The organism is Sorangium sp. So ce406 (genome assembly GCF_051474675.1).
GTDB lineage: Bacteria > Myxococcota_A > Polyangia > Polyangiales > Polyangiaceae > Sorangium > Sorangium cellulosum_G.
This window is the reverse complement of sequence record NZ_CP150340.1, coordinates 11,860,225-11,975,567: the sequence shown is the minus strand read 5'-3', so window position 1 is coordinate 11,975,567 and position 115,343 is coordinate 11,860,225. Positions and strand designations below refer to the sequence as shown.

The window sequence follows — 115,343 nt, the reverse complement described above, 5'->3', positions numbered from 1 at the left end:
TGAGCCGCACGTCACCGGCGCCGTCCAGCGCCTGCAGGCCCTGGAAGCCGACCATCTCGGCTTCCTTGAGGGTCATCACCTGCGCGCCCGTCTCCTTCAGCACCTCGGCGCTGAGAAGGTCGGCGCTCCCCGTTCCCTCGGCGAGGTACACCTCGAACACGGTCATCATGGAGCCATGGTCGCCGGGCGGCGCGGCGTCCACAAGGGCCGTCGCGCGCCCGTCACGCCCGTCAACTCTTGCCCGCCGCCTCGCGCTTCGTCTCGAGCTCTTCCCACCGGCTCACCAGGCGCGCCGCCTCCTTCTTGGCGCGCTCGAGATCCGAGAGCAGCCCCGCGACCTCGGCGCCGCGGCTCGAGTAGAGCGTCGGGTCGGCGAGCTTCGCCTCGAGCTCGCGGACCTTCTGGTCGGCCTCGTCGATCTTCCCGACGATGCCGTCGAGCTCGGTCCGCTCGGCGTACGTGAGCTTCGGCGCGCCGCCTGCCCGCGCGGCCGTCTTCGCCTGTGCCTGCGCGGGCCGGGGCTCCGCGGCCTGCGCCTTCGCGGCCCGCGCCGCGGCTTCCGCCTCGACCTCGGCCGCGGCGTGGGCGCGCTGCTCGCGGTAAGCGTCGTAGTTGCCCGCGTACCGCACCACCCGGCCGCCGCCCTCGAACGCGAGGATCGAGGTCGCCACCCGGTTCAGGAACCAGCGGTCGTGGGTCACGACGAGCGCCGAGCCGTCGAGCTCGATGAGCATCTCCTCGAGCGCGGCCAGGGTCATCACGTCGAGATCGTTCGTGGGCTCGTCGAGGATGATCACGTTGACGCTCTGGGTGAGCATCTTCGCGAGCGCCACGCGCGCCCGCTCCCCGCCGGAGAGCGAGCCGACCGGCTGCCGCGCCTTGTTCGGGTCGAAGAGGAACCGCTCCAGGTAGCTGCGCACGTCCATGGATCGGCCGCCGACCTCGACGCGCGTGTGGGAGCCCGCGATGTTCTCGAAGATCGATTTCTCGAGGTCGAGCCCGCTGCGGTGCTGGTCGAAGTAGGCGACGCTCGTGTTCTTCCCGAGCACGACCTCGCCTTCCATCGTGGGCCCCTCGGCGGCCGCGCCGTCGCCCTCGGCGCCCACCTGGCCGAGGATCGCCCGCAGCATGGTGGTCTTGCCCGTCCCGTTGCGGCCGACGACGCCGACGCGCTCGCCCTTGGTGAGGGAGAAGTCGAGGCCGCGCACGAGCCACTTTCCGTCGACGGCGAGGCCGAGCTTCTTCAGCTCGAGGATGGTCTTGCCGGTGCGCACCGACTCGACCGAGAGCTGCGCGGTGCGCTCGGCCTTCGGCGGCGGGGCGGCCTTGGTCGTCTCCGCGCGCTGGATGCGCGCCTTCTGCTTGCCTGTGCGCGCCTTCGGCTGGCGCCTCAGCCACTCGAGCTCGGTGCGCAGGAAGTTCTGCCGGTTCGACTCGGTGCGCGCCTCGAGCGCGAGGCGGTCGGACTTCTGCTCGAGGTACTCCTCGTAGCCGCCGTCGTAGCTGTAGACCTTGCCCTTGTCGATCTCGAGCGTCCGCTCGACGACCCGGTCGAGGAGGTAGCGATCGTGGGTGATGAGGAGCAGCGCGCCGGGGTGCTCCTCGACGAGGTAGCGCTCGAGCCACTCGACGGTCTCGACGTCGAGGTGGTTGCTGGGCTCGTCGAGCACGGCGAGCGCCGGCCGCGACACGAGCAGGCGCGCGAGGGCGACGCGCCGGCGGTCGCCGCCGCTGAGCACGCTCATGGGCGCGTCGGGCCGGGTGACGCCGACGTGCCCGATGATGGCGTCGACCCGGTGCATCATGTCCCACCCGCCGAGCCGCTCGACGTCTGCGGCGGCCTCGGTCTGCGCGGCGAGCAGCGCCTCGGCGTCCCCGGTGCCGGCGGCGAGCGAGCGGCTCACCTCGTCGTGGCGGGCCTTGGCGGCGTGCCACGCGGAGAGCCCGGCGAGCACGACGTCGCGCGCGGTGTCGGACGGCTCGAAGACCGGGTCCTGGGAGAGCACGCCGATCTCGGCGCCGCGGCGGCGGGAGATGGTGCCGCTGTCCGGCAGCTCGACGCCGGCGAGGATGCGCGCGAGCGTGCTCTTGCCGGAGCCGTTCAGCCCGACGAGGCCGACGCGCTCGCCGGTGCGGATGCTGACGGAGACGCCGTCGAGGATGGTCTGCGGGCCGAAGGCTTTGTGGAGATCGTGAGCGGTGAGGACGGGCACAGGGCGCGGAGCTTAGCGCAGCGGATGCCACATGGGCCCGCTTTGCTGAGGAGGCGCTGTCGACGCCCCGAGCGCGGGCGGCGGCCCGGGCGGCGCACCGCTGCGCAGGCTGCTCGCCTCGATCGTCCGCGCCCCGCGCTTCCGATCATCCGGGTCGAGGAGGACGGCAGCTCCTCGGACACGGCATGTGGCGCCCACGAACGAGATCGGCACAGATCGGCATCGATGTCGCCGTGCTCACCTCCTGGCTGACGCGCCGCCAACCACGTACAAGGACGGCTATCTCCGAGGATGGCTCCTGGCCACAGCGGTTTCCATAGCAGCACCACGTGATTCCTCACTCCGGATCTGAAGCTTCTGCCCTGGGCGCCGCTTGACAGGCCGCTCCTTGCTGTGATGCCGTCTCGCGACAGGTCTGATCCGCGCGCGAGGGTACCGCGCACGACCGCACGGGCCACGCACGAACGAGCGACAACGTATCAGGAGGGGGTCTCATGACGATGACCGGGAGACATTGGGCAGCGGCCGTCGGGCTCACGCTGATGACGGCGGCATGCGGAGCGAGCGACACGGACTCGGACACGGCGCGGGAAGCCACACCCATCAAGCGAACACCGCTTCCTCAGAACGAGTTCATTCCGGTGAAGATCGAGGCGACGATCGACAAGCTCGTCGCCGAGATCAACAAGAGCTCGATCCAGCCGATGCAGATCGCGGTCTTGCTGAAGTCCCTCAGCGGCTTCTTTGCGCCGATCGCCACGGGCGCGAACCGAGCCATGGGGGAGCTCGGGGTCTCCGGGAGGGTCACAGGGAACGTGCTCGGGACCACCGATGCTTCGACAGATCAGGCGCAATTGACGGAGCTCCAGACGAAACAGATAGAACAGACGGTGGCGGAAGGCACCGAGGGGATCGCCATCACGCCCTTCGGCGAAGGCAACGGGGCCGCGCTCGACGAGGCTGTCGCGGCGGGGATCCCCGTGGTGACGCTCGACACCGACCTGGCGAAATCGACGCGCTCGATCTACGTCGGGATACTCAGCACGTCTGCCGGGGACGCGGCCGGGAAGACGCTGCTCAAGATGCTGCCCGAGGGGCCGGGCACGGTGCTCATCCACGGCTGGGCCGACCCGATCTGGGCCGACGGCGTGAATCGCACTCAGGGCGCGAAGGGCGTGTTCGAGGCAGCCGGCTACGACGTTCTGGTACATCAGTCCATCTATGATGACGAGGCCAGGGACGTCGAGGTGATGAGGGGCAAGATCGAGGACGCGGATCCGCCCGTCGTGGGCCTGATCGGGATGTTCAGCGACTCGTATCGATGCGTGCTGGCCGCGGACGCCGCGGGCGCGCCGGACCTCCCCATCGTCGCCTTCGACTTCGCGCCGCAGACCGCCGAATACATGCGCCAGCGTCGCATCGAGGCCACGCACGTCCAGCGGCAGTACTACGAGGGGTACCTCGGGCCCTACATCGTCTACGGCATCAAGAGCATCGGCGTCGACGCGACCAGGGAGATCCTCGCGCCGCAGCTCGTCGACGGCGACCAGTTCGACCTCGGCGTCGACGTGGTCCCGTGGGACAAGGTCGACGCCTACAACGACTTCCTCGACGAGATCGGCGCCGAGCAGTAGCGGCGCCGCGGCTCCAAAGCAGGCTCTTCTGTGCTGTTCCGGTGACTCGCCACGTTCGGGATCGCCCCGGCGCGAGACAAAGGATCCTCCCCGGTGGCCACAGGCCCCGACGCGACCCATCTTCGTGCTCCAAGTCACGTAGCGCTATCGCGTGCCAGCGACGTCTTCGAGGCACGTGGCTGGCAAGGAGGAAAGGAGGCACAGGATGCGAGATCGATTCGAAAGGGACGCGGGTTACGGACGAGCTGAGCGCGGTTGGGACGAGCGCTACCGGCACGACCGGAGCCATTTCACCGAGCACGGCTGGCGTCGCGACGAGCGCCGCAGCGCCGGCGAGCTCTACGATCGCGGCGTCGTCGCGCGCGACCACCGTGGCTGGGGCGGCGAGCACGCCCGCGGTCACGCACCCAGGACGCAGCGCGAAGACACCGGGAGATGGTTCGACGACGGCCGCTTCGCCAGCAGCGACAGTCGTCCTGGTGACCAGGAGCGCGGCTGGCCTCACGACGACCGTGGCGGCGACTACGTCGGCGGCCGCGATCACAGCCGCAGCTTCGGCGGCAACCCCCTTCCCGCCGTGGGCAGCGCATACAGCTTCAATCTCGGCGGCGCCTATCACCTCGGCGTGACCCGCGCCGTGAGCCCCGACTACCCCGACGAGGCCTGGCGCGGCGGCCCGTACCTCGACGAGGGCCACCTCGCGCACGCCGACCGCGAATCCGGCCGCTCGCCGATGCAGGGCGTCCGCCACGCGCTGGGCGAGATCGGCGAGCGCGTGCGCAGCGCGTTCGGCCGCGGGCCGAAGGGCTACAAGCGCTCGGACGCGCGCATCCAGGAGGACATCTGCGAGATGCTCTCGTACCGCAATGACATCGACGTGAGCGACGTCACGGTCGAGGTGCAGAACAACGAGGTCACGCTCGAGGGCACGGTGCCCCAGCGCAACCACAAGCGCATCATCGAGCAGGTCGCCGAGAGCGTGCGGGGCGTCGAGGACGTGCACAACCGGATCCGGGTCCAGCGGGCCATCGAGCCGACGACTGAGCCGACGACCCGCTCGACCGCCACGGCGGGCACGATGGGCGACGCCGCCCTGGCGGCCACGCCGCAGGGCGCGTCGCGCCCCACGGCGAGCCAGGCGGCCCGGATCTGAGCCTGGAGCTGCGCGGCGACCCCCGGACCATGCTGGGCGCGCCGGAGCACTGCACCAGGCCGCTCACGCACCTCGCGCGGGCGTCCGAGGAGCTCCGCCCGGCGGGCGTCAGCGCGAGCGTCAAGGCGCGACGATCCGCCCGGGCGCCCCCTCGGCGCCGTCCTGGGAGTGGCAGCTGTTGCAATCGCCGCTCATCTGCGGGGCGAGCATCTTGCGCTCCTTGTCGCCCTTCACCACCCGTGCGGTGATCGGGAACGTGATGGGCGTGCGATCTCGGAAGGTGTCGAAGAGGAAGTTGCCCGACGCGTTGACCGGCAGCTGGATCACCCGAGCGTCGGCGGTCGTGATCTCGACGACCACGTCCTCGGCCTCCCCATCGACGCCGAGGCAGTCGTCGGGCTCATGCCCGGTCGGGTACACGGTGCCGACGATCGGCAGGCGCGTCGCGATCCGCGGCTCCTTCATCGAGTGACAGGTCCGGCACGCCATACCTGGGTGCATGAGCGGCGATTCGTGATCGCCCATCGTCCAGTGCTCGTCGCTGCTGCACACCGGAGCGAGCGCGAACGGATCATCGCCGCCCGCGCCGCCCGCGCCGCCCGCGCCGCCGGAGCCGCCCGCGTCGCCCGAGCCGCCCGAGCCGGTCGCGTCGCCTGAGCCGCCCGTGCTGCCCGAGCCGCTCGTCGGGTCATCGACCCCCGTGCCCGTCGTGTTCGTCGTGGTGGCCGACGTGGTCGGCCCCTCGCCGCTCGAGCTCGCCTCGCCTCCGCTCGCCGAGCCCGCGCCGGTGCCCTCTCCCGCATCGCCGCAGGCCACCAGAAGGATCGCTCCAACAAGAGTAAATAACCGTGTCATCGCATGAACCTCCATCCAGCCTGCCCACGGACGAGCCATCCCCGGCATGTCGGGGTGGGGCACGATCCGAGGCATGCAATTGCATCTCACGACACTCGATGATCTTTCGCGGCGACGCAATAGATCGATCGCGCTCTCGAATGGAGGCTGCCGCCAGCGGGCGTCGTGCCATTACACGGCGACGCCACACCGCCGCGCGAAATGTGCAGCATCACCCGCGAACAAGCAGCGTTCTTCGTTGAGGAGGAGCGCCCCGCAGCGGTGGAGCAGGCGGCCCTTCAATGCGCGGACACGTTGTCGATGTAGCGCTTCGTTTTCAGGAAGCCGCGGGCCTCATCAACGCTGTTGATGTAGCGTTTCGTTTTCAGGAAGCCGCGGGCCTCATCAACGCTGTTGATGTAGCGTTTCGTTTTCAGGAAGCCGCGGGCCTCATCAATGCTGTTGATGTAGCATTTCGCTTTCATGAGCCACGCCGGGCGCGATGAGCGACGCCGCCCTGGCGGGCACGCAGCAGGGCGCTCCTCGCCCGACGACGCGCCACAGGGCGCGCAGCTCAGCGCGTGGCGCCGTGGTCGGGGGGGTCGGCTCGGTCCTGTTCTCGATCGCCCGCCCGGGGCGGCATCTTCTCGGGGTTCTTGCGCCAGAACTCTCTCTGGCACCACGCCGGGAGGAGCTGCTCCACGACGACCCCTTCTGCGGAGAGCGCCTCTTCGTGCTCGTGCCAGTCGGTATCGCACGCGTTGACGATGGTGCTCTGGCCGCCGTCCGCTCGGTGCGCGAGGTGCGCCGCCACGAGCTTCTTGTCGGAGTTGTCGAAGCGAGCGAGCCCCTCGGGCACGACGGCGTACTCACCGTCGTACTTCACGGAGACGAACGCCGTCGTCCGGAGCTTCTCCATGGCCACGACGATGCCGTAGTCCTGGGCCGTCAGCTTCTTCCTGTACTCACGCAGGATGCCGCGGGCCCTGTCCATGATCAGACGGCGCCCGTCATCGACGCGAAACTCTTTGAGCCATGCGAAGACGATCCTGCGCTCACTCGTGGGGACATGAGTGTCCTTGAACGGCGACGCAGGATCGGCGGCGCTCGCGACGATGAGCACATTGGTGTCGACGACATGATCAGCCACGTTGCTCGTCCTTCTCCATGCGGTCGAGCATCCGCTCCATCTGCCGCTCGACCTCGCCCACCGTGTCACCGAAGAACCTGTCGGGCCAGTTCGCGACCCGCCCGTACCCGTTCACCTCGAGCGGCTCCAGCACCGACTCCCCGTCATTGCATCGGGCAAAGTACATGGCGCACTCGTCCGGCGTGATGCGCTCCTCGGCCATCAGGGTCTGGATCCGCCGGAAGAGGTGCTCCGAGTGCGTCTCGACGAGGAGCTGCACCCTGCGCTCTCGAACGGCCTCGACGAGCAGATCGCCGAGCGCCGATTGCGCCAGCGGGTGCAGGTGGAGCTCGGGCTCGGACATGATCACCGTCGAGCCCTCGGGCGCGAAGTACGCCGCGGTGACCACGGGCAGCACCTGGGAGACCCCGAAGCCGACGTCGAGCAGGTTCGTCCGGTGGCCCTGGAACGTGATCATGACCTGGAAGAACGTCGTCGCCTGGCGCTCGATCTCCATCCTGTCCGCCACCCCGAGCCGCGCGAGACCCGCGGAGACCTGCTCGACGAGGCGGCCCCGCTCGGACCCGTCGGCGTGGCGGCCGACGAGGCTCGCGATCAGCGCCGGGATCGCGTGCTCACCGCTCGAGCCGAGCTGTCCGATCGAGCGCCCCGTCCAGGCGTAGTGGCGCGTGGGCACGCTCCGGTGGGGCCCGAGGTAGGCGAGCCGCTGGAGCTCCCGCGTCAGCGCGAGCGCGAGATCCTGCGCGTCCGCCCCCGCGGCGCCGAGGGCGGCGACCGCGTCGGCCGAGAAGCCGACGGAGCGCTCGGGCTCGTAGGTCCGCCGGGCTCGCCGGTCGTCGGGCAAGGGGCCGCCCGGCGCGGAGAGCGCGTAGGCGCCGTCTCGCTGGCGTGCGACGGCGTAGGCGCCCTCGCCGGTGGCGTACGAGAGCCGCTCCACGTAGGGATTCTCGTCCTCGGCGGCGCCATACTCCACCTCGTAGTCCACGGAATCGAGCGTCCGCGGCGCGGCCCCCTTTCCGATGCTCACGGGGCCGAACGTCAGGCGGAAGCCGAGCCCGGCGCGAACATCGCCCCCGGAGACGACATCGGAGAGCCTGCCGAGGTCCAGCATCTCACCGGGCTGTCCGCCCAGGTTGAGCGCCAGGAGCCGGTCGGGCGACTCGATGGTTTGCTTCAGGAGCAAGAGCGGCTGAAGCAGGCTCGTCTTGCCGGCCGAGTTGACGCCGAGGACCAGCGTGAGCGGCTTGAGATCGAACGCATGTGCGCCGCGCCAGGACTTGAAACCCCGGAGCCCGAGCTTCGTGAACATCCTCTGTTTCCCTTTCCACGGAGGTCTCGCGCCGGGGGCGATGGCGCTCCTGCTCGCTCGTGGCCGTGAGCACGACCCCACCGTCGCTCGATGCGTACGGGCTCCAGGCGTCGGATCACCACGGCGTTCCCTCTCGTCGTCTGTTGCTCGAATGTTGCTCGATACGCGCCGATGGGCAGCTCAGCGGTCCGGCGGATCGGCCCGGTAGACCGGCTTCGGACCGGACGACGCGGAGGGCACCGCGGCGCCAGGCCTTTCGCCCGCAGCGCTCGTCGCGCCGGGCGGCGCCGCCGAGGGCGCATTCGCGGGCGCCGCGCCGGCGTCGCGCGCGGGCGCCGCGCCCGCGTCGCTCGCGGACGCCCCCGCCCCGCCCGTCTCGCCGCCCGGCCCGACGAACCGGACTCGCCCGAAGCGCCGCGCCCGGTGGAAGTTCCCCTCCCCCAGGATGGGCGACCACGCCGCGCCGCCGTTGTTCTGCATGGCGTAGAAGTTCATCCGCCACACGTCCCCCGGCGACGGCGGCGCCGCCTTCGCCTTCGCGAACGAGCTCCACGGGATCTTCGCCTCGACCACGTACCCTCGGTCCTCGTCCGAGTCGTCGTCGATCGTCCCTCTCAGCTCCACCGCGCTCACGAGCCCCGCGCTCCACGCCTGGTGACCGAAAGGCCCGTTCGGGCCGCCCCTCGGAGCGTTGTAGTCGTCGAACTGCGAGTCGAAGACGAGGTTCTGGGGGCCTATCTGGATCTCGTAATAGTCCTTGTTGTCCCCGTCGCCGTCCGGGTCGATCATCACCTCGACGGTATCTCGCTCCCAGAGGTGCGGATCGCTCGCGCCCTGCGGGAACCCGCCGGTGATCGTCCCGTCGATGACGTCGAACCCGACGTAGAGGAACGCGTCGTCCCAGAGCAGCCGCGCCTCGCCCTGCGTCGGCAGCGACCGGTCCTCGCGGCCGGTGCCCACGTTGACGAACGGGCCAGTCCTCGCGGCCGCCTGCCACGCCGGCTCGTCGAGCCGGCCGTCGACGATGACCGCGGCGCCGGGCGCGAGCTTGCGCACCGACAGCTCCTTCACGGCGGCCGGCCGCCCCCGCGGATCGGCGTCCGCGCTTCGACGCGCACCCGCACCCGCGCTCGCCGAGGCCGACGACGCCCGCCCGGCCGATCCGGCGGGCGCGGCCCCCTGCTCGCCCCCGCCGCCCCTGGAGCACGACGCGGCGAGGGCCGCGCCGAGCATCGCCAGGGCCAGCGCGCGCGGGCGCGCGCCGTGCGCGCTGTCGAACGAGCGCCGCTGGCGGAAGGGCCGGCGCACCGCGGCCGCCGCTACTTCCGGCCCTTCTTGCGGGCGTCGCGCTCGCGCTTGCGCTGCGCCTTCTTGGCGTTGCGCTCGCTGGCGCTGAGCGTCTTCATCTTCGTCATGTTCGGCCCCCCCGCGCCGGCGCCCGGGAAGCCGCCCATGCCCGGCATCCCCATGCCCGGCATCCCCATCCCGGGGAAACCCATGCCCGGGAAGCCCATGCCCGGCATGCCCATCCCGGGCATCCCCGGCATCCCCGGCATCCCGCCGCCGGCCATCATCTGCTTCTGCATCTCCCGCATGTTCTTGGCCATGGCCATCTGCTTCATGCCGGGGAGCTTGCCCATCAGGCCCATGTTCTGGCCGAGGCCGCTCATCATCTGGCGCATGAAGAGGAACTTCTGCACGAGCTCGGTGACGGCCTCGGGCTTGGTGCCCGAGCCCTTCGCGATGCGCTCCACCCGCTTCGGCTCGCGGACCAGCGCGTAGGGGTCGCTCTTCTCCACGCGGGTCATCGACTGGATGATCGCCTGGATGCGGACGAGCTCCCGGTCGTCGAGGTTGACGTCCTGCGGCAGCCCGCCGGGGAACATGCCGCCGAGCGGCAGCTTGTCGACGAGGTCCTTCAGCGACCCCATCTTCTGGATCATCCGCACCTGATCGAGGAAGTCCTCGAGGGTGAAGTCGCCCTGGAGCATCCGGGCGGCGTCCTTCTCGGCCTTCTTCTGGTCGACGACCTCCTCGAAGTCCTGCATGAGGCCGACGACGTCGCCCATGCCCAGGATGCGGCTCGCCATGCCGTCCGCGCGGAACGGCTCGAACTTGTCCGTCGTCTCGCCGACGCCGCTGAAGAGGACCGGCGCGCCCGTGACCTCCTTGATGCTGAGCGCCGCGCCGCCGCGGGCGTCGCCGTCGAGCTTCGTCAGGACGACGCCGCTGATCGACAGCCGCTCGTTGAAGCCGCGCGCCGTCTTCACGGCGTCCTGGCCGATCATCGCGTCGACGACGAGGAAGACGTTGTCCGGCGACGTCGCGTCCTTGATCTGCGCGAGCTCCTGCATGAGCGGCTCGTCGATCGCGAGGCGGCCGGCGGTGTCGTAGATGATGACGTCGCGGCCGAGCCGCTTCGCCTCGCCGCGCGCCGCGGCGCAGATGGCCACCGGCGACTCGCCGGGGATGTTGAACACGGGGACCTTGAGCTGCTCGCCGAGCACCTTGAGCTGCTCGACGGCCGCGGGGCGCTGCATGTCGGCCGCGACGAGCAGCGGCTTGCGCCCCTGCTTCTCGAGGTAGCGCGAGAGCTTCGCGCAGCTCGTCGTCTTTCCGGAGCCCTGGAGGCCGACCATCATGATGCCCGTGGGGCCGCTGTCGGCCCAGGCGATCTCGTCGCCCTCGTGGGTCATCATCGCCTCGAGCTCGTCGTGGCAGATCTTGATGAAGTGATCGCTCGCCGAGACCTGGTGGACCTCGCCGGCGTGCTTCACCCGCGTCTCGAGGGTGCGGCCGACCGCGGCCTGCTTGACCCGCGCGAGGAACGCCTTGACCACCCCGATCTCGACGTCTGCCTCGAGCAGGCTCAGCCTCACCTCGCGGAGCGCGGCGTCGATGTTGCTCTCGGTGAGCTCCGTGAGCCCGGCGAGGCGGTTTCTGGCCTGACGAAAGCCCCGTGTCAGCGTGTCGAACATGGCAGGGCGGTCTTAGCACAGGGGACCGCGAGCGCGGATCCCTTGCCTCCCTGAAGCGCACGTCCCGCGGGCCGGCGCGGCCCCCCGGCGCGCGGGGGACGGCGCCGCCGGCGTGGCGCCGGCCGTCACGCCGGCGCGGCGCCGGCCGTCACATCCCGCGCCGGGCGGCGCGGCGGAGCTCCGAGAGCGCCTCGGCGCACCTCGGCATGGTCTCGGCGCTCTCCTTGATCTTGGCGTCCGCCGCGGCGAGGTCGGTGAGATCGGCCAGGGCCCCGGGGCCGGCCGACCCCGCGGGCGCCGCGAGCAGGGCGCGGACGCGCGCCTCGGCGGCGGTCGCGTCGAGCAGCAGGCGGTAGGCCCGGGCGCAGGTGTCCCTGGCGCTCACGGCGGGAGGGGTCGACGCGGGCTGCCGCTCGAGCTCGGCGAGCAGCGCCTCGCGCGCGGCGCGCGGCTCGCTCGGGGCGTCTCGGAGGACATCGATCGCGCGCAGGAGCGCGTCCGCCTCGTGCTGCTCGGCCGACCGGCCGCACCCGGAGGCGCCGTGGAGCGCGGCGAGGGCGGCGAGCGCCGCGGCGATCCGCCGGGCTGCCGTCCCCGCTGCCCCCGCGCTCCCCATCGCGCCGGGCGGCGTCGTCGCGCCGGGCGGCGTCGTCACGCCGGGCGCCCTCAGTCCGAGGCCTTCGCGGGGGGCGGGCCCATCTGGATGCGCTCGCCGAGGTAGGCGCCGATCAGCGTGAACAGCACGCCGATGAGCGCCATGATCACGTACATGAAGAGCGGCATCGTCCGCACGGTCTGGCTCTGCAGGAGATAGAAGACCGTCGGGATCGCGACGAGGAACGAGGCGACCACCGGCTCCAGGAAGGTCTTGCCGGGCGAGATCATGCCGAGGAGGACGCCGCCGATGAACCAGACCGGGATGGCGACGATCATCCCGTTCGACCCCTCGAAGTCGAGCTGCTGCACGATCATGGGGAGGCCGCCCACGAGCGCCGCGGTGAGCAAGCTCTGCAGGACCAGGGCGATGAGGCACCAGAGGATGGAGAAGCCCTCCTGCTGGTAGCGGCGGTGGCGATCGAGGTCGGCGTCGCGGAGAGGCTGCAGAGAGCCCATCCGGGCGCCGCAGGCGACGCAGCGCCCGCTCGCCGTCACCGAGGCGTTGTTCGCGCCGCACGACGGGCAGACGATGGAGCTGTCATTCTTCGAGGCCATCGCGGCTAGGCTAGGCAAGCCGCCGCGGGCGGGCAAGCGCGCGCCGACCGGAACCGCCCCGGGGCGCCGTTGTCTGGTGCAGGGTGGGCCGTCGCGCGGCCCGGCCGAGCGCGTGAGCGGAGCGCGGCGCGGCTCGTGCACCCCGGCCCGCGCTCCGGCTATATACTCGGCGAAGCGTGCCCACCGACCCGACCTCGACCCTGGAATCCTTGCCGCGCGGCCCGGGCGGCCCTGGTCTCGACCTGACGGGGCCCGATCCGGAGCTGCTCGCGCTGCCCGCGCCGCCGCGGCAGGAGCGCACGGTGACGGTGGTCCTGATGGCGGTGACCGCGATCGCCGCGCTGTGGATGGCGATCGCGCTGCTCGGCGAGGCGCGCTACGCGCTGTCGCCCGGCCGTCCCGCGGACGTGGGCGATCTCGCGCCGCTGCGCCCGACGGCGGACCTCGCGAACCGCTACGTGCGGGCCGCGGGTCTGCTCGGGACGCGCGGCGCGATCCGGTACGGGCGGGCCGCGGAGGGCGACTCCTTCCGGCTGGCGCCGGTGGCCGGCAACCCGGGGCTGTGGGTGGAGATCCGGGTGCCGGAGGGCTTCGAGGGCCCGCGCTTCGTGCCGCCGAGCACGTTCGCAGGTCGGCTCGTGCCGTTCAGGAGCGCGGGCATCCGGCACGCGCGGCTCGCCGCCGAGGTCGAGGAGCAGACGGGGACGGCCGTGACGGACGACGCCTGGCTGCTCATCGACGGCAGCTCGCCGCGCGCGTCGCGCTGGGCGGTCGCGCTGGTGGCGCTGTTCCTGGGGTTCGCGGGCTGGAACCTGTTCGGGATCGCGCGGGTGCTGCACCGCGTGCGGGACGCGAAGTCAGCGTGAGGGGCGCGCAGGAAGCGTGAAGGGCGCGCGGAGCGCGCGCTCCGGTTCTTGACGCGCTCGTCGCGGGGGAGCAGGACGCTGCCCGTCCACCGATGCCCAGGGTCACCTTTGTCAACGAGCACATGACGGTCGAGGCCGAGCCGGGCCGGCTCCTCAGCGAGATCGCGGCCGAGCTCGGGATCGCGGTCTGCCGCGAGACGTTCCGCGGCACGGGCATCGGCGACTACACGTGCTGGGTGAAGGGGGAGCCCGGCGCGACGTCGCCCCCGACGTTCGTGGAGCGGCTGCTCGGCGCGAGAGGCCAGCGGCGGATGGCGAACAGGACGCGCGTGCTCGGCGACGTGCAGGTCTGGACCCAGGCCGGCCCGGGCAACCGCCTGCGCGCGCCGCGGCCGATCGCGCCGCCGCCGAGCCCGGCGACGGATCCGGAGGCGCCGCGCAAGCCGATCGACGCGAGCGGCAGCGCGGCGTTCCCGTACGGCGATCCGCGCGCGGTCGGCAAGGGCGCGCGGGAGCCGATCGCGGCGGGCGCGCTCGAGGCGAAGGCGGCGAAGGAGAAGAAGGCGAAGGCGGCGGCCGCGGCGCCGGCGAAGGCGCCGGAGGCGGCGGCGGGCGCCGAGGCGGCGGCGGGCGCCGAGACGGCGGCGGCGCCGGCGGTGAAGGCTGCAGCGAAGGGGCCCAGGGCTGCGGCGGCGGCCGCGGAGGCGGCGGCCGAGACGATGCCAGCGGCCGAGGGGGCTGCGACGACTCCGAAAACGGCCACCCCGGCCGCGGAAACCGCCTCAGCGGCCGCGGTCCCCCCCACCTCGGCCACGGAAACCGCCTCAGCGGCCGCGGAAACCGCCACCGCGGCTCCGAAAATCGCCTCAACGGCTCAAGAAACCGCCACCGCGGCTCCGAAAATCGCCTCAACGGCTCAAGAAACCGCCTCAGCGGCCACGGAAATCGCGGCAACGCCCCCCGAGGTCGAGGCCCAGGCGCCTGGATCCGCAGCGACAGCCAAGGAGCGCGACGGAGGGGCGTCGGCGTAGCGTTCGTCACGCGCTCACTCCCTGACACGCGGACGAACTCGGAGGCGTCGAGGGGGATGCCTCCAGGACCCACGTGCCGGCTGATGGCCTTGTACCAGGGCTTGATGCGCTCGAACTCGATCCAACGTTGGAAGGGTCGAGCAGCCGCACGTCAGCTGAGGACGTCGGGTGAGAGGTCCATCAAAGTCCCTCCTTGTCGGGCACGTGAGGAGCGGCGATGTCCTTCACCGCTGCCGGAGCGACGTCCCCTCGAGCGACCCAGAAAACCGCCGCTGCCAGCCGCATCTCCTCGGCGACCTGCTGCGGGGTCTTGGGCGTACGGAACGCATCTTCCCGGATTTCGATGACGATGCGCATCGAGATGCCTCCTGTTGCTTCAGCACCCTGGAACAACGATCACGTCGATCAAGCGAGAAATAAACCGCCAAGAAGCCAATCGCGTCTCGCGCTGCCCGCCTGCGCCGATGGATCCGGCGGCACCACCACCCCGCGCCATGCCGCGGCGCGCCGCTGCCCCCTCCCCTCCCGGTTGCCCGGCTGCCCTCCGCCCCCGGCGTGCTATGCACGCGCCGATGAGCGACGTGGTGGTGATCGGCGGCGGCGTGGCCGGGTGCGCGTCGGCGCTCGCCCTCGCGCGGCGCGGGCTGTCCGTCAGCGTCCTCGAGCGCAACCCGGGCGAGGGCGCCTCGTGGGCGGCGGCGGGCATCATCGGCCCCCAGCTCGAGGCCGCGGGCGACGGCCCCCTCGCGCGGCTCTGCCTCGCGAGCCGCGACCTCTACCCGGAGCTCGCCGCCTCGCTCGCCGAGGCGACGGGCCTCGACGTGGGCTTCCGGCAGAGCGGCGCGCTGCGCGTGGCGCTCACGCCGGCCGGGCGCGACGAGATCGCGCGCGAGGTCGCATGGCAGCGCGACGCCGGCCTCGCCGTGGAGCTCTGCGACGGCGAGGCGGCGCGGGCGCGCGCGCCGGCGCTCTGCGACGAGGTCGCCGGCGGCGTGTGGTTCCCCGACGAGGCGCGGCTCGATCCGCCGTCGCTCATGCGCGCGCTGCGCATCGCGGCAGAGCGCGCCGGCGTGCAGTTCCGCACCGGGGCGACCGTCCGGCGCGTCCTCGTCGAGCGCGAGCAGGCGCGCGGGGCGCAGCTCGAGGACGGGACCCGGGTCGAGGCGCGCTGGACGGTGGTCGCCGCGGGGAGCTGGTCGTCGCTGCTCGAGGCCTCGGGCCTCGCGCCCGCAGCGGTGCGCCCGGTGCGCGGGCAGATCGTCGAGCTCACGCCGGCGTCGCCGGTGCTCTCGCAGGTGATCTTCGGGCCCGGGTGCTACCTGTCGCCGCGCGACGACGGGCGCGTGCTGGTCGGCGCGACCATGGAGTTCGCCGGTTACGTCACCGCCGTGACGGCGCGCGCCGTCCGCGATCTGCTGACCGCGGCGCTCCGGCTCGTGCCCGCGCTCGGCGACGCGCCGATCGGCCGGACCTGGGCCGGGCTCCGGCCGCACACGAAGGACGATCTGCCGATCCTCGGAGAGGGGGAGATCCCGCGCCTCGTCTTCGCGACAGGGCACTTCCGCAACGGCGTGCTCCTCGCCCCGGTGACCGCGAAGATCGTCGCGGCGCTGATCGCGGGCGAACGGCCGCCGCTGGATCTGACGCCCTTCTCGCCCGGGCGGCCCGGCCTCGCCGGCTGAGCGCCACGGCCCCCGGCCGCCGCCGCCCCGCCGCGCCCTCCGGCGGCCAGGCCGGGGCAGGCCGGCGTGCGTTCGCCGCGCGGAGCGCCTACGCTGAGCGCCGCGATGCCGCCAACCTGCGAGATCATCCCGATCCGGTTCTACTTCCATTGCGGCTGGGCCATCCAGGTCGATCCCTCCTTCGACTCCGAGCTCCTGTACGGCGGGGAGACGCTGCGGATGTTCGATCCGGGCGAGCGCCGCGAGGTCTCGCTCTCGTCGATGATCTACCGGCGGCACGACGGCGCCCCCTTCACGGCCAAGGAGGTGCTGGACACCTTCCCGCCGCACGAGATGTCCGGGCTGCGCTACGAGCACGAGGCGGGGCAGCTCGCGGGCGCCGCGCTGTGGATGCACGGCGAGAGCGACGACGAGCCGGAGCCGTGCTGGGTGCTCATGGCGATCATGGTGTGTCCCGAGGCCGGCCGCCTCGCGCGCTGCACCATCGTCTGCAAGGACGAGTCGGACCGGGACTGGGCCGTCGACACCTGGCGGAGCATCACGCGGACCCCGCCCCCCGTGCAGCTCCGCCCTGGCGCGGCCACGAGCTAGCGCCCACGCGATGCCTTCTCCCCCGGGCGCTCAGCGCGCGCGGATCACGTCCTCCGCTGCGCGGCGGAGCCCGGGCACGCCCGCTCGCACCGCATGGCCCAGCCGGAACGCCATCGTGGGCTGCCAATCGCCGAGACGCAGCGCACCCGCGAACGAGCGCTCCATGGCCGGCGCTCGCCCGAGCTGGCGCTCGCGGTCGATGACCTCCGGCACCTGGCTCAGCGGCTGCATTGCGATCCCGCGCGCGGTCGCCCAGAGCTGCATTCGTTGCCACAGGCGCCCCGCGCGGAGCGTCGCGCCGAGGTCGTAGCGATCGCGGGCGGCGATGACGCCGGTGATGGGGTCGCCCGCGAGATGGACGTCGCGCGTCACGCGGAGCCAGTCGTCGTGCATCCGCTCCGGAGACGGCCTGGGCATCAGCTTGACGGCGGTCGTGAGCAGCGGGCCGAGCCCCATCACGTCGAAGGTCAGCCCGTCCCGGTGGGCCCGCGCCGCCTCGGGCGTGAGCCGGAACCACGCGTCGCTGTCCTCGATCATCGACGCGTCGCGCGCGATGATCTCGGTGGCTCGCAGCGTGTGGGCCGCGAAGATCTCCCGCTGATCCGGGCGCTCGAGCCAGACGATCTCGATCGACGCGCGATCCTCGTTCAGGCTCGACAGCTCCCGGAGCGCCGCGGCGGGCACGCGCTGCGCTCCGTAGGGGCCGCGGTTCGTGTGCCGCTCCGCGATGGCCCGCGCGAGCGGCGACTCCGCCCCACCTGGCTCGAGCCGCACGGTGGCCACCCGGGTCGGCGGCGCCGCCCGCGTGTCGAAGAGCGGCAGTCGTCCGGCGCCGAGCTCCACGCGAGTCGTCCAGCCCATCGACCCCGCCGCGAGCGCCAGGTTCTCGATCGCGCAGCCGAGCCCGATGTGCATCTCGCGCCCGAACGGGTCCATGTCGCCGAGCGATCGAGACGGATCCGAGAACACGTCGATCCGGTCCTCGTGGAGCTCGAAGAGCCACGGCTGCGTGTTGTGCGGGCTCGCGGCGAGCACCGCTGCGCGCACGAGCTCGATCGGCCCGACGCCGCGCTCCCCGCGGAACGCGGTCCACGGCGCGAACGGCGCTCCCCGCCGGTCATCGAACACGCCCCGACCGGCCGCGTACCGGCCCATGCCGCCGGCGACGGCGAGCGCCGCGACGCCTCCGAGGAGGCGCCGCCGGGAGATCCTGGGTTCCATGTCCGTGATTCGCTTCATGATCCGCACCATCCCTCCGGAAGACATTGGGCCGAGCTCCACGAGCGACGGCCACGCGCACAGGGTGGGGCGGCGCGGATGATTAGGAAAGTGAATGTCCCGAATAGGTTGTATTAGATTCACTGATGCCCGGCGACCTCCCCGACGACCTGAGCCTCCTGCTCGCGCTCGACGTGCTGCTGCGCGAACGGCACGTGACGCGCGCGGCGAAGCGGCTGGGCGTCACGCAGTCGGCCGCGAGCCAGCGGCTCGCGCGTCTCCGCGAGTTCTTCGGCGATGCGCTGCTCGCTCCGGGGCGGCCGCTGCTCGCCCTGACCCCTCGCGCGCAGGCGCTGGCCGACCCGCTGGCGCAGGCGCTGGCGAGCTTGCGGGCGGCGATCCAGGCGGGCGCTCCGTTCGATCCCTCGACGTCCGAGCGCCGGTTCGTGCTGCTCGGCAACGACCTGCTCGAGGCGGCCGCCCTGCCGCGGCTCCTGCCGATCCTGGCGCGCGAGGCCCCGCGCGCCGCGGTGCAGGTGGACCGGGCCGACGCGGACTTCGTGAAGCGGCTCGAGGGGGGCACGGCCGATATGGCCTTCGTCCCCGAGTTCCTCGTGCCGCCGTCGTTGCGGCAGCTCCGCTTGCCTGACGAGCGCTTCGTCACCTTGATGCGCGAGGGCCACCCCGCCGCGTCGCGGCGGCTCACGCTGGAGCGCTACCTGGAGCTCGGACACGTGCTGATCGCGCCGCACGGCATGCCAGGCAGCCTGGTCGATCGCGCGCTCGAGGCGGTGGGGCGGCGCCGCCGGGTCGTCGCGCAGGTCCAGCATTTCGTGACGGTGCCTTTCCTCGTCGCGGCCTCCGACCTCGTGGTGACGTGTCCCGCGGCGGTCGCGGCGCTCGCGGCGCCCTTCGGCCTCCGCGCGGCCCGGCCCCCCGTCGAGCTCGGGCTGGACCGCGTCTCTGCCGTATGGCACGAGCGCATGCACGACGACCCCGGCCATCGCTGGCTGCGCGCTCAGATCGTCAAGGTCATCGGCGCGCCTCCCGCCTCCCGGCAGGCGTCGCGTGGCCGCCGCGTCGAGTGAAGCCGCGGCTCGGCTCAACGTGGGTCGGGTCGCGCCTTGCTCGCTGGCGCGGTCTCCGACACGGGGGCGCTCTGACAAGCTGAAATTTTACCGCGGGATCGACACCACTCCAGGGCGAGTGCATCCGTCGATTTTGGTGGACGCAAACTGGTGAGCTCCAGTACAGCGTTACCTCGTCATTCCGTTGTGGACGTGGGGAGGCTGGGGGCTCGTGGCGCGCCGCGAGGGGGATCGGAAGGACCGGTTCTCCACGGACCATCGCGCCATGACGGGCGTTTGGTGCCGTGATGAACGCGCGGGCGCGGGGCGCGCGCGGTGGACCGAGCCGGAAGAGGCGTGGTGCGGCGCTGCCCTGTGGAGGTCGCGACGCCGGATGGCTGCTCCGGGAGCAGCGAGCCAGCAGGAGGCCAATCGTGCATCGAGTCATGGTTCAGATTTTCTGCCGTCGTCCCTCGCTCACAGAGATGGACGCGCTGTTTGCCATGGGCGTCGACCTCGTGGGTTGGGCTGTGGAGCCGCGCGCCGAGGATGCCCTGGATCTATCACGGCAGATCGTGGAACGAGCGCGGCGAGCGAAGGTCGGGACGTGCCTGCTGATCCTCTCCTCGACGATCTCGGAGATCGAGGCGGTCGGGCGGGTGGTCTCCTCCGATTACCTCCTGACGCCCACCGAGTGGAAATACGATGGCTCGTTGCGAGAGCTGGCGACGCGCCTTTCGCCACAGCCCTCCCTGATGACGTCGGTCCCGGTGCGCGCCGCCGGATCGAGCGCGGTGCTGGCTTCTGACGAGATCGCGAGCCAGCTCGACGAGTTCGCTGGTTGTCTGATCCTGGACACCTGCCTGGATCCCTCGGATCCACAGCGCAGCGGGTTCACGGGGAAGGTCGCTGACTGGCAACAATGCGCGCGGATCGTCAAGGCCTCACGACGCCCCGTCATGCTCGCCGGAGGGCTGAGTCGCGAGAACGTCGTCGCCGCGATCCGCGAGGTGAGCCCCTGGGCGGTCGACGCGTGCACCTCGCTCGAACTGCCGGATCGCACGAAGGACCTCGCCAGGTGCGAGGCGTTCATCGAGGCGGTGCACGCGATGCGCTGAGCCGCCGCATGCGCGGCGCTGGCGGCGCGGGTGCCGGTGCACTCCGGTCGCGTGGGCCGGCACAGGCACAGCTTCAGCACCAGTAGAATTTGACGCTCGCCCGGATCGCCCAGTCCTCCAGGGTGGGCGTGGCGCCTCGCATCGAGGCATAGGTGAATATGCCTATGCCTCGCGCCCGAGGGCTCGGGTACGACGTCGTTGCGGTCACCTGGTTCGGGTGGCGCGAGGACGGTCTGCCCATGAAGCTCTTGATGATCGGTATCCTTGGCATCTGCGCTGCTGGGTGTGGTCAGGCAGGCGAGGATGGCAGTACAGGAACGACGAGCAGCAGCTCGGGCGACGCGACGTCGGGCGGTCCTGGTGGGACGACCGGCACCACGGGCGACGCCGGCACGGGAGGCGCGGGCAGCGGAAGCACCGGAACCGGTGGCGCAGTGGACACCGGCAGCGGCAGCGGCAGCGCAGGCGGGAGCGTGGGCACCGGCGGCGGCGGCGGCAGCCCCGGCGGCGACGAGGCGACGATCGTCCCCGACCCCTCGTGGACATGCGGCATGCCCGACGGCATTCCGCTCCCCACGCTCGGCAAGCCCGTCTTTCGGGCGACGCTCGAGCTCGGCGAGACCCACGATGTCGGGACCACCCAGTTCGGGCACCGCCGCCTCCTCGACGTGAAGGGGGGCACGCTCACGGGCGACAAGATCCAGGCCACGTTCCTCACGGGCGGCATGGATCTCGAGCTCACGCTCTCGAACGGGTCCGTCGAGCTCGAGGAGATCAACATCCTGAGAGCGAGCGACGGCACCCTCATCTACCTGCGGAGCTGCGGCGTCGCCGCCGCCGGCGATGGGGTCGTCCGGGTCGTCCCGGACTTCGAGGTCGCTCAATCGAGCTCGCTCGCCTGGCTGAACACAGGGAAGTTCGCGGGCACCCGCGTCGTCGACGCCGCGGCGGGCACGATCCAGCTCGACATCTACGACATCGCCGACGTGGCCGCCGGAGAGCCGAAGATCCAGCTCAAGGATCCCGAGGGCGTTCCCAACCAAACGTGGGAGTGCTCGACGGCGACCGGGGCGAGGGGCTCGAGCGTGTTCACCGAGTCCGTCACGCTCGGCGGTTCCATTTCCGTCGGCGCGAGCAAGCGCGGCACGCGCAACATCATCCCCATCACCGGGGGCACCGTCACCGGGGGAATGCTCCTCAGCGGCCTGTCGGGCTCGGTGCTCCCCGGAGGCGCAGACTACCAGCTCATCGGAGCGACCACGGTGCTGGACGCCAGGTACGCGCTCTCCTCGAACGATGGCGAGGTCATCGTCGTGAGGAACTGTGGACCGTTCGGCGCGCTCATTCCGGTCTTCGAGACGCGCGCGGACGGCCCCTATGCCATCCTCAACACGAAGCAGTATGTGAGCTCCGACCCGGGAGGCGCGGCGGGCGGGGTGAGCCTCACCTTCTACGAACGCCGGTAGAACAGCCTCTGTCCGGCTGCGGCGCGAGGTGGCGGTGGACCCGCGCCCGCGCCGGAGCGGCGAAGGGCCGATCGCACCCGGTGACCCGGCCCACGGGACCGAAGGGCTGCCGTCCGCCCCCCTGCGTCGCCCGCCACCGTCCCGGTGGGCCGGATCGCCTCGCCGCCAACTTCGCGCGCGGTCAGGAACTTTTCGCGGGGCTCGCCGTGTCCTGGGAGTGTCCTGGGAACCAGGTGGCCTGAGGCCCCCTGCTCCCGGTCCAGCCCATGCCCACGTTTCCCCACGCATCGTTCGTCGACCGGCTCCTCGCCGAGCTCCCGTGCCTCCTGCGCGCGGCGCGCCGCCTGACGCGCTCCGAGCAGGACGCGGAGGATCTGGCGCAGGCGACGGTCGTGCGCGCGATCGAGCGGCACGCCGACCTGCGCGACGAGGATCGCATGCGCGCGTGGCTGCTCCGCATCGAGCGATCGGTGCTGCTCAACGCGACGCGGGGGGCGCGGCAGCGCCTCGAGGTGATCGAGGGCGGGCGCGGCGCCGAGGCGGCGCCGGAGCCGCAGGGCGATCTGGAGGCGGAGCTGCTCGAGCGCGGCTTCGCGGACGAGGTCGAGCGCGCGCTCGCGCGCTTGCCCCCGGAGTGGCGCGAGGCGCTGCTCCTGCGGGAGGTCGAGGATCTTTCCTACGAGGAGATCGCCGAGCTCCAGGGGTGCCCCGTGGGCACGGTGCGATCACGGCTCTCGCGGGCGCGGCTCGCGCTCGTCGAGGGCCTCTCCGAACGGCACGAGGAGACGTCATGGCAGGGTGCAACCGCGAGTGGTTCGAGAACATTTCGGCGTGGCACGACGACGAGGTGACCCCCGAGGACGCGGCGCGGATCGAGGCGCACCTCGCCGCCTGCGGGCCCTGCCGGCGCGCCGTGGAGGTCCTCGGCGGCGTGCGGCGCGCGCTCGTCGCGAAGGCGGACGGGGAGGTCCCGAAGCGCCTGCGCGATCGGGCGGAGGCCGCCGCGCGGGACGCGCGGAATGCGCACGCGCGGCGCCGCGGCCGCTGGGCGATCACGGCCGCCCTCGCCGCGGCCGCGGCGGCCGCCGCGTTGCTCGTCGGCAGCCCGAGCCGCGGCGTGGGCGCGGCGATGGCGGACGAGCTCGTGAGCCACCACGTGCGCGGCTTCGCGCGCGAGCGCCCGTGCGACTTCGAGTCCTCGGATCCGGGCGCCGTCGCCGGGTGGCTCGAGGGGAAGCTCGGCTACGCGGTCACCGTCCCGGCGGTCTCCGGCGCCCGGCTGCTCGGGGCGCGTCTCTGCCAGATCGGCGACACGCGCACGGCGGCGCTCATGTACGAGAGCGGGGACAAGCCGCTCACGGTGTTCGTGCCGCCGCCCAGCTCCGACGCCGCGACGGCCGCGCGCGCGCTGGCCGGGCGCGGCGTGGGGTGCACCCGGGGGCCGCTCGGCAACGCGATCTGCGCGAGGAGCGTGGAGCAGCCGGTGCTCGCGGTCGCCGAGGTGGACGTGGCGGCGCTCGCGCCGGCGCTTGGACGGCCCTGATCTCGCCCATCACGAGGACCCATGACGATCGGCTCATTGATCACGCTCTTCGGCGCCGGGCTGCTGACGTTCGCGTCGCCCTGCGTGCTCCCGATGCTCCCCGTCTACCTGTCGGCCATGGGCGGCGCCGGGGCGCTCGGCGGTCCAGACCGCGCCGCGGTGAAGCGCAGCGTGCGCCTCGCCGGCATCGGCTTCGCCCTCGGCCTCGCGATCGTGCTCGTGGCGCTCGGCGCCGGCGCGTCGGCGATCGCCGCGGCCCTCGCGCCCCACCGGGGCGCGTTCACCGTCGCGTCCGGCGTGATCCTGGCGCTCTTCGGCGCGAAGCTCCTCGGCGTGCTGCGCCTGCCGTGGCTGGAGCGCGAGGCGCGCCCGCTCCTCTCCCGCCTCCCGGGCGCGGGCGGCTTCTGGGGAGGCATGCTCTTCGGGATCGCCTTCGCGGCAGGGTGGACGCCGTGCGTCGGCCCGGTGCTGGGCGCCGCGCTGACCTACGCGGCCAGCGCGGGCGCCAGCCCGCTCACCGGCGCCATCCAGCTCGGCGCGTACGCCGCGGGCCTCGCCGCGCCGCTCGTCGTCGCGGCCTTCGCCGGGCCCACGGCCGTCGAGCTCGCGCGGCGCGTGATGCCGGCCACGCCGGTCCTCCAGCGCGCGACGGGGGCGCTGCTCGTGGCGCTCGGGATCGCGTTCGCGACCGGCCGTCTGGGCGCCCTCTCGCCGGCGCCCGCGGCGGCCGTGGCAGCCAGCGCGCCCTGCGACAGCGGCCCCGCCGGCGCGTGCGCGGCCCCCGAGGGCGTCGTGGAGCACGGCGACGTCGCGCTGCCCGAGGGAAAGCCCCGGCTTGTCGAGTTCGAGAGCGCGCATTGCGCGGTGTGCGAGCGCATGGCGCCGCTCGTGAAGGAGCTCGAGGCGCGCTGCACCAGGGAGGACGACACCGTCGTGCGCATCCGGGTCGACGAGCCTCGCGGGCAGGCCCTCGCGGCCCATTACAACGTACGCTTCGTGCCGACGTTCCTCAGCGTCGACGCCGCCGGGCAGGAGGTGGAGCGCGCCGTCGGCGAGCTGCCCCGCCAGCGGCTCGCGAGCCTGCTCGGCGACGTCCGCGGCGAGGCTTGCCCCCCTGCGCTGTGAGCGACCGCGGCCAGGCGCTCTCCCTCATCACCCCCGGAACCACCCGAGCTCCGCGGAGCGCCACGTACCCGTTCGGGCAGGAGACAGTCTCCGGATGAGCCACGGAACCTCGATCGCCAACGAGAGATACAGCCGGTGGGCGCCCGAGGCATCACCTCGAATTTTTCGGAAAATTCACAGGGAGACGGAGAGACGGGGAGGAACCTCTTCAAACACTCCCTGTCTCCACCCTCCCTGTTCAATTCCCCCGCTGAAAAGGGCTGCAACGTGAGGGGATTCCCCAGGGTGGGCACTCCTGCTCATGCGCCTGGTTTTGACCGCAGCCTGCTGGTGACATGTGGTAAGTCATGTTGAGCGCCTCTCGGCGCGGAGGTCCTTGCTTATGAGAGCTCGATTTTCGTTGTTGCTATCGGTAATCCTGTCCGCCGCCGGGGGCGGCTGTGGTGACGGCGACGATCCTGGCGGATCCTCGTCGGAGGGGGGCTTCGATCCGGGCGGTTCCACCGGAGGCCAGATCGCCACGGGGAGCAGCGCCGGCACGGGCACGAGCGGGGCGACGACGGCGAGCGGGACAGGGGGCGATGGCGCGGGCGCGGGTACAGGCAACGGGAGCGGCGGAGGCGGGCTCGGAGAGGGCGGGCCCGGCGGCGGGGGCGGCGGGGGCGGCGGGGGCGGCGACCAGGGGATCTGCCCGGGAGGACCGTATGCGGCCGATCCGCTGCCGGCGGACCGCAGGGTGCAGCGGGTGCGGGGCGGGTTCGACTACGTCGAGGGGCCGGTCTGGGTCGCCGAGCTCGGCGCGCTGTTCTTCTCGGAGATTCACCTCATGCAGCAGAACCAGCCGCCGCTCAATGGCCCGCGGGCGACGATCCACCGGTTCACGCCTCCCGACGCGTTCGAGGTGTTCGTCGAGAACAGCTCGACGAACGGACTCGGTTTATCCGCGGACGGGAACCTGATCGCGTGCACCCACGACACGCGCAGCATCTCCATCTTCGACCTCGGCACGAAGGCGCGGCGCCCGGTGGCCGAGACCTATCAGGGCAAGCGGTTCAACTCGCCGAACGACGTCGCCGTGCGGGCCGACGGGAACGTCTATTTCACGGATCCGGATTTCCAGCTCACCGGCCGGCCGGAGCTGCCGACGGCCGTGTACCGCGTGTCGCCGTCCGGCGAGGTGAGCGTCGTGGACACGATGGCCCAGCCGAACGGCGTCGCGATCGCGCCCGACGGGCGCACGCTCTACGCCGGCGATTTCGGCGGTCAGATCCGGCGGTATTCGCTGGACGACAGCGGCGCGCCCGGCCCCTCCTCCGGGTTCGCCTCGAACCTCCAGGACGCTGATGGAATGGGCGTCGACTGCGCGGGCAACCTCTATGTCGGGTGGCTCCGCGGCGTCGAGGTCATCGCGCCGGGCGGCGCGAGGCTCGGCACGATCGAGGTGGGGAGCAAGGCGTCGAACATCGCGTTCGGCGGGGCCGATCGGAAGACGCTCTACATCACGGCGAGCGACTCGCTCTATTCGATAGGGGTGAACATCCCCGGGCATCCCTACTGAGGGCGTGGCCCGCCGTCTCGCCCCTCCGCGCCGAGGGAGCGTTAGTTCACGTGCACAGCGAGAGCAGGGTCAGCCATGAGGGCAGCGGGCCCGCACCACCGACGAGCCAGCCTGAACGCCTCGTGCGCGGCCGCTCGGCGAGGGTGGCAGTCTCGCCATCGCCGCTCGGCCGCGCGCCTCCGCGAGGCGAGCGCGTGAAGCGGCTCACCCGCGGAGGCGGGCCCGCGCCCCGGGAGCGCCTGAGCTTGCGGGGGCCGGCCGGCCCCTCTATGTTCTCGTCGTGAAGTACTGTCCTTATCGCGCCTGCCCGCACCGGGAGCGCGTCGGCGCGCCCGCGGAGTTCATGGATCACGTGTCGAGCTGCAGCGACTGCAAGACACCGCTGGTCGACTCCGAGCGTGAGGCGATCGAGGGCATCGCGCCCACGTCCGGCGATCCTTATCGAGGTCCGACCGAGCGCACGAAGGCCGCGTCGGGCCGGCGGGAGAGGCCCGGCAGGAACAACATCGCGATCGGAGCCGCCCTCCTGCTCGTCGGCCTCTCGCTCACCGGCCTGAATTTCATGATGCGGTCCGGCCTGGGGAGGTACGTCGTCGCCCTGGGACTGATGATCTATGGCGCGATCCGCCTCCTCCGCGGGCTCCGCGAGAGGGACGCAGGCTGAGCCCGCCCGGGGCGTCCATCTGCTCGTCGCCCTTCAGCGCCGCGAGGATCGCGTGCCACGGAGGCCCGACCGTCGCGAAGCAATGCATGTACGCGGCGGTGAAGGCGCGCGCGACGTCCCGCCTTGACGCCACCACGAGCGGGTACATAGTGCCAAAGGTAACCTACCAAAGGTAGGTTACTACCAGACAGGCATCGGGCGCGACAGCACGCTCGGCGGAGGAGTCCATTCAGATGGCCACACGAACGATGTCACCCGTTCTCTTGATCGGCGGCTCCGGCCAGGTCGGCGCGCGCGCAGCAAAGGCGCTCCGGCGCCTGCATCCGGACCTCCCGATAGCGATCGCCGGACGCGACGCGCGCAGGGCGTCCGAGGTCGCCGCGGAGGTCGGCGGCCCGACGACGGCGACGGTCGCCGACGTCGGCCGCGACGACCTCGGCCTCGATCGAGGCGCGTCGTTCAGCGCCGTCGTCGCGCTCGTCAAGGACGAGGCGTCGAGCGCGGTGAAGCGCGCGCAGGCGGACGGCGTGCCCCACGTCGCCTTCTCGGACTCGGTCGCGGAGATCGGCCCCGTGGTCGCCCATTACATCGCGCGACCCACGCGCGCTCCCATCCTCATGCTGGGCCACGCCTTCGGCGGCACGGCGACGCTGGCGGCGCTGCACCTCGCGCAGGAGCTCCAGCGCGTCGACGCGATCGCGATCGGCTGCGTTGTCGACGCGGACGACCGCGGCGGCCCCGCATTGCAGGCCGCTTTCGAGCGAGAGGCGCAGAGCGGGCAGGCTCCGCTCGTGCTCCAGGGCGGGAAATGGGCCTGGTTGCTCGGCGACGCGGCGACACGGCGCTTCGTGGACGCCGAGGGCGTGGAGCGCGTTGGCCGGGCCATGCCGCTGCCCGACGTGGTGAGCCTCGCGGCGGCGACCGACGCGCGAGAGATCCGCATCGACATCGCGACGCGCGACGCCGCGACGGGCGGCGCGGGTCACGTGACGGAGCTCGTCGTCGAGGTGTCGGGGCGGCGCCACGACGGCGCGGGCGCGCGGCTGCGCTACGACATCGTCGATACGGACGGCCTCGCGCGCCTCAGCGCGTACGGCGCCGCGATCGCGACGGAGCGCCTGCTGGGGCTCGCGGGCGGTCCCCCCGTCGCCCCAGGGCTCTACAACCCGGAGAGCGTGCTCGACCCAGCGCGCGTCATCGCGCGGGTCGAGGAGCTCGGCGCGCGCGTCCGCCGCACAGACCAGCGCCTCTGACGCGCGACGGGCGGGCCTCGTTCCCACGGGCGCTCGTCATCGACCGGCCTTTCCACCGGGATTGATGACCGGCCAAGCTAGCCGGCCGCGAGGCGCGCACGCACCTTGGCGAGCACCGCGACGTCGGCGGGCGGGAAGAGCTCGTCCCGGAGCTCGGGCGCCTCGGCCCAGCGCACGGCGGCGACGTCGAGCGCTGCCGGAGCGGGAGACCCTTCGGCGAAGGAAGCCTCGTAGAAGAGCAACAGCACCGGCTTCGCCGGGTAGCGGTGATACGTCACCTCCACGATGTCGCCGACGCGGGCCTCCACGCCGATCTCCTCGCGCAGCTCGCGGACGAGGGCGTCCCGCGGATCCTCGCCGGGCTCGACCTTGCCGCCCGGGAACTCCCACGCGCCCTCGAGGTGGGCGCCCACCTTGCGCTGCGTGAGCAGCACGCGGCCGCGCTCGATCACGACGGCGGCGGCGACGAGGACGAGGGCAGGCGACGAGTCGGACGCGGCGGACATGGGCGCCTAGGATGTCGACCGCGGCGCAGAAGACAAGGCCAGAGAGCCGCTCACGACACCTCCGCAGCGAAGAATCGCCGTCGGTCGGATGCGGCCAAATCCAGCGATAATGTCTCGCCGAGCAACGCAATGCGTGCCGCGCGGCAATGAGCGCGGCGGGGTGGGCGACCACTCCGAGACACGGGCGACCGCTCCACGGCGCGAGGCGCGAGGAGCGGCCGCGCTCGGGGGTGCCGTCCGGCGCTGCGCCGTCCTGCGGCGGCGCGTCGCGGAGCGCGCCTCGGCGGGGTGGCCGCCGCGCTCGCCGCGCCGCTCGCCTCGGCCGGCGAGCGCGGCGAGCGGCGGCGAGCGGCGGCGGCCGCGCCGGGAGCGAGCCCGCTTCCCTTTGCCGCGGAGGTATGGGATGCGCCTCGCATGAGCGTCACATACCGGGAAGCGGGGGTCGATATCGATGCAGGGGACGCGCTCGTCGAGCGCATCAAGCGGCTCGCGAAGCCGACGCGTACCCCCGAGGTGCTGGCCGACGTGGGCGGGTTCGCCGGGCTGTGCATGCTGCCGGGCGGGCTGTCCGAGCCGGTGCTGGTCAGCGGCACCGACGGGGTCGGCACCAAGCTGAAGGTCGCGTTCGCGACGGGCGTCCACGACACGGTCGGCGTCGATCTCGTCGCCATGTGCGTGAACGACGTGCTGACGGTCGGCGCGCGGCCGCTGTTCTTCCTGGATTACTTCGCGACGGGCAAGCTCGACGTCGACGTGGGCGAGGCGGTGGTGCGCGGCATCGCCGAGGGCTGCAAGCAGGCCGGCTGCGCGCTGATCGGCGGCGAGACGGCCGAGCTGCCGGGCATGTACGCGGACGGCGAGTACGACCTCGCCGGCTTCGCCGTGGGCGTGGTCGAGCGCTCGCGCATCCTCGACGGCAAGCGGATCGCGGCCGGCGACGCGGTGATCGGCGTGGCGTCGAGCGGGCTGCACTCGAACGGCTACTCGCTCGCGCGGCGGGTGCTCGAGAAGGAAATGGGGCTCCGGATGAGCGATCGCGTGGACGAGCTCGGCGGGACCGTGGGGGAGACGCTGCTCACGCCGACCCGCATCTACGCGCGCGCGATCACGGCGCTGCTCGCGGCGTGCGGCGATGCGGTCCGGGGGCTGTCGCACATCACGGGCGGCGGCCTGCCGGGGAACCTCCCGCGTGTGCTGCCGGACGGGCTGGGCGCGCAGCTCGACCTCGGCTCGTACCAGCGGCCGGCGGTGTTCCAGGTGCTCCAGCGCGGCGGGCCGGTCGAGGAGGCCGAGATGCGGCGCACGTTCAACCTCGGCGTCGGGCTGGTCGCGGTCGTGGAGAAGGGCGCCGCGGACAAGGCCATCGCGGCGCTCGCCGGCAGCGGCGAGCGGGCGTGGGTGCTCGGCGAGGTGGTGTCGGTCGGCGACGTGCCCTTCGAGGAGCGCGTCCGGTTCGGGTGAGGGCGCCCGCGAGCGCGGCGCGCGGCGCGGCGGCCCGGGGGAGCCGGGCGCCGGCGCGGCGCGGGCTCACCCGCCGTCGAGCCGCGCTCTCAGCTTCTTGATCGCCTCATCGATGGCGCGGTTCTTCGTGTAACAGGGCCTCACCGCCGTCTCGAGCACGACCAGGGTGCGCTGGTCGCCCTCGGAGACTGCGCGCTCGAGGAACGGCAGCTTCTCGCCGCAGGTCGCGTCGCGCAGCTCGAAGGAGATGCGGACGGCGGGCGTCCCGCGGGCAGCGATCTCCGGATCGCGGAGCAGCTTCGCCGCGCGGTTGGCCGGGGTCGAGCGGCCGCGGGTCTCGACGATCTCGTAGAGCACGTCGAGGCCGGCGGTCCCGAAGCGGCTCGCGAGCGCGTCGAAGACCTTGTCGGCGAGCTCGCCGCCCGTCTTCGAGATGGCGATGGCGAGGTTGCGCGCCGCGATCGCGAGCGCGCGGTCGCGCAGCGCGGTCGGATCGCGCTCGGCGAGCGCGTTGAGCGCCTCGGCGGCCTTGACCCACTTGCGCGCCCTGGCCGCGTCGGTGAGCGCCTTCCGGGCTTCCTCGTCGGGCGGGGGCTCGGCGGGCGTGTCGGTCGCGGCCGGGCCGGCGGGCGCATCGGACCCGGCCGGGGCAGCGGCCTCCGGCGCCGGGGTGGTGGGGCCGGGTGCTTCCGGGGCGGCGGTCGTGTCGGTCGGGGGGGGCTCGTTCGTCGCGAGCGCGCTCGGCGGCGGCTGCGTCACGCCGAGCTGGGGCTCTGGCTCGGGCGGGGCTCCCCCGCCGCTGGCGAGCGCAGCGATCAGGGCCGCCGCGATCAGACCGCCGCCGAGGTAGGGAGCGATCTGGCGCAGGCGAGCGCCGACGTCGGCCTGGCGCAGCCGCGCTGCGCGCGCTTCCCGGGCGGCGAGCTTCCGTCTGGCCTCCTCCTCGCGCTCCTTCGCGGCGCGCTCTGCCTCCTCGGCGGCCTTCCGCCTGGCCTCTTCCTCGCGCTCCTTCGCGACGCGCTCCGCCTCGGCGGCCTCGAGCTCACGCAGCAGCGTCGGAGCGAACGCGGGCCGCGAGCCGCTCAGCCGCTCGGACGTCGGCTCGGAGGCGGGCGCCGCGTCGTCGGCGGGCGGCTCGTCCTGCGGCGGCGACGTCGGCGCCGCAGGAGGGGGCTCCTTCCGGGAAGGCTGCGCCTCCTCGGATGACGCGGGCGGCTGCGACGACGCGGGCGCCGCGGACGACGGTGCAGACGGCTGCGAGGACGCGGGCGCCGCGGACGACGGTGCAGACGGCTGCGAGGACGCGGGCGCCGCGGACGACGGTGCAGACGGCTGCGAGGACGCAGGCCCCGCTGCAGCAGCAGCGGGCGGCTGCGATGGCGCAGGCTCCGCAGCAGCAGGCGCGGGCGGCTGCGATGAGGCAGGCCCCGCTGCGGAGGGTGAAGGCGGTCTAGCCGACGGCTCCGCAGCGGAGGGCGCGGGCGACTTCGATGAGGCAGGGGCGGCTGAAGGTACAGACGACCTGGGCGACACTGCCCCCGCCGCGGAGGGCGACGACGGTCGCGCTGACGGCTGCCCCGCTGCGGAGGGCGACGACGGTCGCGCTGACGGCTGCCCCGCCGCGGAGGGCGACGACGGTCGCGCTGACGGCTGCCCCGCTGCGGAGGGCGACGACGGTCGCGCTGACGGCTGCCCCGCTTCGGAGGGCGACGACGATCGCGCTGACGGCTGCCCCGCTGCGGAGGGCGACGACGATCGCGCTGGCGAAGACTCCGCAGCGCTGGCCGCAGGCGGCCTCGCCGACGATGGTCCCGCTCCGGAGGGCGAAGTCGGTCTCTCTGGCGGCGGTCCCGCTGCAGAAGGTGCTCGCGGCGGCTCCTCCGCGCCCGGCAGCGACGGTTTCTGCGATGAGCGCGCAGCCGCACCCTCCGGCCCCTCCGGCGACGACGCTCGCTCCTCCGGCGGCAGCGGCGTGGAGGTCGGTCCCGCCGGTTCCTTCGCCGTCGCCGCTTCCAGCGACCGCGCCAGCGCCACCTCCAGCGACAGCGCCGTCACGCCCGTCGGCCCCGGCTCCTGCAACGCCGGCTCGTGCGATCGCGCCGGCTCCTCCGGTGGCCGCGACGGCTCCGGGGGCGGCTGCGCGTCGGCGGCTTCGGAGCGAGCTCCGCGGCTGGCAGCTTCCTCCCGCGCGAAGGCGACCTGCGCCATGAACGCCGCCCCGCCCACCGCCGTCGGCCGCGAGTCGCTCGACAGCTCGGCGTCGTCGGCGCCGGCGGGCGCACGGCTGCTCGCGGCTTCCTCCCGCGCGAAGGCGACCTGCGCCATGAACGCCGCCCCGCCCACCGCCGTCGGCCGCGAGTCACGCGTCAGCTCGGCGACGAGGGTCGGCGTGTTGCGCACCGGCGTCGGCCGCGAGAAGCTCGCCGGGGCTTCCTCCGCGTCGTCCTGCGCCGGCTCCGCGGCATCCGCCCGCCCCGCGCCGCCTGCGCCGCCCTCCGCCGGCTGGACCGCCGGCTCCGGCGCGCTCGCGCCGCCACCGGCCGGCCCGCCGCCCGCCCGCTGCGCAGCGGGCTCCAGCTCGTCCGCGATCTCGTTCAGCGAGACCAGGCACGACTCCCCGAGGACGATCGCCGATCCGCTCCCCGGGCTCGCCTCCGGCTCGCGCGCCGCCGCGCCGGGCAGGGGCGGCCGGTTGCTCGGAACGCGCGCCGCATCCCCGGTCGCCGGGACCGACGCCATCTCCGAGCGCGACGCCATCTCCGAGCGCGACGCCATCTCCGCCCTCGGCTCGTGCGTCACGATCCCCGACGCGGCGCACGCCTGGTCGAGCGCCGCGATCAGCTCCGCGGCCGCCTCGAAGCGGGCGCGCGGCTGCTTCTCGAGGAGGCGCCGCACGACCGCCTCGATCGCCGGCGGGACCGCGACGCCCGGCGAGTGCTCGGCGATCGCCGGCACGGGCGCGCTGCGGTGCTGGTTGAAGAGCTCGACCGGATCCCTCGACAGGAACGGGTGCTTGCCGGCCAGCATCTCGTAGAAGATGAGGCCCAGGGCGTAGAGGTCCGAGCGCTCGTCGACGAAGTCCATCCCGAGCGCCGACTCGGGGGCGAGGTAGGCGATGGTCCCGAAGATCACCCCGGCCGTGGTGAGCCGGGCCGGGAGCGACTCCGGCGCCCGCACGGACTCCGGCGACGCGGCGGATCGGCGGAGCTGGTCGACGCTCACCTTGGCGAGGCCGAAGTCGATGAGCTTCACGAGGTCGCCCTGCGGCTCGACGACCATCACGTTGCGCGGCTTCAGGTCGCGGTGGACAATGTTCATCGCGTGGGTCGCGTCGAGCGCGGCCGCGAGCTGCCTGGCGATCAGGACGGCGCGCGGAGCGGGCATCGCCCCCCGCCGGATGATCTCGTGGAGCGTCGTCCCGCGGACGTACTCCAGGACGAGGAAGAACGAGCCGTCCTCCGCCTCACCGAAGTCGGTCGCGGTGGCGACGTTCCGGTGCTGGATGTGGGCGCCGGCGATCGCCTCGCGCTCGAAGCGCTCCACGAGCTCGGGCAGCCGCTCGGTGTCCGGGTGCAGGATCTTGATCGCGACGCGCTTGTGCATGTGCACGTGCTCGCCGCGGTAGACCGCGCCCATGCCGCCCATGGCGATGACCTCGTCGATGCGGTAGCGCTTCGAGATGACCCGCCCGAGGTAGGACGCGGCCCGCTGCTTCGCGGCCTCGTCGGAGGTCAGGGGCGGCGGTTCGTGCGGGCGTTCCGGCATCGTGGCGGCGCCACCCTACCCCGAGCGGCGCGGCGATGGTAGGTGGCCGGGCAGAGGGCACCGGCGCCCCGGGGGCGGCGTTCGCCGCTCATCCCCCTCGCTTCAGCCGCTCCCAGTAGGCGTCGACCGCGTCCGCCTGATCCGGGATCCGCGCGCATTCCGAGAGCGCTCCCAGATCGAGCTCGAGGAGCATCCCGCTCCGCTCGACGCTGCCTGGCCAGGCGGGGGTGTCGAGGGCGCGGACAGCGGAGCGACGGCGACCATGCCGCTGAGAATAGGCGGGGGCGGCGAGGCGGCAAGCAACGCTCCGCGGCCGCGGCGCTGCGCTCTCCTGCCGGTCGCCCGGTCGCACGAAGGGCAGCGCGCCGTCGCTCCGGGCGGCCCCGCTCCGGAGCCGGACGGCCCCTCCGCCCGGATCTCTCCCGCGCCCGCCCCCGCCGTAGTATCTGCCCCCCATGCCCCCCCTCGATCTCGGCGTCCTCATCTCCGGCCGCGGCTCGAACCTCCAGGCGATCCTCGACGCGATCGCGGCCGGCCGCCTCGACGCCCGCGTGCGGCTCGTCCTGTCGAACCGGCCCGGCGTCGAGGGCCTCGCGCGCGCCGAGCGCGCCGGCATCCCGACCCGCGTCCTGCCGCACAAGGACTTCGCCGACCGCGACAGCTTCGACGCCGCCGCCGTCGCCGCCCTCCGCGAGGCGGGCGCGACGTGGGTCGTCCTCGCCGGCTTCATGCGCCTGCTCACGACGACCTTCCTCGACGCCTTCCCCCACCGCGTCGTCAACATCCACCCGTCGCTCCTGCCCTCCTTCCCCGGCGTCGACGCCCAGCAGCAGGCGCTCGACCACGGCGTGCGCATCACCGGCTGCACCGTCCACCTCGTCGACGCCGGCACCGACACCGGCCCCATCCTCGCCCAGGCCGCCGTCCCCATCCTCGTGGGCGACGACCACGACACCCTCGCCGCGCGCATCCTCGTCCAGGAGCACGCCCTGCTCGTCCGCGCGCTCTCGTGGATCGCCGAGGGGCGCCTCGAGGTCTCGCCGCCCGCCGCGCCCGGCGCCCGGGCGCGCGCGACGTTCGCCGGCGTCGACACCGCGCTCGGGCTCGCCCAGGGCGGCCGCGCGCCAGAGCTTGCCGGGGAAGGGGCGTGATCCACAAGCACTACGACGTCATCGTCCTCGGCCGGTCCATCGGCGCGCTCACGGCCGCCGCGCTCCTCGCGCGGCGCGACTTCACCGTGATGGTCGTCGGGCACGGCGAGCGACCGCCCACCTACCGCCTCGATCAGCACGTCCTCCGCCGCCGCGCCTTCACCCTGCTCGCCGAGCCCTCGCCCGCGTGGCGCCGCTTCCTCGTCGAGCTCGCCCAGTCGCAGACCTGGAAGCGCCGCATCGTCCCCGCCCTGCCCATGCTGCAGGTCGTCGCCCCGCGCCGGCGCCTCGACGTGCCGCCCGACATGGTCCTCTTCGGCCGCGAGATCGACCGCGAGTTCCCCGAGCTCCGGCGCGTCGTCGACGAGCTCTACGCCGAGCTCGCCCACGTGAACGGCGCCGCCGACGACGCCTTCTCGCACGACGCCCTCTGGCCGCCGGGCACGTTCTGGGAGCGGCGCGAGACCGCCCGCTACGCCGCCATGCTCCCGTACGCGCGCGCCGAGCCCGACGCCGATCTGCTCGTCGAGTTCCCGCGCGGGCACCTGTTCCGCTCCATCGTCACGCAGTCCGTGCTCTTCGCGACGGACCTCTCGGCGCTCCCGCCGCCGTTCGCCGTGGCGCGCCTGCACGGGGCGTGGACGCGCGGGCTGATGACGCTCCCGCGCGGCGAGGAGGAGCTCGAGGAGTTCCTCGTCGAGCGCATCCTCGCGCACGGCGGCCGCTGCCTGCTCGACGAGCGCGCCGCGTCGGTCCACGTGCGCCGCGGCACCGCGGCCGGGGTCGTCCTCGACGGCGACGATCACCCGAACGGCAGCAGCTTCGTGATCACCGACATGGACGGCGAGACGCTCGCGAGCCTCTCGGGCGGCGAGGGCATCCACAAGCGCGCGCTGCGCGAGTGGCCGCGGATCACCTCGTCGGTCGGCCGGTTCGTCGTGTCGCTCATCGTGCGCCGCGAGGGCCTGCCCGAGCCGCTCGGCCCGGAGACGCTCCTGCTCCCCTTCCCGTCGTCGTCCTCCGCGCTGGCGGCCGGCCGCCCGCTGCCGTCATCGTCGTCGCCCGCGCCGCGCGCGGCGGGCGACGCCGGGGGCCGGCCGAGCTCCGCGCGATCCACGCGGCCCGCCGGGCCTGGCCGCCCCGTGGTCCACCTCCAGCGCTGCGACCTGCCGCCGCCCTCGACCGACACGCTGCTCGTGGCGGAGATCCTGCTGCCCGACCGGGGCCCGCTGTCGCTGCTCGAGGCGCGCCAGGCGGTGCTCGACGCGCTCACGGCCGAGCTCCCCTTCCTGGAGCGCCACCTCGTGCTGGTCGACTCGGTGCACGACGGGCTACCCGTGTGGGTCTACGACGGCCAGCGCCGCCGGCTCGTCGAGCGCGCGGCGCTGAAGGGCGCCGCCCCGGGCGCGGAGCCGATGGTGCGGCAGCTCGAGGTCGACCCGCCCGGTTACCTCGGGCTCGCGGGCGAGCCGATCCGCGGGCCGATCGAGCGGACGCTGCTCGTGGGGCGGAGCGTGCTTCCCGGGCTCGGGCAGGAGGGGCAGCTCCTGGCCGCCTGGGGGGCGGCGCGGCTCGTGACGCGGACCGACCGGCGGAAGGAGCGGATGCGGCGGGACATGTGGAGCAAGGTGGAGATCGGATAACGCGCGAGGGGCCCGGCCCGCGGAGAGGGTGCTCTCGGCGCGGGGTGGGGGCCCCGCCGAACTCGCCTGAGACATGAATCATCCGGCAAGCCGGATGACTCATGTCTCAGGCTCAGACATCGGCCCATCCCCCACCCCGCGCCGAGAGCACCCTCTCCGCGGGCCTACGGTTTTATAGGGGCGGTTGATCAGACAGAGGGCGATCCGGCCGCAGAGTTGCGAGAGCGAGACTCCATGTCTCAGACGGTCCGGGGGAAGACCTGGAAGAAGCCGTCGCGCTCGACAACGGAGAGGGGGACGTCGAAGAGGCGCGACAGGTTGTCGTCGGTCAGCACCGCGCGCTTCGGGCCGTCGGCGAAGATACGGCCTTTCCTGAGCAGGACGACGCGCTCGATCTCCGGCGGGATCTCCTGGACGTGGTGCGTGACCAGGATCAGCGTCTTGCCGCGCTGCACGAGGCGCCGGAGCAGGTCGACGAGCTCGAACGCGGCTTTCAGGTCGAGGCTGGTCGTCGGCTCGTCGAGCACGAGCGCCTCCGGGTCGTGCACGAGGGCGCGGCCGAGAAGGCAGCGCCGCTGCTCGCCGGCAGACATCTCCGCGATGGGCTTGCCGCCGAGGTGCGCCACGCCGAGCTCGCTGAGCACCGCCTCGGCCCGCCCGCGCTGCGCAGCGGTCGGCAGCTCGTGCTCGTGCAGGCCGGCGCTCGCGAAGAAGCCGGAGAGCACCACGTCGAGGCCCAGCACACCCCGGGGATAGGCCATCTGCAGCTCGTACGACACGAGCCCCAGCCGGCGCCGGAGCGCGAAGACCTCCCACCGCTCGCGCCCGAGGATCCGCACCGCCGAACCCTCGCGGTGGACGGGATAAATCTCGCGAGACAGCAGCCTCAGCAACGTCGACTTCCCCGCCCCGTTCGGCCCGAGGATCGCGGTGCTCTCCCCCTGCTCGATGCGCAGCGACAGCCCCTCGAAGACGCGCGTGTCGCCGCGAAACACCTCGGCGTCCTCGATCTCGATGAGAGCAGGCGTGCTCATCGCTCCACTCCACAGTTCACGTTCATGCGGCGCAGGCTACCGGAGCGCTGGGCGAGATAAAAGACATGCATTCTGGCCCACGGAAAGAAGAAGATCAAGCGCTTTCCCCTGGTGTCCCATCATCGGTGCATGTCGGCACGTATCAGACATGTACGATGTACCTCGCGTGGCTGCTGGGGCCGCAGGCACGACAGCGCGAGTCGAACATTCTCCCCGGGGTGCGCCAAATAAGGCTGCTTTCGGGAAACTTCTGCTCTCGCTGCGTGGCGCTCCACTGACGTCACTCCGCTGGTGGATGGATGGCCCGGCGGCCCGGTGGGACAACGGGCGATCGCGAGCGAGAATGACGTCGGTCGCCCGACCATCGATGCGTGTCATGCGCGAGATTCGGTGTCCTTACCCGGGTTTTCCCCCGTTTTCCCTGGAGAATCAGGGGGTTCGCGGTGGATCATCCGTGCACCGGATCGGCGATCCAGTCCTCCGGTCCACTCACCATCTCGAGCGGACAGGCACCGTCGAAAATCTGCCCATGAATCGGCGTTTCCCGATCTCGAGAGGTGATGGCCCGGGCGTTGCAGTTACCCCGGGCACCTCAACAAGTGCCCCGCGCCAAGCCGATGCTGGCGCTCGGGAGTGAAAAAATCCGACGCGGCGCTGAGCCGCGCGGCCACTTGGAGATCGACACAATGACGAAGATCAAGGGTTCGCTTTTCGGTGCCGGGGCAGTGGCGTGCACGCTCGCCGTTCTCGGCGGGTGCATCGTCGCGGGGGACGATGGCTCCGGCGTCTCCGAAGAGGACGAGATTTTCGCCGGGGAAGCAGAGGCAGCCGCAGTCGCATCGCAGATGCGCTTCGGCGTCGCGCCGCAGTGGAGCCAGACCTGGAACCCGCCGTCGTCCGGGCCGGCCAACGTCGATGTCGTCGCCGTGGGCGACTGGCTGATGTCGGGCGGCTTCACCAGCACACACCAGAGCAAGCTCTCGACGATCATCAGCAAGGGTAAGCAGCCCTACTTCTTTGGCTACATCGCCACGGACATGACGAAGAAGGGGCTCGGGGCCGATCGCGACTGCGACGGAAACCCGAACGAGCTGCTGTGCAAGCAGGGCGCGGCCTACGTGCGCGCCAACATCGGCGCGATGGTGAACAAGTACAGGGACGCGGCTGGGAAGATCTACGCGGGCCTCGGGGGCAGGTCGGTCGAGCCGCTGATCCACATCGAGCCGGACTGGTACCAGTTCTCGCAGAAGGATCAGCAGAACGCGTTCGACAAGACCGAATCCGACGGATTCATGAACCAGATCCTCGGCGCCATCAAGTCGGGCTGCCCCTCGTGCAAGGTGGTCATCGACTTCAGCCCGTGGTTCAACGCGTCGGCCACCCGGTGGGCAGCGTCGCCCGGCGATTTCTATGCCGGCTGGGATCGCAGCGTCGTCAAGTACGTCGGCCTCACGGGCAAGCAGTTCCCGTTCACCGAGGGCAAGATCGACAACTTCACCTACCGCCAGATCAGCAGCGCGCTCAACCTGCCGCTCGTCATCGTCGACGCCTACACGTTCGGCGGCGGCCCCATCGACATCGACTCCACCTGGCTCAACGAGAGCAACCTCGCCAAGGCCGTCGAGATGAACATCGCGATCGTCATGCTCTCGCAGCAGGGCAACGTCGCCGGCTACGACAGCTTCATCGCCCGGGTGAAGGGCAGCGGCAGCTCCAGCAGCAGCACGACGACCAGCAGCTCCAGCAGCACGACCAGCAGCTCCAGCAGCACGACCAGCAGCTCCAGCAGCGGCGGCGGCGGCGCTGGCGGCTCCGGCGGCGCCGGCGGCTCCGGTGGCAGCGGTGGGTCTGGCGGCTCCGGCGGCGGCACCAGCACGGGCGGCGCGCGCGGCGAGCCCGGCAACGTCACTGTCGCCGTCTCCCCCAACGCGACGTGGACGGGCGGCTACTGCAACAACGTCAAGGTGACGACGACGGGCTCCAATGTGACGTGGAAGGCCTACGTGCCCGCGAAGGGGGCCACGATCACCAGCATCTGGAACGCCAAGGCCACCACGGCCGGCACCGACTTCGTGTTCGTCGGAGATGGCTGGAGCACCACGGTCAGCTCTGGCCAGACCATCGACTTCGGGTACTGCGTGAACGGCTCGCGCTGACCGCCTATCGACGAGCGACGCGCCGACCGACGAGGCGAGCAGCGCCTGTCGGCGGCGCGGCGCGCCCTCCTGCATGACGAGCTGAGCTCCTCGGAACGACGGAAGCTCCTCTGGATCCCCGTCCCGGCGTCCCCCTCCCGTTGTTCTCGTCCGCCTCCCGCGACGTTTGATATCGTGGGCACACCGTGCCCACCGCCCCGCAGCGCCCCCTCCTGGCCGGCGACGGCCCGTACCGCGCCCTCCACGCCCCCGCGCCGCGCGCGCCTCGTCCGGTCCGGGGCGCCCCGTGCCGCTGAAGCTCCGGGTCACCTGGCGCAACGCGGGCAGCCCCCTGCTGCCCGACGCGCTCGCCGACGTGCAGGCCACGGCGGACGACGCGCCGCTGTCGCTCGCCGGGCGAGGCCCGGGGCTGCGCGAGTTCGAGATCCCCGCCGGCGCCGCGCGCGTCGCGCTCAGCGCGCGCTTCTCGGCGGCGTTCAACGCCTTCGAGGACGTCCCTGCCCTGCAGGAAGAGGTCCTGTCGGTCGAGCAGGCCTTTGACGTCACCGGCGGCGGGACGTCGCTCAGCCCCGCCCCGGATCCGGCGCTCGGGCAGGCGCACCCGCTCGTCGGCGTGAAGGCGGCGCCGGGGCTCGCGCACGCGCAGATCGCGACCGATTTCGTCGACGTCACGCCGTTCTGGATGGCCTGCGCGAAGTACACGGACGAGTACCAGCGCGAGCACCGGCCCGGCACGGAGCTCGTGGCGCTCGGCGCGACCGCGGGAGAGCCGAAGATCTGGTTCGCGAGCGTCCCGGAGGCCTGCAAGGCGCCGACGGACGACGGGACCTCGGCCCTCGTGTTCTACCGGCCGGAAGGGTACGCCTACACGCGGGTCGACCAGCGTCACGAGATGTTCGGGCTGAACCGATACTTGCTCAGCCCCGACCCGGATCCGGACGCCTCGTTCTGGGCGCGCGACGTGTTCGCGCGCGACCCGCGCGACCAGTCCCGCTGGGTCTACCTCCGCTGCGGCTTCGAGGAGGCGCTCGCGGCGAGCGGCAAGGCGGTGGTCATGCTGCACCCGTGGCCGAGCGGGACGAGCTTCGGCGCCGCGACCACCGCGAGCCTGCCCGGCCTCGCCGACGCGGCGCTCCGGTTCCTGGGAGGCGCGCGGAAGATCGGGCCGGGCGGGGCGCGGCTCGGCAAGCTCGGGCTCGCGGGCTTCAGCGCCGGCGGGCTGCCGCTGTGGCAGGCGCTCGCCGCCAACAAGGACCGCGTGAGCGAGGTGTTCGCGTTCGACGCCCGCGGCATCGCGAAGAGCGAGGCGTTGATCGCGCGCTGGCTCGGCGGCGACGCCGCACGCAAGCTGCGGATGACCGGCGGCCACCAGCTCGACGCGAACGCGGCGATCCAGCGGAAGCTCGCGACGCAGGCAGACGAAGCGCGCGTGTCCAGCCTGCCGCCCGACAAGAGCGGGTATCTCCCCGGCGCCAACCCGCGCTGGGATCACGTGTGCTCCGCCCTCGAGGAGAGCGAGAAGGATGGCTATCTGAGCGCCGACTGGGTATGGCACCAGTTCGCGGTGTTCGGCGGCTCCCCGACGGACGGCGAGCCGGGCACGATCACGTTTCTCCAGCGCTTCCTCGAGGCGTCGGACCTCTGAGCTGCACCCGGCCGAGGGCCGAGGTCAGCCGGCCGACGACCGAGGATGTCAGATTCAAACGCAAAGGCGCAAAGGCGCAAAAAGGCGCAAAGAGACGGGATCGAAGACGACGAGATGGCCGGGGCCATGGCCGCCTCGTTCGGGGACCACGCCCCATTTCTCTTGTCTTTTTGCGCCTTTGCGCCTTTGCGCCTTTGCGTTGAAATCTCCCCGTCACGCCGGCCCGATGAGCCGCGCGAGCGCGCGCATGTCCTCGTCGTCGCCGAGCCGCGCGAGCGCCGCGCGCGCCGCCGCCAGCGCGGGCTCGACGTAGCGCAGGTAGCCCGGATCCGCGCCGATGCGGTCGAGGAACACGAAGCGGCCGGCGTCCTTGAGCTTGCGCTGGACCGTGACCACGTCGAACTCCCGGCCGAGCGCGGCGCGCGCCCGCCTGTCGAGCGCGGCGGCGGCCGCATACTCGTCGAGGCGCGCCTCGATGAACGGGCGATCGAGGTCCTGGACGCTGTCGTTGAGGAGCGTCACCAGGTCGTAGACGCGCGGGCCGAGGAGGGCGTCCTGGAAGTCGAGCCACGCGATCTCGAGGCCCCCGCCCGGCGCGTCCACGACCATCAGGTTGCGGCTCTGGTAATCGCGGTGGACGAACCCCCGCGGCCACGCGGCGATGCGCCGGGCGAGGCGGTCCGACACGGCGTCGAGCTCCGCCCGCGCGGCGTCCTCGAGCCGGCGCCCGCGCGCGTCGAGCGCCCACGCGCGGAAATGGTCGAGCTCCCAGCGCAGGAGCGTCGCGTCGAGCGCGCAGGAGTCCACGATCGAGCCGGGCGGCAGCGCCGCGAGCGCCCGCTGCGCCCGCGCGAGATCGCGCACGGCCAGGGAGTAGACCTCGGCGCGGAGGCCGGGCTCGCGCTCGACGAGGGCCGCGAGCGTCCGGTCCCCGAGGTCCTCCAGGAGCAAGAGGCCGCGCTCGCAGTCCTCCGCGAGCAGCGCCGGCACCCGCACGCCGCGCTCGCGGAGCAGCGCGTGCACCTCGAGGAACGGCCACCGCGGGGGAGCGCCGCCGCCTGCCGCGCCCACCCACGCGCCGCTCGGCGCGAACATCGCGACCGCCGTGCCCGCCGGCGTGACGACGCGCAGGTAGCGCCGGCCCGAGACGCCGCCGCGCAGGGGGACCACCGACGTCGGGAGATGGCCCGTGGCCCGCTGAACGAGCCGGTGCAGGGCGTCGGGGTCGAGGTCGATCACATCCTCAGCAGGCGCCGGCGCACCCGTCGGCGCTGTGGAACCAGAGGCCGCCGGAGTCCTCGCACGCGCTGCGGTCGTACTTGCCCGTACAGCAACGCTCCTTGCTCTCGCACACCCTGGCGACGCTCTCGACGCTCCGGAAGCAGCATTTGCGGCTCTCGGGATCCTCGGGCACGGCCTGATCCTCGGGCGCAGCCGGCTCCCCGGGCGCGGTCGCCTTCTCGATGACCACGGGCACCGCCGGCGCGACGAGCGTCGCGACCGTGTCGCAGCCGAACGAGCCAATCATGACGAGGACGGCGAGCGCCGATCCCAGCGCACGAGCGCTTCCAGCCAGCTTCATGATCGCCGTGGGTCGCATGGGCGCGCGGCGGCGGCAAGTTTGTGCGCGCGGGCGCCGGCGTCTGGCCCGCATTACGCTCGCCGCTCGCCCTCGGCCATCGCTCGTGCGTCCTCGCGCGCTCGGGGCGCGCCGCCCTGCCGCAGGTCCGCCGCGCGCGGGGCGCCGCCCCTGCGGCAGGGTCCGGCGGCGTCGATGCAGCGGTGCGATGGTGTGGCAGTGCAATGATGCGGCGGTGTACGGCCGTGCAATGGTGTGCCGGTACGATACGGCGGCGCTGGCGTGCGCGATCGGTCCGGGGCGCAACTCCGGCTGTGCTATACGGGAGCGGATGGCGAACAGTGCGATCGCGCCCGAGAGGGTCACGCCGCTGAGCGGAGCGGCCGCAGCCTCGGTCGCATGGCGCAGCGGGGGCCAGCTCCGCGTCACCGTGATCGTGAAGGCCACCTTCGCGTTCGCGCCGGACGCGGAGATGCCGAGGGTCGAGCCGCAGAAGATCGTCCCCGGCGAGGTCCATCACGGCAACCACCCTGGGCGGAGCGTCAGGCTCACGAGCGATCTGGCCCCGCACCTGGACCGCGCCGACGTGCTCTTCACCGGCCACGCGCACGCGCCGCCGCCCGGCGCGCCCGTCCACTCCCTGCCTGTGCGACTCGCGATCTCCGACGAGAGCGGCGTCCTCCTCGACAAGCAGCTCCTCGTCCAGGACAGGGCCGGATTCCAGCGGATGCCGCTCGTGTACGAGCGGGCGCTCCGCGGCGAGAACGACGAGGAGAACTTCCTCGGCGTGCCGGCGAAGGGCGACCCGTCCGATCCCGAGGCGAACATCGTCGATCCTCTCCAGCCGGCGCGCGCGGCGGGCTTCGGCCCCATCGCGCGCGCCTGGCCCGCGCGCAGGCGGCTGCTCGGGGCGACCCCGCGCAAGGCGCTCGACGCCCCCATCGCCGAGATCCCCGACGCCTTCGACTGGTCCTATTACCAGGCGGCGCCCCCCGATCAGCGGATGGGCTATCTGCGCGGCGGGGAGTGGATCGAGCTCCACGGGCTCCACCCCACGCTGCCCCGGGTGAGGACGCGGCTGCCCGAGGCGCGCGGCCGCGCGCGCATTCACGGCCTCTCCGCCTTCGGCGTGAGCGAGGGCCACGAGCTCGATCTGAACGCGGATACGCTGCGCATCGACGGCGACGAGCAGCGGTGCACCGTCGTCTTCCGGGGCAGCTTTCCCGTGCCCGACACGGCCGCGCTCGCAGCGGTCTCCATCGTGGCGGGCGTCGAGCTCCTCGGAGAGACGCTCGCGTGGCCCGCGGGCCCTGCGGAGAGCGGCGCGCGCGGCGGCGATGCGGCCGGCCAGGCGCGAGGCGGCGACGACGACAGCGAAGGCCTCGGCGCGACCGTGGCCGACGCGGCCGCCGGGGGGCGCACGATGGGCCTCCCGGACGGCGTCACGGTGACAGCCGCCGTGGCCGCAGCGGCGGTCTGGGCGGCGGCGACCCCGTTTCGTCCGGGGTCCGCGCCCGACGACATCGCGGGGCAAGCCGCGGGCGCGCGGGCGCCCGGCCCCCGGCTCGACACCGGGACGCTCGCCCTCCTCGCGGAGGACGAGGCGCCCGAGGTGTCCCCCGCCGCGACGCTGGCCCTGCTGCCCGAGCAGGACGACAGCGCGGCGGAGCAGCCGGCGCTCCCGTTCCAGCCGGCGCTCCCGGGCGCGCCGCTGTCTCCGCCGGTGATCTCGCAGGCGCCGATCCCGGACGAGCGCATGAGCTCGGGCACGCTCGCGCTCCCGCCCGACGACGACTGGGGGTCGAGCGCCGACGCGCCGGAGGGATCTGGATCGCTGGATCTCGCGGTCCCCCCGGAGCGCGCGCCTGCGCGCGGGGAAGCCGCGGAGGCCCCGGACGCCTGGTCGCCGGAGCCCCCGCCGTCGGAGCCCCCGCCATCGGCGCCCATGCCCCCGCCGGAGCCCTCGCCGCCGCCGAGGCCCGTGATCAGCGCCTCGCCTGCGCGCTCGCTCGAGGCCGACGAGCCGCGGGCGGGGGCGCCGCCGCCCCGGCCGGCCCCGCCGCCGGAGCGCCCGGCGCTGCCGACCCCGTCACCCGCTTTGAGAAGGAGCCTTTACGAACGGTTCGATCGCAAACGATAGCGCGCCGGGCCCGCCTCGGCGCGCGCGCCGGGCGCCCGGGAGACGGGCGTCCGGCGGCAGGAGACCCTCTCCCACGGCACGGTGGATGGAGCTGCGACGATGACTACCCGATTCGATTCGCTGGACATTCGACTGGAGCTCTCCGGTTTCTCGTCCGACATCCTCCAGGTCAACAGGCTCTCGGGGCGCGAGGCGATCTCGCAGCTCTTCAGCTTCGACGTCGAGGTGGTGTGTCCGAGCGAGGCCGCGGTCGACGGCCAGACGTTCACGGGCGAGAACGTCGCGATCATCTTCGAGCAGGACGGGGTCGAGCAGCGGCGCATCCACGGCATGGTCGCGGAGGTGCACGACCTGCTCGCGAGCATGCTCGAGCACCGGGCGTACCGACTGCGCATCGTGCCGCGCGCCTTCCGGCTGACGCTGGTCGAGACCACCGAGATCTCGATGAACAAGGCGGTGCCGGAGCTCATCAAGCAGAAGCTCGAGCTCGTGGGCCTGAGCGGGAGCGACGTGGATCTCCGGCTGATGGGCACCTACCCGCCACGGGAGTTCGTGGTGCAGTACCAGGAAACCGATTTCGCCTTCATCTGCCGTCTGGCCGAGCACGTCGGGATCAGCTTCTTCTTCGAGCACCAGGACGGCCAGGACACGATGGTCTTCACCGACAGCCCGAGCGGGTTCAAGCCCACGGCCGGCGCGGCGTCCGTCCACTTCCGCGAGCGCGGGGAGACGCGCGACGTCTTCGAGATCGAGGCGAGGGCGCGGCTGGTGCCGAGCGTGTATGTGGCCCGCGACTACAACTACCGGCAACCGATGCTCGATCTGACGTCGGAGCACGTGCTGCCCACCGGGTATGCGGGCGGCGTTGTCGAGTTCGGCGGTCACTACAAGACGCCTGCGGAGGGGAAGGTGCTGGCGCAGATCAGGGCCGAGGAGCGGCAGGCGACTCAGCTCGTCTACGCGGGCAAGAGCTCGGTGTGCGCGCTGGGCGCGGGCGCGCGGTCGGTGCTGGAGGGGCACCCGACCCTCGAGCCGCTCGACATGCTCTTCGTGGAGGTGGAGCACCGGGCGGCGCAGGCCGCCGGCGGCCGCGGCCCCTCCGACGAGCCGCAGCGGTACGTGAACACGTTCCGGGCGATCCCGGCCAAGAACACGTATCGGCCGCCGCGGCTCACGCCGACGCCGCGGATCAGCGGGGTCGTCACCGGCATCGTCGACGCGGGGAACGGCGGCGGGGGCAGCAACGCGGAGATCGACGATCAGGGCAGGTACATGGTCCGGTTCCTCTTCGACACGGGGCCCGCCGGGGGCGCGCCGTCGAGGCCGGTGCGCATGCTCCAGAACCACGCCGGGGCGAACTACGGCACGCATTTCCCGCTGAAGCCGGGGACCGAGGTGCTCATCGCCTTCGTGAACGGCGACCCCGATCGTCCGGTCATCGTGGGCGCCGCGCCCAACCCGCTGACGCCCTCTCCGGTGAACAACGCGAACCGGTCGACTCACCGGATCAAGACGCAGGGAGGCATCGTCTTCGATCTCGTCGACGAGTGAGCCGCGGCGCGCCCGCGCGGGAAGGCCGCGCGCCCGCGCGGGAAGGCCGCGCGCCCGCGCGGGAAGGCCGCGCGCCCGCGCGGGCGCGCGGCTCACGGGGCCGGGTTCCTGGTGGGCGCCGGGCTCGCGGCGCGGGAGGCGTCCTGCGCGAGGCTCATGGACCGGATGGCGTAGGTGAGCGCGGCGCGCAGGTTGCGTTGCGTGTTGAGCTGGGAGAGGTCGAGCCCGAGCGCGACCATGGTCTGGGCGACGTTCGGCTTGATGCCGGCGACGATGCCGTCGGCCCCGAGCAGCCGGATCGCGGTGACGAGCTGGATGAGGTGGCTCGCGACCCGGGTATCGACGACCTCGACGCCGGTGAGGTCGAGGATGGCGAACCTCGCCCGCTTCTCGACGATCTGCGAGAGCAGGCTGTCCATGACCTCGGCGGTGCGCACGCTGTCGACGGTGCCCACCATGGGGAGCGTGAGCACGCCGTCCCAGACCTCGATGATCGGCGTGGAGAGATCGCGAATCACCTTCTGCTGCGCGGCGATCTGGTCGAGCTGAATGCGCAGCTCGTTCTCGGCGCGCCTGGACTCGGTGATGTCGAGCGACAGGCCGATCATGCCCTCCACGAGCGCGCCGCTGTCGTCCCGGAGCGGGATGATCCAGTTGTCCCACTCGAGGCCGTGAGTCTGGCTGGGGAAGCGGCGGACCGTGCCGTCGAACCACTGCTCCCGGGCGTGAGAGAATTGGTCCATGCCGCTGTACATGTCGAGCAGGTTGCGCCCGACGAGCGCTCCGGACTTGATCCCGATCCTCTCGCTCGCCTTGCCCGCATGGTAGTGGCAGACCCCGTCGCGGTCCGTCGACCAGAACCCGAGAAACTCCATGTGCTCGGCAACGGCGTCCAGGATGCGCGCCTTGAGCCGGAGCTTCGCCAGCTCATCGCCGGCGATCTCGGGCGCGGCGCGGAGCGATCCGAGGACGGCACTGCCGTCGGACGAGCGGCTGGCGCTGCACGAGAGCCGCCGGTAGGCGCCGTCGCCGTCGCGCAGGCGGACGCTGAAGGAGACGGGCTCGTCCCCCTGGAGGACCGCCGCCCAGGCCGCGGAGAGCGCCTCGCGATCGTCCGGGTGCGCGAGGTCGGCGAGGAGCGCGCCGATCGCGACCCCGGCGCCCAGCGCCTCGCGCAGCCCACCGCTCGAGTGGAGCAACGCTCCCTCGGCCGACGCGACGAAGAGGAGATCGGGAGAACGGGCGAAGAGGTCGCCGAGCAACGCGTCGGGGGCAGATTCCATCTGGCTCGCATCTCCTCGTGAGCGGAGATGGAAATATCTACCCTGGACGACGCGCGCGGGGGAAGGGTCGTCGGGCGGGGGCGGTGCGATTGTGGTGGAGGCGAACGGCGCGCGCGGGTGGCCTGCGAGATGCGATGGCGAGCGTGCTCATCATCATGGCGATTCACGGCGAGGTGAATCGCGTACGGAGGTGTTTCGACTTACGTGGACAGGCGGTGGAGGGCAGGTCGTGAGAGGTGCGGCGCCGGGGGCGAGGTGTTCATGTCACGACAGGTTCGTGACGACGAGGCAGCGGACCCGGGAGGTTCTCGACCTCCTCACGCGCTGAACTGCTTTGCTTTACGGAACCAGAGGCAACGCGCCGGATGAACTCGCCGTGAAGCGAATCGAGGTCCTCGCCGCGTCGTTCGGTCTGCCGGTCTCATTTCGAGATGGAGGACGATCTCGGTATCGAGCAGGACGAGCCCGGTTGTGAGAGATCTGTGATCGCCTCGTCGAACTCCTCGTCATCTCGCGCAGCGCGAAGCTCAGGCGCTGGACCTACCTTGAGGAGCGCGAACATCAACCGATGGCCCGGAAGCCAGCGAGATCCGCGAGCCTACCTCCTCGCCCCCTGTCCAGAACTCCACCTCTCCCGCACGGATCCGACCCCTCCGGCGCCCGCGTACCCCTTCAGATCTCCGCACCGCCGTGTGATAGCCTCGCAGAGCGCCATGGCCCCCTACCGCTCCTTCCGAGAGGACCGTGCCCCGGCCCCGGCCCCGCCCCCAGGGCCGGTGGCCGACATGGTGCAGCAGTTCGCCGACCCGTACGCCTTCCTCCGCGAGCTCGTTCAGAACGGCATGGACGCGGGCGCGCGGAAGATCACGGTGCGCATCGAGATGCTGCCCGGCGCGTGCGCCACCTCCGTCACCGACGACGGGAGCGGCATGAGCCGCGAGGACATCGAGGGACCGCTGCTCACCCTCTTCAACTCGTCGAAGGAAGGCGACGCGAGCAAGATCGGTAAGTACGGCGTCGGCTTCGTCTCCGTGTTCGCCGTCCAGCCGGAGCACGTCGACGTGGAGACGTGGCGCGACGGACAGGCATGGCTCCTCCGCCTGCGCAGCGACACGAGCTACGAGCTCGAGGACGCCGGCCCCCGCGAGGGCAGCGGCACGCGGGTCACCCTGCTCCAGCGGCTCGGCCGGGTCCGCGAACGCCGCCACGCGCAGCGCGCGCAGGCCGCGCTCCGACGCTGGTGCCGGCACGCTCAGTGCGAGATCGCCCTCAGCATCGCCGACCACGAGGGCGACCCGCGGACGAGCGTCGTGCGCATCGACACCCCGCTCTCCATCGCGGCGCCCGTCTCCGTCACCGCCTCAGAGGACGACACCACCTTCGTCGTCGGGCCCTCCGCCGGCGCACAGCACCTCGATCCGCCCGCCGCCGAAAGCGGCGCCGCCGCCGAGCACGGGCAGAGCTTCGCCGGCTTCTACAACCGCGGGCTCACCCTGTTCGAGACCGCAGACGAGCTGTTCAGCGGCCTCTCGGGCGTGCGGTTCAAGGTGATGAGCCCGCGCCTCCAGCACACCCTGAGCCGCGACAACGTGCGCCGCGACGACGCCTTCTGGGAGGCGATCGCCCGCGTGCGCGAGCTCGTCAAGGGGCCGCTCCGGCGCGAGCTCGCCGCGCGCCTGCCGCAGGCCGCCGCGGCAGCGGCCGCCGGCGCGGGCGCCGCCGCGTACGTGGCGATGCTCGAGGCGGCGCTGACGCCGCCGACCGCGCTCGATCCGGACGAGATCCCGTTCCCGCTCGCGAGCCCCGTCGAGGGCGACCGGACGCGCGCCGGCCTGCGGGCGCTCGCGCCGGGGCGCGCGCCGCTGCTCGTCGCCGCGCGGTCCGACGCGCTGACCGAGGCGATGGCGCAGAGCGGCCTGCCCGTCGTGCTGTGCAACCACCCCGCCACCGGCACGCTGCTCCAGCGGTGCTTCCCGGCCGCGCGCATCGAGGAGGCGCGCGCCGCGTACCTGCTCGTGCGCGAGGAGCCGGAGAGCGCCCGCGAGGGCGACGCGGCGCTGCTCCGCGTCGTCGCCGAGGCGCTCGCCCGCGCCCGGCACCGGGTCGCCCGGGTGAGCCTCTGCCAGATCGAGGGCGCCCTCCGCCAGCGCGGCGCGATCCTCCTGCCCGGCCGCGGCGAGCGCAGCGCGCCCCACCGGAGCTGCCACGCCGCGCGCGACGTGGTGCGGCGCGCGGCGCGCTTCCGGCCCGGCAACGCCCTCTACCTCAACGTCGCCAGCGACACCGTGGCGCTCGCGCGCAGGCGCGCCGCCGTCGACCCCGTGACCGCCGGCAACCTGCTCGCCCGCGCGCTGCTGGTCGAGGCCAAGGGGCCGCTCGATCCGGCCGACAGCGACCGGCTCCTCGACCTCGCCGCGACCCCGCCGCCGCTCCCGGCGGGTCAGGGCGGCGCGCCGAGGGGGCTCCGGCGGTGAGCCGCGTCGTCGCCCGCGGCGCGATCCGCGTCGATGCCCGCCGCGCCGTCCAGAAGCTCCGGGAGCACCTGCTCGTCGACCTGGACCTCTACCTGCTCGAGCTCGTCCGCGCCGCCGCCGCCGGCGGCGCGACGCAGATCGACCTCCGCCACGACGCGGACGACGTCGCGCTGACCTTCGACGGGGAGCCGCTCGACGCGCCCGTCCTGGCGCGCCTCCTCGACCACGTGCTCAACGCCGCGCCCGACGCCGCGTCGCGGCGGCTCCGCCTGCTCGCGCTCGGCGTGAACGCGGCGCTCGGGCTGCGCCCGGCGCGCGTCGACCTGATCACGACGGGCCGCGGCCCGTCGGGCGAGGCCTCCGAGGGCACCTGCACGCGCGTGCGCTTCACGCCCGCCCTGCTCGAGGCGCCCGACGAGGCGTTCGCGCCGGCCGCCGCCCCGGCCTGCGACGAGGTGCCGAGGCCGCCGGGGATGCCCGCCGCCGGCATGCGCATCGAGGTGCGGCGGCGGCTCGGCTGGTCGGTGCTGCGGCGGGCGATCACGGGCGACACGCCGCCGGAGATCGCCCACCTCGCCGCGGCCACCGACGACTTCCCGATCCCGATCACGCTCGCGGGCGAGCCGCTCCGCCGCGAGCTCCCGGGCAGCCCCCCCGCGGTGCTCGTGCGCGTGCCGTTCCACGTGCGCGGCGCGCGGCGCGCGGCGCTGGAGGTCCTCGCGCCCCCCGAGGCCGCGCAGGGCGCAGGCCTCCCGGCGCCCCTCCCGGCTCCCGCCGCCGCGCCCGGCGCTGCGCCGCTCTCCGCGCGGGGCTCCGCGCCCCAGTCGGCTCCCCGCTCTGCGCCGCGCTCCTCACCCGTCTCCACGCCGCTCCCCACGCCGCTCTCCGACCCCGCCTCCACCCCCCTCTCCGGCCTGCCCGCCGTCGACTACCTCGAGCACGGCGTGCTGCTCGTCCGCGAGCGGTGGAGCTTCGCCCCGCGGTTCCCCTCGGCGCCCTACCAGGGCGTCGAGCTCCCGGTCCGCGTCGTCGTCGACGCGGACGAGCTGCCCACCAACGCGTCGCGCTCGGCGCTGCGCGAGGACGCCCCGCTCGGCGCGCGCCTCCGCGAGGCGGCGGCCGCCGCGCTGCTCGACGCCCTCCGGGCGCTCTCCGCGATCGTCTGCGGCCAGGGCGAGGTCCCCGAGGGCACGCTCGTCCTCGGCGACGACCGCGGGCTGCTCGAGGACGCGCTCGGGGCCTTCGCGTGCGTCGCGACCGGCGCGGTCCGCGCAGGCGGCGCGGTGCCCGCCGAGGTGCGCGCCGTGCGCGAGCTCCCGCTGCTCCGCAACGGGCGCGGGCGCGGGCGGCCGCTCTCGCTCGCGGCGCTCGACGCGCGCGACGCGTCGCCCCTGTTCCTCTGGCGCGGCGACAAGGCGCTCCCGGAGGAGCTCTCGCCCTGGGCCGACGACGTGGTCCGGTGCCGCGGGGGCCTCGTCGAGCGCGCGCTCGCGGGGCTCCCGCTCGCCGACGCCGGGGCGATGGTCGAGCAGGCGAAGCTCGGCGCCGAGCGCCGCAGGGCGTTCCTCCGGCACGCGCCCGGCGAGCCCGTCGTTCCGCCCGCCCCCGAGCACGCGCTCCGCGCCGCCTTCCGCGTGGACGAGGGGCCGCTCGCCGGGCTGCGCGGCGAGCTCGCCGTCTTCGCGGACGACCTCAAGGCGCGGCGCAGGGCCGAGGTCCGGGTGTTCGTGGAGCGGCGGCACCTCGAGACCGTGGACCTCGACCCGGCCGCCGTCCCCCTGCCCGTCGAGATCGCGCTCGCGTGGGACGGGCGCGTGCGGCCGCGCTTCTCGTACGACGGCGTGGAGCGCGACGAGCGCTTCTGGCGCGCGGTGCGCCACGCCCTCCACGTCGCCCTCGCCGCGGCCGACGCCGAGGCGCGGCGGCTCTTCGGGCCGAGGACCGCGCCGCCGGGCGCCCCGCTGCCCCCGGCGCCGCCCGACGGCGAGCTCGCCCGCCTGAGGCCCGCGCTGCGCGCCGCGATCGGCGCGCTGTTCTGCGCCCCGCAGCGCCTCGGCGCGCCCCAGGCCGAGCAGGGCGGCGGCGCGGCGCCGCGCCGCGGCGAAGACCTCGCGCCGTCGGCCTTCCAGGGCCTGCTGGAGGCGCGGATCTGGCCCATGCTCACGACGGACCGGTTCATGAGCCTGAAGGGGCTCGCCGCATTCGCCCGGGCGGCGGGCGGCCTCTGCGTCGCACCGCCCGACGCGCGGGGGCGCGCGGCCGACCGGCGGCCGGTGCTCGCCGCCACGCAGCGCGAGCTCGACTGGCTCGCCGCCGCGCTCCCGGACTGCCCGCTGGTCTCCTACACCCCGGGGCTCTTCACCGAGGAAGAGCTCGCGGCGCGTGAACCGGCGCGGCGCCGCGCGCTCGCGGCGTCCCTCGAGAAGCTCGCCGCGCCCCGCGCCGCCGGCGCGCCCGTCCTCGAGGTGGCCGGCGACGGCTTCCTCGCGCTCGCCACGCCGAGCGACGCGGCCCTGGAGGCGTGGCACCACGCGTCGCAGCCGCTCGCCACCCTGGAGGCCGCGCCGCTGCTCGGCCGTGTCGCCGTCGCGATCGACCACGACACCGCCGTGCCGGGCAGGGCCTGGAGCGGCCTGCTGTCGCCGCGCAACGAGGCCGCCGTCCACGAGGTCGAGCGCGCGCTCTGCGAGGCGCTCGTGGCCGCGCTGGAGGGCGACGCCGCGGCGCGCGCCCGGCTCGGGCTCGAGGGCGACCCGCTCCGCGAGCGCGATCGGCGAGCGCGCGCCCGCGTGATCACCTACCTCCTCGACTGCGCGCGGGCCCTCGCGCTGCGCGCCCGGAGGAGCGCGCCGCTCGACGCGGCCCTCGACGAGCTGGCGGCGCGCATCCGGCGCCTGCCGCTGCTCGTCATGCTCGACGAGCGCGGCCAGGAGGCGGCTTGCTCGCTCGAGACCCTCGAAAGGAATCACCCGGCGCCCGCGCCGATCCCTGTGCTCGAGGCGGCGCCCGGCTTCGCGACGTTCTCCTGGCACCCCATCCTCCTCCGCGAGGCGTGGGAGCGCGACGCCCTGTCGCGGTGGGCCGGCGGCCGCGTCCTCCCCGCGAGCGGCGGGGTGCCGGGGCGGCGGCGGCGCGCCGCCGCAGAGCAGGAGCGCCGCGCCGCAGCCGCGCACGAGGGCCGAGCCGCAGCCGAGAGGTCGCAGCAAGAGCGCGGGCACGTCGTGAGCGACGCGCGCGACTCACGCGGCGCACGCGACTCGCGCGCCCCGCTCGCGCTGCCGGGCGTGCCGCCGCACCCGCTGCTCCGGGTGAGCATCGCGGCGCTGGGCGTCCAGGGGCTCGAGGGCGAGCTCGAGATCGTCGAGGGGCCGGCGTCGGATGTCCGCCTCGTCGGCCCCGACGGCGCCGAGCGGCGCCTGGAGGTGGAGCTCCCGATCCCGCTGCGCGTCCTCGCGCGCGCCGCCGCCGCGGACCCGCCGAGCGACGAGGTGCGCGCGCTGCTGGCGCGCCTCGCCAAGGCCGCGGGGCGCCGCCTGCTCTCGCTTGCGCCGCGCTTCGACGAGCTGCCGCCGTTCGCCCGGAGCCACACGCGCCGCGCCGTCCTGAGGACGCTGGCCCAGGGCAAGCGCGTCGTCGCGGACGCGGCGAGCGCGCCGCTGTTCCACGACCTCGACGGGAACCTCTTCTCGCTCGACGACCTCCGGCGCGACCCGCTGGCCGAGTGGCTGTGCACCGCCACGCCCCCGCCCTACCCGAAGCAGCGCTACGGCCGCCCGGTGCTCGCGCTGAGCAGGCCCGAGCGGCTGCAGCTCGCGACGGCCGTGCTCGTGAAGGACATCACCGACGCCGTCGCGCGCGACCGGGCGACCGAGGAGCGCCTCGCCGCGCCGCCGCTCGACGCCGTCGGCCTCGGCGCCGACGCGCGCGCGGCGTGCCTCGCGGTGTTCCCCTTCGCGCCGGAGGCCGGCGCGAAGGAGGGCGCGCCGGCCGCGTACGGCGAGATCGGCCTGCTCGCCCCGGAGCACGCCGCCGCGGCGGGGATCGCGGTGCACGTCGGGCGCCGCCCGCTCTGCGCGCTCGACGCCGGCGAGGGGTGGCCGCTCTGCGCGGCGATCAACGACGACGCGCTCGAGCCGAACCGCGCCTTCGACGGCCTCAAGGCGGGCGCCGACGCCGCGCGGCTCCGTCAGGCGGTGCGCGACGCCGCCGCGCGGTGGCTGCGCGCGCGGCTCGCCCCGCCCGAGGACGCGCTCGCGACCCGGTGGATCGACGTCGCCACCACCTGGCATCGCCCGCTGCTCGTGACCGGCGCGCTCTGGCTGCCCGCGCGGTGGCCCCGCGCGCCGCGGGTGCTCGTCGCCGCGCCCTCCGCGGAGATCCTCGGCGAGGGCGCCGCGCGCGACGCCTTCACGCCGCGCGCGCTGCGCACCGGGAGCGCCGCCGGCGGGCTCTTCGGCGAGCTCGCGCCGGTCGAGGGCCTGCTCCTCGTCTGGCCGCCGCACGACGCGCGCTGGGACGCCGTCGCGGAGATCGCCATGGAAGCAGCCGCCTCGATGGCGGCCGAGCTCTCGGACGAGGCCGCCGCCGCGCCGTACCTGTGGAACCTGCACCTGCTCGGCCGCCTCTCCGGCGGCAAGCTCGCCGCGCGGACCGCCGCCGGGGAGAGCGTCGGCCCGGCGGAGATCCGCGCCGAGCTCTCCGCGACGGGCTGCGTGTGGATCACCGACCGCCGCGGCAGCGCGGACGGCGATTTCCCCGAGGGGACGCCGGCGTTCGTGCTGCTCGACGACGGCTCGCCGCTCGTCGAGGTGCTGCGCCACCGCGCCGCCCGCGGCGCGCTGCGCGAGCTCGGCGCCCCCGCAGCGCCGCCGGCCCCGGCGGAGGCGATCGCGACCGGGGACGAGCCCGTCTCCGGGGAGGTCGGGGCGGCCGGGGACGCGCCGGCCGCGGCGGCCGACGGCGCCCCCGCGGCCGGCGCCCCCGCGGCGGCGCCTGCGGACGCGCCGCCCGAATCGAGCCGCGCGCGGGCCTGGGTGGGCGCGCTGTGGCGCAGCGTCCGCGGCCTCATCGGCGGCGCCGCGCCCGAGCGGCAGGACGTGTCGGCCGGCAGCCCGCTCGCGGTGGCGCTCCGCGAGGTCCTCGTCGAGATGGGCCTGGAGGGCTCCCCGGTCCGCGCCGTCGTCGAGAGCCGCACCGGCAGGCCGGTCCGCTACGACGCGGGCCGCGGTCACATCGTCATCAACACCGAGCACGAGGCGCTCGCGTGGCTCCGCGCCCGCCGCGCGCCCGATCCCGCCGCGGTCGCGTTGCTCGCGGCCGCCGCCGTCGGCGAGGTGAACCGAGCCCTCCAGTCGGTCACCGACGCCGAGGAGCGCCGCGCGCTCGATCACCTGCTGCGCTCGATGGGTTAGCCGCCGCGACCTCCGAGCTGCCTCCACGGGGGCCGTTGCCCCCCGCCCGTCCGAGCGCAAAGCTCTCTCCCGTGGACACCGTCTTCACCGTCGGCCACGGCACCCGCAGCGTGGAGGAGCTCGTCGAGCTGCTCGGCGAGGGCCCGGCCGACACGCTGGTCGACGTCCGGCGGTTCCCCGGCTCGACCCGGTCACCGCACCTCGCGCGCGCCGCGCTCGCCGAGGCGCTGCCGCCGCTCGGGGTGACCTACGTCTTCCGCGGCGACACCCTGGGCGGCCGGCGGACCGGCCGCGACGACTCACCGCACCTCGCCTGGGACAACCCGAGCTTCCGGGCCTACGCCGATCACATGGATACCGACGCCTTCCAGCGCGCGCTCTCCGAGCTCGTGGCGGAGGCCCGGGCCGGCCGCCGCATGGCCGTCATGTGCGCCGAGACGCTCTGGTGGCGCTGCCACCGCCGCCTCATCGCCGACGCCCTCGTCGCGCGCGGGCTCGCGGTCGTCCACCTGATCGGCCCCGGCGCCCGGGCCCCGCACGCGTTGAACCCAGCCGCCCGGCCCGACGGCGCGGGCCGCCTGATCTACGACGTCGGCGCCCAGCGCGCGCTGCCGCTCGGCGGCCCGGCCGCCGCGCCCGCGCAGGCGCCGGGCGGCCGCGCCCGCCCGCGCCGCGCGCGGTGATCCCGCCTCCCCGCTCCCCGCCCGCCGGTTCGAATCCGACCACCCGCCCGCCGCCGGGTACATGCGCGCCGGGTCCTGTGCTCCACTGCCGGGCATGAGCCTGGGCGACGCAGCACAGATGACCGAGAAGATCGCCACGGTGCTCGCCGGCCGCGAGCCGAGCCTCCCCGCCCGCGCCGGCGAGGCCCTCGCGCGCTGGCTCGAGCTCGTGGCCGTCTGGAACGCCAAGGTCGATCTGACAGCGGCCCGGAACCCCGACGAGCTCGCCGATCTCATGCTCGCCGACGCGCGGCTCCTCTCGGAGCACGTGCCCGAGGGGCGGCGCGTGGTCGACGTCGGCACGGGGGCCGGCGCGCCGGGACTGCCGCTCGCGCTGCTGAGGCCGGACCTCGACGTGACGCTCGTCGAGCCGCTGCAGAAGCGCGTGGCCTTCCTCCGCACGGCGCTGGGCACCCTCGTCCAGCAAGGCGTGCTCCCGAGGGCCCCCAGGGTCGAGCGCGCGCGCGGCGAGGACCTCGTGCGCGCAGGGAGGTCGTTCGACGTGGCGATCTCCCGCGCGACCCTGGCGCCCGACGCGTGGCTGCCCCTCGGCGCCGCGCTCACGGAGCGAGCCCCCGCCGACCGCCGCGAGGTCTGGGTCCTGCTCGCGCGCGACGAGCCGCCGGCGCACGCCGGATGGGCGCCCGCGATCGACCTCCGGTATCGATGGCCGCTCACCGGCGCGGAGCGGCGGGCAGTGAGGTATCTGCCAGACCACCATGATCGCCTGACCGCCGCCTAGGGTAATGCCTGAATAATATCGAAACTCGTACGATTACCGTCTTGTTGACGGTCTGAAACGGAGTGCCGTCCGCTTTCACGGAGGCTCGACACCGAGCGCTCCGCTGCTCGTCCGGTATGGCGGAGCAGCAGCGATTCCGTTACTGTCCGGAAATCACATGAAGGCGCGCCCTACGTGGGCAGGGCCTCCTGGCTCGGGAGACAGTGATGAAAGTGCAACGCATTTCGGCGATCTTGCTCACCTCGGTCGCGTTCTCTGCAGGCTTCATTGGTTGCGGCGACGATGAACCGCCTGCCGGCTCTGGAGGGGCGGGCGGCTCGTCGAGCTCGACCTCGAGCTCGAGCTCGAGCTCGAGCAGGGCGGTCAGCACGGGCAGCAGCGGCGGGGAGGCGGAGTACCTGGGCACCCCGTGCACGGAGGACGCCGAGTGCGGCCCGGATGGGTTCTGCGTCCCGGAGTCGGCCGAGGAGGGTGGCCCCTCGGGCGGGTACTGCACGACCGCGTGCTCGGATGACGGCGACTGCGAGGGCGAGGGCAGCGCCTGCCTCAATGGCATGTGTTACCTGGGCTGCTTCATGGGCGAGCCCAGGATCACGAGCCTCGACGCGGAGCTCGACCCGTTCAAGTGCCAGGGCCGCGACGAGCTGCGCTGTGAAGAGGTGGAGGCCGGCTTGACGGTCTGCACGCCGAACTGCGGCTCCGACAGCCAGTGCCCCGGCCGCGCCTGCGATCCCAAGTCGAACCTCTGCGTCGACACGCCCAACCCCGGTCTGCCGATGGGCGCCGCGTGCGACGGCGACGCCGAGGAGGACCCGTGCGCCGGCTGGTGTGTGGGCTTCCCCGGCGAGGTCACCGCGTGCACCCAGTTCTGCGGATTCGGCGGCGATCTGCTCGACTCCGACTGCGGCGGGCTCGAGAACGGCATCTGCCTGTACCAGTTCGCGGAGGAGGTCGGCGCCGGTGATTTCGGCGCCTGCACCAGGGCGTGCACGGCGCACGACGATTGCTTGCTGCCGAGCGCCCGCTGCGTGTCCTTCGGTCTCCCGGAGAACGGCTTCTGCATCTTCGAGTCGACGGAGTGCGAGGACGACTCCGATTGCGAAGATCCGGACGCGTGCACCGAGACGCCCGATGGCTTCTTCTGCCTCGATCCGGAGTTCCCGCTGAGCAACGGCGGCGAGGGCGGCGCGGGCGGCGCGGGCGGCGCGGGCGGCGCGGGCGGCGCGGGCGGCGGCGACACGGGCGGCGGCGGCACGGGCGGTGAGGGCGGCGCTGGCACCACGACCAGCACCACCACGACCAGCTCCGCCACGACCAGCTCCGCCACGACCAGCTCCGCCGCGGGCGGCACCGGCGGTGCGGGCGGCGCAGGCGGCGCCGGCGCGGGCGGCGCGGGCGGCACGGGCGGCGCCTGACCGCTGCGTCCCACGACAGGGCCTCTTCTCACCTCGAGCTCCACGGGTTGACACGAGGCCCCTCGCTCCCTCCTCAACCCCCTCCCTCCTCGACCCCCTCCTGCCAGGGCCCGACACGCCGGGCCACCTCTCCACGGCTCCCCAGGCCGTGACTCCCTGGCCCTCGATTCACACCTCACCCGCGACGGAAGAGATCGCCGACGCCGCGAGAGCGACGGAACAGGAATCCGGCCCCTTCGCTCCTCGGGCGCCCGGGCAGCGGCGACGGCGCCCGTGCTGCCGGTCCGTAGATCCACGCCCAGGACGCGCTCGCGCGCGGCTCCGATCACGTCAAAGCACGAGGCGCGCCGTCCCAGGCGGGGCAGTTCGCCACACGATCGCCCGGCGCAGCGCGCTGGTCGCGCCGCCGCAGGCATCGAATCCGGGAGCGTCGCGCCGGCACCCCGCTTGCTCAGGCGCCGGGCTGGAGGACCGCATGAACAAGCTCGCTCTCTTCACCTCGGCCGCCGTCATGGCGGTCTCGACGCTGGCGTTCACCGGGACGGCGCAGGCCCAGGAGCGGACGCGCGACACGGTCACGATCACCGACTCCGTGCCGAACCGCGGGCTCATCTGGAGCGGCGTCGCCGTGCTCGGCACCACCTACGGTATCTCGACCGTGGTGGCGACGTTCAGCGACAAGCCGGCGGACCGCGCGCTCTGGGTGCCGATCGCGGGGCCCTGGATCGACCTCGGGACACGCGGCAAGTGCGGCGGACAGGAGTGCAACGCCGAGACGACGAACAAGGTGCTGCTCGTCGCCGACGGGCTCGGCCAGGCCATCGGCGCGCTGCAGATCCTGAGCGGCTTCATCTTCCCGGCGAAGCGCACGGTGACCGAGGTGGGGAGCGTGCAGATCATCCCCATGGGCAAGGGCATCGCCGCCAGGACGGTGTTCTGAGGTGAGATGCGATTCGAGCACCGGTCCTGGCGCCCGCCGTGGACGCGCCGTCTATCCGGCGACGGACGACGCCTTCGCGCGCGGCGAAAGGCCGCGGACGAGCGCCGCGAGCGTGCCCAGCACCGGGGTGTCGACCCCGGCCCGGCGCCCGCGCTCGACCACGGCGCCTTGAAGGATATCGACCTCCGTCGCGCGGCCGGCGCGCACGTCCTGGAGCATCGACGGCTCGGTGAGCGGGAACTCCGCGCGCGTGAGCGCGATCATCGCGTCCGCGGTCTCGACCGGGATCTCCGCTCCTTCGGCGCGCGCGACCGCGATCACCTCGAGCATCGCCTGCCGGGCGAGGTCCTCCATCCGCTCCACGACCACGCCGGCGCGCTGATCGGTCAGCGCGCAGATCGCATTGAACGGGGCGTTCCAGACCATCTTCTCCCAGAGCATGGCGCGGTGGCTCGACGACCGGCGGACCGGTATGCCCGCGCGCTCGAGCAGCGCCGCGACCGCCTCGACCCGCGGCTCCTGTCCAGGACGATAGGTCGCCAGGCCGGCGCGCGTCGGCGCGAGCGTCTCGATCGCGCCGGGGCCGCTGAGCCCCGCCGACATGTACGCGATCGAGGCGATCACGCGCGCGTCGCCGACCTCCCGAGCGACCGCGTCCTCCGAGTCGAGGCCATTCAGCAGGGGCAGCACCAGGCCGTCGTCGGCGAGCAGCCCGGGCAGCCGCGCGCTCACGTCGGTAAGCGAAGGCCATTTCACGGCGACGATCACGAGACCGAACGGCCCGCGCGCCCCGTCGAGATCGACGACGCGGAGCGGCGGCGTGCGCACCTCGCCGGCCGGCGTGCGGAGGACGAGCCCGCGCGACCGCATCGCCTCGGCGTGCGCGCCGCGCGCGACGAACGTGACATCCTCCCCCGCCAGGGTGAGCCGCGCCCCGAAATAACCGCCCACCGCGCCCGCGCCGACAATGAGGATCCGCATCGGCGGCGACCATAGCATGCTCGACCCGCACGACAGAGGACCGACATGTGGCCATCAGCGCGGATTGCGGATATGCAGGAGGCCAGATGCTTAGGCCGGACGCCCCCACCGTGGCTCACGCCGCCGGCATGAACACCGACGCCCACCCGAGCGCGACGCTGGAAGCCGAGCAGCTTCAGCTGCTCATCGACGCCCTGCCGGTGCTCATCTCGTATATCGATAACGACGAGCGCTACGGCATCATCAACCGGGCCTACGAGCGCTGGTTCGGGGAAGATCGCAGCGCGCTCGTCGGCCGGCAGGTGCGCGAGGTGATCGGCGACGCGGCCTACGCCGGCGTGAAGCCCCACGTCGCCGCGGTGCTCGCCGGACAGGCGCAAGACTTCGAGTCGCGGCTCATCTACCGGAAGGGCGGCAAGCGCCACGTCCGCGTCCAGTACATCCCGCACCTCGGCGCGAGCGGCGAGGTGCGGGGCTTCTTCGCGCTCATCTCGGACATCGGCGACATGAAGCGCGGCGAGGAGACGCGGCGGTTCCTCTCCGACGCCACGGCCCTGCTCGATCCGGTGCTCGACCAGGACGCGATCTACAGGAGCATGGCCGAATTCGCGGTCACCTCGGTCGCGGACTGGTGCGCCGTCCACACGCTCGAGCCGGACGGCTCCGCCCGCGTGCGGGTCATCGCGCACGCCGATCCGGCGAAGGCCGAGCTCGCCGCCAGGCTGGCCCAGCGCGGCCGGATCCCGCCGGAGCCCACGACGCCGCTGCACGAGGTGCTCCACGGCGGCCCCGGCCGGCTCCTGCCCGACCTCGCGGACAGCCTGTCCGCCGCCGGCGCCCCCGACGGCGAGCTCCTCGCCCTCGTCCGCGCGCTCGGCCAGGGCTCCGCGCTGGTCGTGCCCGTCCGCGGCGAGGAGCGCGTGTTCGCGGCGCTCACGCTCTCGTCCGCCGGCTGGGGCCGCGTCTACGACGCCGCCGACCTCGCCTTCGCCGAGGAGCTCGCGCGGCGCATCGGGCTCGCCGTGCAGCGCATGCGCCTCTACGACATGGCCCGCGACGCCGAGGCCGAGGCGCGGCGGCGCTTCCTGGCCGAGCAGGAGGCGCGCCGGGCCGCCGAGCGCGCCGCGCACCGCATGGCCGGCCTCCAGAGCATCACCGCGGCGCTGGCCGACGCGCTCACCAGCGAGGCGGTGGCCGAGGTCGTGATCGACCAGGGCATCGCCGCCGCGGGCGCGTACGCCGGGGCCATCGTCGTGACGGTCGGCGACGAGCTCGAGTGCCTCAAGGCGGTCGGCTACCGGAGCGACGTCCTCGAGCGCTTCCGGCGCATGCCCCTGTCCGGCGAGCTGCCGATCCCCGACGCCCTCCGGACCGGCGCCCCCGTCTGGCTGCGCTCGCGCAAGGAGATGGCCGCGCGCTACCCGGATTTCGGGGCCAGCGTGCTGACGCCCACGACCGCGTCGCTCTGCTGTCTCCCGCTCGTGGTCCAGGACCGGCCGATCGGCGTGCTCGGGCTGAGCTTCGCCGACCCGCACCCCTTCGACCAGGAAGAGCAGGAGTTCCTCGTCGCGATGTCGGGCCAGTGCGCGCAGGCGCTGGAGCGCGCCCGGCTCCACGAGGAGCGCGCCGCCATCGTCGAGCGCGAGCGGCGCGTGGCGCTCGAGAACGCCCGCCTCTACCGCGAGGCCCACGAGGCGGACCGGCGCAAGGACGAGTTCATCGCGATGCTCTCGCACGAGCTCCGCAACCCGCTCGCGCCGATCACCACGGGCCTCGAGCTCCTGCGCATGAACTCGACCGAGCGCGCCGAGCGCGACGACGGCCAGATCCTGTCGACCATCGAGCGGCAGGTGAAGACGATCGTGCGGCTCGTCGATGACCTGCTCGACGTCTCCCGGATCACGCGCGGCAAGATCGAGCTGAAGCGGGCGCGGCTCGACGTCGGCGCCGTGGTCGAGGCGGCGATCGAGTCCGTCCGGCCGCTGCTCCTCCAGCGCCGGCACGAGCTCGTCGTGTCGGTGGAGCCGGCGGTCCTCGTGGACGGCGACCGGGTGCGCATCGAGCAGATCGTCGTCAACCTGCTCACCAACGCGATCAAGTACACGAACCCGGGCGGCCGCGTCTCGGTCTCCTGCAAGGCGAGCGGCGGCGACGCGTGGCTCCGGGTGACCGACACAGGCGTCGGCATCCCCGCCGAGCTGCTCCCGCGCGTCTTCGAGCCGTTCATGCAGGCGAGGCGCACGCTCGACCGCTCGCAGGGGGGCCTCGGCATCGGGCTCACGCTGGTCAAGCGGCTGACCGAGCTGCACGGCGGGCGCGTCGAGGCCGTGAGCGCCGGCCCCGGCGAGGGCACCGCCATCAGCGTCTGGCTCCCGCTCGCGGGCGCGTCCGTGGAGAGCTCCGCGCCGCCGACGCCCCAGATCCCGCGCTCCGCGGCCGGCGCCCTCCGCGTCCTCCTCGTCGACGACAACGTCGACGCCGCCGAGGGCCTCCGGCGCATCCTCCAGCTCCACGGCCACACGGTCTCGATGGCGCACGACGGCCCGGCGGCCCTCGAGGCGGCACGCGCGGGGGCGCTGGATCTGGTCCTGCTCGACATCGGCCTGCCCGGGATGGACGGCTACGAGGTCGTCCGTCGCCTGCGCGCCGACCCTCAGCACCGTGGCTCCTACATCGCCGCCGTGTCGGGCTACGGTCAGGACCAGGACCGCCGCCGCTCGCGCGAGGCCGGCTTCGACGCCCACCTGACCAAGCCGGTCGCGGCCGATCAGCTCCTCGCGCTCGTGGACCGGGCGACTGCCCGCGGCTGACCGGCGCCGGGCCGCGGCGTGCTTCCGACCGCGCCGGCCCCACACCGGAGGCCCGCCGGAGATCCGTCCGGAATTTGATGGGAGCGCTCATTTCCACCGCCGAGTCCACCGTCCGCCCGCCCGCGCCGCCGGTTTTTTCACATGTGCAAGGCATTGAGCGCGGACCATGAAACACCAGTGAAACAGACGTCCCTGGAATCGAGGAAAACGCCTGTTTCCCTTCATTGGCGCTGTCGCGTTTGTCCTTGAATGAGGGCCGCGTTCGCTCGCGGATGAACGCGAAACACGCGTGAAACAGGGGCAATGTCCCGGCTCGAGAGCGGGAGTGGCCGCACAATTTATTCTTGCGAAACAGTTGGGAAACAGAGCCCACAGTACACACTTTCCTGTCCGAGACTGCGGCCGGCGCCTCGCTCGGACGGCAGTGCGGCAGTGACGGTGAGAAGGACTCACCGGGTCCCAAAGGTGGGTTGCATGAGCAAGAAGAAGGACCTCCTCGTCATCGGCAACGGCATGGTCGGGCACAAGTTCATCGAGAACATGGTTCTCGGTGGTTTTCTGCGCGACTGGAACATCATCACCTTCTGCGAGGAGCCGCGGCTTGCCTATGACCGCGTGAACCTGTCCGCCTTCTTCAACGGCAAAACGGCCGATGACCTGTCGATGGTGAAGCCCGGACTCTACGAGGAGGCGGGCATCCAGGTGCATCTCGGCGACAAGGCCGTCTCCATCGATCGGCGGAAGAAGGCGGTGACCTCGGCGAAGGGGAAGACTGTCTATTACGACAAGCTCATCCTCGCCACCGGCTCGTATCCGTTCGTCCCGCCGATCAAGGGCAAGGACACGAAGGGCTGCTTCGTTTACCGCACCATCGAGGACCTCGAGGCCATGGCGGCCCACGCGAAGTCCGCGAAGGTCGGCACCGTCATCGGCGGCGGCCTGCTCGGCCTCGAGGCGGCGAACGCGCTCAAGAACATGGGCCTCGAGGTCCACGTCGTGGAGTTCGCCCCGCGCCTCATGGCTCTCCAGGTGGACGAGGCCGGCGGCGCGATCCTCCGCCAGAAGATCGAGTCGCTCGGCGTCCACGTGCACACGAACACGTCGACCACGGAGATCGTCGCCGAGCACGGCCGCGTGGCCCGGATGCTCTTCGCCGACCAGACCGACCTCGCGACCGACATGATCGTCTTCTCCGCCGGCATCCGCCCGCGGGACGAGCTCGCGCGCGCGAGCGACCTCGCGATCGGGAGCCGCGGCGGCGTCGTGATCAACGACCGCTGTCAGACGTCCGATCCGGACATCTACGCGATCGGCGAGTGCGCCAGCTACAACAACCAGCTCTACGGGCTCGTGGCGCCCGGCTACCACATGGCCAGGGTCGCGGCCGACGCCCTCACCGGCGGCAAGGAGACCTTCGGCGGCTTCGACATGAGCACGAAGCTCAAGCTGATGGGCGTCGACGTCGCGAGCTTCGGCGACGCGTTCGGGGCGCAGCCGGGCGCGCGCGTGGTCAGCTTCATGAGCGGGGCGACGAACGTCTACAAGAAGCTCGTCGTCAGCGCGGACGGCAAGCACCTGCTCGGCGGCATCCTGGTCGGCGACGCGGCGAACTACGGGCAGCTCCTCCAGCTCGTGCAGAACAAGATCGTCCTCCCGCCGAACCCGGAGGACCTCATCGTCGCGCAGCGCGACGGCGCGAAGCCGGCGGGCTTCGGCGTCGAGTCGCTCCCCGACACCGCGCAGATCTGCTCGTGCCTCAACGTCACGAAGGGGGCGATCTGCTCGGCGATCTGCGACGACAAGCTCACCACGCTCGCCGGCATCAAGGGGCACACGAAGGCGGGCACCGGCTGCGGGTCGTGCACCACGCTGATCACCGACATCCTGAAGAAGGAGCTCAAGAAGGCCGGCGTCGCGGTGACGAACTACCTCTGCGAGCACTTCAACTACTCGCGGCAGGAGCTCTATCACCTCGTCCGGGTCCACGCGATCAAGACCTTCGACGACCTGATCGAGCGCCACGGCAAGGGCAAGGGCTGCGAGATCTGCAAGCCGGCGGTGGCGTCGATCCTCGCCTCGACGTGGAACGAGCACATCCTGAACAAGAAGCACCTCCCGCTGCAGGACACGAACGATCGGTTCATGGCCAACGTGCAGCGGGACGGCACTTACTCGGTGGTGCCGCGCGTGGCGGCCGGCGAGATCACGCCGGATCAGCTCATCGCCATCGGGCAGGTCGCGAAGAAGTACAACCTCTACTCGAAGATCACGGGCGGCCAGCGGGTCGACCTGTTCGGCGCGCGGCTCGAGCAGCTCCCCGACATCTGGCGCGAGCTCATCGCCGCCGGCTTCGAGTCGGGGCACGCCTACGGCAAGGCGCTCCGCACCGTGAAGTCGTGCGTGGGCAGCACCTGGTGCCGCTACGGCGTGCAGGACTCGGTGGGCTTCGCGGTCGCGGTCGAGAACCGCTACAAGGGCCTGCGCAGCCCGCACAAGCTGAAGTCCGCGGTCTCCGGCTGCGCGCGCGAGTGCGCCGAGGCGCAGAGCAAGGACTTCGGCATCATCGCCACGGAGAAGGGCTACAACCTCTATCTCTGCGGCAACGGCGGGATGAAGCCGCAGCACGCGCAGCTCTTCGCCGCGGACCTCGATGAGGCGACGCTCATCAAGTACCTCGACCGGTTCCTGATGTTCTACATCCGCACGGCGGACCGGCTCCAGCGCACGGCCACCTGGTTCAACAACCTCGAGGGCGGCATGGAGTACCTCCGCCAGGTCGTCATCGAGGACTCGCTCGGGATCTGCGAGGAGCTGGAGAAGGAGATGGCCCACCTCATCGCGACGTACGAGTGCGAGTGGAAGGCCGCGGTCTCCGATCCCGAGAAGCTGAAGCAGTTCCGCCCGTTCGTGAACGCGGGGGAGCCCGACCGGAGCATCGTCTTCGTCGCCGAGCGGGCGCAGCACCGCCCGGCGGCCTGGAAAGAGAAGTCGAACCTCGTCGAGGAGATGCTCTGACCGCGGGCGACGGGCCTTTTCCTGGAGGAATCGACATGAGCGAGCTGCAGCAATCTTCGAACGCGCGTCGGAGCGAAGTCATGACACAGGGATGGATCGAGGTCTGCGGGGTCGACGACATCATCCCGAACACCGGGGTGTGCGCGCTCGTGGGCGCGCGCCAGATCGCGGTGGTCCGGGTCGGCGAGGGCGAGGAGATCTACGCCGTCAGCAACTTCGACCCGTTCAGCAAGGCGTTCGTCATCTCGCGCGGGATCGTCGGGGACAAGGGGGGCGTCCCGAAGATCGCGTCGCCCATCTACAAGCAGAACTTCGATCTGCGCACGGGGCAGTGCCTGGACGACCCGAGCGTGCGCATCCCGGTGTACCCCGTCCGGGTCCGGGGCGGGCGCGTCGAGGTCCAGGCCACGGCGCTCCCGTTCACGGCCGCGAGCTGATCGCATGAGCCGGCGGGGCCGCGTCATCTTCCTTCTCGCCGCGGGCGCGCCGCCGCTGCCGGCGCGTCTTTTGGAGCTCTCCGGGCTGGGTTTCCGCGCCGGGTAGACAGGGACGGTCAATGAGCGTTGCTAAGGTATCGGACACCCATTTTCACTTGCCCATCGTCAACTCGTCTCCGAAGATCCAGGACAGCAACAAGAGCCTGTTGCAATCGCTCCTGGCCGACCAGCAGAAGCTCACGGCGGTCGAGAAGTTCTCCAGGATGCACGAGGAGCACGCGCTCCCGGCCCAGTCCAAGTACTACCGCGACCTGATCCCCTTCGAGAAGCCGAAGCCGGGGCAGCAGTACGCCTTCGAGGTCGACCTCGACGCCTGCACGGCGTGCAAGGCGTGCGTCACCGCGTGCCACAGCCTGAACGGCCTCGACGAGGACGAGGTGTGGCGCTCGGTCGGCCTGCTCCACGGCGGCACGCCGCAGGCGCCCGCGCAGCAGAGCGTGACCACGGCGTGCCACCATTGCCTCGACCCCGCCTGCATGTCGGGGTGCCCGGTGAAGGCCTACGAGAAGGACCCGATCACCGGCATCGTCAAGCACCTCGATGACCAGTGCATCGGCTGCCAGTACTGCATCCTGATGTGCCCCTACGACGCTCCGAAGTTCAACGCGGAGCGGGGGATCGTGCGCAAGTGCGACATGTGCAGCGATCGGCTGGCCAACGACGAGGCCCCGGCGTGCGTGCAGTCGTGCCCGAACGGCGCCATCCGCATCACGGTGGTCGAGCAGGCGCAGGCGGTGCAGGAGAGCCAGACGAACGTCTTTTTGCCGGGTGCGGCGGCGCCGGAGTACACGATCCCGACGACCACCTACAAGACGAACAAGTCGCTCCCGCGCAACATGCTGCCTGCGGACTTCTACCAGGTGAGCCGGGAGCACTCTCACCCTCCGCTCGTCGCCATGCTCGTGCTGACGCAGCTCTCGGTGGGCGCGTTCTGCGTGAGCCTGGCCCTGAACGAGCTCCTCGGCGAGCAGGCGACCCGGGGTTTCGGCGGCCACAGCGCCGTCTTCGCGCTCGTCTTCGGGCTCGCCGCGCTCGGGGCGAGCCTCCTTCACCTGGGGCGCCCGCAGTTCGCGTTCCGGGCCTTGCTGGGGCTCAAGACGTCGTGGCTCAGCCGGGAGATCCTCGGCTTCTCGCTCTTCGCGGGCGCCGGCACGCTCTACGCCGCCTCGTTCTGGGTGCCGTCGATCCCGGCGCTCTCGGCGCTGCCGATCCCGCTCGCGGAGCTGCAGGCGCCGCTGTCCTATGCGGTCGCGCTGAGCGGGATGCTGGGCGTCTTCTGCTCGGTGATGGTGTACGCCGCGACGCAGCGGGAGCACTGGCGCGGAGCGCTGACGGGCTTCAAGTTCGCGAGCACGGCGGCCGTGCTCGGGAGCTCGACGGTGCTGATGGTCGCGCTGCTCTCGAGCCGCGAGCACGCGGCGCTGCTCCTCACCGGCGGCTTCCGCGCGCTGAGCGCGTTCCTGTGCGTGTCGATGGCGCTCAAGCTGATCGTGGAGCTCTCGATGTTCCGGCACCTCCGCAAGCGGAGCCACTCGACGCTGAAGCGGAGCGCGATCTTGATGGCGGGTGAGCTGAAGGGCGCGACGGGCTGGCGCTTCGCGTGCGGGGCGCTCGGCGGCATCGCCCTGCCGGCGCTCAGCCTGTTCGCGGCGCCGAACAGCGGCGTGAGCTCGGAAGCGCTGATGGCGATGGCGGTCGTGGCGTTCCTGTTCTGCCTCTCGGGGGAGTTCCTCGAGCGGTATCTCTTCTTCGCAGCCGCCCCGGCCTCGAAGATGCCCGGAGGGCTCTCCTGATGTCCACGAGCGAAGCAAAGAAGACGTCGTCCCCGGAGCGCAAGCCGGCCGACAACCTGCTCTTGCAGCGCAACGGCCCGCTGACGCGCGAGCTGCTGCTCGCGCCCGGCGAGTTCGGCCTCGGGCGGGTGCCCGCGCGGCTGAAGCCCGATCAGACGACCACGGTGGTGTGCGGCTTCTGCTCGACCGGGTGCGGGCTGAACGTGCACCTCAAGGACGGCGAGGCGATCAACCTCTCGCCGAACACCGACTATCCCGTGAACCTGGGGATGGCGTGCCCGAAGGGCTGGGAGGCGCTCACGCCGCTCAAGGCGAGCGACCGCGCCACCGCGCCGCTGCTGCGGAACGCCCGCGGGAAGCTCGAGCGCGTCGAGTGGGACGTCGCGCTCCGCACGTTCGTCGACAGGTTCAAGGCGATCCAGGAGGCGCACGGCAAGGAGTCGGTCGCCTTCATCAGCACCGGGCAGATCGTCACCGAGGAGATGGCGTTCCTGGGTGCGCTCGCGAAGTTCGGGATGGGCATGCTGCACGGGGACGGCAACACCCGGCAGTGCATGGCGACGTCGGTGGTCGCCTACAAGGAGTCGTTCGGCTTCGACGCGCCGCCGTACACGTACCGTGATTTCGAGGAGTCCGACGTCGTGGTGCTCGTCGGCTCGAACCTGTGCATCGCGCACCCGATCATGTGGGAGCGGCTGTGCAAGAACAAGAATCGCCCCGCGATCGTCGTCGTGGATCCGCGCAAGACCGAGACGGCGATGGCGGCGACGGCGCACTACGCGCTCAAGCCGAAGTCGGATCTGACGCTGTTCTACGGCATCGCGCGCATCCTCATCCAGCGGGGTTGGATCGACGAGGACTACATCCGCGAGCACACGGTCGATTTCGAGGCGTTCAAGGCGCACGTCGAGGACTTCACGCCGGCGCGGGTCGCCGCGGCGACGGGGCTCAGCGAGGAGCAGCTCACGGCGTTCGCGGAGACGATCCACAACGGAAAGCGGGTGTCGTTCTGGTGGACGATGGGGGTCAACCAGAGCCACGAGGGCGTGCGGGTCGCGCAGGCGATCATCAACCTCGCGCTGATGACGGGGAACATCGGCCGTCCCGGCACGGGGGCGAACTCCATCACGGGCCAGTGCAACGCGATGGGCTCGCGGATGTTCAGCAACACGACGGGCCTGTTCGCCGGCCACGACTTCACGAAGGAGGAGCACCGGAAGAAGATCGCCGGGATCCTCGGCGTCCCGGAGGAGGTCATCCCGACGCGGAACAGCCTGGCGTACGATCAGATCATCGAAGGCATCTTGAAGGGGAAGATCAAGGGCCTCTGGATCATCGCGACGAACCCGGCGCACTCGTGGATCAACCAGGAGGACCTGCACGAGCTGCTCGGCCGCCTGGAGTTCCTCGTGGTGCAGGACATGTACGCCACCACGGAGACGACGGAGCGCGCGCACCTCGTGCTGCCGGCGGCCTCGTGGGCCGAGAAGGAGGGCACGTTCATCAACTCGGAGCGGCGCATCGGCCTGGTCAAGAAGGTGGCGCGGGCGCCGGGGCAGGCGCTGGCTGACTTTCACATCTTCCAGCTCGTCGCGCAGTACTGGGGGTGCGGCGATCTGTTCAAGGAGTGGAAGAGCCCGGAGGCTGTCTTCCAGATCATGAAGCGGCTCTCGAAGGGGCAGCCGTGCGACATCACGGGCATCGAGGGCTACGCGATGATCGACGAGCGGGGCGGCATCCAGTGGCCGTTCCCCGAGGGGGCGACGTTCGCGTCGAACGAGCGGCGGCTGTTCGAGGACGGGCAGTATTACCGGCCGGACCAGAAGGCGAAGTTCGCGTTCCAGGCGCCCCGGCAGCTCCCGGAGCCGACGGACGAGCAGTACCCGTTCACGCTGCTCACGGGGCGCGGGAGCTCGAGCCAGTGGCACACGCAGACGCGGACCAAGAAGAGCGCGGTGCTGCAGCGGCTGTATCCGAAGGAGATCTACGTGGAGATCAGCCCGGTCGACGCGAGGAAGATCGGGATCGAGATGAATGAGTGGGTCGTCATCGCGTCGCGGCGCGCGGACATCAAGGCGCGGGCGTTCGTCACGAACTCGGTGAAGCCGGGGGAGATCTTCATCCCGATGCACTACGAGATCACGAACAAGCTGACGTTTCCGGCGTTCGATCAGTACTCGCGGCAGCCTTCGTACAAGGCGTGCGCGGTCAAGGTGAGGCGGGAAGAGGACCGGGGCTGAAGCTGGGGGGCTGAGCTGGACGGGCCCAGGTTCGGGCGGAGCTGTTACGAAGACACGGCGAGAGCCGTGTCTTCTTTCTTTGTGACCTGCGCGTCTCGGGTGGACGAGACGGCAGCGGGGTGCCCCTGGGTCCGCAGGGGTCGAGGCGGTCGTTCAGGAGCCGTTCGTGGCGAGGAGCTCCCGGGCGTCGTTGATGACCGCGGCCCGGCGGATCCAGAGGTCCAGCTCGGTGAGGTCGGTGCTCGCGAGGACGCGCTCCCGCACCTCGGCGGGGATCTCCAGCCCGCGGGCCTCGAGCACGACGAGCACGGCCTGCGCCTTGCCCTCCGCCCTTCCCTTCGCCGCGTAGCTGCGCGCGAATTCACTCTGAAACTCGTATCCGGCCTTCATCATCGCCTCCAACGTCCGCCTCGCCGCTGCGTTCAGCGAGGATAGCACCAGATCCCCGTACAAGGCGCGCCGCTCCTGATCGAGCCCGGCTGCCGCCGCCAGGAACGCCATGCCGATCGCCTCCCCGGCCTCCTCCTGCCCGTGCGCCATGGCCGACAGCACGACCACCTCGGGCGCCGCCTTCGCCTGCTCGTCTAGTGTTGAAAACCCATCGAGACAGCTGCGGAACCGGGCTTGCCCGGGTTCGCGTTCAGATCGCCAGCGCCTCCGCCGTCCCCAGGGATGCCGAACTTGATTGGAGAATCGGGTTCGACGTTGGGGCCCAGGTCGGCCGTATGTGCCACAGCGAGCGAGTGTCCTCCGTGGCCTCCACCGCCCCGGCCGCCGTTGCCGCCTTTCCCGCCATCGCCGCCGCGGCAGCCTGGCTGCGACCCTGCTCTGTTGTCCCCGCCAATGCCGCCGTACCCGCCCACGCCGCCATACTGGCCGTTTCCGCCTCGCCCGCCGTTCCCACCCCGGCCCGTGGTGATGCTGGTCTTACTCACGCGAACGCTGGAGTGATAAGACAGAATTCCGATGCTGGATCCGCCTGGACCGCCGCCTTTCCCGGGCTTGCCGCCGCAGCCACCAGCTCCGCCGGAACCGCCAGAAGCGCCGCCCTGCGCCGGGCCCGCGCCGCAGAACATGGCCCCGCCGCGGGAGCCACCCCCACCGCCTCCGCCATAGCCGCGCTGCCCAGCTTGGCCGTCTTCGCCCGCGGTGCCTTCCAGGCCCGCGTCGCTGAGTCTTCCTGGCCCTGAAGCACCATTGCCGTTCGCGCCGTCATCACCCGCAAGGCCGCCCCGCCCCTCTGTGCAAGACATGACGGCTTGCCCGATTCCACCCAAGCCGTGGCCCATCGGGTTGGTGACCGGCAGAGGACCGCCATTTTCGCCGTCACCGCCATCGCCCTTTGTTCCGATGCCCCCCATCCCTCCCGACGAGACGCCATCGTCGCACGACGTCGTGACCCGCGCCCCTCCCGTCACCGTACCGGCAGAGCACGCCATGGCTCCCGGGTTCCCTGGTGCCCCCTCTTGTCCTGGTTCAGCGCCTCCATCCGCGCCAGTGGAACCATCTGCGCCGTTCCCGGCGACGATCTCGCTCAGGCGCACGTCGACGGTCACCCCCGGCAAGGCGCGCATGGCGATGGCAGAGCCACCCGGCACGGTCGCGTCTTGCGCGACCATCCGCATCCTCGTAAGCGTCGTGGACACGGTGTTCTCGGGCGCGGGCTCGGCCGCCTCGTTCACTACGGTGACAGGGATCAGGTTCGGTCCCGGCGAAATCGTGGTGAGCTCGCCAAGCGGATGTAGAGGCCAGTGTCCACGGGGATCACGGCAGTTGAGCCCGCCCCACACCTCCATGCCTGCGGGCACACGCACTTCGACGTTGAACGTGTCAGCGCATACGTACACCCGCATCCCACGATCGCGTGCGAGCTCGAATGCACGTGCAAAGGTCGCCACCGGTTTGTCGCGCGTGCCCGGACGATCATCACGGCCGTCCGTTCGCAAGTACACACCATCGCAGTCGACCGCGCGGTCAGGAATGCCGGGATCTGCGTTGCAGGCCACCACCGGTGCGCACGTGAGGGTCTCTTCGCAGGGCTCCCATGTACCTGGGTCTGCGCCGCATCCCGTCGCCGCAATTCCGAACAACCAGGAGGCTAGGAGCCGCAGAGGCAATTTCTCGGACGCGCGATGCCATCGGTTATGCCTCGACGCTGTGCCCATCATCGTCTCTCCTCGTATCGTTGCGGCTTATTCCAGCGCACCGGAGTTTAGGTCATTCGGATCCTCGGCTACAAAGGGCAGAAACTCGGCCGCCACGCCGTCATCTCCCGCGCTCTTGCTGGCATCTGGGTCGCCTCCAGGTCCGCCTCTGCCCGCAGTTCCGAGCACAAACGTCGCCTCGACGTCATCCCGCGTCACCTCTACGGAGCCCAGGTACGCGATGCCGACTGAGTGACCGCCGAGCCCGCCGCCTCCGCCACCACCGGGCCCCCCATTGCCACCATCACCTCCGCGGCACCCAGGAAGCGTTCCGGCCACCGCTCTCCCGCCATCACCACCAGGAGCTCCGCTGCCCCCTGACAAGCCCGCACCACCTGCGCCCCCCCGACCGCCGCGGCCCGTCTCGATCGTCGACCCGCGGACCCTGACCCTGGCCCCCCTGGTGGCGATGCCGATGCTCGCTCCCCCGGCGAAGCCTCCTTTCCCCGGCTTGCCACCGCAACCGCCCGAGCCACCTGAGCCACCAAATGCCCCGCCAGCGGGGCCTGCACCACAGGCGTCCGGACCCCCGCGCGAGCCGCCGCCACCGCCGCCCCCCTGACCAGGGCGCCCAAACTGCCCATCCTTGCCCTTTCCTAGCGTACGACCCCACACGACGACGCCAGGACCCCTCGCTCCTTGGCCCTGTACCCCGACGGCGCCGTCCAGGCCGCGCTGGCCATCGCTGCACACCATGCTTCCCTGCTGGCCGACGCCTCCGGCACCGGCGCCCGTCGGGTTCGCATCCGGGAGAGGCTCTCCGTTCCCACCTCCGGTGCCGCGATCCGCCAGCCCGAGGCCCCCCTCGCCGCTGACCGAGTTCCCGTCGTCGCACTCGGTCGTAGCGGCCGACGTCCCCGCCGTGGCGTCCACCGTGCACGCATCGGCGCCTGGGTGTCCTGGCGCTCCGTCGGCTGCTGCCGCGCCCTCAGCCGCAACTCCAGGCTCACCGTCCGCTCCGTCCCCCGCGACGATGCGGCTGTCGATCACGTCGATCTCACTGCCCTTACGGAGATATATCGGTATCGAACTGCCGCCCGGCTTCCCGCCCCGTCCCGTGATGATTTCGCTCGCCACAAGCCTGAGTTGGACCCCTTCGAGCGTATCTATGCCGACGGATCCTCTCTGTACTCGATTCACATCATTCCCGTCTGGCGCCACGATCCGCAGGTTCGCGAACGTGAGACCTTGCCCTCCGAACGACACTACTTGTGGAACTGGCCCCTCTGGCGCAACAACGGTCTTCGAGCTGGCACCGAGATGCCGCCATCCGTTCGTACAGTCAAATCCTCCCCAGATGCTCGTACCGTAGAAGCCAAGCGTCTCGTCGAAAGTTTCTGCGCACGCGTAGACGCGGTGGCTGCCTATGTCGGCGAGCTCGAGGGCCTTCGAGAGCGTCTTCACCGGCTCGGCGCGGCTACCGGGGTTCGCGTCGTCGCCGAGGCTTGCGCTGACAAAGATGCCGCATCCGTCCTCGGGTGGTCTCACCGTGGGATCGTCGTCACAGACGGGTACCGTAGGGCCGGGAGAGCACCCGCACATGACCGCTGCCATTCCGCATCCGAGCGCGATGGACGCCAAGGCAGCTATCCAGCGCCGGCCATTCGATGAAGACTCCATGCCTACGAGCTCCACGTTCGTCACCATGCACCGACCATCATCAGCCCCGCGCTCCGCGCGCCCGCCGTGGGCACGACACGCAACCCATCGCTGTGCGACGAGGTTCGGCCCGCGATCAGGGATACGAGCGTCAGCGCACCGAGCGCACCGCCGGTCGCAAGGCTCACCCATCCGACTTGCCTCAAGAGATCCCGCTGCTCCTGGAGCTCGCGCAGCTCCGAGCACGCGCGCGGAGCATTCGGCCGTACACATCGGTCCGCATTCTTGTCTGCGCCACGCAGCGCGGTAGCTTGATCGTGGAGATCGTCCTCGGTGTAGGCACTCCACAGCAGGAACCCGCCGCCGGCCACCATGGTCGCTCCCGCCATGATCGCGCCGGCGACGCGTAGCTGCGACGCAGCGGAGGACGGTGCCACGGACCAGGCCTGTGCTCCTCGCGCGGAACGCTTCGCCTCCGGAGCCCCGGTCGCCGTGTCCTTCGAGATGGCTGCCTGCGGCGCGGCACGCGGCACCTGCATCGAGATGGTGGTCGCCTTGCCCGCCTGCGCATCGAATAATTGGAACGCTTCCTCGTGGCCCGCCAACCGGGCTCGTACCATGTGCTGCCCAGGGTCCAGGAAAAGGCGGTAGGTGCGCGCGGGCGGACTGATGGGCTTCCCGTCGATGAGCACCTCTGCATCGGGCGGGTCAATGGAGAGGTAGAGTGTTCCGACGTGCGGCGCTGCCTTGTGCTTCCCGGCCTCGAACCGTAGCTGTAGCTCGAGAGGGAGCGCGTCGCGTTGCTCGAGACTCCAGGCCAGATGCTCGGCGGCATCACGGTACTTGCGTAGCTCGAGGTCACACAGACCGAGCTCTCCGGCGAGCTCCGTGCGCAGCGTCTCCGTGCTCGACGCGGGGTCTGCTGCCTCGAAGGCTGCTCTGTAAGCCGCGTGAGCTTCCGCCCATCGCCCTGCGTCGCGAGCTCGTCGCGCACGGCGAACATGATCGTTCACCGTCGCTGCGTCGCTCCCGTCGAGCTTCGAATAGATGTCCTCCGCGCTGGCCGAGCTCGTATAGCCAGTTGCGGCGCCGAGCATCAGGCAGAGCAGCAATGAAGGCGCAGCGAGTCGCATGGCGGCAACGTACTTACGCCCGGCGCACGGCGTCAACTGTGGCAAATTCGTCGATAGAGGACCTCTTCAGCGGAAAAGATCAGCTCTGAGACACAATGGACTGGTTGACTCTCCGGGTGAGGACGCCACACGGACTTGACCCACATTGAGCCACATTCACTTACCAAAGTTGCCGCTACGTGCATTTTCCTGAACCCTTCCGGTCGGCTCAGGGGTGCTACCGACTGTGGGCAGGCCAGCAAGAACCACCCCCCGCTTCGAGCTCTTCCGGCGCCTCGCCACGCGCCTCGGTGTCCCCGGGCGAAACGCCGAGGATGTCGCGCAGGACGCGCTTCTGCGAGCATGGGAGGCGCGGGGGCGGATCGAGCCGGGCGGGGATCCCGCGCCGTACTCGGTCACGGTCGCCCTGAACCAGGCGCGGACGCACACCCGGAACGCGCGCCGTCGGGGCGAGGTCCTCACCTCGTTCGACGATCGCGAGTTGCAAGACGAGTGTCCCAGCCCGGAGGACCTGATCCGGACACGGCAGCGGGAAGCGCTCACCCGGTACCTGATCGGCCAGCTCGATCCCAAGTACCGCGACCTCCTGATCAAGCACGATCTCGAGGAGCAGCCGCTCGCCGAGATCGCCGCCGAGCTGGGCCTCAAGCTGGATACCGTGAGGACCCAGCACCGCCGGGCTCGCGAGCACCTGGAGGCGGCGAAGCGGCGCTGGGTGGCCCAGCAGCGGTCGCGCGGGTGGGACGAGGAGGCCTGCGTCCCGGTGGGGCTCGGCCTCTACCGCCGCGCGTGGTGCACCGCCACACTGCGCAAGCTGGGCGCGAGAGTCCTCGTGCAGGTGGCGTTCGTCGCGCTCACCGGCGCCGTCGTTGGGGCGCTTCCTCCCTCGTCGGGCACCGAGGCGCGGTTCCGGCCGTCGACGGTACACGGGCCTGCCGCCGCGCCCTTAACGCTCGGCACGGCGCCGCCCGGCGAGCAACGCGAGGTGCTGCCCGCGGTCGCCACAAAGGCGGCCTTGGTGCAGGGCATCACGCCGCCCGAAGAGGAACGGGCCGCGCATCCGGGGATCGCGAGGAACGGCAAGGCTCCTTGGTCCGCCGCGACGACCCTTGGAGCGTCGTCTCGGGGCGGAGCAGCACGCCCGACCGCCAGCGAGCGCGAGAAGAACCTGATCCTCCAGGCGCGCAGGGCCATCGAGGCCCGCAATGCCGGGGCCGACGTCGAGGCGCGACGCCTACTCGATATGCACGCGATGGAGTTCCCGCGAGGTCAGCTCGCCGCGGAGCGTGAGGCGCTGCTGATGCAAGTTCGCTGAATCGGCGCTCTGTCCAGCAACACGTAGGCAACAGCAAGCCGGCGGTGTCCCTGCGCGACGACAGGCCGAGATCCGCCCTGGTCCGGCACAGGAAAATGAGCACGTCCAGGAGACGCAAGGAGGTCACGGCGGAGCATGGGCGCACGCCGCGTCGAATCGAGCACGTAGAGTATCCGGCAGAGCGCGTGCCAGTCGAGGCCATCATGCGGCACTCGGGGATCATCCAGGCGGTGTTGCGTCAGTTCGCCGTGCCCGCTCGGGACCGGCCGGATGTCATGCAGGAGATCTTCCTGTCCGCCTGGCGCAGCGTGAAAGCTGCAGGCTTTCGGCCCTCCCCGGACATCCCGCTGAAGAAGGCCATGCAGCGCTGGCTTTTCGCTGTTACCTGGCACCACATCTTCCACTACCGGGAGCGCGTGTACAGGTGGTACAAGGAAGGTGCGCCGTACACGACGCCTAGGACCGAGTGCCACGCGCAGTCACCCTTCCGGCAGGTGGAAGCTCGGCTGGCACTTCGCCGCCTGGAGCGGCTCAGGCCCGAGCTGCGTGCCGTGCTCGCGGGCACCGCCCTGGGCTACACCGCTGAAGAGATCGCGGCAGAGCTTGGCGCTTCTCCAAGCACAACGAGCAAGAGGATGCATCGTGGGCGAAAGAAGTTGCGGAAGGTGCTCTGCTGAGCGAGACGCTGGCGCCGCTCACCGTCGCCGCGCGCCCTCGACCTGGTCGAGCAAGGATGCTTGCTGGATCTACATCCTGTTCTTCGGCGTCCGCCGCATCTTCGCTGCGGGCGTCGAACTGCCGGAGCGCCCCGCACTCAAATTCGTCGGGGCGCTGGCCACCGACAACCCGGCCGAGAACCGGACCGACGTCTTCGCCCCCGGTACCTGGCTCATCAGCCCCGTCGTGACGACCACCTACACGGCCCGGCCGGGCGAGTTCGTTCGGGTCAATGCGCATGGCCCGGTGACAATCCGGCTCCCGCCGGCCGCGGGCAACGTCGGCGCCAGTGTCGTGGTCAAGGAGGTCGCGGGCGAGGAGGAGGCGATCGAGGTCCTCGCGAGCACCGGTCAGCAGCTCGCACGGGACGGGTACCCCCACGTCACCATCCGCCTGGTGAGCGACGGCGCGACGTCGATCGTGATCTGACGGGCGGCGCGGTCGGGCAGGAAGAGGAACCCGAGCCGGACCAACGCAGGATCCAAGCACCCGACATTATCCCACCACGCCTCCGACTCGACTCGGCATCCAGATTCCGACATCGCTGCGACGTGCTGCTGCGCTCACGCAAGGGAAGCGCAAGAACGTGTAGACGTGCGCCCCGTCGATCTGTTATTCAACACGGAGCCCTCAAGGAGGGTAGGCAGACTGGGAGACCTGTTGGTGGTGCGACGAGACTGTCAGGTTGAGTCGCTGGTGAGTCACACTTTATTTCCTGGAATGCCGGCGTAGGCGAAGTGGGTTCCATCCCACGGCGCCTACGTGTATCTTCACGTCATGGCCGCCTTGCATGACGACATACGATCAGAAGCCGCCAAGTTGATCGAGCGGTACGAAAGCTACGCTCGACAACTCGCCGATGAGCGGAAGAGACGAGAGCGGCGCACTACCGCAGTTGTTCAGCCGCTCCATCCGACACGCCCCAAATATTGGAGCATAGCCCAGGGCTTCGACCCATATCTTGTAAGGGCTCGCTGCGAACGGATCGGACATTCAATATCGCGCAGCATCCGGGCTCACACGTATGAGCCATTCAACGCGATTACACATCGGGTGCCAAAGGCTGGCGGAGGACTCCGCGCCGTTTCTGTATTTCAGATTGCCGACAACGCAGTATCTCGTCGGATATTTTTATCTCTCATAAGCAAAAACCGCTCAAAGATGAGCGCGCAAACCTACGCATACCGCAGAGACATATCCGCCCATGACGCAATCCGATTCGTGGCCGGAGATCTACGCGACCAATCACGAATATTTATCGCCGAATATGATTTCTCAAAATACTTCGACAACATAAGTCACGAACACATCTGGAAAACGCTCCACGACCGCCAGTTTCTATTCACATACACAGAAAAGAGGATAATCGAGCGCTTTTTGCAGACGCCAACCAGGGAGCCAAACGACTACGTACCGCGAGGCGGCACACATCGACAACGTGGTGTCCCACAGGGCACATCCATATCGCTCTTTCTGGCAAACATCGCCGCATGGGATCTTGACCGTGCGCTCGAAAGGCTCGGAGTCAGTTTCGTTCGCTACGCAGACGACACCCTTATTTGGAGCCCAGACTACTCGCAAATATGTAGAGCAGTCGAGACGCTCCACGACATGTCTGAACTTATCGGTGCCCCTATAAATATCGAAAAATCTGGTGGCATACGATTGCTGGCGCGGCACGGCTCCCCATCCGAGATGCCTGCGGCCGACCACGTGGAGTTCTTAGGGCATAGCGTGAGCCTAAATAAGCTATCGATAAAAGACAGCCTGGTCAGAAAGCTCAAAGCGCACGTAAATCGACTTCTTTATTTTAACATCATCCGTGAGGCTCTTCGCGGCACACAGCGCCCCGGTCGGCGCTACGCCGACTACATGACATTTGTTTGGCAGCTCCGCCGATATCTTTATGGTGACATCGGCGAGCAAGACCTGCTTCGGCTACAGCGCGAAAGAATGCCGCCCCGCAGATTTCGCGGTTTCATGTCGTTTTTCCCTCTCGTTGACGACGACGACCAGCTACGAGCAATCGACCGCTGGATCGAGTGTCAAACCAGGTTAGCATTGCGCCGACGCGAAATCTTACTAGGACGACGAGGAACAGTTCCGAGTCCCGGCGCACCCGGTCCCGGCGCACCAAGCGCCAGCACCGCCACCCCCGGCGCACCCGGTCCCGGCGCACCAAGCACCAAGCCGGCCAGCCCCGGCGCACCCGGTCCCGGCGCACCAAGCGCCAGCACCGCCACCCCCGGCGCACCGACTGGTAACAGAGGTTACGACGAGACGGAAGAAACCACAGACGCTCCCTCAGATCTCCAACTTCCCAGCTTGTATCGAATTGGGCAGGTCATCCGACGAGCAGTAAAGCGTTATGGAACCAACCGTGTCACACGACGCGCGTTCTATGATGATTGATCTGGTTCACGAGCTCAACCACTCAAGCGTCTGTCCGACATAGCTCACAGCCTCGACGCAACGGATGTACCGGTCCAGCTCGGCGAAGTCGGAATTCGCCATGACGCACCCCCGCGCCGCCGCGGGACGCGGAGACCTCCAGACCGTCTAATCGGGCAGCCGCGTTGGCCGGACCCGGAACCGTATGGCCGAGTAGCAGCTTGCCTCGACGCAACCGGAGACGCACCAGCGACGACAGGGGAGCACTCTCGACCACGCATCCTCCCACGTACGTCCATTCCGTAATTCACGAGCTGCCCCTCGGCTCTCGCTCGACCTCTAGCCCGTCGGCGGGGACCTCAGCGGCGCGCAGTGGCTGCTCTGCGACTGCTACCTCTGCGAGGCCAGCGCGGGCGAGGCAGGGGTCTGACGAGTTGTCGCATCTCCGGATCGCGGCACTGGTGCCACGCTCAGATCATGCGCAAGCGCTGCGCGAAGCGCCGTCTCACCGCGGCGGTGCCATCCAGTTCATCATGGCGAGCATCACAAGGACGCACGCGTGCCTCGTGCCATTTTACAGAATATCGACGTGACAGTCCATGCACCTCGCGGCTAGAGCGCGCCGCCCTTCCTCTGGAAGCACGGTGCTGACGGCCATCGTCATGCGGGTCCTTCATGCGGCACGCACAGAGGACCATGACTGCGCAACACATAAAGTAGGCCCCACGCAATCGCTGTGGTAACATAAGCCTCATGGCACTCAAAACCATTCCCGACGTCGTTGACACATTCATCCGCGAGCACAACAAGGAACATCTCATAGTCCAAGAGTTGCTCCGCGGGCGTAGCATCACTCCTAGCACACCTACACCGATTCCATCCCGCGCCATTCTCATTGAGCTCGCGGATGTCATGTTTGTCGCCTCCATCTCAACAGAGGAAGGTCGCCTTAGCCCGGCCGGCATTGTGTATGCCAACGATCTCGGGCCGTTTGAAGCTGAGCGGCCCGCATGGGACTTCATACGCTTCGCGTCGCCGTTGATGTTCAATGACGAAAATGTCGTCAAATTAGCTTCAGCCTGTGCCTATCCCCGCTCCTTCCTGGCCGTGATTCCGGCCGAAACAGCGCTATTGATCGCAGGCATCACAACCCCTCACAGCCGCCACTTCCTCGACGGAGATCGGCTCATACGCATCATTGCCTCACGACCAGGCGTTCTTGCGATCTGCGTGGGCGAGCGGGATATAGTTCGCTATGAACGCGGAATCCTGCAGCCCCGAACACCGAAGAGTTGTCCACATGTAGACAGCATCGAACGCACCATCCTTGGCGATTATGCCACAATTCTACCCGATGCGGTTTTTGACAATTTGATGCGTATCGTCAAAGGTATGGTCGAACTGGCCCACGGCGGCCTCCTTGCCATACTTGGGCCAGATGAAAGCCTGGAGCACCTGCTCGGCAAAGACCAAGCACTACTCGGAAAGAAGTCTAAGCGAATCGCCCCACCCGTGGACTTGGGCTCAGCGATCTTCAGCATGTACGAGGCGCACCTAGTCGATAATTCAAACGACCAGAAGAGGTTCTGGCTAGTTGGAGATGAGCTTAGAGAGAGGACACCGACGGCTCAGGAGGCGCGCGATGCCTACGATGCACAGAAGGCAACAGAGCGAGTCGATCGCATGATCGATCAGATTATTCGGCTAACCACAGTTGACGGCGCAGTGGTCATGAGCCATAAGCTCGAAGTACTAGCATTCGGTGCAAAGCTCCCCCCGCCGAGAGAAGGGCCCGCACCGGTTTTTACCATGAGCCATGATCAGGAACAGGCAGCGTGGCCGCTGGAGACGCGAGGTACTCGCCACTACGCCGCGGCGGCTTTCGTGGCTCAGTACCCGGAACGGCTCTCCGTCGTCGTCTCCCAAGACGGCCATGCTGCCGCGTTCAAAGCGACAAGCAGCGATATACGGCATTTCCCTTTATAGGACCACATTCGCGCGCAACGACACTGACACAAATCTCCCCGGTGAGCGTGAAGGCACGGGGCTCCACGAGAGGGATGGAGAGGGCACGAGAGGAGTCGAGCCCTCGGTTGCCTCTGACACCGCTCCGACACGTTCGACGCGGCATCGGCCGTATCTATCGCGCACGCGCCCCGCAGATTCAGCTCCAGGTTCGATGCCCGGCACCTCCACCATGAAGACACGGCCAGAGCCGTGTCTCTTGCCTTTGGGTGACCTGCATGTGACCTGCTGCCTCATACGCGGGCGCCGAGGGCAATGCCGAAGCGTCACGGAATTGCCTGGCCGACCAGAGAGCGCGGGTTAGCACCCACGATCGCCAGACCGATGTAGGCCTTGATCCCCTTGGGATTCGCGCAAATGTACCCGACTGTGTCGTTCTGCCCCCACCCCCCGCGACGTACACCCTCTCTCGGGGCCGACCGACCTCGACGATCATCGAAGCTCGAGACGATCATCGAAGCTCGAGGGGGCGTCTGATGCCGAGGGTCGATCGGCCATGAGGCCCACCGAACTCAGCGCGCTATCTGGCAGTTGCAGCTCGCCTCAGACCCCGCGCGGGAAATCCCCCTGCGGCGGGATCCGCGGGTCCTGCGTCGGATCCGGCGACGGCGGCTCCGGCTGCTCCGGCCCCGGATCCCCCGGGTTCGGCGGCAGCGGGACCTCCTCCTCACCTCCGGGGACGTCCGTCTTCGCGAGCTCATGCATGCGGCTGTTCATGGCGACCTCTCTCCGTTCTCTCTCTGCTGGTCTCTGTCGGTTTCTTCCGCGCCCTGACTGCAATTTTCAAGCCACACCGCACACCTCGCCGCCCGCTTGACGCCCCGCCCCCGCATCCGTGATCTCCGACGGGCGCCCGTGCTCTCGATCCGCCACGACCCCTTCCCGCTCGAGGCCGCCCGCGACCTGCTCGGCATCGTGCGCGCGCTGTACGTCGCTGCGCGCGCCCGCGGGGCCAGCGTGGCAGATCTCCACGCCATCGCGGCGGTGGGCGACGATCTGCGGCAGGCGATCGCCCTCGCGGAGGCCCACCCGCCCGGCACGCTCGGGTTCTCGTCGGCGTGGACGCGGGCCGAGCGCGCGGCGGGGCGCGTCGGAGAGCTCGCGGACGCGCTCGCGCCCGCCGCGCCGATCGTCCGCGCCGCCCTGGCGCGGGTCGGCGGCGGCAACGTCACGTCCGGGTGAGCGCCGTCCGGGTGAGCGCCCCGGCCTCGGCGCGCGGCGTGAGCGCCCCGGCCCCGGCGATCGGATGGTCCTTCGGGATCGGCCAGGAGAGCGCGCGCGACGCGACCGCGCAGTAGGCAGCGAGGCGCTCGCGCGGCACCGCGGCACGGGAGCCGAGGCGACCGAGGTTGTCGATCAGCAGCTCCAGGCAGCTGTTGCCCACCCGCTCGCCGACGCCGAGCGCCGTGGCGTGGACCCGCTCGACGCCGCAGGCCACCGCCCAGAGCGCCGCGGCGAGGCCGAGGCCGCGGTCGTTGTGGCCGTGCCAGTCGAGCTCTAGCCGGGGCGCGCCGAGGGCGGCGAGCTCGCGCCGGGCGAACGCGATGAGCGACGCGACGCCCGGCGGGGTGACGTGGCCGGTCGTGTCGCAGAGGCAGATGCGCGCGGCGCCGGCGTCCACGGCGGCGCGGAAGAGCGTGCGGAGCATGTCGGGCGGCGAGCGGGTCGCGTCCTCGGCGACGAGGCAGAAGGGCAGGCCGGCCGCGGCGGCGGCGCGCGCGGCGTCCTCGACGCTGCGGACCAGGAAATCAGGGCCCCACCCCTCGACGAAATGCCGGATCGGGGAGCTGCCGATGAACGTGTAGACAACGATCGGCGCGCCCGCGCGGTCGGCCACGCGCGCGACCTCCTCGACGTCGGCGGCGATCGTGCGCGCGGCGGCGGTCAGGGCGAGCGGGAGCCTCGAGGCGACGATCTCCCGGACGAGCAGGCACGCGTCCTCGAACTGCCGCGGGCCGGCCGCCGGGAGGCCGAGGTTCACGGCGTCGACGCCGATGCCCGCCATCGCGTGGACCAGCTCGACCCGCTGCGCGGGCGACGGGTTCACCGTGGAGACGCCCTGGATGCCGTCGCGCAGCGTCTCGTCGAGCACCTCGACCGGCCGGGCCGCCCGGCCGAGCGGCAGCCACGCGTCGTCCTCGGCGCGCACGGCCGCCCAGCCCTCGGCGAGCAGGCGCCCGAGGGGCGGCGGGCGCTCGGCGGGCGGGGGCGCGGGCGCGGAGGCGGCGCGGTTCCAGTCGAAGGGGGCCGCGGTGCTGGCATCCCGGCCGTCGCTCATGCGCTGCATGTCAGGGGGGTACTCTCGGCAGGGCGCATGCCCGGCGCGCCGCGTCGAACCGGCGCGGAGCAGAGGGTACTGCATGTCGGCGCCCGGAGCAGGTCCCGATCTACCGGCGCGGCGCGGCGGCGACCAGCAGGCCCGACGCTGTCATCGACCTCACGCCCCGCGCACGCCCCGGGACCGGACCGCTCTCCGCGCGGAGAGCGGCGATGTGAACGTCGGATGCCGCATGGCGAGCGGCAGCGTACAACGCGCACGAGCAGCAACCGGCCGCTCCCGCACGCCCGCCGCTCGGGAGCTTCGATGATGGCCTGCGCTCGGTGATCATCGCACCGCTGCACCGCCGCACCGCCGGCGCACGCGCGGGAGCTCTCCTCGCGACAAGGGCGCTGCCCGGCGGTAGAGTGGCCGCCTTTCCCCCGGAGATGTCACGATGAAGACCACCGCGCTCCGTTCCGCGCTCGCGCTGGGCGCCCTGCTCCTGACCGCCCTCGGGTGCGAGGAGAAGAAACCGACCGCCGCGCCCGAGGGGAGCGCGCAAGGCCAGGTCGCGAAGCTCTCGGTCGCCTCCTATGACCCCACCCGCGAGCTCTACCAGGAGCTCAACCCGGCGTTCGAGCGGTGGTACAAGCAGACGACGGGCAAGGACGTCGACGTGGAGACCGACCACGGCCCGTCGGGCAAGCAGGCGCGCGACATCGCGGCCGGCAAGGAGACCGACGTCGCCGCCCTGTCGGTCGACTTCGACATCGACACCATCGCCAAGGCAGGCCTGCTCCCGACGACCTGGCGTGAGCGCCTGCCGAACGGCTCGGTGCCGTACACGTCGGCCGTCATCTTCCTCGTCCGCAAGGGCAATCCAAAGCAGGTGAAGGCCTGGGAAGACCTCGCGCGGCCCGAGGTCGTGTCGCTCTGCCCGGATCCGAAGACCGGCGGCGGGGCGCGCTGGATCTACCTCTCGACGTGGGCGCACGCGGCCCGCAAGGCGAAGGCCGAGGGACGGACGGAAGCGGAGGCCGACGCGGCGGCGCGGGAGTTCACCGCGAAGGTGTATGACGACGCCATCCTCGATCCGGCCATGCGCGGCTCGTCGACCCGCTTCATCGTGCAGCGCACGGGAGACGTCCTCTTCGGCTGGGAGAACGAGATCCTCCAGATCGCCGCCGACCCGGCGACGGCCGACCAGTTCGAGGTCGTCGTGCCCTCGGACTCGATCACAATCGAGGTCCCCCTCGCTGTCGTCGACAAGGTCGCCGAGCGACACGGGGTCAAGGAGATCGCCGAGGCGTACGTGAAGTTCCACTTCTCGGACGAGGGCCAGGAGCTCATCGCGAAGCGCTTCAACCGCCCGTACAGCGAGGCGATCGCGAAGAAGCACGCCGATCGGCTCAAGCCGCTGACGCTGTTCCGGTTCAAGGACCATTTCACCGACTGGCCGACCGTGATGAGCGTCCATTTCGGCCAGGGAGCCGAGCTCGACAAGATGCGGAAGAAGTGATGTCGCGCGGCGCGCGCGTGCTCCCCGGGTTCTCGCTCTCCCTCGGCGTCACGGTGCTCTACCTGAGCCTCGTGGTCCTCTTGCCGCTCTCCGCGCTGTTCCTCAGGACAGCAGAGCTCGGCTGGGGGCGGTTCTATCAGGTCATCACGAGCAGCTGGGTCGCCGCGGCCGTCCGGTTCACCCTCGGCGCCTCCATCCTCGCTGCGCTCCTCAACGTGGCCGTCGGCCTGCTCATCGCGTGGGTGCTCGGCCGCCACACCTTCCCGTTCTCCCGCGTGATCGACGCGGTGATCGACCTGCCCTTCGCGCTCCCCACGGCCGTGGCGGGCATCGCGCTCTCCACGCTCTACGCCGAGACCGGGTTGCTCGGCGGGGCGCTCTCCAGCGTGGGTTTCCGGTACCCGTGGCCCGCGTGGCGCGGGTTCGCGGACGAAGGGTGGTGGCGCGGGTGGCCGATCGAGTGGACGGTGCACGACAGGATCTCGCTGGCGCCGCTCGGCGTGGTGATCGCGATGGCCTTCGTCGGGCTGCCGTTCGTGGTGCGCACGGTGCAGCCGGTGATCGAGGATCTGAGCCGGGACGTCGAGGAGTCGGCGGCCACGCTCGGCGCCAGCCGACTCCAGATCTTCCGCGCCGTCGTGCTGCCCGAGCTCGCGCCGGCGCTGCTCACGGGGTTCGCGCTGGCGCTCGCGCGCGGCCTGGGCGAGTACGGATCGGTGATCTTCATCTCGGGCAATCGCCCCGACACCGAGATCGCGTCCCAGGTGATCATCAAGATGATCGAGGTGAACGAGACAGGCACCTACGCCGACGCCACCGCGGTCGCGGTGCTGCTCCTCGGGGCGTCGTTCGCGCTCCTCCTCGCGATCAACCTGCTCCAGCGCTCCGCCGCGCGCGCCCACGCGGGCAGGGCGGCCGGGTGATCACCCGATGATCGCCCGCGGCTCGAGGACCTGAGGCGCGAGATGCTCGACGCGCGCTCGCGACCCGACAGGGCGGACACGGCCGGCGGCCGGGGCGTCCGGCGGCTCATGATCAGCCTCTGCGTGCTGCTCGTCGGCGTGTTCCTCGTGCTGCCGCTCGGGGTGGTGTTCTGGCACGCCCTCGGCGAGGGCCTGCGCGCGTACGGACAGGCGGTCTTCGATCGCGCGACCTTCCGCGCCGTGCAGCTCACGCTCCTCACCACGGCCATCGCGGTGCCGCTCAACACGCTGTTCGGCGTGGCGGCGGCCTGGGCGATCGCCAAGTTCGAGTTCCGGGGCAGGAGCCTGCTGGTGACGCTCATCGACCTGCCGTTCTCGATCTCGCCCGTGGTGGCCGGCCTGTGCTTCGTGCTGCTCTTCGGCGCGAACGGGTTCTTCGGCGCGTTCGTGAACAGGACCTACGAGGTGAGCCTCGGGTTCACGAGCCTCGAGGTGTCCACGAGGGTCATCTTCGCCCTGCCGGGCATCGTGCTCGCCACCGTGTTCATCACCTTCCCGTTCGTCGCGCGCGAGCTCATCCCGCTGATGCAGGCCCAGGGGACCGAGGACGAGCAGGTCGCCCGCGTCCTCGGCGCGAGCGGGTGGCAGATCTTCTGGCGCGTCACGCTGCCCAACATCCGCTGGGGACTGCTCTACGGGGTGATCCTGTGCACCGCCCGGGCGATGGGGGAGTTCGGCGCCGTGTACGTGGTCTCGGCGGGGTCGTCCGATCAGGTGACGCTGCCGCTCCACGTGGAGCGCGTCTATTACGCCAACATGGTGCGGGTCATGCCCGCGTTCGCCGTCGCGAGCCTCCTCGCCGGCGTGTCGGTGATCACGCTCGCCGTGAAGGCGGCGGTGGAGTGGCGGTTCAAGGGCGAGCTGAAGAAGAAGGACGGCGGGTAGAGGCCACCTTCGCCGGCGCCGAGCTGCCGCCGACCGCTCCACGTCCGCGGGGCGCGACCCCGACGACCACGCCACAGAAGGGACATCGCGGGCGAGCGCGGCGAAGGCGTCGAGCAGGCGCATGGCGCACGCCGGCCGGCTGTGCGATTCCGAGAATGCCGCGCCGCGAGCGCCGTCACCAGGGCGGCGCCGGGCGCGCGGGCACGGTGACGCGCAGCACGCCGCCCGCGCGCCACAGGACCGTGCCGCACGACACGGGATTCAGGGCGACGACGTCCAGCGGCCAGCGCGAGCGCATGCGCTGGTCCTACTGGCTCAAGCCCCCGAGAGGGCAGGGAGACTTCGCGGGCGCGGCGCCCTCAGCACCCCCGCGATCGCCCGTACCCACGTGGCCCCACAGGCATCGTTCGGGCGGGCGTGAAGGGCTGGAGGCGCCGCCGGACATGGTCTATCGTCGTGAGTCCGCCGCTCGGCCGCCGCGAGGCGCCCGAGGCCGCTCCACCGTCCCGATCGCCGCCCACCAGGAGGGCTCTCCCATGCGGATCGCGTTGATCTCGGACATCCACGGCAACGAAGTGGCGCTCAGGGCCGTGATGGCCAGCATCCAGGCGGCCGGCGTCGATCAGGTGATATGCCTCGGGGACGTCGCGACGCTGGGCCCGCGGCCGGGGGCGATCCTGGACATGCTGCGGGAGCTCGGGTGTCCGTGCATCCTCGGGAACCACGATGAGTTCATGCTGGATCCCGGGCTGATCCGCACCTACACCGAGGCGACGATCGTCGTCGACGCCGTCGACTGGTGCCGCGACCAGCTCTCCGAGGACGACCTCGGCTTCCTGCGCACGTTCCAGGCGCGCCTGGAGATCCCGCTCGACGCGTGCTCGACGCTCCTCCTGTTCCACGGCTCGCCCCGGTCTCACATGGAAGACCTGCTCTCGGACACGCCGCCCGAGGAGCTCGACCGCCGCCTCGCGGGGCACGCGGCGACGGTGATGGCCGGCGGGCATACGCACGTTCAGATGCTCCGCCAGCACCGCGGCACGCTCCTCGTGAACCCGGGGAGCGTCGGGCTCCCCTTCAAGGAGTACGCGAACGGCGGGCCGCCGACGCTGATGCACCACGCCGAGTACGCCATCGTGGAGGCGCGCGGCGGCGCGATCAACGTCAGCCTCCACCGGGTGCCGGTCGACAGGGACGCCCTCCGCGCGGCGGTGAAGGCATGCGACAACCCGATGCGCGGCGCGCTGCTGCAGCAGTACGCCTGAGAGAGCGCGGCCGGACAGAGCGTCGGTGACTGCCAGGACGGCATTCCAGACGCGGTCGGGGGCTATCGCCACATCAAGCGGCTCGGCGACACCCTGTCTGGCCCGTTCCGCTGGCTGAAACGCCGGGAGATGGCGACCGACGCCGGTGCCGCCCGGGACTCAGGAGCCGCCCATCGGCCGGGAATCCTGTGATCTGGCTCTCCCGACCGCCTGCCCTCAGGACCACGGCGCGCTTCGCTCCGCCCACGCCGGAGCCCGCGCGCCGCCCGCGCCGGAGCGCACGCGCCGCTCCGGCGCGCCGGCCGCGGCGACGCCGGCGTGCGACGAGGCGCGGCGATCTGGTAGCCTCGTGGTTGCGAGCCGACCGGAGCGCGCCGAGGAGCGATGGAGTCCCGATGACCAGATACGAACAGATCAAGCTGTCCTACGAGGCGTCCAAGGCGGCGATCGGCCAGGTCGCCGAGGAGCTCTTGCACTGGATATACGAGCTCCGCGACCACATGGCCTGGCCGAGGGACAAATGGACGCTCAACCGGATCGCCGGGGACGCCCACGCCAACGGGCTGCTGCAACGCTTCGTCGTCGAGAATCAGCCCGGCGTCGGTGATGTCCTGAAATGCCAGGTGTCGCTCACCGTCGAGGACGAGCAGCCGTTCACCGTCGACTTCTTCGCGGTCGGCAGGACCGACAGGGGCCTCCTCGTCGTCCTCGTCGGCGAGGAGCAGATCACCATCGCCAAGGGCTCGCCCGACGTCTTCTTCGAGAAGGCCGTGGAGCACATCCGGCAGCAGGCGCGCCGCGTCGGCAAGGCGCGCCGCGTGGCCGCCCCCGCCCCGCATCGCCCTGCATGACCGCCAGCGCGGCCGACCAGCAGGCGCTCAGGCGAGCGCCGGCACGGCTGCCGCTCGCCCACCGCAACGGCTGCCGCCCGACCCACCGCAACGGCTGGCGATCGACCAGCCGCCGCCGCCGGCGCTCGACCCGGAGAGATCGCGGCCAGCTTGCACGAACGAAACCCGCCCGGACCTCCAATGAAAGCCCCACGCCGCGCGCCGCATGCGCAAGTCCACGGATCTTCATCAGGGAGACCCTGGCCCATCTCCTGCTAATACCGACGGCAGAGCGCCTGAGGGACGGTTCCCCCCCCACCGTCGGACGGGCGCTCTTTTTTCTTTTTGTGCGCCTCGCAGCCCGGGCGCCTCGCGCCGGCCCGGCGCGAGGCGCCCCGCGCGCCGGTCACGGCGAGACGCAGGGCACGCTCGGCACGGCGTCCGCCGAGAGCAGCGACGGGAGCCACCGCCGCAGCACCACCGGGACCATGGCGTCGTGCGGCATGGGCTCCGTCGGGTGAAGGTGCTCGAGCTCGCGAAGGACGCCGGGCGCCGCGGGGTGCGCGTCGATCCCGCGCTGGAACGCGCGGCGGAAATCGGCGAAAGGCCGGCGGGCCCACGTCAGCGTCTGCCACGACACGACGACGTGCGTGGTCGGCGGAGATTGCGCCAGGGGGAGCGCGATGTCGGCATCCATGCACGTGTCGATCACGAGCGCCGCGTGCGCCGGGGTGGACGCGCGCAGGGCGGTCGCGATGCCGCCCGCGGCGTTGCAGCCTCCGCCGGAGTGGCCGGCGACGATCACGCGCGCGCGGTCGAGGGTCGCGACGCCGCGCAGCCGCGCGGCGGTGGCGTCGAGGAACGCGTCCAGGTCGAAGGCAGGCCAGCTCGTCCGCGCGACGGCGACCGCCGCCGGCAGCACGGCGCTCGGCGCCGCGACAAGGATCGGCGGGATCTGCCCCGCCTCCATGAGCTGCGCCGCGATCCGGCGGACGTCGCCCTCCTGGCCGCCGCCCATCCAGCGGTGCTTGATCTGCGCCGCGTTGGTCCCGTGCAGGAACACGAGGATCGGCAGCGGCCGCGTGGGATCCCCGGCCGCCAGGCGGTGCACGAACGCGCGCCCCAGCCAGCGCTGCTCGGACGGCACCGCGGCCGCGTCGGCGCCGCCGCCCGGCGCCGCGCCCTGCGGCTCGGCGCCGCTCGCCGGCGCAGGCGCAGGCGGGCGCTCGTAGTCGTACGTCGCGCCGTCGAGGGGCCCCGCGGGCGCCCTCGACGCCGGCGCGGCGGGCACCGGCGCGGGCCTCGGCTGCGCGCCCACCGGGCCGGCAAGGCCAACCGCCGCGAGCCCCGCCGCCATCGCGAGGACGCCCGCCGACGCCCGGAGGGCGCGCGCGCGCCCGCGGGGGCCTGCGGCGATCACGGCCGCTCCTGCGCCGGCCCTGGACCGCCGGCGTCCGGCGCCGAGCCCGGCGCGCCGCCCGCGTCGCGCTGGATCGTGCGCTTCCGCTCGAAGTTCCGGGCCGGGTCGACCACCTTGATCTCCCCGAAGCGGCTCAGCATCGGGCCGATCACCTCGGCGTCGCCCGAGACGACGACCACGGCGCGCGCCGGCCGCACGTGATCCGCCGCGACCTTGCCGGCGAGGGCCGGCGTCATGTCGCGCAGCTCCTTGCGGAGGCCGTCGTGGTGGTCGTCCGGCAGATCGAGCGCCTGCATGCCGGCGATCTCGTCCGCGAGCCCCGCGGCCGTGCCGATGCCGAGGCCGACGCCGGCCGACAGCCGGCGCGCCGCGGCCTCGGTCTCCTCCCCCGACGGCGTCGTGGTCGCGAGCTGCTCCGCCTGGTCGAGCATCGCCTGCGCGGCGAGGCCCGTGCGCGCCGCCGGCACGACGGCGTGCACGACGAGCGGTACGGGCCCGTGCGCGACGTCGATCGTCGCCGCGGACGCCGCGCGCGCCGCCCCGCGCGGCTCGAGGAGCTCCTGGGGCAGGCGCCCCGAGGGGCCGCCGAGCACCTGGCCCGCGACCGCGAGCGCGGGCCACTCGGGCGCGCCGCGCTCGGGGCCGAGCACGCCGAGGAAGACCTCGCTCTCCGCGCTCTTCGGGCGATCGATGATCGTGATCTTGAGCGACCCGCGCGGCGTCGGCTCCGTGAACGAGAGCGACGGCGGCTCGCCGGCGCGGCGATCGGGGAACGCCTTCTCCACCGCGGCGCGCGCGGCCTCGGGCGTCGTGTCGCCCGCGACGACGACGACGGTGTTCTTCGGGACGTACCACGCCGCGTGGAACGCGCGGCAGTCGGCGGCGGTGATCTTCGGCAGCTCCGCCGCGGTCGCGCCGAACGAGCCGTACGGGTGCAGCTCGGTCGGGAGCACGTAGAGGTCGCGGAACAGGATCATCAGCGCGCCCCAGCGGGCGTCGTTCTCGGCGCGATCGCGCGCCGCCTCGACGGCGCGCGCCTTCACCTTGGCGAGCTCCGCGGCGTCGAGGCGCGGCCGCTGCACGACGAGCCCGAGCAGCTCGACCGCCTCGGCGAGGCGCTCCCGGGTCGCGCGCAGCCCGATCACGGTCGCGTCGAGGCCGGTCTCCACCCAGAGCGAGGCGCCGAGCGACTCGGCGCGCGCGAGCACCTCGCGGCCGGGGAGGCCGCCGGCGCCGCCCTGCAGCAGGAGCTGGCCCGTGAGCGCGGCGAGCCCGGTTCGCTCGCCGTCGGCCGCCGAGCCGCCGCGGACGACGACCCGGACCTCCACCAGCGGCAGCGCGCGGTTCACGGCGGTGGCGACGCTCAGGCCGCTCGGGAGCTCGGCCCACGCGATCGCGGGCATGCGCGCGGGCCGCGCGGGCCCGGACGTCGGGGGCTGCTCCCGGCGCGCGGCCTCGGGCGTCGGCGCCTCCGGCGCGCCCTTCGCCGGCGCGCTGCCGGCCGGCGCGGGCGATCGCGCCGGCGGCGCGGCGGGAGCGCAGCCGCACACGGCCGCGGCGAGCGCCGCCGCGGTCCAGGAGAGCCAGGGGCGCGCGGTCCGTCGCGCGCCGCGTTCGCGTCGCTTGCTTCGCTCGCTCATCGGATCGTCTCTCGTCGTCGCTTTCCGCGCCTCTTCGGCGTCGCTCTCGACGTCATTTCTTCCTGGGCTTCGCCGGCTTCGTCGGCTTCTTCTTCGGCGCCGACCGGGCCGGCGCGCCCTTCGCCGGCGCCGCCTTCGCCGGGCCCTTGGCCGGCGCGGCCTTCTCCTGGCCCTTGCCGGGCGCCGCCTGCGCCTCGGCGCGGGCGCCGCCGCTGGCCCGGGCGGGCGCCCGCGGCGGGGCCGCGCCCGGGGTCGCGGGCGGGTAGGTCTCGACGATCGTCCGGCGCGTCGGGCCGAGGTGATCGCGCGCGACGCGCTGCACGTCCTCCCGGGTCACCGCGAAGCAGCGGGCGAGCTCCCCGTTCAGGTGCGCGGCGTCCCCGAAGAGCAGCTCGTGCTCGCCGAGCGCGCGCGCCCGCGCGGCCGGGTCCGCGAGGCCCGCGACGAACGCCGACTCGAGGAGCCGGCGCGCCCTCGTCAGCTCGGCCTGCGTCGGCCCCGCCGTCGCGAGCGCCCGGATCTCGCCCTCGATCAGCTTCTCGACGTCGCCGACGCGGGCGCCCTCGGCGAGCCGCACGTCGATCGAGAACAGATCCGGCCCGCGGAGATCGCCGGTGGCGACCCGCACCGACCGCGCGACCGCCTTGTCGCGGACGAGGAGCGCCTCGAGGCGCGAGCTCTCGCCGCGGCCGAGCAGCGCGGCCACGATCGCGAGCGCGTCGTGATCCCGGTGCGATCGCGGCGGGACGGCCCACCCGTACAGGATGGCCGGGGCGCGGGCGGCGCTGTCCCGCACGACGCCGGTGCGCTGGCTGGTCTGCTCGGGGAACGGCACGTCCTTGAAGGGCGCGGCGTCGACGGCGGGGATGCCGTCGAAGTACTTGCGCACGAGCTCCATCGCCTCGCCGGGGTCGAAGCCGCCGGCGATCGAGAGCACCGCCCGGTTCGGGCCGTAGTGGGCCGCGTGGAAGTCGCGGGCCCACGAGATCTCCGCGCCGGCGAGGTCGTCGGCGTCGCCGAGCGCCGGGTGCTCGTGGGGCCAGTATCCCTGGAACACGAGCGCCTGGAGCCGGACCGGGCCCTGCCCGTACGCGGCGCCGAGGAGCGCGCCGCGGCGCTCCTGCGCCTCCTTGCGCTGCGCCTCGAACGCCCGCTCGCCCAGATCGAGCGCCTTCATGCGATCGGCCTCGAGCCACAGCGCGAGCGCGAGCTCGTTCGCGGGCAGCGCCTCCGCGTAGGTCGTGCGGTCGACGCCCGCCTCGGCCGCGAGCTCGCCGCCGCGCTCGGCGACGAGGCGCTGGTGCTCGCCCGCGGGCACGTTGCGGCTGCCCCGCGCCATCATGCCCATCACGAGGCGCGCGACGCCGCTCCTGCCGCTCGGCTCGTCGCGCGAGCCCGCGTCGTACGTCACGGCCACCGCGACGGTGGGCGAGCCCTTGTCGGGGCTCATCACCACGCGCAGCCCGTTCTGGAGCGTGGCCCGCTCGACGGGCAGCGCGAGCTCGATCGGGGCTTCTGGCGGGGGCGCCGCGGCGCGCCTCGGCGCGGCGGTGGCGCGCTGCGGGCGCGCGGTGACCCGCGCCGGCGCGCGGTCGCGGGCCGGCGGCGCCGCGGCGGCCGGGCACGGCGCGCCTGCGCTCAGCAGGCCGAGCGCCGCGAGCCCGGACGCGACGGCGCGGCGGAGCAAGGTTCGGCTCACGGTCGTCGACACGGCAAGGCGATAGCACGTCGCCGGCCGGGCGCGCCCGCGGTGAGACGCGGCGCCACGATGCGTCACGCGGCTTCACGCTGCCGGCCGACTCGCGTAGGCTCACGCCCCGCAGCCACGAGAGGCCGCGAGCGCGCGCGGAGCGTGGACCCGAGCGCAGAGAGAACCGCCGATGCCCGACGTTCAAAACCTGATGAGAGCCGTTGTCGGAACGCTCGTCTTCGTCATCCTGGGGCTCATCGTCTTCCTGCTGGCGTTCGTGATCATCACGAAGCTCACCCCCTTCTCCATCCGCAAGGAGATCGAGGAGGACCAGAACACCGCGCTCGCCATCGTGATCGGCTCGGTGATTCTGGGCCTCGCCTGGATCATCTCCGCGGCCATCCACGGCTGACGCGCGGGTCTCGGCGTGGCCACGGCCGGGCCCGATCTCCTCGGCGCGCTGCCGGCCGGGCAGAGCGGCGCGGCCCGCGGCGCCTTCCTCTGGGGCCGCGGCGTCGACCTCGCTGTCTTCGGCGGCTCCGCGGCCGTCGCGCTCGCCCTCGCGGCGCTCTCGGCGGGCGGCGCGCTCCCGGCGTGGGGCTTCCTGCTGTTCGTTGTCGGCGTCGACGTCGCCCACGTGCACACGACGCTCTTCCGCACGTACCTCGATCGCGAGGAGCTCCGCCGCCACCCCGCGCTCTACGCCGCCGTGCCGCTCGCCTGCTACGTCGTCGGCGTCGCGCTGCACCTCGCCTCCGAGCTGACCTTCTGGCGCGCGCTCGCCTACGCCGCCGTGATCCACTTCGTCCGCCAGCAGGTCGGGTGGGCCGCGATCTACCGCGCGCTCGCCGGCGAGCGCTCGCGCGTCGATCGCCTGCTCGACGACGCGCTGATCTACGCCGCGACGGGCTGGCCGCTCCTCTACTGGCACGCGCACCCGCCGCGCGCGTTCGCGTGGTTCGTGGACGGCGACTTCGTGAGCGCCCCCTGGCTGGCGGCCGCGGTGGGCCCGCTCGGCGCCGTGTACGCCGCGCTCGCCGTCGCCTACGTCGCCCGCGCGGTCCACCGCGCGCGCGTCGGCCGCGCGCCGGCCAACCTCGGCAAGCACGTGGTCGTCACGACGACCGCGGCCACGTGGTACGTCGGCATCGTCGCGACCGACAGCGACTTCCAGTTCACGGTCACCAACGTGATCGTCCACGGGGTGCCGTACATGGCGCTGGTGTTCGCCTACGCGCGGGAGCGCGCCGTCGAGGCGCCCCGGTCGCTGCTGGCGCGGCTGCTCTCCGGCGGGCTCCTCGCCTTCCTCGGGATCGCGCTCGCGCTCGCGTTCTTCGAGGAGCTGCTCTGGGACCGGCTCGTCTGGCACGACCGGCCGGAGCTCTTCGGCGGCGCCGTGGACGAGCCGCTCCTCGGCCCCCGCGCGCGGGCGCTGCTCGTGCCGCTGCTCGCGCTCCCGCAGGCGACGCATTACATGCTCGACGCGGTGGTGTGGCGCCGTCGCCATACGGGCCCCGCCCAGGCGCGCGCGCTCGGGTTCCGGTCCGGCGGCGGGGGCGACGCGCGCGGCGAGGGCGCGGGCGGCGCGGGCAGCAGCGGGCGCGCCGCGGGCGGCGGGCGCGCCGCGGGCGGCGGGCGCGCCGCGGGCGGCAGCGGAGGCGCCGCCGACGGCGGGGGCGGCGGGGGCGCGACGCGCGTGCCGCCGCGCTCGGCGAACCGAGACGCTTGACCCGCGGCGCAACTCCCGTAACCCTCGGCGCTTCGCATGGCTTCGCTCGCGGCGCCCGTGCTTCCGCCACGCCCCTCGCCTCTCTGCTCGGCGCGGAGCGGCGCCGCCCCGCGAAGCCCGGCCCATGGATCCGGAGAAGTTCCGGAGATGCTCGGCGCATGCAATGCGTGCAAGGCGTCCGCCTGCTATCGCTTCTGCATGCTTGCGCTGTCTGGAAGAGGTGACCGAGATGAGTGAACCACGGCCAACCGACGGGCCCAACGCGCCACGTCTGACGCCGATCCCCCCGAATCCGCGCGCCCCCGTCCTCCTCGTCGACGACGACGCCGAGCTTCGCGAGATGCTCCGCGAGATGCTCGAGTCAGCGGGCTACGATGTCTACTGCGCCAGCAACGGCCGGGAGGCCCTCGATCTGCTGCACAAGGCGGACCCGCCGCCTGGGCTCATCCTGCTCGATCTGATGATGCCGATCATGACCGGCGAGGAGATGCTCGCCGCGCTGAAGCAGGTGCACGCGCTCGCCGCGATCCCGGTGACGATCGTCTCCGGGCACGACGTCCCGCCCGAGGGCGCTGCCTACCTGAAGAAGCCCGTCGATTTCGGGGCGCTGCTCGGCGTTGTCCAGAAGACCTGCGGCTAGCTTCGACCTCCCTGATCGAACGTTCGATCAGGGTTGCTCTCCCACGACATCCACCCATCCACATCGACCTCGGCAGGCGCCAACGGCGCCGCGGTCCGCTTCGACCGGTGGAGGGGGTTCGTGGCGGCGCGCGGCGGGTCGAGCTCGTCCGTCGCCGGGCCGGGACGGCTCAGACCGCCAGCGAAGCTCCATCGCGCGCCGCGGGCTCAGCGCTGGCCGCGTCGCCGCGCAGCGCGGGCGGCGACGGCGCGCCGGGGGCCATCGTCGCGAACGCCAGGAGCCCCACGACGGTCAGCAGGAGCGCGAGCGCGAACGCCGCGGCGAGGAACAGGATGCCGAGCGACGCGCGGTCCGCTCCGCCTCCGCCTGCGCCTTGCTCCGGGTCTTCGTCGCGCCGCTCCGGCTCTTCCACGCCCTAACCCTCCGCTCGGTGTTTGTGCTTACCGCCTCGCGGTAGAGCGCGCAATGGAGGCGGCGAGGACCTCCGGGGCCTTCGACGAGCGGCTGCGTTCATCGAGCGCGGCAGCGTCCTGAGCGGACTCGCCTATCCGGACATTGTCTGTCCGGTGGGGCCATCGCCGTCCGCCTCTGACGGCGATAGGTTCGCCTCCTCGGAGGGCGCGCGAATGGCAGAGAGCCGCACCAGCGACGATGTGGAGAAGAGCGGACAGGCGAGCTCCGATCGTCTGTGGATCCTCGTCAACGCGAATCCACCCGAGTCGACTCCAGGATACATGAGCGGCCGACATCCGCGGGAAACCGTGGTGGTGCGTGACGGCAACAACCTCCTCGTCAGCGTCGATGTGGGCAGAGGCTCGGGGCTGTCCGTGCCTTTCAGTAAGGTAGAGCTCGGCTGCTCGGAGGCGACGCTCATCGTGCGGCTCGCCGCCCCCTCGGCGCCGTGCGCCGGCTGCGTCGACGACAGCCTCGCCAGGGCGGCTCGGGAGCTCGGCGGCCTCGACGCGGAGAGCGTCTTCCGCGCGGTCCGCGCCGCGATCGACGCCTGCGCGGCGCGCGCGCACGGCGAGCGGCCGTGCGGCGTCGCCGACGCGGGCGGACCTCACGAGAGCGCGGGCCCGCGGTCGTGCGGCGCGCTCCGCCTGGCGCCCGCCAACGCGCCCCACGTGCCCGCGGGGAGCGCGCTCCCGGCGGACACGGAGATCGACGTCATCCTGATCATCTGAGTCGGGATCTGAGTCGGCCTTGTCGCTCGTCCCCTGTCGCCCCCGAGGAATCCTCTTATTCTGCAGCCCTTTTCAGGGGAGAAATTCAACAGGGAGGCGGGGAGTATTTGAAGATTCTCCTCCCCGCCTCCCCGTAAATTTTCTCCGAAGAATTCGAGGGAATTCCTCAGCTCTCAGCGCGACGTCACTGGATCTCGCCCGCGTGGAGGCACGTCCCGGGGCAGTCCGCGCCCCCGTTGTCCGGGTCGCAGGTGTCTCGCAGATCGTCCACACAGACATAGCCCCTCTCGCAGGCGAGCCCGGCGAAGCCCCCGCAGGGGTCGCCCACGCAGAGGCCGCCGCAGTCGGCGTCCCTCCGGGGGTCGCAGTCGTCGTCCGGGTCATCGACGCACTGGTTGGTGCCTGGACAGCCGCGGCCCGTGATGCCGCCGCAGGTGAACTGAAGCGCGGCCTGCGACTCGTCGAGCGCCTCTCCCCCGGTCGGCGCCTCGGCGCCGCAGCCGACGCCGAGCACGGCGCCACCGGCGATCATCACGGCCAGTTTAAGCGATTCCTTGAGCATGCGAGTACCCTCCAGGCGCGCTCGCCTCGTCCACGCCTCTCGCGGGGGCGGCGAGCCACGGCGAGGATCCAAGCGAAAGGTGGGCCAGCCGCGGAGCGGCCTGCTCGCCGAGGGGCGGTCGTCGCGCGCGGCGCAACTCGCGCAGGTCCTGCACGAACCGGGCAAGATCCTGCCTTGGTGCGCGGAGGACCCGTCAGGGATTGAAGTACGGATCGTTCGCCATGCGCACGAAGGCGGCCAGCGACTCGCTCGACGAGCGGATGCGCCAGTCCGTCTCCTTCTGGATGTCGAACCAGATGACGCCCTTGATCAGGGGGTAGTCGGAGCGCAGCGTCGGGATCATCTGGTCGATCCACTGCGCCTTGTTGCCGCCGGACTCGGCGGAGGCCATCTCGCCGATCATGATCGGCTTGCCCTTCGCCGCGAGCTTCGGATAGATGTTCTTGAACACGTCGCGGAAGCTCTGCCAGCCGCCGCCGCCGGCGGAGCCCCAGTTGTACCCGTCGACGCACGTCCAGTCCACGTAGTCGTCTCCCGGGTAGTAGCCCATCGCCTGGTTCCACGCCTGGCGCGGCTCATCCGTCACGTTCGGGCACCAGACCCACACGATGTTGTCCGCGGACCGGAGCGCGTCATGCACGTGCCGGTAGGCCGCGATGTACTTGTCGGGGCTCCTTCCGTTCTGCGCACCGCCCCACGGCGACCATTCGCCGTTCATCTCGGCGCCGAAGTCCACGAAGAGCTTCTTGCCGAGCGCCTTCGCGTCGCGCGCCCGCTGCGCCAGCATCGCGTCGTGGGAGCCGTCGATGATCTCGTCGAGGGGGGTGTCGAAGACCTCCCAGTTCACGAACGGGATGCGACCGGCGTCGAGGTCGGCCTTCGTCACGCTGCCCACCCAGTTGTGGGTGAAATCGTAGTACGTCAGGTGCAGCTTCAGCGTCCGCCCGAGCCTGGCGCTCGTCTGGGAGATGCTCCCGTCGCCGTAATACTGCCCGAGCCACGCGCCCGACGCCGGAACGAGGATGTCGTCACCGCCCGGCGTCGGGGTCGGGCCGGTGGTACCGCCGTCCACCTTGTCGAAGGTCCATCGCTGGTTGGCGCCGCCGCGCCACGGCCACTGGATGACCGCCGCCCCGTCCGCCGTGCTACCCCGGTAGATGTCCAGCGCCATGTCGGTGTGCACCGCCTGGATGCTGATGTCGTTGCCGCCGCGGTTCACGAAGGTGAACTGCTGGTGCTCCCCCTCGACGTCGTCCCACTGGCGGAGCGCCGCGCCTGCATCGAGGCTGCCCTCGGTGACGTCGAGGACTTTCCCGCTGCCGACGTTCGCGATCTTGAAGGCGCCGCCTCCGGCGCTGGAGACCTGGAACTTCTGCGATTCCGCTCCGTTGCACGACCGCACCTGCACCCGGGCGCCGCTCTCCTTGCTGCCGCCGCTGATGTCGAGGCACTTGCCGCTCCGGACCGACTTGATCACATACGTGCCATCCGAGACGCTCGACACGATGACCGGGTCCCTGTCGCTCTGCACATCGACAGGGAGCCCCTCATCACCGTCGCCCGCGCAGGCTCCCAGCAGAAGAAAAATAGGACCGCATCCAAGTCGTCGAGCCATTGACATGATCTTCTCCAACCCGGACCCGTTGTAATTATTCAATCACAAGACGAAGATCGTCACACCGGACGATCACGAAAGCTCCCTGGTTGTAGCCAGCCACGCGATGGCTGACAATCACAAATCGCTATTCGCTTATCATTCGCAATCGGCTTCAACAATTTACAATCCAGACACCAGAGACTTCGTCGCCATCGCGCGAAGCTTCGCGTCACTCAGCTCGAAATTTACAGAAGTGAGGCTCGCTCTTGCAGGAGCCCGCAGGCGGGAGCGGCGCAGGCGCGCGAGGAGGATCGGAGGACGCGCTGGCCGGCGAGGAGTCTCTCCGGCCGTTCGCCGTCGGTGAAGCGGTCAGAGGGCGTGACAGGACTACATTTCACGACCCGGCGCCGGGGAGAGCGGCGCCGGCGAGCGGCAGGGCTGTGCCGGAGAGGCAACCGCAGGGAGGAGGCCTGGTCTAGTCTGCCGTGTACTCCACCGGCACACGCACATCGCCGGTCTCCGGGAGCTCGAAGCGCACGCTGATCCGCCGCCCACCGGTGGAGCAAGCGAGGCCGACGCTGTCGTAGGTGAAGGAGCCGAGGCAACTGTAGCGATTCTCTACCACCTCGGTTTCGCATTCCTCCGCGCTCGGGCCCACGATGAACACGGCCTCGTACGTCCCGGGGGCGACCGGCTGCGCGACGCCCATCGGCACCACGATGCTGGGCACCTCGGATTCGGGAATCGTGCAGGCCACGGTGCGCTTGTAGATGACCTCTTCACGAGCGTCCCACACGACGGGGAGGGTCGCGCCGGGCGCCACCCGCTCGTAGGTCCCTGTCTCCAGGTCGTCGACATAGGTGGAGCAAGCCGCCTGCGTGTAATCGACATCGCGGTTGACGAGCGTCGTCTCATCGCCTTCCACCCTCCAGATCTCGAATCCACTGCACAGGCTCCCTGACACCTGGACGCCCGCCGGGCTTGCGGAGGCGTTGTGGAACTCGAAGGTGACGGTCTGCCGTGACGGGACCGGATCGGGCAGCGGCCCCTCGCTGGCACCTCCGGTCCCCGCCCCGCCTCCCGTGTTCTCCAGGCCCCCGGTGCCCGCCTCGCCTCCCGTGCTCTCCAGGCCTCCGCTGCCCGCCTCGCCTCCCGTGCTCGCACCGCCGGCCGCTCCGCCGCCGGTGCCTCCGCCCGAGCTCTCGCTGGCCGCGCCGTGCGCCCCGATGTCATTGACGACCTCGGTGCATCCGACAGCGCACAGCACGCCACTTGCCACCAGCAAACGTGAGACGATAGGCATTCTCACGAGGACCTCCAGAGCATCGATCAGTCCCCGAGGTCGACGACCTCGAGCCCGTACTGCCCGAGCGAGCACAGCGCGCGGTCGCCGGAGACCGTCACCGGGTCCTGGTAGGCGTACGAGGAGAGCTCGCCCTTCCGTTCGAACGTCAGGTCGTCGAGGTCGGTCGCGTCGAGGACCGAGATCGCCGGGGGCTGAGCGCTGGCGACGACGAGACGCGTCCCGTCCGCGAGCAGCGGCACGACGTGACCGATCTCCTCGCTCTCGTACGCCGCGACGTCGATGCGCCCCTCCGCCAGCCCGCTGGCCACGAGAGCCGGGTACTTGAACTCGTAACCGCCGTCCGCGCTCACAGTCCTGCTGCGGTAGGTGAGCATGAACACGCGATCGTCACCGACGAAAGCCTGGCTGATCGCCGTGCCGTCGTCGATCGCGCGCTCGTCGAGGAGGCGCGCCACGCCGTCGCCCACCTCGAGGAGCTTGAACGCGCGGCGCGTCCCCCGGCAGGTGCCCGGCCCGTCGCGGTCCTCCCGGTCCTTCGGGGCGAATTGCTCGTGGTGCGCCACGGCGCCGTAGCATGCCTCGCGGTCCGTCACCTCGAATTCGAGCGCCTCGTAGTCCACCGTGAGCAGCCGGCGCGAGGCGCTGTCAAAGGCGAGCAGCGACCCGGGCACGCTGACCGGCGGCCGCACGACCGGCGAGGACGGGTCTTCCACGTCGATGCGATCGAGGTAGAAGCGCGCCCTGGCGGGGTCGTCGGGCAGCGGCGCCCAGTGCGAGGTGAGCACGGTGGTGCCGTCGAGCAGGAGACCCGCGTAGCCCTCGCCCTCGGGCAGCGCCACCGAGCGGTGCGCCGGGCTCGCCGGGTCGGAGAGATCGAGGATATCGAGCCACCCACGATGCGACGGCAGCGCCTCGAAGCCCTCGCGGTGCTCTTGCGTGGTGCGGATCACGAGGGTGCTCCCCACCTGGACCACCGTGTCGCCCGCGGCGACGAGGGGACCATGGTATCGATACGGGTAGAGCGCGCCGCCGCCGAACGGCAGCTCGCGCCGGCTCGCGACGCGGGGCGCGGACGGCACGCTGAGGTCGATGACGGCGAGGCCCGTCTTCCACCGATCGTACGTGGGCCAGAGCAGGTAGGCAGCCTGCCCGTACGCGAACAGGCGCGCTTCCGAGAGGTCAGCTTCGTGGCAGTCTCCCGCCGACCCGGAGGACAGCTCGGCGAGATCGAGCTCGCCGACCGGCTCGGCGCGGCCCGGGTCCGCGGCGGACGCGACCTCGAGCGTCGCGCTGCGGCTCCGCCGGTCCGCGCTCAGGCGGACCACGAGGCCGCCGGTGGCGACCGCGTTGCTGACGGTCGTCGCGAGGGTGAGACCGGCGGTCTCGACGGGCGCATCGCGATCATCGATGTCGAACGTCCCGACCTTCTCCTCGGAGACGGCAAAGAGCCTGTCGCCGTGGAGGAAGGCGCGGCGCGCGTGGCCGCGCGCGGGCGCGACCCCGCGCTTGGTGAGCGCGTCGCGCGAGAAGTCGACGAGCTGGATCCCGCTCTCGCGCGCGCCGCACCCGCCCAGGTCGCCGCCCGTGGCGCGCTCCCGGCCGCTGTAGGGCACGAGGATCGTGCCGAGGTCGTCCAGGAGGGTGAAGGCCTTCTGGATGTGGTCCTGGTCCTCGGCGAAGCTGCCCCGGTCGCCGCCGAAGTGGACGCGCCCGAGCATCGCGGGCGCCGTGAGATCGGAGACGTCGAATAGCGAGACATGGAGCGCGCCCTCGACGGCGGCGTCGTCGAACCCGAGGGCGAACAGGCGATCGCCGCGTGGCTCCATGTGATAGACCCAGCCGGGCATCTCGAGCTCGCCCATCTGGGCGGGTTTCGCCGGGTCGCTGAGGTCGATGGTGAACAGCGGGTCGGTCTGCTCGGCCGTGATTGCATAGGCGCGGTCGCCGTCGAAGCGGACCGAGCGCAGCGTCTCGGGCCGCGGCAGGGTGAGCTCGGTGTAGCCGAGCGGCGTGATCTCGTCCGAGGACGCGATGGAGAACGTCTGGACGGCCGGCATCGCCCCGGACCGCCAGATGGCAGGCTGGCTGATGACGCGGAGGACGCCGTTGTGCTCGTCCATCTGCCAGCGGCTCTGGATCTGCCCGGCGGCCTCGACGCTCGCGCCCTTGACGAGGTGGCCTCCAGGGTCGGAGATATCGACGATCTCGAGGGTGGAGTGTCCCTCTCCGGTGCCGTCCCACGCGACGCCCGCGACGACCATGCGGTCCTGGGTGGCGCTGACGCTGCGACGAAAGCCGTGGGTCTTGAAGCCATCGTCGGAGAAGCTGAGCCGATCGACGACGCTGATGTGGGCGGGGTCGCCGACGGAGAGCGACGTGATGGTGGTGTTTGGCGCGCTCGCGCACCTCCAGCACGCTCCGTTCTCGAAGCTGACGGCGTAGAGCACGTCGCCCACGATGCGCGTGTCGGAGATGGCGCCCGGCAGGTCGAACGAGCCGATCGGCCGGATGTCGGCCGGGTCGGAGACGTCCAGCGCCTCGATGCGGCTGCTCGGCGCGGCGCTGGACGAGTCGGCGGCCTCGTCGAAGGGGTGCTCTGCCCATGACGAGAACATCGCGTAGGCGACCCCGTCGCGCAGGTACATCTCGAAGGGACTCCCGCTCGCCCGGTATCGCCCGAGGAGGGTCAGCCTGTCGCGCCGCGAGATGTCGACGACGCTGAGCCCCGAGTACTGCGAGAGCGCGTAGAGCTTGCCGTCCTCCACCTGGATGATGTCCGCCTCGGCGATCGCGCGCGCGGCGTCGCCGTCGCTCTCCACATCTCCGCTGTCGGAGCCGCCGCCCGCTCCGGTGCTGCCCCCGCCGCTCACCCCATGCGCCGAGCGGTCCGCGTTGTCCCCCGGATTGGCAGAGATGAAGTCGCTCTCCCCGGGAGCGGTCGATGAGGACGCCCCCGTCGAATCGACCTGGCAGCCGGTGAGTCCGGCCCATGCCGCAGCCGCCGCAAGGACTGCCCGGCTGGCGTGGGTTCTGTACAGAATGGTCATGGTCACCTCGTGCAAGGCAAGGCACAGCGCATCACGCCTGCTCCGGCGCGTGTCGGGCCTCTGGAGTCCCGTGCCTGGCACAGATAGCAAGCAGCAGACCAGGTTCAATTTTGCAGATATGGTGCGGGAACCCGAGGGTGCGTCCTCGGACTGTGCCAGAGTGTGCAGGCGGCGCGGTGCCGTCGGCTGGCACTCCATCTGCCCTGCGGCGCGCCGGACGGCAGCCGCGTGAGGGGATCTTCTCGCGACAGAACCGCGGCTTGCCCGAACTTCCCGACGCGCTCAGCTGTCATGACCAGCGCTGTCACGAGCATGGGCACTCCCCACCATGGGGTGAGGAGGTGAGCGATGGCGGTACCTCATTGGATTGTAAAAACTATTACATTTTCCGCGAACACACGGCGATTTCCGGAGAGCGGGTCGAAAGGTTAGGATGCTCGACGGGTCGCCCGGCTCGGAGAGCGCTGGGCCGCCCGTGTGAAATAGAAGGATCGAATGACCCTAGATCTCGATGGGCCCAGCCCGCACGTCGGCGTCGATTCCCTGCCGCTCCTCTGCGCGCTGCCGGTCGCCGCCGCGATCTTCGATGCGAAGGGAGCGCTCCGGTGCGCCAATCCCCGCCTGGAGCAGATCATCGCGGAGGGCGCGCTCCCCGCCTGGCCGGTGTCCCTCGCGCGCACGCCGGCCGTCCTGCCCGCTTCGTGCGAGGGGCTCGCCGGCGAGGCGCAGGAGGTGCTCGCGGGCATCCGCGCAATCCTCGAAGGCGAGCGCGAGCAGGTCGAAATCGTGCTCCAGGGCGGCGCGCCCGGCGCGCCCCCCGGCGAGATCTCGGTCACGCCGCTTCGTGTCGATGGCGCGCGCGGCGCGCTCGTCTGCGTCCGCAACCCGACCGCGCCGCACAACAAGCCAGCGGCCGTGCCCATCGAGAGCTTCCTCGACACCATCCTCGACCACGTGCCGGTCTCGGTCTTCATCAAGGAGGCGACGGAGTTCCGCGTCGTCCGGATGAACCGCCGCTACGAGCAGTTCCTCGGCGTGCCCCGGAGCGACGCTCTCGGCAAGAACGTCTTCGACCTCTTCCCGCATCGACTGGAGGAGGCGGAGCGGTTCGATCGGATGGATCGGGACGTGATCGAGAAGGGCGAGGTCGTGGACGTGCCCGAGACCCGTACCGTCGGGCCGGGCGGGGAGCGGTGGCTTCACATGGTGAAGGTGCCCCTCACCGACGCGCAAGGCGTCATTCGGTATCTCGTGGTCATGGTCGAAGACATCACGGAGAAGAAGCGCGCCGAGGAGGCGATGCAGAAAGAGCTCGCGTGGTTCGCGACGCAGCGGGAGCTCCTCGACGTGATCCAGGAGCTGTCCACGCCGGTCATCCCGGTCCACGAGGGCATCCTCGTGGTGCCCCTCGTGGGGACCATCGATTCCGCTCGTGGCGCCCGGCTCCTGGAGATGCTCCTGCAGGGTATCGAGCGCCACCGGGCCGAGACGGTGCTCATCGACATCACGGGCGTGCCGGTCCTCGACGCCGAGGTGGCAGACCGCCTCCTCCAGGCCACGCGGGCCGCCTCACTCCTGGGCGCCACGTGCGTCCTCGTCGGGGCCTCACCCGACGTCGCCCGCACGCTGGTCGCGCACGGGATCGATCTGGGCAACCTCCTGACGCAGCGCGATCTCCAGGCCGGCATTCGTCACGCCCTCGCGCGTCAGGGCAAGGCGATCGTCGCGCGGCGGGGCGAGCGGCTCGCGCGGCGGGGCGAGCGGCGCTGATCTCACACCGCGGCTCGCCCGCGCAAGACCGATGCTGTCCCTCCGGGACGTGCCCTGGGCTGACAGAACATCCTGCGATGCGAGCCGACCCGATCGGGAATGCTACGCGGCGTCAACGATTCATCGATGCATTGAACGCACGTCTCGCGGACGGGGGCTGGCAGGACACGGGGAGAGTGCGAGAAGGAGAGAGGGCGCAAGGGAAGAGAGGCTGAGGCATCCCCTCGAATTCTTCGGAAAGTTCACAGGGAGGCGGGGAGGCGGGGAGAAAAATCTTCAATATCCTCCCCGCCTCCCCGTTCAATTTCTCCGCTGAAAAGGGCTGCAAACAAGGAGGCTCCTCGGGAATAGAGAACAGATCTCTTCTCTGTCCCCTTGCGGCCCTCTTCTCATCTGCTGACTTTTCTGGACTTTCGAGTCGCCGTGGCGAGCGCCAGGACCGCGCGGCAGCGCCGGCGTCGAGGGCGCGCGGAACCTCCGGTCCGAAATTTGGCCCGCCTGCACCGGGCATGCGAACCGGGGGGCCGGAGACCTCTGCAAGGATGACCAGCCCTCGCTCCCACGCCGAGCTCGTCACGCTGCGTAAGCTCGCGCAGGACCTCGCCGCCCAGCGCAAGGAGCGCCTGTCCAGCGTGCACCTCCTCGCGGCCATCGCCCTGCGCGGAGGCCCCGCCGCGGAGCTGCTGCGCGACCGGCGGCTCGACGACGAGGCCCTGCTCAAGGCCACCCGCTCGGTCGACGACGAGGGCCCCGACCCGATCGGCCGCGCCATGGGGGGCGCGCGCGACGTCGCGAAGCGCGCGACCGCCAAGGAGCCCGCCGCGCTCCACCTGCTGCTCGCGCTGCTGTCGGACCGCAGCTCGGCCGCGCACCGGGCGCTCACGCAGTCGGGCGTCGACCTCGCGCGCCTTCGGACCTCGGCGCTGCAGCTCGCGCTCGGCGTCGTGCAGGCGCGGCGCTCCCTGGCGCCGCGCGCGGGCCTGGACGACGGGGCGCCCGAGAAGCCGGCGCCGGCCAAGGCGCCCCCGGCGCGCCGCGCCCGCGGCGAGGCCGCCGAGCCGGCGCGCGCGCCCGCAGAGCTGCGGCCCGGCAAGGGCGCCGGCCTCGGCGCGCCGGAGCTGCGGCCCGGCAAGGGCGCCGGCCTCGGCATGACGGAGCTGCGGCCCGGCAAGGGCGCCGGCCTCGGCATGACGGAGCTGCGGCCCGGCAAGGGCGCCGGCCTCGGCACGCCGGAGCTGCGGCCCGGCAAGAGCGCCGGCCCGGGCGTCACCGTGCCGCTGTTCCCGCCGCCCCGCCCGCGCCCCGTCGCGGCCCCGGCCGGCGCCGACACGCCCCTCCCCGCCGAGCCGGCCGCAGCCCTCGCGGGCGCGCCCCGGCGCGCCCCGGCGGCCGACGACGCGGCCGCGCCGCCCCCCGCCTCGGGGCGGCCGCTCGCGGCGCCCTCGGCCGCGGCGAGCGCCCTCGCGGCGCGCTTCCTCCTCGACCGCGCGCGCTTCCCGGCCCTCACCTCGCTCGGCCACAACCTCTCGCTCGCGGCGGCGCAGGGCGAGCTCGAGCCGATCGTCGGCCGCGAGCGCGAGATCGAGCAGGCGCTCGACGTGCTGGCCAAGCGCCACGCCAACAACCCGTGCCTGCTCGGCCCGGCGGGCGTGGGGAAGACCTCGGTCGCGCGCGGCATCGCGCACCGGCTGGCCTTCGAGGAGCGGGAGCCCCGCATCGTCGTCGAGCTCGTGCCGTCCGAGCTCCTCGCCGGCACGGGCGCCCGCGGCGCGCTCAGCGAGCGCCTGGCCGCGCTGCGGTCGGAGCTCCGCGAGGCGGGCGGGCGCGTGCTCCTGTTCATCGACGGGCTGTCGGAGCTCTTCGGCAGCGGCGCGCTCGACGAGGCGATGGCCGAGCTCAAGCTCGCGCTCGCCCGCGGCGAGATCACGCTGATCGGCACCGCCACGCCCGAGGAGTACCGGAAGAGCATCGAGGTCGACCCCGCGCTCGCGCGGCGCTTCACCATCGTCGAGATCGACGAGCCCGAGGAGGACGAGGCGTTCCTCCTGCTCCGGAGCGTCGCGGTCGGGCTCGGCGCGCACCACGGCCTCGCGTTCACCGACGAGGCGCTGGCCTCGGCCGTCGCCTGGTCGGTGCGCTACCTGCCCGGGCGCGCGCTGCCCGACAAGGCGCTCTCGATCCTCGACCTCGCGGGGGCGCGCACGCGGCGCCGCGCGCAACAGGCGCAACAGAGCGCGCCGGGCGCGCGCGCCGCCGCCCGCGAGCCCGCGCGGCAGGTGGGGCCCCCCGAGGTCGCCGAGGTGGTCGCGGAGCTGGCCGACCTGCCGGTCGAGCGGCTGCTCGAGACCGACCGCGAGCGGATGCTCGCGCTGGAGACGCTGCTCGCCGACAAGGTCGTCGGCCACGGCGAGGCGCTCGCGCGCATCGCGCGGGTGCTCCGCAGGAACGCGGCAGGCCTGCGCGCGCGGCGCCCGATCGGGTCGTTCTTGCTGCTGGGGCCGACCGGCGTCGGCAAGACGGAGACCGCGAAGGCGATCGCCGAGGCGCTGTTCCACTCGCCCGACGCCATGACGCGGCTCGATTTCTCCGAGTACGCCGAGTCGCACGCGGTGGCGCGGCTGGTCGGCGCGCCGCCCGGCTACGTGGGCCACGAGGCCGGGGGCCAGCTCACCGAGGCGGTGCGGCGGCGGCCGTACCAGGTGGTGCTGCTCGACGAGATCGAGAAGGCGCACCGCGACGTGCTCGAGGCGTTCCTGCAGGTCTTCGACGAGGGCCGCCTGACGGACGGCCGCGGCCGCCGGGTGGACTTCACGAACACCGTGATCGTGATGACCTCGAACCTCGGCGCGGCCGAGGCGGGCGCGCTCCGGTCCGAGCGCTCCGTCGGCTTCGCGCGCGCGTCCCAGGCCGTCTCGACGGAGCGGCTCGCCGACACGATGCTCTCCGCGGCGCGCGCCACGCTCCCGCCGGAGCTCTACAACCGCATCGACGAGGTCCTCTGCTTCGCGCCGCTCACGCGGGCGGACGTCGCCGAGATCACGCGCCGGCTGCTGGGCGGGCTCGAGCGCGAGCTCGAGGCGCGCGGCGTGGTGCTCGAGGTCGAGCCGGAGGCGATCGACGCGCTACTCGACGCGGGCGGGTTCGATCCCGAGCTCGGCGCGCGGCCGATGAAGCGCACGATAGGCCGCCTCATCGAGGCGCCGCTCGCGGATCTCATCCTCCGCGGCCAGCTCGAGGAGGGGTCCGCGGCGCTCGTGGGCGTCGAGCAGGGAGAGGTCGTCGTCGACGCCATCGCGCGGGCAGGCGAGCGGCGTTATGCCGCGTGCTCCCGTTGACGAGAGGCGTTATGCCGCATGCTCGAGGTGAAGCCCGAGGGCCCTCGGGTCGAAGTACGCCTTGAACCGCGTGATCAACCCGCCGGGGTGCTCGATGACGCTCACGCCCTCGTAGGAGAACACCGCCCCGTGGGCGAGCGTCCCGTGGCTCTTCCACTCGAGCAGCGAGGCCTTGTCGGACTCGATGACGCACCGGAAATCGGACTGCACCTCGCCGAAGGTGTGGCGGTAGCTGCGCCAGAAGTTGCGGGCGCCGTCCTGGCCGTGGAGCGGCCTCGTGATCGCTGGATTGCTGAGCTCGGCGTCCGGCGCGAACAGCCGCGCCATGGGTTCGACGTCGCCGCTCTCCTCGATTCTGCGCAGGGCCTCGATGAATTCGCTCGCCTTGGACATGATGCCTCCTGCCGTGGAGGCGCTTGCAAGGGGCGGACCCTCGGCGCGCCCGGCTACGGCGGCCCCGCCTCGATCGCCCGCCGGTACCGCTCGCGCCGGTGCGGCTCGCGCAGGATCTCGTAGGCCTCGTCGAGCACCTCGATGACGAGCCGCACGTCGTCGAGCAGGTCCACCGTCGCGGCGGTGAGCAGGGTCGACGGCTCGAACGCCTTCCGGAGCGCGAGGTACGCGCGGCGGATCTCGTAGTTCGTCGCGTCGCGCGGGATGCCGAGGATCGAGAAGTAGTCCCCGTCCTCCACCAGCGCAAGGCGCGCTCGGACCCGCTGCCGGATCGCCTCCTCGTCGAGCGGATCGTCGACCGGCGGCGGCGGTGCCTCGGTGACCGACGGCGGGATCAGGACGTCGAGCACCTCGAGGCAGACGAGCGCGTAGATCACGCTGGCGTTCTCGGGCTCCGCCGAGCTCACGAGCTCGCCGACCGCGCGGCCGCGCGCGGTGCGCACGAGCTCCTCTTCCTCGCGTCGGAGCGCGCACTCGCCGAGCAGGTTGCGGCGCACGCCGTCGTCGAGGCGCGCGCCCGGGCCGCCGAGGCGGCGCAGCGCGACCTCGGGGGCGATCACGCGGCGGATCGTCTCCACGAAGACCTCGGCGCCGGTCGCCCCGCCGAAGACGTTCGGCTCCGCCTTGAGGCGGCCCGGCGGCTCGGCCTCCAGATCGCACGTCCCGGCCTCGACGAGCACGACGTGGCCGATCACCCACTCGGCGTGCGCGCGCAGGACCGGCCAGAGGTCGTCCTGGCCGAGGTGGCCGTGCGCGATGAGCGCCGCGCCGGCGTGCCGGCCCGACGCGGGGAGCTTGCCCGCGAGCCGCACGGCGACGTCGCGCTCGATGTCGCCGCGCCCGACAAGGAAGGCGAGCAGCGTCTCCTCCGGGAGGCTCGACCCGGCCGTGACGATGTCGCCGTCGTGCAGGACGATGCGCCGCGCCCCCTCCTCCGTCGCGATCGCGAGCGCGCCGGACGCGCGGCTGCCCACCGCGCGGGCGAGCGCGCGCGGCGCGTCGCCGGGGCCGAGCACGGTGGTCGAGGAGGCGTCGCTGGACACGGGCGCCTCGTCGTCCGGAGGCGGCGGCGGGGCGCGGCCGAACGCGCCCGTGCTGATCGTCGCGGGCGCCGACGGCACGGGCGGCATCGCCATGGGCGGCATCGCCATGGGCGGCGTAGGCATGGGCGGCATCGCCATGGGCGGCGTCGGGGCCGGCGCCGCGGGCCCGCGCCCGGCCACGCCGGAGATGGCCACGGACGCCGGCGCAGCGACGGGCGCGCGGCCGAACGCGCTCGACGCGGCGGGCGGCGTCTGCGGAAGGAGCCCGCGCCCGAGCGAGCCCGTGCCGACCGTCGCCGGCGCCGGGGGCACCGGGACGCGCGCCGACGCGGCGGAGCGGACCGGGAGGGGCGCAGGCGGCAGCGGCTCGGGCTCGGCCCCATCGCCGGGCGGCAGCAGCGCGGTCCTCACCTCGACCGAAGGAGGCGACACGAACGGGTAGCCCGGCGGGGCCGGCGGAGGCGGTGGCGGTGGAAAGCCGGGCGCTCTGGCGTCGCGCGCGTCTCTGCCGTCACGCGCGTCGCGTGCGTCTCTGCCGTCACGCGCGTCGCGCGCGTCTCTGCCGTCGCGCGCCCGGGTCGGCGGCGGCTCGGTGTAGCGCTGGGGAAACGACGGCTCGACGCGGCCCGACGGCACGCGCACCCAGTCGAGCTCCTCGCGCACCGACCCCAGCCCGCGGTCCCACGACGGCTCGTCGCGCGGCGCGGGCGACGGCGCGGGCGACCGCCCCCACACCGCCTCGACGTGCGGCGGAGGCGACCCGAACCCGTGGGGCCGGCCCGCGTCGCGCGGCGTCGGCGGCGCGACGTCGCGGCCGCCGCCCCGGCGCGCCGGCTCGTCCCTGCCGGGCAGGTGCGCCTCCCGGCCGCTCGAGTACGCCGCGAGCTCGGGCCCGGTGCGCTTCGTCGCGTGCCCCGCGTCGCGCGACGGCTCGGCGTGGTGATCGTCCTCGTGCTCCTCGCCCGGCTCGGCGAGCTCGCCGATCGGGTCGCCGGGCCCGGTGGTCTCGGCGCGGGTCGGCGCCTGCTGCGGCGCGGCCGCGGCGCCGTGCGGGGGGTCGCTGGTCCGCGGCTGCGACGCCGAGCCGGCGGCGAGCTGCGCGTGCCCCGCGCTCGCGCCGGTCCGCGGCCCTTCCTCGTCGAGGTCGAGCGGCTCGTCGAGCGCGGAGAGCAGCTCCGGCGACAGCATCAGGTCGACGTCCTCCTCGGCCGCCGGGATGCTCGACGGGCGCGCCTTCGCCGTGACCCGCTGCTCGGCGGCGACGAGGATCTCCTCGAGCTCCGGGCTGATCCGCGCGGGCATCAGCCGCGGCCCGATCGTCTCGCCGTCCTCCGGCGGCGGCAGCACCGAGCCGACGTCGAGCGGGTCGAGGTCCCTCGCGAAGTCCGGGTTCGACGGGACCTCGTTGTCGATCGGGCCCGGGTAGCCCGCCTGCAGGTGCGCCGCGGCCGCGGCGTGATCCAGGCGGAACCGCCCCGGCTCCGCGACCGCGCTCACGTGCGCCGCGAGCTCGGCGATGTCCACGGGGCGCTCGAAGACCTGCCCGAAGAGCTGCGGATCGAGCTCCGCCGAGCGGATCGGATCGCCCACGAGCAGCACGGACGCCGCGACGCCGCCCGGGCGCTGGTAAAGGCGCTCGAGCGCCTCGATCGAGCCGGGCTGATCGATGTCGACGATGACGACGCGCGGCGCGTCGCTCGCGAGCCGCGCCTCGATGTCCGCGATCGGCGCCGCGATCACCTCGAAGCCCCGGCCCCGCAGCGCCGCGCCGATCGCCGCCCCTTCCGCCGATGCGTCGGCCAGGAGAACGGCGTCGGCGCGCAGGCGTGCCTGCACGGCTTCGTGGTCGTCGCGGAGCTCGGACACGGCAGTCATCTCGTGGCGGCGGCCCCTCGATGCACCCAGGACCCCCGTATCGCCTGGACTCTCAACGGTCGCAGGCGGGCTGTCAAACGCGATCGCGGACCCGCGATGTTCCCGCCGCCGCCGCGCCTCCTCGCCGCTGACGTCGCCGGGCGTCGCCGGGCGCCGCCGCGCGCCGCGCCGAGCGCGCCCGCCGGCAACCCGCTCGGCGCGCAGCGTGGTAGACCTCGGCACATGCTGCTCGGCGCTTCCCAGAACGAGATCGCCCTCACCGCCTTCCTGCTGATCGTGGTGCTGCTCGCCGCGAAGATCGGCCGCATCGGCGAGGCCATCGGCGGGCTGTTCGAGCGGAACGCGCCCGCGGCGGACGGAGGCGCGCCCGAGGACGGCGCGGAGACGCCGGAAGAGCGCCAGGAAGGCTGAGCGCGCTCCCCGCGGGCGGCCCGCCCCGCGCTTGCGTTCTGTTTTTTTGGAATTCATAGTTTTTTGATGGCTGTGAACGAGCCGGCTCCTCCGCGAGCGCGGCGGCGCGCGCGGATCGCGGCGCGGATCCCGCGCGGGTACCGCCCGGCGCTGCACCTCGCGGCCCCCACGGCGCTCGGCGTCGCGGTGCTCGCGGCGGCGGTCGGCCTCGTCGACGCCGTCGACGCCGTCGAGCTGCTCGCGGTCCCGGCGACGCTGCTGCTCGCCTTCGCCTTCGAGTGGTGGGCGCACAGGTACGTGCTGCACCGGCGGGCGCCGCTGCTCGGCGCGCTGCGCGAGCGGCACGAGCGCGAGCACCACCTCGCCTTCACCGCGGACGACATGGCGCTGCGGAGCGCCCGCGAGCTCTGGCTGGTGCTGATGCCGCCCTACTCGGCGCTCCTCGTCCTCGCCCTGCTGCTGCCGCTCGCCGCGGCGGCGGGCCTGCTGTTCTCGCGCGACGCGGCGCTGCTCGGGCTCGCGACGGCGATGGCGTTCTTCGTCGGCTACGAGTGGCTGCACCTCGCGTATCACCTGCCGGAGGGCAGCCCGGTGTACCGGATCCCGGGGCTCGCGCGGCTCCGCGAGCACCACCGCAGGCACCACGACCCGCGGCTGATGAAGCGCTGGAACTTCAACGTCACCGTGCCCCTGTTCGACCTCGTCCACGGGACGCGCTGGTCGCCGCGGCCGCGCGACGGCGCCTAGCCGCCGCGCGCGCCGGGACAGCCGCCGCGGCGGTGTGCTAACGGTCGCGCGTGCAGACGCGGACGAGAGACGGGCTCATCCTCCTGCTCGTCGGCGTGCTGCTCGGCGGCGGGCTCGCCTGGCTCCTCGGCCGGCGGCAGGAGACCCCGCCCGCCGCGCCCCGCGCGCTCGACGCCGTGCCGGCGGGCGCGCTGCTCGTCGCGACGCTCGACCTGCCGGCGCTGCGCGCCTCGCCCGCGTTCGCCCCCTTCCTGCGCGAGGAGCGCGAGATCCCCGGGCTCGGCAAGGTGCGCGACGTGTGCGGCTTCGACCCGGTGGCCGCGCTGACCGAGGTCGCGATCGGCATCCCGGCGGCGGGCGAGGGCGGCGATTTCGGGCTGGTCGCGGCCGGCGCCGCGCAGGACGAGGCGCTGCTCGCGTGCGCCTCGAAGGTCATCGAGGCGCGCGGCGGGCAGCCGGTCGTCTCGACGCTCGGCAGCTTCCGCGCGGTGCGGGACTCGAGCGCCGAGGGCCGCGGCGAGATCGCCGTGCGCCCCGGCGGGCCGATCCTGCTCGGCGGCGGGGCGTACCTGCGCGCCATGGTCGACGCGGCCGACGGGCGCGTCCCGGCGGTCGGCCCGAGCGGCGCGCACGACGACATCGCCCGCGCGGTGGGCGAGGGCGCGGCGCGCGTCACCGTGGTGCTCACGCCCGAGCAGCGCGCCGAGCTCGGGCGCGAGCTCGCGCTGAGCGGCGCCGGCCGGTCGCCCGCGGCGTCCATCCGCGCCGCCGGCGTCGGCGTCGCCCTCGGCCCCGAGATCGCGGTCCACGGCGTCGTCCTGTGCGACGCGGAGGCCCCCTGCGCCGAGCTCGGCGCGGCGCTGCGCGCCGCCCGCGACGCGCGCGCGGGCGACCTCGCGACGCGGCTCATCGGCCTCGGGGCCGTGCTCGAGCGCGTCGCGATCGACGCCGAGGGCAAGGCGCTCCACGCCCGCGTCAAGCTGTCGGCCGAGGAGGCCGGCGCCCTCGTCGACCGGCTCTCCTCGCTGCGCGGCCTGCGCCAGCCCGCGCCGCCGCCGGCGGCCGCGCCGCGGCTGCCGCGCGACGACGACGCGAGCGACGCGCCGCGCGGCGACGCCGGCGCGCCGCCGCCGGACGCGGTCATCACAC

General features: G+C 72.2%; 87 protein-coding genes and 1 pseudogene (2 of these 88 only partly in view). 53 read left to right on the top strand and 35 right to left on the bottom strand.

The features are described from left to right. Positions 1 to 169 carry the 5' portion of a hypothetical protein gene (locus WME96_RS45005; protein WP_433931855.1) on the bottom strand. 92 nt of this gene lie to the left of the window's left edge, so only the first 169 of its 261 coding nucleotides appear in the window; the start codon lies at positions 167 to 169; its stop codon lies off the left edge, out of view. 61 nt (positions 170 to 230) lie between these two features. Then, the gene (locus WME96_RS45000; RefSeq protein ID WP_437287698.1) at positions 231 to 2,213 is read right to left on the bottom strand and encodes an ABC-F family ATP-binding cassette domain-containing protein; all 1,983 of its coding nucleotides are present in this window, start codon (positions 2,211 to 2,213) and stop codon (positions 231 to 233) included. A gap of 500 nt (positions 2,214 to 2,713) precedes the next feature. Here WME96_RS45000 and WME96_RS44995 point away from each other — a divergent pair, with 500 nt between their 5' ends. Continuing rightward, a complete protein-coding gene (locus WME96_RS44995; RefSeq protein ID WP_437287697.1) occupies positions 2,714 to 3,847 on the top strand; it encodes a substrate-binding domain-containing protein in 1,134 nt (377 codons plus the stop codon). Between the two features lie 205 nt (positions 3,848 to 4,052). After that, the gene (locus tag WME96_RS44990; protein WP_437287696.1) at positions 4,053 to 5,000 is read left to right on the top strand and encodes a BON domain-containing protein; all 948 of its coding nucleotides are present in this window, start codon (positions 4,053 to 4,055) and stop codon (positions 4,998 to 5,000) included. A 120-nt stretch (positions 5,001 to 5,120) separates the two neighbouring features. Here the strand turns inward: WME96_RS44990 and WME96_RS44985 are convergent, their stop codons facing one another. From WME96_RS44985 to WME96_RS44950, 8 genes are all read right to left on the bottom strand, one after another. Continuing rightward, complete coding sequence (locus WME96_RS44985) at positions 5,121 to 5,816, bottom strand: hypothetical protein (protein WP_437287695.1); 696 nt, start codon at positions 5,814 to 5,816, stop codon at positions 5,121 to 5,123. Positions 5,817 to 6,133: 317 nt separating this feature from the next. After that, positions 6,134 to 6,319 (bottom strand): hypothetical protein, encoded by a 186-nt coding sequence (locus WME96_RS44980; RefSeq protein ID WP_437287694.1) that lies wholly within the window; start codon positions 6,317 to 6,319, stop codon positions 6,134 to 6,136. A gap of 89 nt (positions 6,320 to 6,408) precedes the next feature. Next, positions 6,409 to 6,984: a hypothetical protein gene (locus tag WME96_RS44975; protein ID WP_437287693.1), complete on the bottom strand. Its 576-nt coding sequence runs from the start codon at positions 6,982 to 6,984 to the stop codon at positions 6,409 to 6,411. After that, positions 6,977 to 8,293 carry a DUF3696 domain-containing protein gene (locus tag WME96_RS44970; protein ID WP_437287692.1) on the bottom strand — a complete coding sequence of 439 codons (1,317 nt, stop codon included), beginning with the start codon at positions 8,291 to 8,293 and terminating at the stop codon, positions 6,977 to 6,979. The genes WME96_RS44975 and WME96_RS44970 overlap by 8 nt, the downstream gene beginning before the upstream one ends. A 180-nt stretch (positions 8,294 to 8,473) precedes the next feature. Further along, positions 8,474 to 9,601, bottom strand: a complete 1,128-nt coding sequence (locus WME96_RS44965) for a carbohydrate-binding family 9-like protein (protein WP_437287691.1) — start codon at positions 9,599 to 9,601, stop codon at positions 8,474 to 8,476. Positions 9,602 to 9,612: 11 nt separating this feature from the next. Next, a complete protein-coding gene (ffh, locus tag WME96_RS44960; protein ID WP_433931845.1) occupies positions 9,613 to 11,271 on the bottom strand; it encodes a signal recognition particle protein in 1,659 nt (552 codons plus the stop codon). Between the two features lie 148 nt (positions 11,272 to 11,419). After that, entirely contained in the window at positions 11,420 to 11,926 is a 507-nt protein-coding gene (locus WME96_RS44955; protein ID WP_437287690.1) for a hypothetical protein, read from the bottom strand. Positions 11,927 to 11,937: 11 nt separating this feature from the next. Further along, positions 11,938 to 12,483 (bottom strand): hypothetical protein, encoded by a 546-nt coding sequence (locus WME96_RS44950; RefSeq protein WP_061619128.1) that lies wholly within the window; start codon positions 12,481 to 12,483, stop codon positions 11,938 to 11,940. Between the two features lie 176 nt (positions 12,484 to 12,659). On the opposite strand from WME96_RS44950, the gene WME96_RS44945 reads away from it, so the two are divergent. Both WME96_RS44945 and WME96_RS44940 read left to right on the top strand, forming a co-directional pair. After that, complete coding sequence (locus WME96_RS44945; protein ID WP_437287689.1) at positions 12,660 to 13,349, top strand: hypothetical protein; 690 nt, start codon at positions 12,660 to 12,662, stop codon at positions 13,347 to 13,349. Between the two features lie 236 nt (positions 13,350 to 13,585). Then, positions 13,586 to 14,380, top strand: coding sequence for a hypothetical protein (locus tag WME96_RS44940; RefSeq protein ID WP_437287688.1), 795 nt, complete (start codon positions 13,586 to 13,588; stop codon positions 14,378 to 14,380). A gap of 180 nt (positions 14,381 to 14,560) precedes the next feature. On the opposite strand, the gene WME96_RS44935 is transcribed toward WME96_RS44940, so the two are convergent. Further along, positions 14,561 to 14,737, bottom strand: a complete 177-nt coding sequence (locus tag WME96_RS44935) for a hypothetical protein (protein WP_437287687.1) — start codon at positions 14,735 to 14,737, stop codon at positions 14,561 to 14,563. A gap of 215 nt (positions 14,738 to 14,952) precedes the next feature. On the opposite strand from WME96_RS44935, the gene thiO reads away from it, so the two are divergent. Further along, the gene (thiO, locus tag WME96_RS44930) at positions 14,953 to 16,062 is read left to right on the top strand and encodes a glycine oxidase ThiO (protein ID WP_437287686.1); all 1,110 of its coding nucleotides are present in this window, start codon (positions 14,953 to 14,955) and stop codon (positions 16,060 to 16,062) included. Between the two features lie 105 nt (positions 16,063 to 16,167). After that, positions 16,168 to 16,653: a hypothetical protein gene (locus WME96_RS44925; RefSeq protein WP_437287685.1), complete on the top strand. Its 486-nt coding sequence runs from the start codon at positions 16,168 to 16,170 to the stop codon at positions 16,651 to 16,653. A 30-nt stretch (positions 16,654 to 16,683) separates the two neighbouring features. On the opposite strand, the gene WME96_RS44920 is transcribed toward WME96_RS44925, so the two are convergent. Then, complete coding sequence (locus WME96_RS44920) at positions 16,684 to 17,892, bottom strand: Acg family FMN-binding oxidoreductase (RefSeq protein WP_437287684.1); 1,209 nt, start codon at positions 17,890 to 17,892, stop codon at positions 16,684 to 16,686. 125 nt (positions 17,893 to 18,017) lie between these two features. Between WME96_RS44920 and WME96_RS44915 the strand changes: the two genes are divergently transcribed. The 9 genes from WME96_RS44915 (at position 18,018) to WME96_RS44875 (ending at position 27,665) form a co-directional block, all read left to right on the top strand. Next, complete coding sequence (locus WME96_RS44915; protein WP_437287683.1) at positions 18,018 to 18,959, top strand: LysR family transcriptional regulator; 942 nt, start codon at positions 18,018 to 18,020, stop codon at positions 18,957 to 18,959. A 425-nt stretch (positions 18,960 to 19,384) separates the two neighbouring features. Then, positions 19,385 to 20,056: a hypothetical protein gene (locus WME96_RS44910; protein ID WP_437287682.1), complete on the top strand. Its 672-nt coding sequence runs from the start codon at positions 19,385 to 19,387 to the stop codon at positions 20,054 to 20,056. A 164-nt stretch (positions 20,057 to 20,220) separates the two neighbouring features. After that, positions 20,221 to 21,522, top strand: coding sequence for a DUF3237 domain-containing protein (locus WME96_RS44905; protein WP_437287681.1), 1,302 nt, complete (start codon positions 20,221 to 20,223; stop codon positions 21,520 to 21,522). 266 nt (positions 21,523 to 21,788) lie between these two features. Further along, the gene (locus tag WME96_RS44900) at positions 21,789 to 22,373 is read left to right on the top strand and encodes an RNA polymerase sigma factor (protein WP_437287680.1); all 585 of its coding nucleotides are present in this window, start codon (positions 21,789 to 21,791) and stop codon (positions 22,371 to 22,373) included. Beyond that, positions 22,313 to 23,065: an anti-sigma factor family protein gene (locus WME96_RS44895; protein WP_437287679.1), complete on the top strand. Its 753-nt coding sequence runs from the start codon at positions 22,313 to 22,315 to the stop codon at positions 23,063 to 23,065. The genes WME96_RS44900 and WME96_RS44895 overlap by 61 nt, the downstream gene beginning before the upstream one ends. A 21-nt stretch (positions 23,066 to 23,086) precedes the next feature. Further along, the gene (locus WME96_RS44890) at positions 23,087 to 24,190 is read left to right on the top strand and encodes a cytochrome c biogenesis protein/redoxin (RefSeq protein WP_437287678.1); all 1,104 of its coding nucleotides are present in this window, start codon (positions 23,087 to 23,089) and stop codon (positions 24,188 to 24,190) included. A 382-nt stretch (positions 24,191 to 24,572) separates the two neighbouring features. After that, positions 24,573 to 25,748 (top strand): SMP-30/gluconolactonase/LRE family protein, encoded by a 1,176-nt coding sequence (locus WME96_RS44885; protein WP_437287677.1) that lies wholly within the window; start codon positions 24,573 to 24,575, stop codon positions 25,746 to 25,748. 280 nt (positions 25,749 to 26,028) lie between these two features. Beyond that, a complete protein-coding gene (locus tag WME96_RS44880; protein ID WP_437287676.1) occupies positions 26,029 to 26,412 on the top strand; it encodes a hypothetical protein in 384 nt (127 codons plus the stop codon). A 233-nt stretch (positions 26,413 to 26,645) separates the two neighbouring features. Further along, positions 26,646 to 27,665, top strand: coding sequence for a hypothetical protein (locus WME96_RS44875; RefSeq protein WP_437287675.1), 1,020 nt, complete (start codon positions 26,646 to 26,648; stop codon positions 27,663 to 27,665). Positions 27,666 to 27,742: 77 nt separating this feature from the next. Here WME96_RS44875 and WME96_RS44870 read toward each other — a convergent pair whose 3' ends face one another. Further along, entirely contained in the window at positions 27,743 to 28,171 is a 429-nt protein-coding gene (locus WME96_RS44870) for a (deoxy)nucleoside triphosphate pyrophosphohydrolase (protein ID WP_437287674.1), read from the bottom strand. Between the two features lie 414 nt (positions 28,172 to 28,585). On the opposite strand from WME96_RS44870, the gene purM reads away from it, so the two are divergent. Then, positions 28,586 to 29,632, top strand: coding sequence for a phosphoribosylformylglycinamidine cyclo-ligase (gene purM / locus WME96_RS44865; RefSeq protein WP_437287673.1), 1,047 nt, complete (start codon positions 28,586 to 28,588; stop codon positions 29,630 to 29,632). Positions 29,633 to 29,698: 66 nt separating this feature from the next. Here the strand turns inward: purM and WME96_RS44860 are convergent, their stop codons facing one another. After that, positions 29,699 to 33,397 carry a protein kinase domain-containing protein gene (locus WME96_RS44860; protein WP_437287672.1) on the bottom strand — a complete coding sequence of 1,233 codons (3,699 nt, stop codon included), beginning with the start codon at positions 33,395 to 33,397 and terminating at the stop codon, positions 29,699 to 29,701. A gap of 88 nt (positions 33,398 to 33,485) precedes the next feature. After that, positions 33,486 to 33,854: a hypothetical protein gene (locus tag WME96_RS44855; protein WP_437287671.1), complete on the bottom strand. Its 369-nt coding sequence runs from the start codon at positions 33,852 to 33,854 to the stop codon at positions 33,486 to 33,488. Here WME96_RS44855 and purN point away from each other — a divergent pair. Together purN and WME96_RS44845 are read left to right on the top strand one after the other, a co-directional pair. Next, positions 33,853 to 34,548: a phosphoribosylglycinamide formyltransferase gene (gene purN, locus WME96_RS44850; RefSeq protein WP_437287670.1), complete on the top strand. Its 696-nt coding sequence runs from the start codon at positions 33,853 to 33,855 to the stop codon at positions 34,546 to 34,548. The two genes, WME96_RS44855 and purN, sit on opposite strands and share 2 nt — an antisense overlap. Further along, the gene (locus WME96_RS44845; RefSeq protein WP_437287669.1) at positions 34,545 to 36,191 is read left to right on the top strand and encodes an NAD(P)-binding protein; all 1,647 of its coding nucleotides are present in this window, start codon (positions 34,545 to 34,547) and stop codon (positions 36,189 to 36,191) included. The genes purN and WME96_RS44845 overlap by 4 nt, the downstream gene beginning before the upstream one ends. 239 nt (positions 36,192 to 36,430) lie before the next feature. On the opposite strand, the gene WME96_RS44840 is transcribed toward WME96_RS44845, so the two are convergent. Continuing rightward, positions 36,431 to 37,225, bottom strand: a complete 795-nt coding sequence (locus tag WME96_RS44840; protein ID WP_437287668.1) for an ABC transporter ATP-binding protein — start codon at positions 37,223 to 37,225, stop codon at positions 36,431 to 36,433. Positions 37,226 to 38,070: 845 nt separating this feature from the next. Between WME96_RS44840 and WME96_RS44835 the strand changes: the two genes are divergently transcribed. Both WME96_RS44835 and WME96_RS44830 read left to right on the top strand, forming a co-directional pair. Further along, positions 38,071 to 39,381 (top strand): cellulose binding domain-containing protein, encoded by a 1,311-nt coding sequence (locus WME96_RS44835; RefSeq protein ID WP_437287667.1) that lies wholly within the window; start codon positions 38,071 to 38,073, stop codon positions 39,379 to 39,381. Positions 39,382 to 39,667: 286 nt separating this feature from the next. Beyond that, complete coding sequence (locus WME96_RS44830) at positions 39,668 to 41,026, top strand: hypothetical protein (RefSeq protein ID WP_437287666.1); 1,359 nt, start codon at positions 39,668 to 39,670, stop codon at positions 41,024 to 41,026. Positions 41,027 to 41,239: 213 nt separating this feature from the next. On the opposite strand, the gene WME96_RS44825 is transcribed toward WME96_RS44830, so the two are convergent. Both WME96_RS44825 and WME96_RS44820 read right to left on the bottom strand, forming a co-directional pair. Then, positions 41,240 to 42,265: a phosphotransferase gene (locus tag WME96_RS44825; protein WP_437287665.1), complete on the bottom strand. Its 1,026-nt coding sequence runs from the start codon at positions 42,263 to 42,265 to the stop codon at positions 41,240 to 41,242. 4 nt (positions 42,266 to 42,269) lie between these two features. Further along, on the bottom strand, positions 42,270 to 42,608 hold the full coding sequence (locus WME96_RS44820) for a hypothetical protein (protein WP_433931793.1): 339 nt from the start codon (positions 42,606 to 42,608) through the stop codon (positions 42,270 to 42,272). Between the two features lie 328 nt (positions 42,609 to 42,936). Here WME96_RS44820 and WME96_RS44815 point away from each other — a divergent pair, with 328 nt between their 5' ends. Both WME96_RS44815 and WME96_RS44810 read left to right on the top strand, forming a co-directional pair. Beyond that, the gene (locus WME96_RS44815; RefSeq protein WP_437287664.1) at positions 42,937 to 44,745 is read left to right on the top strand and encodes a DUF2169 domain-containing protein; all 1,809 of its coding nucleotides are present in this window, start codon (positions 42,937 to 42,939) and stop codon (positions 44,743 to 44,745) included. Between the two features lie 99 nt (positions 44,746 to 44,844). Further along, positions 44,845 to 46,296, top strand: coding sequence for a type VI secretion system Vgr family protein (locus WME96_RS44810; protein WP_437287663.1), 1,452 nt, complete (start codon positions 44,845 to 44,847; stop codon positions 46,294 to 46,296). A 92-nt stretch (positions 46,297 to 46,388) separates the two neighbouring features. Here the strand turns inward: WME96_RS44810 and WME96_RS44805 are convergent, their stop codons facing one another. Beyond that, positions 46,389 to 47,579 (bottom strand): PAS domain-containing protein, encoded by a 1,191-nt coding sequence (locus WME96_RS44805; RefSeq protein WP_437287662.1) that lies wholly within the window; start codon positions 47,577 to 47,579, stop codon positions 46,389 to 46,391. Positions 47,580 to 48,364: 785 nt separating this feature from the next. On the opposite strand from WME96_RS44805, the gene WME96_RS44800 reads away from it, so the two are divergent. The 6 genes from WME96_RS44800 to WME96_RS44775 all read left to right on the top strand — a co-directional run bounded on the left by WME96_RS44800 (position 48,365) and on the right by WME96_RS44775 (position 59,283). Continuing rightward, complete coding sequence (locus WME96_RS44800; RefSeq protein ID WP_437287661.1) at positions 48,365 to 50,053, top strand: ATP-binding protein; 1,689 nt, start codon at positions 48,365 to 48,367, stop codon at positions 50,051 to 50,053. Beyond that, positions 50,050 to 55,464 (top strand): hypothetical protein, encoded by a 5,415-nt coding sequence (locus tag WME96_RS44795; protein WP_437287660.1) that lies wholly within the window; start codon positions 50,050 to 50,052, stop codon positions 55,462 to 55,464. Before WME96_RS44800 ends, WME96_RS44795 begins: the two co-directional genes overlap by 4 nt. A 71-nt stretch (positions 55,465 to 55,535) precedes the next feature. After that, the gene (locus tag WME96_RS44790) at positions 55,536 to 56,147 is read left to right on the top strand and encodes a DUF488 domain-containing protein (protein ID WP_437287659.1); all 612 of its coding nucleotides are present in this window, start codon (positions 55,536 to 55,538) and stop codon (positions 56,145 to 56,147) included. A gap of 94 nt (positions 56,148 to 56,241) precedes the next feature. Next, entirely contained in the window at positions 56,242 to 56,928 is a 687-nt protein-coding gene (locus WME96_RS44785) for a 16S rRNA (guanine(527)-N(7))-methyltransferase RsmG (RefSeq protein ID WP_437287658.1), read from the top strand. Between the two features lie 212 nt (positions 56,929 to 57,140). Then, the gene (locus WME96_RS44780; protein ID WP_437287657.1) at positions 57,141 to 58,343 is read left to right on the top strand and encodes a hypothetical protein; all 1,203 of its coding nucleotides are present in this window, start codon (positions 57,141 to 57,143) and stop codon (positions 58,341 to 58,343) included. 475 nt (positions 58,344 to 58,818) lie between these two features. Next, on the top strand, positions 58,819 to 59,283 hold the full coding sequence (locus tag WME96_RS44775) for a hypothetical protein (RefSeq protein ID WP_437287656.1): 465 nt from the start codon (positions 58,819 to 58,821) through the stop codon (positions 59,281 to 59,283). A 51-nt stretch (positions 59,284 to 59,334) separates the two neighbouring features. Here WME96_RS44775 and WME96_RS44770 read toward each other — a convergent pair whose 3' ends face one another. After that, positions 59,335 to 60,264, bottom strand: a complete 930-nt coding sequence (locus WME96_RS44770; RefSeq protein ID WP_437287655.1) for a ketopantoate reductase family protein — start codon at positions 60,262 to 60,264, stop codon at positions 59,335 to 59,337. An 86-nt stretch (positions 60,265 to 60,350) separates the two neighbouring features. Here WME96_RS44770 and WME96_RS44765 point away from each other — a divergent pair, with 86 nt between their 5' ends. The 5 genes from WME96_RS44765 (at position 60,351) to WME96_RS44745 (ending at position 70,619) form a co-directional block, all read left to right on the top strand. After that, the gene (locus WME96_RS44765) at positions 60,351 to 63,074 is read left to right on the top strand and encodes an ATP-binding protein (RefSeq protein WP_437287654.1); all 2,724 of its coding nucleotides are present in this window, start codon (positions 60,351 to 60,353) and stop codon (positions 63,072 to 63,074) included. Positions 63,075 to 63,548: 474 nt separating this feature from the next. After that, the gene (nirB, locus tag WME96_RS44760) at positions 63,549 to 66,089 is read left to right on the top strand and encodes a nitrite reductase large subunit NirB (protein ID WP_437287653.1); all 2,541 of its coding nucleotides are present in this window, start codon (positions 63,549 to 63,551) and stop codon (positions 66,087 to 66,089) included. A gap of 80 nt (positions 66,090 to 66,169) precedes the next feature. After that, positions 66,170 to 66,526 carry a nitrite reductase small subunit NirD gene (gene nirD / locus WME96_RS44755; protein ID WP_437287652.1) on the top strand — a complete coding sequence of 119 codons (357 nt, stop codon included), beginning with the start codon at positions 66,170 to 66,172 and terminating at the stop codon, positions 66,524 to 66,526. Positions 66,527 to 66,681: 155 nt separating this feature from the next. After that, on the top strand, positions 66,682 to 68,379 hold the full coding sequence (locus WME96_RS44750; protein WP_437287651.1) for a DmsC/YnfH family molybdoenzyme membrane anchor subunit: 1,698 nt from the start codon (positions 66,682 to 66,684) through the stop codon (positions 68,377 to 68,379). Beyond that, positions 68,379 to 70,619: a molybdopterin oxidoreductase family protein gene (locus tag WME96_RS44745; RefSeq protein WP_437287650.1), complete on the top strand. Its 2,241-nt coding sequence runs from the start codon at positions 68,379 to 68,381 to the stop codon at positions 70,617 to 70,619. Before WME96_RS44750 ends, WME96_RS44745 begins: the two co-directional genes overlap by 1 nt. Positions 70,620 to 70,772: 153 nt before the next feature. On the opposite strand, the pseudogene WME96_RS44740 reads toward WME96_RS44745, so the two are convergent. After that, positions 70,773 to 71,201: pseudogene (locus WME96_RS44740) on the bottom strand (hypothetical protein); the annotation flags it as partial. Positions 71,202 to 74,463: 3,262 nt separating this feature from the next. Then, complete coding sequence (locus tag WME96_RS44735; protein ID WP_437287649.1) at positions 74,464 to 75,555, bottom strand: hypothetical protein; 1,092 nt, start codon at positions 75,553 to 75,555, stop codon at positions 74,464 to 74,466. A 214-nt stretch (positions 75,556 to 75,769) separates the two neighbouring features. Between WME96_RS44735 and WME96_RS44730 the strand changes: the two genes are divergently transcribed. From WME96_RS44730 to WME96_RS44710, 5 genes are all read left to right on the top strand, one after another. Beyond that, entirely contained in the window at positions 75,770 to 76,870 is a 1,101-nt protein-coding gene (locus WME96_RS44730; protein WP_437287648.1) for an RNA polymerase sigma factor, read from the top strand. A 203-nt stretch (positions 76,871 to 77,073) separates the two neighbouring features. Then, a complete protein-coding gene (locus WME96_RS44725; RefSeq protein WP_437287647.1) occupies positions 77,074 to 77,547 on the top strand; it encodes an RNA polymerase sigma factor in 474 nt (157 codons plus the stop codon). Beyond that, positions 77,513 to 78,016 (top strand): hypothetical protein, encoded by a 504-nt coding sequence (locus WME96_RS44720; protein ID WP_437287646.1) that lies wholly within the window; start codon positions 77,513 to 77,515, stop codon positions 78,014 to 78,016. The genes WME96_RS44725 and WME96_RS44720 overlap by 35 nt, the downstream gene beginning before the upstream one ends. A gap of 348 nt (positions 78,017 to 78,364) precedes the next feature. Continuing rightward, positions 78,365 to 79,999 carry a reverse transcriptase domain-containing protein gene (locus WME96_RS44715; RefSeq protein WP_437287645.1) on the top strand — a complete coding sequence of 545 codons (1,635 nt, stop codon included), beginning with the start codon at positions 78,365 to 78,367 and terminating at the stop codon, positions 79,997 to 79,999. 732 nt (positions 80,000 to 80,731) lie between these two features. Continuing rightward, positions 80,732 to 81,964: a putative sensor domain DACNV-containing protein gene (locus WME96_RS44710; RefSeq protein WP_437287644.1), complete on the top strand. Its 1,233-nt coding sequence runs from the start codon at positions 80,732 to 80,734 to the stop codon at positions 81,962 to 81,964. Between the two features lie 582 nt (positions 81,965 to 82,546). Here the strand turns inward: WME96_RS44710 and WME96_RS44705 are convergent. Beyond that, positions 82,547 to 82,720, bottom strand: a complete 174-nt coding sequence (locus tag WME96_RS44705; RefSeq protein WP_155797972.1) for a hypothetical protein — start codon at positions 82,718 to 82,720, stop codon at positions 82,547 to 82,549. A 138-nt stretch (positions 82,721 to 82,858) separates the two neighbouring features. On the opposite strand from WME96_RS44705, the gene WME96_RS44700 reads away from it, so the two are divergent. Then, positions 82,859 to 83,185: a hypothetical protein gene (locus WME96_RS44700; RefSeq protein WP_437287643.1), complete on the top strand. Its 327-nt coding sequence runs from the start codon at positions 82,859 to 82,861 to the stop codon at positions 83,183 to 83,185. Here WME96_RS44700 and WME96_RS44695 read toward each other — a convergent pair. Further along, the gene (locus WME96_RS44695) at positions 83,172 to 84,290 is read right to left on the bottom strand and encodes a 2-isopropylmalate synthase (protein WP_437287642.1); all 1,119 of its coding nucleotides are present in this window, start codon (positions 84,288 to 84,290) and stop codon (positions 83,172 to 83,174) included. The two genes, WME96_RS44700 and WME96_RS44695, sit on opposite strands and share 14 nt — an antisense overlap. A 427-nt stretch (positions 84,291 to 84,717) precedes the next feature. On the opposite strand from WME96_RS44695, the gene WME96_RS44690 reads away from it, so the two are divergent. The 3 genes from WME96_RS44690 to cysW are packed head-to-tail and all read left to right on the top strand — an operon-like array spanning position 84,718 to position 87,650. Beyond that, complete coding sequence (locus WME96_RS44690) at positions 84,718 to 85,782, top strand: sulfate ABC transporter substrate-binding protein (protein WP_437287641.1); 1,065 nt, start codon at positions 84,718 to 84,720, stop codon at positions 85,780 to 85,782. After that, positions 85,782 to 86,705, top strand: a complete 924-nt coding sequence (locus tag WME96_RS44685; RefSeq protein WP_437287640.1) for an ABC transporter permease — start codon at positions 85,782 to 85,784, stop codon at positions 86,703 to 86,705. The genes WME96_RS44690 and WME96_RS44685 overlap by 1 nt, the downstream gene beginning before the upstream one ends. Positions 86,706 to 86,747: 42 nt before the next feature. Continuing rightward, positions 86,748 to 87,650, top strand: a complete 903-nt coding sequence (gene cysW, locus WME96_RS44680; protein WP_437287639.1) for a sulfate ABC transporter permease subunit CysW — start codon at positions 86,748 to 86,750, stop codon at positions 87,648 to 87,650. A 175-nt stretch (positions 87,651 to 87,825) separates the two neighbouring features. Here cysW and WME96_RS44675 read toward each other — a convergent pair whose 3' ends face one another. After that, complete coding sequence (locus tag WME96_RS44675) at positions 87,826 to 87,948, bottom strand: hypothetical protein (protein ID WP_437287638.1); 123 nt, start codon at positions 87,946 to 87,948, stop codon at positions 87,826 to 87,828. Positions 87,949 to 88,186: 238 nt separating this feature from the next. Here WME96_RS44675 and WME96_RS44670 point away from each other — a divergent pair, with 238 nt between their 5' ends. Next, complete coding sequence (locus tag WME96_RS44670) at positions 88,187 to 88,915, top strand: metallophosphoesterase family protein (RefSeq protein ID WP_437287637.1); 729 nt, start codon at positions 88,187 to 88,189, stop codon at positions 88,913 to 88,915. A 395-nt stretch (positions 88,916 to 89,310) separates the two neighbouring features. Next, positions 89,311 to 89,766 carry a hypothetical protein gene (locus tag WME96_RS44665; protein WP_437287636.1) on the top strand — a complete coding sequence of 152 codons (456 nt, stop codon included), beginning with the start codon at positions 89,311 to 89,313 and terminating at the stop codon, positions 89,764 to 89,766. 385 nt (positions 89,767 to 90,151) lie between these two features. On the opposite strand, the gene WME96_RS44660 is transcribed toward WME96_RS44665, so the two are convergent. Genes WME96_RS44660 through WME96_RS44650 form a run of 3 tightly spaced genes read right to left on the bottom strand, consistent with a single transcriptional unit; the run spans position 90,152 to position 94,504 of the window. Further along, on the bottom strand, positions 90,152 to 91,165 hold the full coding sequence (locus WME96_RS44660; protein ID WP_437287635.1) for a hypothetical protein: 1,014 nt from the start codon (positions 91,163 to 91,165) through the stop codon (positions 90,152 to 90,154). Next, the gene (locus tag WME96_RS44655) at positions 91,162 to 92,805 is read right to left on the bottom strand and encodes a M16 family metallopeptidase (RefSeq protein WP_437287634.1); all 1,644 of its coding nucleotides are present in this window, start codon (positions 92,803 to 92,805) and stop codon (positions 91,162 to 91,164) included. The genes WME96_RS44660 and WME96_RS44655 overlap by 4 nt, the downstream gene beginning before the upstream one ends. Before the next feature lie 52 nt (positions 92,806 to 92,857). Further along, the gene (locus tag WME96_RS44650) at positions 92,858 to 94,504 is read right to left on the bottom strand and encodes a M16 family metallopeptidase (RefSeq protein ID WP_437287633.1); all 1,647 of its coding nucleotides are present in this window, start codon (positions 94,502 to 94,504) and stop codon (positions 92,858 to 92,860) included. A gap of 202 nt (positions 94,505 to 94,706) precedes the next feature. Between WME96_RS44650 and WME96_RS44645 the strand changes: the two genes are divergently transcribed. The 3 genes from WME96_RS44645 to WME96_RS44635 all read left to right on the top strand — a co-directional run bounded on the left by WME96_RS44645 (position 94,707) and on the right by WME96_RS44635 (position 96,864). After that, positions 94,707 to 94,907: a DUF350 domain-containing protein gene (locus WME96_RS44645; RefSeq protein WP_081426967.1), complete on the top strand. Its 201-nt coding sequence runs from the start codon at positions 94,707 to 94,709 to the stop codon at positions 94,905 to 94,907. Between the two features lie 15 nt (positions 94,908 to 94,922). Continuing rightward, positions 94,923 to 96,224, top strand: coding sequence for a hypothetical protein (locus WME96_RS44640; RefSeq protein WP_437287632.1), 1,302 nt, complete (start codon positions 94,923 to 94,925; stop codon positions 96,222 to 96,224). 229 nt (positions 96,225 to 96,453) lie between these two features. After that, on the top strand, positions 96,454 to 96,864 hold the full coding sequence (locus WME96_RS44635) for a response regulator (protein WP_437287631.1): 411 nt from the start codon (positions 96,454 to 96,456) through the stop codon (positions 96,862 to 96,864). Between the two features lie 169 nt (positions 96,865 to 97,033). On the opposite strand, the gene WME96_RS44630 is transcribed toward WME96_RS44635, so the two are convergent. Continuing rightward, entirely contained in the window at positions 97,034 to 97,276 is a 243-nt protein-coding gene (locus WME96_RS44630; RefSeq protein WP_437287630.1) for a hypothetical protein, read from the bottom strand. 322 nt (positions 97,277 to 97,598) lie between these two features. Between WME96_RS44630 and WME96_RS44625 the strand changes: the two genes are divergently transcribed. Next, on the top strand, positions 97,599 to 98,048 hold the full coding sequence (locus WME96_RS44625; RefSeq protein WP_437287629.1) for a hypothetical protein: 450 nt from the start codon (positions 97,599 to 97,601) through the stop codon (positions 98,046 to 98,048). A 184-nt stretch (positions 98,049 to 98,232) separates the two neighbouring features. Here WME96_RS44625 and WME96_RS44620 read toward each other — a convergent pair whose 3' ends face one another. The 4 genes from WME96_RS44620 to WME96_RS44605 all read right to left on the bottom strand — a co-directional run bounded on the left by WME96_RS44620 (position 98,233) and on the right by WME96_RS44605 (position 104,383). Beyond that, positions 98,233 to 98,580 (bottom strand): hypothetical protein, encoded by a 348-nt coding sequence (locus WME96_RS44620; RefSeq protein ID WP_437287628.1) that lies wholly within the window; start codon positions 98,578 to 98,580, stop codon positions 98,233 to 98,235. 223 nt (positions 98,581 to 98,803) lie between these two features. Continuing rightward, positions 98,804 to 100,141 (bottom strand): RICIN domain-containing protein, encoded by a 1,338-nt coding sequence (locus WME96_RS44615; protein WP_437287627.1) that lies wholly within the window; start codon positions 100,139 to 100,141, stop codon positions 98,804 to 98,806. A 541-nt stretch (positions 100,142 to 100,682) separates the two neighbouring features. Further along, positions 100,683 to 101,492 carry a hypothetical protein gene (locus tag WME96_RS44610; protein WP_437287626.1) on the bottom strand — a complete coding sequence of 270 codons (810 nt, stop codon included), beginning with the start codon at positions 101,490 to 101,492 and terminating at the stop codon, positions 100,683 to 100,685. 44 nt (positions 101,493 to 101,536) lie between these two features. Beyond that, on the bottom strand, positions 101,537 to 104,383 hold the full coding sequence (locus tag WME96_RS44605) for a beta-propeller domain-containing protein (protein WP_437287625.1): 2,847 nt from the start codon (positions 104,381 to 104,383) through the stop codon (positions 101,537 to 101,539). Positions 104,384 to 105,055: 672 nt separating this feature from the next. Here WME96_RS44605 and WME96_RS44600 point away from each other — a divergent pair. Together WME96_RS44600 and WME96_RS44595 are read left to right on the top strand one after the other, a co-directional pair. Beyond that, complete coding sequence (locus WME96_RS44600; protein ID WP_437287624.1) at positions 105,056 to 106,330, top strand: PAS domain-containing protein; 1,275 nt, start codon at positions 105,056 to 105,058, stop codon at positions 106,328 to 106,330. Positions 106,331 to 106,872: 542 nt separating this feature from the next. Continuing rightward, positions 106,873 to 109,665, top strand: coding sequence for an AAA family ATPase (locus tag WME96_RS44595; protein ID WP_437287623.1), 2,793 nt, complete (start codon positions 106,873 to 106,875; stop codon positions 109,663 to 109,665). A 9-nt stretch (positions 109,666 to 109,674) separates the two neighbouring features. Here the strand turns inward: WME96_RS44595 and WME96_RS44590 are convergent, their stop codons facing one another. Together WME96_RS44590 and WME96_RS44585 are read right to left on the bottom strand one after the other, a co-directional pair. Next, complete coding sequence (locus WME96_RS44590) at positions 109,675 to 110,058, bottom strand: nuclear transport factor 2 family protein (RefSeq protein ID WP_437287622.1); 384 nt, start codon at positions 110,056 to 110,058, stop codon at positions 109,675 to 109,677. A 53-nt stretch (positions 110,059 to 110,111) separates the two neighbouring features. After that, entirely contained in the window at positions 110,112 to 113,027 is a 2,916-nt protein-coding gene (locus WME96_RS44585) for a DUF4388 domain-containing protein (RefSeq protein WP_437287621.1), read from the bottom strand. Positions 113,028 to 113,258: 231 nt separating this feature from the next. On the opposite strand from WME96_RS44585, the gene WME96_RS44580 reads away from it, so the two are divergent. From WME96_RS44580 to WME96_RS44570, 3 genes are all read left to right on the top strand, one after another. Then, positions 113,259 to 113,447, top strand: coding sequence for a hypothetical protein (locus WME96_RS44580; RefSeq protein WP_433931717.1), 189 nt, complete (start codon positions 113,259 to 113,261; stop codon positions 113,445 to 113,447). A gap of 66 nt (positions 113,448 to 113,513) precedes the next feature. Then, complete coding sequence (locus WME96_RS44575; RefSeq protein WP_437287620.1) at positions 113,514 to 114,194, top strand: sterol desaturase family protein; 681 nt, start codon at positions 113,514 to 113,516, stop codon at positions 114,192 to 114,194. Positions 114,195 to 114,244: 50 nt separating this feature from the next. Then, positions 114,245 to 115,343 carry the 5' portion of a hypothetical protein gene (locus WME96_RS44570; RefSeq protein WP_437287619.1) on the top strand. The gene runs 95 nt beyond the window's last position, so 1,099 of the gene's 1,194 nt are visible here — the first part of the coding sequence; its start codon is at positions 114,245 to 114,247; the stop codon falls past the right edge of the window.

What these genes read in the sequence shown, in the direction of transcription:
- WME96_RS44995 (WP_437287697.1), top strand. Translation starts at nt 2,714, where the DNA reads ATGACCGGGAGACATTGGGCAGCGGCCGTCGGGCTCACGCTGATGACG.
- WME96_RS44990 (WP_437287696.1), top strand. Translation starts at nt 4,053, where the DNA reads ATGCGAGATCGATTCGAAAGGGACGCGGGTTACGGACGAGCTGAGCGC.
- WME96_RS44980 (WP_437287694.1), bottom strand. Translation starts at nt 6,319, where the DNA reads ATGAAAGCGAAATGCTACATCAACAGCATTGATGAGGCCCGCGGCTTC.
- WME96_RS44970 (WP_437287692.1), bottom strand. Translation starts at nt 8,293, where the DNA reads ATGTTCACGAAGCTCGGGCTCCGGGGTTTCAAGTCCTGGCGCGGCGCA.
- ffh (WP_433931845.1), bottom strand. Translation starts at nt 11,271, where the DNA reads ATGTTCGACACGCTGACACGGGGCTTTCGTCAGGCCAGAAACCGCCTC.
- WME96_RS44950 (WP_061619128.1), bottom strand. Translation starts at nt 12,483, where the DNA reads ATGGCCTCGAAGAATGACAGCTCCATCGTCTGCCCGTCGTGCGGCGCG.
- WME96_RS44935 (WP_437287687.1), bottom strand. Translation starts at nt 14,737, where the DNA reads ATGCGCATCGTCATCGAAATCCGGGAAGATGCGTTCCGTACGCCCAAG.
- thiO (WP_437287686.1), top strand. Translation starts at nt 14,953, where the DNA reads ATGAGCGACGTGGTGGTGATCGGCGGCGGCGTGGCCGGGTGCGCGTCG.
- WME96_RS44925 (WP_437287685.1), top strand. Translation starts at nt 16,168, where the DNA reads ATGCCGCCAACCTGCGAGATCATCCCGATCCGGTTCTACTTCCATTGC.
- WME96_RS44920 (WP_437287684.1), bottom strand. Translation starts at nt 17,892, where the DNA reads ATGAAGCGAATCACGGACATGGAACCCAGGATCTCCCGGCGGCGCCTC.
- WME96_RS44915 (WP_437287683.1), top strand. Translation starts at nt 18,018, where the DNA reads ATGCCCGGCGACCTCCCCGACGACCTGAGCCTCCTGCTCGCGCTCGAC.
- WME96_RS44910 (WP_437287682.1), top strand. Translation starts at nt 19,385, where the DNA reads ATGGTTCAGATTTTCTGCCGTCGTCCCTCGCTCACAGAGATGGACGCG.
- WME96_RS44905 (WP_437287681.1), top strand. Translation starts at nt 20,221, where the DNA reads ATGCCTCGCGCCCGAGGGCTCGGGTACGACGTCGTTGCGGTCACCTGG.
- WME96_RS44900 (WP_437287680.1), top strand. Translation starts at nt 21,789, where the DNA reads ATGCCCACGTTTCCCCACGCATCGTTCGTCGACCGGCTCCTCGCCGAG.
- WME96_RS44895 (WP_437287679.1), top strand. Translation starts at nt 22,313, where the DNA reads ATGGCAGGGTGCAACCGCGAGTGGTTCGAGAACATTTCGGCGTGGCAC.
- WME96_RS44890 (WP_437287678.1), top strand. Translation starts at nt 23,087, where the DNA reads ATGACGATCGGCTCATTGATCACGCTCTTCGGCGCCGGGCTGCTGACG.
- WME96_RS44885 (WP_437287677.1), top strand. Translation starts at nt 24,573, where the DNA reads ATGAGAGCTCGATTTTCGTTGTTGCTATCGGTAATCCTGTCCGCCGCC.
- WME96_RS44875 (WP_437287675.1), top strand. Translation starts at nt 26,646, where the DNA reads ATGGCCACACGAACGATGTCACCCGTTCTCTTGATCGGCGGCTCCGGC.
- WME96_RS44870 (WP_437287674.1), bottom strand. Translation starts at nt 28,171, where the DNA reads ATGTCCGCCGCGTCCGACTCGTCGCCTGCCCTCGTCCTCGTCGCCGCC.
- purM (WP_437287673.1), top strand. Translation starts at nt 28,586, where the DNA reads ATGAGCGTCACATACCGGGAAGCGGGGGTCGATATCGATGCAGGGGAC.
- WME96_RS44860 (WP_437287672.1), bottom strand. Translation starts at nt 33,397, where the DNA reads ATGCCGGAACGCCCGCACGAACCGCCGCCCCTGACCTCCGACGAGGCC.
- purN (WP_437287670.1), top strand. Translation starts at nt 33,853, where the DNA reads ATGCCCCCCCTCGATCTCGGCGTCCTCATCTCCGGCCGCGGCTCGAAC.
- WME96_RS44855 (WP_437287671.1), bottom strand. Translation starts at nt 33,854, where the DNA reads ATGGGGGGCAGATACTACGGCGGGGGCGGGCGCGGGAGAGATCCGGGC.
- WME96_RS44840 (WP_437287668.1), bottom strand. Translation starts at nt 37,225, where the DNA reads ATGAGCACGCCTGCTCTCATCGAGATCGAGGACGCCGAGGTGTTTCGC.
- WME96_RS44835 (WP_437287667.1), top strand. Translation starts at nt 38,071, where the DNA reads ATGCGCTTCGGCGTCGCGCCGCAGTGGAGCCAGACCTGGAACCCGCCG.
- WME96_RS44820 (WP_433931793.1), bottom strand. Translation starts at nt 42,608, where the DNA reads ATGAAGCTGGCTGGAAGCGCTCGTGCGCTGGGATCGGCGCTCGCCGTC.
- WME96_RS44815 (WP_437287664.1), top strand. Translation starts at nt 42,937, where the DNA reads ATGGCGAACAGTGCGATCGCGCCCGAGAGGGTCACGCCGCTGAGCGGA.
- WME96_RS44810 (WP_437287663.1), top strand. Translation starts at nt 44,845, where the DNA reads ATGACTACCCGATTCGATTCGCTGGACATTCGACTGGAGCTCTCCGGT.
- WME96_RS44805 (WP_437287662.1), bottom strand. Translation starts at nt 47,579, where the DNA reads ATGGAATCTGCCCCCGACGCGTTGCTCGGCGACCTCTTCGCCCGTTCT.
- WME96_RS44800 (WP_437287661.1), top strand. Translation starts at nt 48,365, where the DNA reads ATGGTGCAGCAGTTCGCCGACCCGTACGCCTTCCTCCGCGAGCTCGTT.
- WME96_RS44785 (WP_437287658.1), top strand. Translation starts at nt 56,242, where the DNA reads ATGAGCCTGGGCGACGCAGCACAGATGACCGAGAAGATCGCCACGGTG.
- WME96_RS44775 (WP_437287656.1), top strand. Translation starts at nt 58,819, where the DNA reads ATGAACAAGCTCGCTCTCTTCACCTCGGCCGCCGTCATGGCGGTCTCG.
- WME96_RS44770 (WP_437287655.1), bottom strand. Translation starts at nt 60,264, where the DNA reads ATGCGGATCCTCATTGTCGGCGCGGGCGCGGTGGGCGGTTATTTCGGG.
- WME96_RS44765 (WP_437287654.1), top strand. Translation starts at nt 60,351, where the DNA reads ATGCTTAGGCCGGACGCCCCCACCGTGGCTCACGCCGCCGGCATGAAC.
- nirB (WP_437287653.1), top strand. Translation starts at nt 63,549, where the DNA reads ATGAGCAAGAAGAAGGACCTCCTCGTCATCGGCAACGGCATGGTCGGG.
- nirD (WP_437287652.1), top strand. Translation starts at nt 66,170, where the DNA reads ATGACACAGGGATGGATCGAGGTCTGCGGGGTCGACGACATCATCCCG.
- WME96_RS44745 (WP_437287650.1), top strand. Translation starts at nt 68,379, where the DNA reads ATGTCCACGAGCGAAGCAAAGAAGACGTCGTCCCCGGAGCGCAAGCCG.
- WME96_RS44735 (WP_437287649.1), bottom strand. Translation starts at nt 75,555, where the DNA reads ATGCGACTCGCTGCGCCTTCATTGCTGCTCTGCCTGATGCTCGGCGCC.
- WME96_RS44725 (WP_437287647.1), top strand. Translation starts at nt 77,074, where the DNA reads ATGCGGCACTCGGGGATCATCCAGGCGGTGTTGCGTCAGTTCGCCGTG.
- WME96_RS44715 (WP_437287645.1), top strand. Translation starts at nt 78,365, where the DNA reads ATGGCCGCCTTGCATGACGACATACGATCAGAAGCCGCCAAGTTGATC.
- WME96_RS44710 (WP_437287644.1), top strand. Translation starts at nt 80,732, where the DNA reads ATGGCACTCAAAACCATTCCCGACGTCGTTGACACATTCATCCGCGAG.
- WME96_RS44705 (WP_155797972.1), bottom strand. Translation starts at nt 82,720, where the DNA reads ATGAACAGCCGCATGCATGAGCTCGCGAAGACGGACGTCCCCGGAGGT.
- WME96_RS44695 (WP_437287642.1), bottom strand. Translation starts at nt 84,290, where the DNA reads ATGCAGCGCATGAGCGACGGCCGGGATGCCAGCACCGCGGCCCCCTTC.
- WME96_RS44690 (WP_437287641.1), top strand. Translation starts at nt 84,718, where the DNA reads ATGAAGACCACCGCGCTCCGTTCCGCGCTCGCGCTGGGCGCCCTGCTC.
- WME96_RS44685 (WP_437287640.1), top strand. Translation starts at nt 85,782, where the DNA reads ATGTCGCGCGGCGCGCGCGTGCTCCCCGGGTTCTCGCTCTCCCTCGGC.
- cysW (WP_437287639.1), top strand. Translation starts at nt 86,748, where the DNA reads ATGCTCGACGCGCGCTCGCGACCCGACAGGGCGGACACGGCCGGCGGC.
- WME96_RS44675 (WP_437287638.1), bottom strand. Translation starts at nt 87,948, where the DNA reads ATGCGCTCGCGCTGGCCGCTGGACGTCGTCGCCCTGAATCCCGTGTCG.
- WME96_RS44670 (WP_437287637.1), top strand. Translation starts at nt 88,187, where the DNA reads ATGCGGATCGCGTTGATCTCGGACATCCACGGCAACGAAGTGGCGCTC.
- WME96_RS44665 (WP_437287636.1), top strand. Translation starts at nt 89,311, where the DNA reads ATGACCAGATACGAACAGATCAAGCTGTCCTACGAGGCGTCCAAGGCG.
- WME96_RS44655 (WP_437287634.1), bottom strand. Translation starts at nt 92,805, where the DNA reads ATGAGCGAGCGAAGCAAGCGACGCGAACGCGGCGCGCGACGGACCGCG.
- WME96_RS44645 (WP_081426967.1), top strand. Translation starts at nt 94,707, where the DNA reads ATGAGAGCCGTTGTCGGAACGCTCGTCTTCGTCATCCTGGGGCTCATC.
- WME96_RS44635 (WP_437287631.1), top strand. Translation starts at nt 96,454, where the DNA reads ATGAGTGAACCACGGCCAACCGACGGGCCCAACGCGCCACGTCTGACG.
- WME96_RS44625 (WP_437287629.1), top strand. Translation starts at nt 97,599, where the DNA reads ATGAGCGGCCGACATCCGCGGGAAACCGTGGTGGTGCGTGACGGCAAC.
- WME96_RS44620 (WP_437287628.1), bottom strand. Translation starts at nt 98,580, where the DNA reads ATGATCGCCGGTGGCGCCGTGCTCGGCGTCGGCTGCGGCGCCGAGGCG.
- WME96_RS44600 (WP_437287624.1), top strand. Translation starts at nt 105,056, where the DNA reads ATGACCCTAGATCTCGATGGGCCCAGCCCGCACGTCGGCGTCGATTCC.
- WME96_RS44595 (WP_437287623.1), top strand. Translation starts at nt 106,873, where the DNA reads ATGACCAGCCCTCGCTCCCACGCCGAGCTCGTCACGCTGCGTAAGCTC.
- WME96_RS44590 (WP_437287622.1), bottom strand. Translation starts at nt 110,058, where the DNA reads ATGTCCAAGGCGAGCGAATTCATCGAGGCCCTGCGCAGAATCGAGGAG.
- WME96_RS44580 (WP_433931717.1), top strand. Translation starts at nt 113,259, where the DNA reads ATGCTGCTCGGCGCTTCCCAGAACGAGATCGCCCTCACCGCCTTCCTG.
- WME96_RS44575 (WP_437287620.1), top strand. Translation starts at nt 113,514, where the DNA reads ATGGCTGTGAACGAGCCGGCTCCTCCGCGAGCGCGGCGGCGCGCGCGG.